92 protein-coding genes and 1 pseudogene (2 of these 93 only partly in view) are annotated in these 115,343 nt (G+C 73.6%); 54 read left to right on the forward strand and 39 right to left on the reverse strand.

Annotation, left to right across the window (positions count from 1 at the left end; genetic code table 11):
- From AB0H28_RS05850 to AB0H28_RS05890, 9 genes are all read left to right on the forward strand, one after another.
- Positions 1-576, forward strand: partial view of an amino acid adenylation domain-containing protein gene (locus tag AB0H28_RS05850; RefSeq protein ID WP_358034809.1) — the end only. The gene continues 2,562 nt to the left of window position 1, outside the view; 576 of the gene's 3,138 nt are visible here — the last part of the coding sequence; the start codon falls outside the window, past its left edge; its stop codon occupies positions 574-576.
- A 194-nt stretch (positions 577-770) separates the two neighbouring features.
- Complete coding sequence (locus tag AB0H28_RS05855) at positions 771-1,952, forward strand: acyl-CoA dehydrogenase family protein (RefSeq protein WP_358034812.1); 1,182 nt, start codon at positions 771-773, stop codon at positions 1,950-1,952.
- Positions 1,953-2,083: 131 nt separating this feature from the next.
- Positions 2,084-2,368 carry a phosphopantetheine-binding protein gene (locus AB0H28_RS05860; RefSeq protein WP_358034814.1) on the forward strand — a complete coding sequence of 95 codons (285 nt, stop codon included), beginning with the start codon at positions 2,084-2,086 and terminating at the stop codon, positions 2,366-2,368.
- A gap of 42 nt (positions 2,369-2,410) precedes the next feature.
- Positions 2,411-3,307: a phytanoyl-CoA dioxygenase family protein gene (locus tag AB0H28_RS05865; protein ID WP_358034817.1), complete on the forward strand. Its 897-nt coding sequence runs from the start codon at positions 2,411-2,413 to the stop codon at positions 3,305-3,307.
- Positions 3,308-3,388: 81 nt separating this feature from the next.
- A complete protein-coding gene (locus AB0H28_RS05870; protein WP_358034819.1) occupies positions 3,389-3,802 on the forward strand; it encodes an SgcJ/EcaC family oxidoreductase in 414 nt (137 codons plus the stop codon).
- 71 nt (positions 3,803-3,873) lie between these two features.
- Positions 3,874-4,965, forward strand: a complete 1,092-nt coding sequence (locus tag AB0H28_RS05875) for a carboxymuconolactone decarboxylase family protein (protein ID WP_358034822.1) — start codon at positions 3,874-3,876, stop codon at positions 4,963-4,965.
- Positions 4,966-5,019: 54 nt separating this feature from the next.
- Positions 5,020-5,595, forward strand: a complete 576-nt coding sequence (locus AB0H28_RS05880) for a hypothetical protein (protein WP_358034825.1) — start codon at positions 5,020-5,022, stop codon at positions 5,593-5,595.
- Entirely contained in the window at positions 5,592-6,197 is a 606-nt protein-coding gene (locus tag AB0H28_RS05885) for a copper resistance CopC family protein (RefSeq protein ID WP_358034828.1), read from the forward strand. The genes AB0H28_RS05880 and AB0H28_RS05885 overlap by 4 nt, the downstream gene beginning before the upstream one ends.
- Before the next feature lie 85 nt (positions 6,198-6,282).
- Positions 6,283-7,260, forward strand: coding sequence for a DUF1702 family protein (locus AB0H28_RS05890; RefSeq protein ID WP_358034831.1), 978 nt, complete (start codon positions 6,283-6,285; stop codon positions 7,258-7,260).
- A 58-nt stretch (positions 7,261-7,318) separates the two neighbouring features.
- On the opposite strand, the gene AB0H28_RS05895 is transcribed toward AB0H28_RS05890, so the two are convergent.
- Positions 7,319-8,119: an AraC family transcriptional regulator gene (locus AB0H28_RS05895; protein WP_358034834.1), complete on the reverse strand. Its 801-nt coding sequence runs from the start codon at positions 8,117-8,119 to the stop codon at positions 7,319-7,321.
- 944 nt (positions 8,120-9,063) lie between these two features.
- Between AB0H28_RS05895 and AB0H28_RS05900 the strand changes: the two genes are divergently transcribed.
- Positions 9,064-10,971 (forward strand): CRTAC1 family protein, encoded by a 1,908-nt coding sequence (locus tag AB0H28_RS05900; protein WP_358035160.1) that lies wholly within the window; start codon positions 9,064-9,066, stop codon positions 10,969-10,971.
- Positions 10,968-11,999, forward strand: a complete 1,032-nt coding sequence (locus tag AB0H28_RS05905; RefSeq protein ID WP_358034838.1) for an enediyne biosynthesis protein — start codon at positions 10,968-10,970, stop codon at positions 11,997-11,999. Before AB0H28_RS05900 ends, AB0H28_RS05905 begins: the two co-directional genes overlap by 4 nt.
- A gap of 328 nt (positions 12,000-12,327) precedes the next feature.
- On the opposite strand, the gene AB0H28_RS05910 is transcribed toward AB0H28_RS05905, so the two are convergent.
- Complete coding sequence (locus tag AB0H28_RS05910) at positions 12,328-14,658, reverse strand: GNAT family N-acetyltransferase (protein WP_358034841.1); 2,331 nt, start codon at positions 14,656-14,658, stop codon at positions 12,328-12,330.
- A gap of 89 nt (positions 14,659-14,747) precedes the next feature.
- Here AB0H28_RS05910 and AB0H28_RS05915 point away from each other — a divergent pair, with 89 nt between their 5' ends.
- Complete coding sequence (locus AB0H28_RS05915; RefSeq protein ID WP_358034844.1) at positions 14,748-16,115, forward strand: MFS transporter; 1,368 nt, start codon at positions 14,748-14,750, stop codon at positions 16,113-16,115.
- Positions 16,116-16,272: 157 nt separating this feature from the next.
- The gene (locus AB0H28_RS05920; protein ID WP_358034847.1) at positions 16,273-16,941 is read left to right on the forward strand and encodes a hypothetical protein; all 669 of its coding nucleotides are present in this window, start codon (positions 16,273-16,275) and stop codon (positions 16,939-16,941) included.
- 149 nt (positions 16,942-17,090) lie between these two features.
- Here AB0H28_RS05920 and AB0H28_RS05925 read toward each other — a convergent pair whose 3' ends face one another.
- On the reverse strand, positions 17,091-19,208 hold the full coding sequence (locus AB0H28_RS05925; RefSeq protein ID WP_358034850.1) for a cellulase family glycosylhydrolase: 2,118 nt from the start codon (positions 19,206-19,208) through the stop codon (positions 17,091-17,093).
- A 449-nt stretch (positions 19,209-19,657) separates the two neighbouring features.
- Between AB0H28_RS05925 and AB0H28_RS05930 the strand changes: the two genes are divergently transcribed.
- On the forward strand, positions 19,658-20,731 hold the full coding sequence (locus AB0H28_RS05930; protein WP_358034852.1) for a LacI family DNA-binding transcriptional regulator: 1,074 nt from the start codon (positions 19,658-19,660) through the stop codon (positions 20,729-20,731).
- Positions 20,732-20,788: 57 nt separating this feature from the next.
- Here AB0H28_RS05930 and AB0H28_RS05935 read toward each other — a convergent pair whose 3' ends face one another.
- Positions 20,789-21,448, reverse strand: coding sequence for a lysophospholipid acyltransferase family protein (locus AB0H28_RS05935; protein ID WP_358035163.1), 660 nt, complete (start codon positions 21,446-21,448; stop codon positions 20,789-20,791).
- Positions 21,448-22,071, reverse strand: coding sequence for a TetR/AcrR family transcriptional regulator (locus AB0H28_RS05940; RefSeq protein ID WP_358034855.1), 624 nt, complete (start codon positions 22,069-22,071; stop codon positions 21,448-21,450). Before AB0H28_RS05940 ends, AB0H28_RS05935 begins: the two co-directional genes overlap by 1 nt.
- A gap of 657 nt (positions 22,072-22,728) precedes the next feature.
- On the opposite strand from AB0H28_RS05940, the gene AB0H28_RS05945 reads away from it, so the two are divergent.
- The 8 genes from AB0H28_RS05945 (at position 22,729) to AB0H28_RS05980 (ending at position 49,462) form a co-directional block, all read left to right on the forward strand.
- Entirely contained in the window at positions 22,729-28,890 is a 6,162-nt protein-coding gene (locus AB0H28_RS05945; protein WP_358034858.1) for an amino acid adenylation domain-containing protein, read from the forward strand.
- Positions 28,887-36,776, forward strand: a complete 7,890-nt coding sequence (locus AB0H28_RS05950; RefSeq protein ID WP_358034861.1) for an amino acid adenylation domain-containing protein — start codon at positions 28,887-28,889, stop codon at positions 36,774-36,776. The genes AB0H28_RS05945 and AB0H28_RS05950 overlap by 4 nt, the downstream gene beginning before the upstream one ends.
- Positions 36,773-43,969 carry an amino acid adenylation domain-containing protein gene (locus tag AB0H28_RS05955; protein ID WP_358034864.1) on the forward strand — a complete coding sequence of 2,399 codons (7,197 nt, stop codon included), beginning with the start codon at positions 36,773-36,775 and terminating at the stop codon, positions 43,967-43,969. Before AB0H28_RS05950 ends, AB0H28_RS05955 begins: the two co-directional genes overlap by 4 nt.
- Complete coding sequence (locus AB0H28_RS05960) at positions 43,966-45,189, forward strand: cytochrome P450 (RefSeq protein ID WP_358034867.1); 1,224 nt, start codon at positions 43,966-43,968, stop codon at positions 45,187-45,189. The genes AB0H28_RS05955 and AB0H28_RS05960 overlap by 4 nt, the downstream gene beginning before the upstream one ends.
- Before the next feature lie 106 nt (positions 45,190-45,295).
- Positions 45,296-45,508: an MbtH family protein gene (locus tag AB0H28_RS05965; RefSeq protein WP_358034870.1), complete on the forward strand. Its 213-nt coding sequence runs from the start codon at positions 45,296-45,298 to the stop codon at positions 45,506-45,508.
- Between the two features lie 100 nt (positions 45,509-45,608).
- Complete coding sequence (locus AB0H28_RS05970) at positions 45,609-46,874, forward strand: lysine 2,3-aminomutase (RefSeq protein ID WP_358034874.1); 1,266 nt, start codon at positions 45,609-45,611, stop codon at positions 46,872-46,874.
- Entirely contained in the window at positions 46,871-48,136 is a 1,266-nt protein-coding gene (locus AB0H28_RS05975) for an MFS transporter (protein WP_358034877.1), read from the forward strand. The genes AB0H28_RS05970 and AB0H28_RS05975 overlap by 4 nt, the downstream gene beginning before the upstream one ends.
- A gap of 102 nt (positions 48,137-48,238) precedes the next feature.
- Positions 48,239-49,462: a multidrug effflux MFS transporter gene (locus AB0H28_RS05980; protein WP_358034880.1), complete on the forward strand. Its 1,224-nt coding sequence runs from the start codon at positions 48,239-48,241 to the stop codon at positions 49,460-49,462.
- Positions 49,463-49,544: 82 nt separating this feature from the next.
- Here AB0H28_RS05980 and AB0H28_RS05985 read toward each other — a convergent pair whose 3' ends face one another.
- The gene (locus AB0H28_RS05985; RefSeq protein ID WP_358035165.1) at positions 49,545-51,599 is read right to left on the reverse strand and encodes a glycogen debranching N-terminal domain-containing protein; all 2,055 of its coding nucleotides are present in this window, start codon (positions 51,597-51,599) and stop codon (positions 49,545-49,547) included.
- Between the two features lie 5 nt (positions 51,600-51,604).
- Entirely contained in the window at positions 51,605-51,973 is a 369-nt protein-coding gene (locus AB0H28_RS05990; protein ID WP_358034883.1) for an SCP2 sterol-binding domain-containing protein, read from the reverse strand.
- Positions 51,974-52,080: 107 nt separating this feature from the next.
- Between AB0H28_RS05990 and AB0H28_RS05995 the strand changes: the two genes are divergently transcribed.
- On the forward strand, positions 52,081-52,251 hold the full coding sequence (locus tag AB0H28_RS05995) for a hypothetical protein (RefSeq protein ID WP_358034886.1): 171 nt from the start codon (positions 52,081-52,083) through the stop codon (positions 52,249-52,251).
- Between the two features lie 120 nt (positions 52,252-52,371).
- Entirely contained in the window at positions 52,372-53,580 is a 1,209-nt protein-coding gene (gene manD / locus AB0H28_RS06000; RefSeq protein WP_358034890.1) for a D-mannonate dehydratase ManD, read from the forward strand.
- Positions 53,581-53,596: 16 nt separating this feature from the next.
- Here manD and AB0H28_RS06005 read toward each other — a convergent pair whose 3' ends face one another.
- From AB0H28_RS06005 to AB0H28_RS06030, 6 genes are read right to left on the reverse strand one after another with little or no spacing between them, the layout of a single operon-like run.
- The gene (locus tag AB0H28_RS06005; protein WP_358034894.1) at positions 53,597-55,759 is read right to left on the reverse strand and encodes an alpha-glucuronidase; all 2,163 of its coding nucleotides are present in this window, start codon (positions 55,757-55,759) and stop codon (positions 53,597-53,599) included.
- Positions 55,756-56,433, reverse strand: a complete 678-nt coding sequence (locus tag AB0H28_RS06010) for a hypothetical protein (protein ID WP_358034897.1) — start codon at positions 56,431-56,433, stop codon at positions 55,756-55,758. Before AB0H28_RS06010 ends, AB0H28_RS06005 begins: the two co-directional genes overlap by 4 nt.
- Positions 56,430-57,968 (reverse strand): xylan 1,4-beta-xylosidase, encoded by a 1,539-nt coding sequence (locus tag AB0H28_RS06015; RefSeq protein ID WP_358034901.1) that lies wholly within the window; start codon positions 57,966-57,968, stop codon positions 56,430-56,432. The genes AB0H28_RS06010 and AB0H28_RS06015 overlap by 4 nt, the downstream gene beginning before the upstream one ends.
- A 5-nt stretch (positions 57,969-57,973) precedes the next feature.
- Positions 57,974-59,617 carry an extracellular solute-binding protein gene (locus AB0H28_RS06020; RefSeq protein ID WP_358034905.1) on the reverse strand — a complete coding sequence of 548 codons (1,644 nt, stop codon included), beginning with the start codon at positions 59,615-59,617 and terminating at the stop codon, positions 57,974-57,976.
- Between the two features lie 38 nt (positions 59,618-59,655).
- A complete protein-coding gene (locus tag AB0H28_RS06025) occupies positions 59,656-60,582 on the reverse strand; it encodes a carbohydrate ABC transporter permease (protein WP_358034908.1) in 927 nt (308 codons plus the stop codon).
- Positions 60,579-61,562 carry an ABC transporter permease subunit gene (locus AB0H28_RS06030; RefSeq protein WP_358034910.1) on the reverse strand — a complete coding sequence of 328 codons (984 nt, stop codon included), beginning with the start codon at positions 61,560-61,562 and terminating at the stop codon, positions 60,579-60,581. Before AB0H28_RS06030 ends, AB0H28_RS06025 begins: the two co-directional genes overlap by 4 nt.
- A gap of 68 nt (positions 61,563-61,630) precedes the next feature.
- Between AB0H28_RS06030 and AB0H28_RS06035 the strand changes: the two genes are divergently transcribed.
- Positions 61,631-62,650, forward strand: coding sequence for an acetylxylan esterase (locus tag AB0H28_RS06035; protein WP_358034917.1), 1,020 nt, complete (start codon positions 61,631-61,633; stop codon positions 62,648-62,650).
- Between the two features lie 70 nt (positions 62,651-62,720).
- Complete coding sequence (locus tag AB0H28_RS06040; RefSeq protein WP_358034920.1) at positions 62,721-63,662, forward strand: acyltransferase domain-containing protein; 942 nt, start codon at positions 62,721-62,723, stop codon at positions 63,660-63,662.
- A gap of 25 nt (positions 63,663-63,687) precedes the next feature.
- On the opposite strand, the gene AB0H28_RS06045 is transcribed toward AB0H28_RS06040, so the two are convergent.
- From AB0H28_RS06045 to AB0H28_RS06075, 7 genes are all read right to left on the reverse strand, one after another.
- On the reverse strand, positions 63,688-64,656 hold the full coding sequence (locus AB0H28_RS06045; protein ID WP_358034923.1) for a carbohydrate kinase: 969 nt from the start codon (positions 64,654-64,656) through the stop codon (positions 63,688-63,690).
- A 3-nt stretch (positions 64,657-64,659) separates the two neighbouring features.
- Positions 64,660-65,670, reverse strand: a complete 1,011-nt coding sequence (locus AB0H28_RS06050) for a glycosyl hydrolase family 32 (RefSeq protein ID WP_358034926.1) — start codon at positions 65,668-65,670, stop codon at positions 64,660-64,662.
- Positions 65,671-65,837: 167 nt separating this feature from the next.
- The gene (locus AB0H28_RS06055; RefSeq protein ID WP_358034929.1) at positions 65,838-66,872 is read right to left on the reverse strand and encodes a LacI family DNA-binding transcriptional regulator; all 1,035 of its coding nucleotides are present in this window, start codon (positions 66,870-66,872) and stop codon (positions 65,838-65,840) included.
- Between the two features lie 70 nt (positions 66,873-66,942).
- On the reverse strand, positions 66,943-68,070 hold the full coding sequence (locus AB0H28_RS06060) for a glycoside hydrolase family 172 protein (protein ID WP_358034931.1): 1,128 nt from the start codon (positions 68,068-68,070) through the stop codon (positions 66,943-66,945).
- 34 nt (positions 68,071-68,104) lie between these two features.
- The gene (locus AB0H28_RS06065) at positions 68,105-68,941 is read right to left on the reverse strand and encodes a carbohydrate ABC transporter permease (RefSeq protein WP_358034933.1); all 837 of its coding nucleotides are present in this window, start codon (positions 68,939-68,941) and stop codon (positions 68,105-68,107) included.
- Positions 68,941-69,900, reverse strand: coding sequence for a sugar ABC transporter permease (locus AB0H28_RS06070; RefSeq protein WP_358034936.1), 960 nt, complete (start codon positions 69,898-69,900; stop codon positions 68,941-68,943). The genes AB0H28_RS06065 and AB0H28_RS06070 overlap by 1 nt, the downstream gene beginning before the upstream one ends.
- Positions 69,897-71,222, reverse strand: a complete 1,326-nt coding sequence (locus AB0H28_RS06075) for a sugar ABC transporter substrate-binding protein (RefSeq protein ID WP_358034939.1) — start codon at positions 71,220-71,222, stop codon at positions 69,897-69,899. Before AB0H28_RS06075 ends, AB0H28_RS06070 begins: the two co-directional genes overlap by 4 nt.
- Before the next feature lie 316 nt (positions 71,223-71,538).
- On the opposite strand from AB0H28_RS06075, the gene AB0H28_RS06080 reads away from it, so the two are divergent.
- Complete coding sequence (locus AB0H28_RS06080) at positions 71,539-72,360, forward strand: endonuclease/exonuclease/phosphatase family protein (RefSeq protein WP_358034942.1); 822 nt, start codon at positions 71,539-71,541, stop codon at positions 72,358-72,360.
- 26 nt (positions 72,361-72,386) lie between these two features.
- On the opposite strand, the gene AB0H28_RS06085 is transcribed toward AB0H28_RS06080, so the two are convergent.
- Positions 72,387-72,737 (reverse strand): MmcQ/YjbR family DNA-binding protein, encoded by a 351-nt coding sequence (locus AB0H28_RS06085; protein WP_358035168.1) that lies wholly within the window; start codon positions 72,735-72,737, stop codon positions 72,387-72,389.
- Between the two features lie 43 nt (positions 72,738-72,780).
- A pseudogene (locus AB0H28_RS06090) lies at positions 72,781-72,981 on the reverse strand (ABC transporter permease); the annotation flags it as partial.
- A gap of 41 nt (positions 72,982-73,022) precedes the next feature.
- Here AB0H28_RS06090 and AB0H28_RS06095 point away from each other — a divergent pair.
- Genes AB0H28_RS06095 through AB0H28_RS06105 form a run of 3 tightly spaced genes read left to right on the forward strand, consistent with a single transcriptional unit; the run spans position 73,023 to position 74,722 of the window.
- Complete coding sequence (locus AB0H28_RS06095; RefSeq protein WP_358034945.1) at positions 73,023-73,166, forward strand: hypothetical protein; 144 nt, start codon at positions 73,023-73,025, stop codon at positions 73,164-73,166.
- 39 nt (positions 73,167-73,205) lie between these two features.
- On the forward strand, positions 73,206-73,466 hold the full coding sequence (locus AB0H28_RS06100; protein ID WP_358034947.1) for an acyl carrier protein: 261 nt from the start codon (positions 73,206-73,208) through the stop codon (positions 73,464-73,466).
- A 14-nt stretch (positions 73,467-73,480) separates the two neighbouring features.
- Entirely contained in the window at positions 73,481-74,722 is a 1,242-nt protein-coding gene (locus AB0H28_RS06105; protein WP_358034950.1) for a beta-ketoacyl-[acyl-carrier-protein] synthase family protein, read from the forward strand.
- 74 nt (positions 74,723-74,796) lie between these two features.
- Here AB0H28_RS06105 and AB0H28_RS06110 read toward each other — a convergent pair whose 3' ends face one another.
- Genes AB0H28_RS06110 through AB0H28_RS06120 form a run of 3 tightly spaced genes read right to left on the reverse strand, consistent with a single transcriptional unit; the run spans position 74,797 to position 77,134 of the window.
- Positions 74,797-76,119, reverse strand: a complete 1,323-nt coding sequence (locus AB0H28_RS06110) for a glycosyltransferase (RefSeq protein ID WP_358034952.1) — start codon at positions 76,117-76,119, stop codon at positions 74,797-74,799.
- A 2-nt stretch (positions 76,120-76,121) separates the two neighbouring features.
- On the reverse strand, positions 76,122-76,403 hold the full coding sequence (locus AB0H28_RS06115; protein ID WP_358034955.1) for a phosphopantetheine-binding protein: 282 nt from the start codon (positions 76,401-76,403) through the stop codon (positions 76,122-76,124).
- Entirely contained in the window at positions 76,397-77,134 is a 738-nt protein-coding gene (locus AB0H28_RS06120) for a 4'-phosphopantetheinyl transferase superfamily protein (protein WP_358034958.1), read from the reverse strand. The genes AB0H28_RS06115 and AB0H28_RS06120 overlap by 7 nt, the downstream gene beginning before the upstream one ends.
- A gap of 66 nt (positions 77,135-77,200) precedes the next feature.
- Here AB0H28_RS06120 and AB0H28_RS06125 point away from each other — a divergent pair, with 66 nt between their 5' ends.
- On the forward strand, positions 77,201-78,610 hold the full coding sequence (locus AB0H28_RS06125) for a condensation domain-containing protein (RefSeq protein ID WP_358034962.1): 1,410 nt from the start codon (positions 77,201-77,203) through the stop codon (positions 78,608-78,610).
- 15 nt (positions 78,611-78,625) lie between these two features.
- Here the strand turns inward: AB0H28_RS06125 and AB0H28_RS06130 are convergent, their stop codons facing one another.
- Both AB0H28_RS06130 and AB0H28_RS06135 read right to left on the reverse strand, forming a co-directional pair.
- On the reverse strand, positions 78,626-79,828 hold the full coding sequence (locus AB0H28_RS06130) for a cytochrome P450 (RefSeq protein WP_358034965.1): 1,203 nt from the start codon (positions 79,826-79,828) through the stop codon (positions 78,626-78,628).
- A gap of 21 nt (positions 79,829-79,849) precedes the next feature.
- On the reverse strand, positions 79,850-81,034 hold the full coding sequence (locus AB0H28_RS06135) for a nucleotide disphospho-sugar-binding domain-containing protein (RefSeq protein WP_358034968.1): 1,185 nt from the start codon (positions 81,032-81,034) through the stop codon (positions 79,850-79,852).
- A 143-nt stretch (positions 81,035-81,177) separates the two neighbouring features.
- On the opposite strand from AB0H28_RS06135, the gene AB0H28_RS06140 reads away from it, so the two are divergent.
- Positions 81,178-82,350, forward strand: coding sequence for a cytochrome P450 (locus AB0H28_RS06140; protein ID WP_358034971.1), 1,173 nt, complete (start codon positions 81,178-81,180; stop codon positions 82,348-82,350).
- Between the two features lie 7 nt (positions 82,351-82,357).
- Here AB0H28_RS06140 and AB0H28_RS06145 read toward each other — a convergent pair whose 3' ends face one another.
- A complete protein-coding gene (locus AB0H28_RS06145) occupies positions 82,358-83,221 on the reverse strand; it encodes a TauD/TfdA family dioxygenase (RefSeq protein WP_358034973.1) in 864 nt (287 codons plus the stop codon).
- A 153-nt stretch (positions 83,222-83,374) separates the two neighbouring features.
- Between AB0H28_RS06145 and AB0H28_RS06150 the strand changes: the two genes are divergently transcribed.
- The 6 genes from AB0H28_RS06150 (at position 83,375) to AB0H28_RS06175 (ending at position 90,639) form a co-directional block, all read left to right on the forward strand.
- Positions 83,375-84,397, forward strand: coding sequence for a methyltransferase (locus tag AB0H28_RS06150; protein ID WP_358034976.1), 1,023 nt, complete (start codon positions 83,375-83,377; stop codon positions 84,395-84,397).
- A 204-nt stretch (positions 84,398-84,601) separates the two neighbouring features.
- Positions 84,602-85,621: a polyprenyl synthetase family protein gene (locus AB0H28_RS06155; RefSeq protein WP_358034978.1), complete on the forward strand. Its 1,020-nt coding sequence runs from the start codon at positions 84,602-84,604 to the stop codon at positions 85,619-85,621.
- Complete coding sequence (locus AB0H28_RS06160) at positions 85,618-86,646, forward strand: UbiA family prenyltransferase (protein WP_358034981.1); 1,029 nt, start codon at positions 85,618-85,620, stop codon at positions 86,644-86,646. The genes AB0H28_RS06155 and AB0H28_RS06160 overlap by 4 nt, the downstream gene beginning before the upstream one ends.
- On the forward strand, positions 86,643-88,343 hold the full coding sequence (locus tag AB0H28_RS06165) for a prenyltransferase/squalene oxidase repeat-containing protein (RefSeq protein ID WP_358034984.1): 1,701 nt from the start codon (positions 86,643-86,645) through the stop codon (positions 88,341-88,343). The genes AB0H28_RS06160 and AB0H28_RS06165 overlap by 4 nt, the downstream gene beginning before the upstream one ends.
- A complete protein-coding gene (locus AB0H28_RS06170) occupies positions 88,340-89,617 on the forward strand; it encodes an NAD(P)/FAD-dependent oxidoreductase (RefSeq protein WP_358034986.1) in 1,278 nt (425 codons plus the stop codon). The genes AB0H28_RS06165 and AB0H28_RS06170 overlap by 4 nt, the downstream gene beginning before the upstream one ends.
- Positions 89,614-90,639 carry an aminotransferase class I/II-fold pyridoxal phosphate-dependent enzyme gene (locus AB0H28_RS06175; RefSeq protein ID WP_358034988.1) on the forward strand — a complete coding sequence of 342 codons (1,026 nt, stop codon included), beginning with the start codon at positions 89,614-89,616 and terminating at the stop codon, positions 90,637-90,639. Before AB0H28_RS06170 ends, AB0H28_RS06175 begins: the two co-directional genes overlap by 4 nt.
- Before the next feature lie 388 nt (positions 90,640-91,027).
- On the opposite strand, the gene AB0H28_RS06180 is transcribed toward AB0H28_RS06175, so the two are convergent.
- From AB0H28_RS06180 to AB0H28_RS06190, 3 genes are all read right to left on the reverse strand, one after another.
- Positions 91,028-91,555, reverse strand: a complete 528-nt coding sequence (locus AB0H28_RS06180; protein WP_358034991.1) for a hypothetical protein — start codon at positions 91,553-91,555, stop codon at positions 91,028-91,030.
- A 291-nt stretch (positions 91,556-91,846) separates the two neighbouring features.
- Positions 91,847-92,563, reverse strand: a complete 717-nt coding sequence (locus tag AB0H28_RS06185; RefSeq protein ID WP_358034993.1) for a 2-hydroxy-acid oxidase — start codon at positions 92,561-92,563, stop codon at positions 91,847-91,849.
- Between the two features lie 175 nt (positions 92,564-92,738).
- Positions 92,739-93,677: a 3-oxoacyl-[acyl-carrier-protein] synthase III C-terminal domain-containing protein gene (locus AB0H28_RS06190; protein ID WP_358034995.1), complete on the reverse strand. Its 939-nt coding sequence runs from the start codon at positions 93,675-93,677 to the stop codon at positions 92,739-92,741.
- Positions 93,678-93,747: 70 nt separating this feature from the next.
- Between AB0H28_RS06190 and AB0H28_RS06195 the strand changes: the two genes are divergently transcribed.
- The 8 genes from AB0H28_RS06195 (at position 93,748) to AB0H28_RS06230 (ending at position 101,333) form a co-directional block, all read left to right on the forward strand.
- The gene (locus tag AB0H28_RS06195) at positions 93,748-94,941 is read left to right on the forward strand and encodes a glycosyltransferase (protein WP_358034997.1); all 1,194 of its coding nucleotides are present in this window, start codon (positions 93,748-93,750) and stop codon (positions 94,939-94,941) included.
- Positions 94,938-95,915: an ATP-binding cassette domain-containing protein gene (locus AB0H28_RS06200; RefSeq protein ID WP_358034999.1), complete on the forward strand. Its 978-nt coding sequence runs from the start codon at positions 94,938-94,940 to the stop codon at positions 95,913-95,915. Before AB0H28_RS06195 ends, AB0H28_RS06200 begins: the two co-directional genes overlap by 4 nt.
- A gap of 1 nt (position 95,916) precedes the next feature.
- Positions 95,917-96,681 carry an ABC transporter permease gene (locus AB0H28_RS06205; RefSeq protein WP_358035001.1) on the forward strand — a complete coding sequence of 255 codons (765 nt, stop codon included), beginning with the start codon at positions 95,917-95,919 and terminating at the stop codon, positions 96,679-96,681.
- An 88-nt stretch (positions 96,682-96,769) separates the two neighbouring features.
- Entirely contained in the window at positions 96,770-98,413 is a 1,644-nt protein-coding gene (locus AB0H28_RS06210) for a class I adenylate-forming enzyme family protein (protein WP_358035004.1), read from the forward strand.
- A gap of 48 nt (positions 98,414-98,461) precedes the next feature.
- The gene (locus tag AB0H28_RS06215) at positions 98,462-98,950 is read left to right on the forward strand and encodes a hypothetical protein (protein WP_358035005.1); all 489 of its coding nucleotides are present in this window, start codon (positions 98,462-98,464) and stop codon (positions 98,948-98,950) included.
- Between the two features lie 157 nt (positions 98,951-99,107).
- Entirely contained in the window at positions 99,108-99,986 is an 879-nt protein-coding gene (locus tag AB0H28_RS06220) for an ABC transporter ATP-binding protein (protein WP_358035008.1), read from the forward strand.
- A complete protein-coding gene (locus AB0H28_RS06225; protein ID WP_358035011.1) occupies positions 99,983-100,999 on the forward strand; it encodes an ABC transporter permease subunit in 1,017 nt (338 codons plus the stop codon). Before AB0H28_RS06220 ends, AB0H28_RS06225 begins: the two co-directional genes overlap by 4 nt.
- Positions 101,000-101,024: 25 nt before the next feature.
- Positions 101,025-101,333: a GNAT family N-acetyltransferase gene (locus tag AB0H28_RS06230; protein WP_358035014.1), complete on the forward strand. Its 309-nt coding sequence runs from the start codon at positions 101,025-101,027 to the stop codon at positions 101,331-101,333.
- A 14-nt stretch (positions 101,334-101,347) separates the two neighbouring features.
- On the opposite strand, the gene AB0H28_RS06235 is transcribed toward AB0H28_RS06230, so the two are convergent.
- Together AB0H28_RS06235 and AB0H28_RS06240 are read right to left on the reverse strand one after the other, a co-directional pair.
- Positions 101,348-101,548, reverse strand: coding sequence for a DUF397 domain-containing protein (locus tag AB0H28_RS06235; RefSeq protein ID WP_358035016.1), 201 nt, complete (start codon positions 101,546-101,548; stop codon positions 101,348-101,350).
- Positions 101,539-102,336, reverse strand: a complete 798-nt coding sequence (locus AB0H28_RS06240; protein ID WP_358035019.1) for a helix-turn-helix transcriptional regulator — start codon at positions 102,334-102,336, stop codon at positions 101,539-101,541. The genes AB0H28_RS06235 and AB0H28_RS06240 overlap by 10 nt, the downstream gene beginning before the upstream one ends.
- Before the next feature lie 166 nt (positions 102,337-102,502).
- On the opposite strand from AB0H28_RS06240, the gene AB0H28_RS06245 reads away from it, so the two are divergent.
- Positions 102,503-102,838 carry a hypothetical protein gene (locus AB0H28_RS06245; protein ID WP_358035022.1) on the forward strand — a complete coding sequence of 112 codons (336 nt, stop codon included), beginning with the start codon at positions 102,503-102,505 and terminating at the stop codon, positions 102,836-102,838.
- A gap of 5 nt (positions 102,839-102,843) precedes the next feature.
- On the opposite strand, the gene AB0H28_RS06250 is transcribed toward AB0H28_RS06245, so the two are convergent.
- Together AB0H28_RS06250 and AB0H28_RS06255 are read right to left on the reverse strand one after the other, a co-directional pair.
- Positions 102,844-103,500, reverse strand: a complete 657-nt coding sequence (locus tag AB0H28_RS06250) for a response regulator transcription factor (RefSeq protein ID WP_358035025.1) — start codon at positions 103,498-103,500, stop codon at positions 102,844-102,846.
- Entirely contained in the window at positions 103,497-104,639 is a 1,143-nt protein-coding gene (locus AB0H28_RS06255) for a histidine kinase (protein WP_358035028.1), read from the reverse strand. Before AB0H28_RS06255 ends, AB0H28_RS06250 begins: the two co-directional genes overlap by 4 nt.
- 79 nt (positions 104,640-104,718) lie before the next feature.
- Between AB0H28_RS06255 and AB0H28_RS06260 the strand changes: the two genes are divergently transcribed.
- Positions 104,719-105,696 carry an aldo/keto reductase gene (locus AB0H28_RS06260; RefSeq protein WP_358035031.1) on the forward strand — a complete coding sequence of 326 codons (978 nt, stop codon included), beginning with the start codon at positions 104,719-104,721 and terminating at the stop codon, positions 105,694-105,696.
- A gap of 114 nt (positions 105,697-105,810) precedes the next feature.
- Here the strand turns inward: AB0H28_RS06260 and AB0H28_RS06265 are convergent, their stop codons facing one another.
- Positions 105,811-107,166, reverse strand: a complete 1,356-nt coding sequence (locus AB0H28_RS06265) for a PHB depolymerase family esterase (protein WP_358035034.1) — start codon at positions 107,164-107,166, stop codon at positions 105,811-105,813.
- Between the two features lie 186 nt (positions 107,167-107,352).
- On the opposite strand from AB0H28_RS06265, the gene AB0H28_RS06270 reads away from it, so the two are divergent.
- A complete protein-coding gene (locus AB0H28_RS06270) occupies positions 107,353-108,330 on the forward strand; it encodes a PaaX family transcriptional regulator C-terminal domain-containing protein (RefSeq protein WP_358035037.1) in 978 nt (325 codons plus the stop codon).
- Positions 108,331-108,338: 8 nt separating this feature from the next.
- Here the strand turns inward: AB0H28_RS06270 and AB0H28_RS06275 are convergent, their stop codons facing one another.
- The 3 genes from AB0H28_RS06275 to AB0H28_RS06285 are packed head-to-tail and all read right to left on the reverse strand — an operon-like array spanning position 108,339 to position 109,562.
- The gene (locus tag AB0H28_RS06275; protein ID WP_358035040.1) at positions 108,339-108,761 is read right to left on the reverse strand and encodes a DUF6069 family protein; all 423 of its coding nucleotides are present in this window, start codon (positions 108,759-108,761) and stop codon (positions 108,339-108,341) included.
- Positions 108,754-109,221 carry an SRPBCC domain-containing protein gene (locus AB0H28_RS06280; protein ID WP_358035043.1) on the reverse strand — a complete coding sequence of 156 codons (468 nt, stop codon included), beginning with the start codon at positions 109,219-109,221 and terminating at the stop codon, positions 108,754-108,756. The genes AB0H28_RS06275 and AB0H28_RS06280 overlap by 8 nt, the downstream gene beginning before the upstream one ends.
- 5 nt (positions 109,222-109,226) lie before the next feature.
- Positions 109,227-109,562: a metalloregulator ArsR/SmtB family transcription factor gene (locus tag AB0H28_RS06285; protein ID WP_358035046.1), complete on the reverse strand. Its 336-nt coding sequence runs from the start codon at positions 109,560-109,562 to the stop codon at positions 109,227-109,229.
- Positions 109,563-109,902: 340 nt separating this feature from the next.
- On the opposite strand from AB0H28_RS06285, the gene AB0H28_RS06290 reads away from it, so the two are divergent.
- The 5 genes from AB0H28_RS06290 to AB0H28_RS06310 form a co-directional block, all read left to right on the forward strand.
- Positions 109,903-110,901, forward strand: a complete 999-nt coding sequence (locus AB0H28_RS06290) for a glycoside hydrolase family 11 protein (protein WP_358035049.1) — start codon at positions 109,903-109,905, stop codon at positions 110,899-110,901.
- 121 nt (positions 110,902-111,022) lie between these two features.
- The gene (locus tag AB0H28_RS06295; RefSeq protein ID WP_358035052.1) at positions 111,023-111,451 is read left to right on the forward strand and encodes a Fur family transcriptional regulator; all 429 of its coding nucleotides are present in this window, start codon (positions 111,023-111,025) and stop codon (positions 111,449-111,451) included.
- A gap of 43 nt (positions 111,452-111,494) precedes the next feature.
- A complete protein-coding gene (gene katG / locus AB0H28_RS06300) occupies positions 111,495-113,771 on the forward strand; it encodes a catalase/peroxidase HPI (protein WP_358035055.1) in 2,277 nt (758 codons plus the stop codon).
- A gap of 224 nt (positions 113,772-113,995) precedes the next feature.
- A complete protein-coding gene (locus AB0H28_RS06305; RefSeq protein ID WP_358035058.1) occupies positions 113,996-114,778 on the forward strand; it encodes a methyltransferase domain-containing protein in 783 nt (260 codons plus the stop codon).
- Between the two features lie 288 nt (positions 114,779-115,066).
- Positions 115,067-115,343, forward strand: the start of a protein-coding gene (locus AB0H28_RS06310; protein WP_358035061.1) for a carbohydrate-binding module family 20 domain-containing protein. 1,901 nt of this gene lie beyond the right edge of the window; 277 of the gene's 2,178 nt are visible here — the first part of the coding sequence; its start codon is at positions 115,067-115,069; the stop codon falls past the right edge of the window.

The following is a 115,343-nucleotide window of genomic DNA, read 5'->3' on the forward strand; positions in this document are numbered from 1 at the left end:
GGGCGCCGCGACCATCAGGTGAAGCTCCAGGGCCACCGGCTGGAGCTCACCGAGATCGAGGCGGCGCTGGCCGCGGACGACACCGTCGCCGAGTGTGCCGTGCTGCCGGTCCGCGACCGGGCGGGCCTGGTCGTGCGCCTGGTCGCGTACGTCCGGCCGGTGGCCGGTGCGGGGCAGCCGGGCCGCTGGCGCGAGCGGCTGCGCGCACGGTTCGGCGGGCTGTTGTTGCCGGTGACCTTCCGCGCCGTGCGGGCGCCGTTGCCCCGGACCGTGGTCGGCAAGGTGGACCGGGCCCGGCTGGACGCCACCGCCGCCGTGGACGCCGTGGAACGGTCGGGCTGGGCGGCGGCGGAGGCGGCCGTCGTCGAGGTCTGGGCGGATCTGATCGGCGCGACCGGGTTGACCCCGACCGACGACTTCTTCGACCGGGGCGGCGACCCGGTGCTCCTGCCCGCGCTGGCGGCGCGGCTGGCGCGCCGACGCGGCGTCGACGTGCACGCCTCGGACTGCTGGGCGGCGCCCACCGTCGCCGGGCAGGTGGCGTTGGTGCTGCGCGCCGGCGCGGACCGGCCGTGATCCGGCGGCACAGGGCACATCGGAAGATGCGGGACGGGGCCGGCGAATGCCAAGGTCAGGGGCGGGTCGGCCGCCGGTCGGCCCGCTTCAGCTGACCGCGCGGCGGAGGTCGTCCGACGCCCCCGCCGTGGGCTCGTGCCCACGGTCTCGGGTCGGCCGTCCGGACGCCCCGCCGCCGGAGTCGAGGAGGATCGATGGACATCACCACCGTGCCGTCGCGTACCGAGTTGGTCGACCGCGCCGCCGAGTTGGCGTCGACGTTGCGCGAGCACGCCGAGGAGGGCGAGCGCCTGCGTCGCCTGCCGGACGCGACGGTCAAGGCGCTCACCGACTCGGGGCTGCTGCGGATGCGGGTGCCGGTCCGGCACGGCGGCTACGAGTCGGACATGCGGACCGTCGCCGAGGTTCTCGCCCGGTTGGCCCGGGGTGACGGGTCGACGGCCTGGACCGCGGCGGTCTGGCTGATCAGCTCCTGGATGGTGGGGCTGTTCCCGGACGGGGTGCGGGAGGAGGTGTTCGCCGACCCGGACGTGCGGATCAGCGGCATCCTGAGCCCCAGCGCGATGGCCGTGCCGGCCGACGGCGGTTACGTGCTCAACGGCAGGTGGACGTTCAACACCGGCGCCCAGCAGAGCTCCTGGAACGTCAACGCCGCGGTCCTCGCCACCCCGGACGGCGGCCATGAGCCGATCATGACGCTGATCCCGATGGGCGACCTGACGGTCGTCGACGACTGGCACACCTCCGGCATGCGCGGCTCCGGCAGCATCACCACCATCGCCGAGAACGTGTTCCTGCCGAAGGAGCGGGTCATGCCGATGGTGCCGGTCATCCACGGGCAGCACCCGCGGCAGCAGGACGCCGCGGCGCCGATGTGGCGCAGCCCGTTCATGCCGATCGCCTGCACCACAGTGGGGTCGGTGGCGGTCGGGCTCGCGCAGGGCGCGCGGGACGCGTTCTTCGACCGGCTGCCCGGCCGCAAGATCACCTACACCGGCTACGACAACCAGAGCGAGGCCCCGCTGACCCACCTCCAGGTCTCCGACGCGGTGGTCCGGATCGACGAGGCCGAGTTCCACGACCACCGCAGCGCCGACCTGATCGACCGCAAGGCCGCCGCCGGTGAGCCCTGGAGCCTGGAGGAGCGGGCCCGGGTGCGGCTGGACCTGGGCGCGGTGTGCCAGCGGGCCAAGGAGGCGGTGGACGTCCTCGCCACCGCCAGCGGCGGCTCGTCCGTCTACACCGGAGTGCCGATCCAGCGCATCGTCCGCGACGTGCACACCCTGAGCCTGCACGCGATCATGCACCCGAACACCAACTTCGAGCTGTACGGCCGCATCCTCTGCGGCCTGGAGCCCAACACCCAGTACATCTGAGCGCCGGCCGGGGCCAGGACCGCAACGGCGGAGATGAGCCGGCCCTGGTCCCGGCGTGACCATGGGTACAGGCGATGTCACGTCGCGTGCGCCGCGCCCTTCCTTTCCGTCCTCGTCCACGGAGGATCCCCATGTCCCAGAAGCAGAACGGCGGACTCACCGCCCAGGAGATGCAACAGCGGATCGCGGCCATCTGGCGGGAGGTCCTCGGCGGTGCCGACGACCGGCCGGAGGCCACCTTCTTCGAGTTGAACGGTCAGTCCATCGCCGCGGTCCGGATCGTCGCGCGGATCGAGGACGAGCTCGGTGTCCAGGTCGACATGGGTGACCTGTTCGAGGATCCCGACCTCGCCACCTTCACCCGTGACGTGCTGGCCAAGGCGGACACCCTGGTGGCCGGCGGTGACCGGAGCTGAGCGTCCGGCGGACGACGTCGGCCGGTTGAGAGGAGGAACAGGATGCCAGAGCTGACCCGGGTGCGGGCCGACGCGGCGTTGGACGACGTGGTCGGCACGCTGGAGGAGGCGGGCGCGATCATCATCGAGGGCTTCGCGGAGCAGCACACCCTGCGCGGTCTCTGGGACGACCTGGGCCCGGTGCTGGCGAGGTCGGGCTACAGCGAGAGCGGCTACGACGGCCACAAGACGCGGCGGCTGTCCAGCCTGTTCCGGCGGAGCAGGCACGTGGTCCCGCTGGTGACCCAGCCGCTCTACCTGGAATCGGCGCGGCGGATCATGCAGAAGCCGGTGCACATGTGGGTGGGGCGGGCCCGGATCGAGGTGACGCCGACCATCCAGATCAGCGCCACCCAGGCCATCCAGATCGACCCGGGTCAGGGCAAGCAGCCGCTGCACCGCGACGACTCGCTGCACCTGCGCCGTCATCCCGGCCCGACCAGCCGGGTGCAGTTGATGCTCGCGATGAGCGAGTTCACCGCGGAGAACGGCGCGACCCTGGTCATCCCCGGCAGCCACCACTGGGACGACGAGCGTCCTCCGCGTTACTCGGAGACGGTGCCGGCGGCGATGCCGGCCGGCTCGGTCCTGCTCTGGCTCGGCGGCGTCTACCACGGTGGCGGCGCCAACACCACCGGGACGCCGCGGACCAGCCTCACCCTCTCGCTCGACCTGGGCAACCTCCGGCAGGAGGAGAACCAGTTCCTGGCCGTGCCGCGCGAGACCGTGCTGGAGCTGCCGGAGGAGGTCCGCCGGCTGCTCGGGTACGACCGCTGCCCGCCGGGTCTCGGCTGGTACGAGATGCAGGACCCGCACCTGCTGCTGGAGCGCAGCGAGTCCGAGCTGGCGGCGGTCCCGCCGAACCTGATCGGGCTCGGCAGCCCGCCGATCGTCAGCTGAACCGCTCACGGCCGCCACGACCGGTGCCGGCCACGACGCCGATCCGGCCCGACCGGGCCGTTGCCAGAAGGGAAGCCCCACATGAGCACCTCGTCACCCGCGGCCACCGCCGACGTCGCCACGGCGGCCCAGGCGGTGCCGCAACGCATCGTCGCCGCCTGGAAGAACAACGACGCCGACGCGTTCGCCGCGACCTTCACCGAGGACGGCAGCATGATCCTGCCGGGCGTCTACCTCGCCGGCCGGGACAAGATCCGCTCCTTCATGGCCGACGCCTTCGCCGGGCCGTACGCCGGCACCCAGGTCTTCGGCGAGCCGATCTCGCTCCGGCCGCTGTCGGAGAACGTGGTCCTGGTCATCACCAGGGGCGGTGTGCTCGCCCCCGGCGACACCGAGGTCGCCGAGGAGCGGTCCATCCGGGCCACCTGGACGCTGACCCGCGACGGCGACGGCTGGGCGCTCGCCGCCTACCAGAACACCCCGGCCAACGCCTGAGCCGCGGGTGGGGCCGGCGAACGCCCGGCCCCACCCGCGTTCCGGTCCGCGCTCGAACAGGGGAGGAAACGATGATCGCAGGCAGGGTCGTCTCGTCCGTGGTCCAACGGCAGGTCCACCACGTCACCCCGGTCGCGCCGGCGGACGCGGTCGGCCTGGTCGCCATGGTGTACGAGCAGGTGGCGGACGAGATGCGCCTGGTGGTGCCGCCGGCGCTGCTGCACTCGCCGGCGCCGGAGACGCTCGCCGCGTACTGGGTGCTCAGCCGGGAGCCGCTGATCGGCGCGCACGGCGACGCGCGGGTGACGAAGGAGGCGGTGGCGGCGGCCGTCTCGGTGGCGAACATCTGCCCCTACTGCGTCGACATGCACAGCGCCGGCATGTACGACCTCACCTCCGCCCAGGACGCCGAGGCGATCGCCGGCGACCGGGTCGAGGAGATCACCGACCCGAAGCTGCGGGCGGTCTCGGCGTGGGCGCGGACCCTGCACCAGCCCGACGACCGCGCGCCGGTGCCCGACGGGACCGGCCCGGCCGAGTACGCCGAGCTGCTCGGGGTCGCGGTCTCCTACCACTACGTCGCCCGGATGGTGAACGTCTTCCTGGCGAGCTTCCTGCTGCCGCCCGGCCTCGGGCCCCGGTCGCGGCAGCGCCTGAAGCGGGGTATCGGCCACGTGCTCGGTCCGACCCTGCGGGAGCCGCGGCGCCCGGGGCGCTCCCTGAACCTGCTCACCCCGGCGCCGTTGCCGGCGGACGCCGGGTGGGCGGCCGGGAGCCGCCGGATCGCCGACGCGGTGGCCCGCGCCTACGCGGCGTTCGAGCGGGCCGGCGCGCACGCGCTCAGCCCCGCGGTCCGGGCCCTGGTGACCGAGCGGTTGAGCCGGTGGCGGGGCGAGGACAGCGGCCTCAGCGCCCGGTGGTGCGAGGAGGCGATCGCGGACCTGCCGGACGCGGACCGGGCGGCGGCGCGGCTGGCCCTGCTCACCGCGCTGGCCTCCTACCGGGTGGACGACGAGGTGGTGGACGAGTTCCGCCGGCATCACCCCGACGACACCATCCTGGTCGAGGCGGCGGCGTGGGCGAGCTTCGCCGCGGCCCGGCAGATCGGCGCGCGGGCCGAACTGGCGCCGACCGGTGCGGACCAGGGCGCGCACCGCTCATGACCATCGTGCCGCGGCGCGGCGCCACGGACGTGCGGGCGACAGGCAGGAGGAGACATGGTGGCTGACGAGGCGGTCGGATCGCGGTCCGGATCGCTGTTCGAACGGTTGAACTCCGACCGGCACCGCCTGGCGGTGAACCTGTTCATGGTGGTCGTGATCGGCCACTGGGCCGAGCACCTGGCGCAGGCGTACCAGATCTGGGTGCTGGGGTGGCCGATCCCGCAGTCCCGCGGGGTGCTCGGACTGGCCTTCCCCTGGTTGATCACCTCGGAGTGGCTGCACTACGGCTACGCGATCGTGATGCTGGTCGGGCTGTTCCTGCTGCGCCGGGGATTCGTCGGGCGTAGCCGGCTCTGGTGGACGGTCGCCCTGGCCATCCAGTTCTGGCACCACATCGAGCACCTGTTGCTGCTGTTGCAGGCGCAGACCGGTCACCACCTGTTCGACCGCCCGGTGCCGACCAGCCTGCTGCAGCTTGTCGTGCCCCGGGTGGAGCTGCACCTGTTCTACAACACTGTCGTGTTCGTGCCGATGGTGGTCGCGATGTACCTGCACCTGCGGCCGAACCGGGCGGAGGCGGCGGGGATGGCGTGCGCCTGCGCCGGCCGTCCGGTGGCCGCGGCGTCATGACGCCACCGCGTCCGCCGGCGCCCCGACGCGCCCCGTGGCGGGGTCGCGTCGGGGCGCTGCTGGTGGTCCTCGTGGCAGGCGGCGTGTTGCTCCTCTCCCTGGTCGGGCCGGACGACGAGGTCCGCGTGGCCGGCCTGGACCCGGCGGACGGCGCACGGCTGACCGTGGTCCCGTCCGCGGTGACCGTGACCTTCACCGGCGACTTCCGACCGTCGGAGTACCACCTGTCGGTGTCCCGGGCCGACGGGGGACCGCCATTGGTCACCGGCGGTCCGCGGGTCGCCGGGCAGACGCTGGCGACGCCGATCGCCGTCACCGAACCGGGCTGGTACCTGATCGGGTACCACGTCTCGCTGCCGGACGGCGGCCAGCTGTCGGGCGTGACCCGTTTCCAGGTCGCGCCCGGGGCGGCGCTCCCGAACGGGCCGGCGCCGACCGCGGCGCCGGCGGCCCGGGCGGCCGGCGGGCACGTGCACGGCAGCAAGGACCCGCTGGGACTGGCCCTCGTCCTGCTCGACCTGGTCCTGCTCGTGGCGTTGAGCGGCCTGCTGCTGCACCGGTCCGCCGCGCGTCGGCGAGCGGTCGCCGACCGCAGCGGATGACCTCCCTGCGCGACGGGCCGGTCCCGTCGCCACCGCCGCCGCGACGCGGCGGCGACCACTGTCCCACCGCCCTGAAGGGGATTCCATGAGCACGTGGCGGAAACTGCGACGACGGGTGCTGACTCCGGCCGTCACCGAGACCACCCTCGAAACCCGGGGGTTCCATGTCAAGAGCCCGCAGGCGCGGGATCGACTGGAGGCGGTGGGACGGTCCTTCCTCACCGGGTACGCGATCGCGGCCGAGGCCCGCCGGCCGGCCGACGCCGAGCCGGTGCTGGACCAGTTGGACGCCACTCGGCGCGGCTTCGCGTACGAGGGTGCGGCCATGGCGCTCGCGGTGATGGACGCGCTGAGCCCGACCGGGGGCGACCGGGTGGCCCGGTTCCTCCGCGGCGAGGCGGACCGGCACGTCTACATGGCCTATGTCGGGGTGGGCTGGGCGATGGCGCGCGTCCCCGCCTTCCGGTGGTCCACCCTCCACGCCCCCGATCCGTTGCTGCGCTGGCTGGTGCTCGACGGCTACGGCTTCCACCAGGCGTACTTCCACACCTCCCGGTACGTCTACGAGCGGTACCGGGAGGCCACCTTCCGCTGGCCGACGGACGACCGGCACGGGTACGCCGTGCGCGCCATCGACCAGGGCATCGGCCGGGCCATGTGGTTCGTCGCCGGGACCGACGCGCAGGTGCTGACCCGGATGCTGAGCCGCTTCCCGCAGGAGAGGTTGCCGGACCTCTACGCCGGCGCCGGGCTGGCCGCCGCGTACGCGGGCGGCGCGGACCGGGCGGAGCTGGAGCGGTTCCGTCGGGACGCCGGACCGTACCGGGCGGAACTGGCCCAGGGTGCCGCCTTCGCGGCCGGCGCGCGGGTGCGGGCCGGGCTGGTGGTGCCGGGCCACCAGACCGCCACCGAGGTGTTGTGCGGGATGACCCCGGCGGAGGCGGCGCGGGTGACCGACGAGGCGCTCGTCGACCTGCCGGTGGACGGCGACGGCGAGGTTCCGGCCTACGAGCTGTGGCGGCGGCGGATCCGGGAGGCGCTGGTCTCGCTCGATCCCCGCTGACCCCGCGACACGTGGACACTCCCGGAAGCGTGGCTTCCGGGAGTGTCCGTTCGTCGGCTCAGGCTGCCCGCTCGTGGTCGGCGCCCAGCGCGGCGAGCTGCCCGGCCCGCACCACGTCCAGCGCGGTGCGCCGGACGTCGAGCAGGGCGAGCAGCACCGGCGGGTCGAGGCTGCGGACCGGGTGCAACCGCAGGTTCGCGCGCACCACCTCGCCGCGTCGGACGGTGACCGGGCCGTACGAGCCGACGCAGAGCTGTCCTTCGCCGTCGAAGACGCCGGTGACGGCCTCCTCCGGGCTGACGGCGACCGACTGCGCCAGCAGGTGCCAGGTGCCTTCCGGGACGTGGTCGAGCCGGAAGTTGCGCGGACCGTCCAGGATGGTGCAGCGCACCGGCCGGCCCTCCGGGATGCGGTTGGGGAACAGGCCCAGGAAGACGGTGCCGGCGGCGTGCCCGTCGCGGTGGGTCACCCGGCCACGCAGGTTGCCGCCGGCGCTGGCCGGCGGTTGCTGGGGGATGTGGGTGACGTGCCCGCCGAGGCGGCGGAACGAGGTCGGGGAGAGCCCGACGCTGCGGGTGAACCGGGTGCTGAAGGTGCCGACGCTTGTGTAGCCGACCCGGAGGCTGATCTCGGCCACGTTCATCGAGCTGTTCACCAGCAGCTTCTTCGCCTCGGCCAGTCGGACGGCGGAGAGGAAGCGCCCGGGGGAGATCCCGGTGACCCGCTGGAAGAGCCGGGAGAAGTGGAACTTGCTGAACAGCGCGGCCTTCGCCATGTCGTCGATCGTCAGCGGTTCGCCGAGGTTCGACCGGATGGTCTTGATGACGCGCTCTACTGCTTCTTCGGCCTGGTCTGTCACGACGCCCCCCGGGACATGCTCGTCAACCGTTCGCGCCGGGTCAGCAGTTGAGAAGTGGGCATTGGCCACGTGGGTGCTCGGGCAAATCGAACCGTCGGCGCTTCACGGCTCGTTGTTTGTCCTGCTGGTCAATGCCTGGGTCGTGGAAGATGCTAGCGGACCCATCTCCGCCCAGCAAACGGTTCCCGGTGAGTTCTTCAAAATTGCTGTCACCCCGCTGGTTAACATCAGTTCACGTCCCCTTCTCCCAATCCCGCGCTGTTCGGTGACTCAAGGCATTGACGGACATCATGATCTACCGAGCGTAAGGCGCCTTGCGTCATTTGCGGCATTGGGGGCTTTCGTGCTGACGGCGCGAGGCCCTGCCGAGGTGGGTGCGGGTGCCGTCGATTCGCTGTCACGGCCTCGGGCCGACGCTCGGCATCCGGCCTCTACCGGCGGAAACTCGGTTTCTGCCGCTGACTCGGCGGGGTGTCGGCGGGTCGGCCGGCCGCCCGGCACGGGTTCGTGCGGGTGGCTCGAACACGCTCCGTGAGCGGCACGTCACTGCGCAATTCTCAAGAAGACATTCGGCGGCGAGTGGCACAGGATGACGGTGGCAGGCGGCGTCCCGGGCTGGGTATCGACGACCTCGCGGCAAGGGCCGTGGAGGGTTCCACAACGGCTCCGACCGCTGCACCGGCAATTCGGGCGTCTGTTCGGAAAGCTTGATCGGAGAATTGTTGAAATTGCTGCCTGTCGAATACTGCCGGTCGCCGAAAAATGGTGCCCGCAGATCCCGGCCGGCACCTGAGGTGCTACCGGACCGTACCGGATCCGACCGGCAAGCTCCCCGACCCGGCCGCCGTGGTCGACCCGGGCGACCTGGCGATCCGTCTATCTGAGGAGGACCGTTGCCATCGCAACCCGTAGGCGTGGTGCGCCGACTGACCCCGGCCCTGGTGGTGCTGGTGCTGGTCAGCGGGCTCTTCCTCGCCGCCCGACTCCCTTCCGCGTCCGCCGCGGACCGCGCCGAGATGGCCTCGCGTTTCCGCTTCACCGAGATGCCGATCGCACTGCCACCCGGTCTGCCGCAGCGTACCGTCCGCGAGGTCAACCCCAAGTACCGGGAGATCCGGTCGTGGATCTCCTCGGTCGGCGCGGCGATCGCGGTCAACGACCTGGACGGTGGCGGCAGGCCCGACGACCTGTGTCTGGTGGACACCCGAAGCGACACCGCCGTGGTCACCCCCGCGCCGAACAGTGCACAGAGCTACCCGCCTTTCGTCCTCGACCCGGCGCCGCTGCCCATGGGGCCGGCGATCGCCCCGATGGGCTGCGTGCCCGGCGACTTCAACGCCGACGGGCGGATGGACCTGCTCGTCTACTACTGGGGACGGACTCCGGTGTTGTTCCTGCACCGGCCGGGCGCCGGCCCGCTCACGCTCGCCACGTTCGCCCCGACCGAGCTGCTGCCCACCAGCCCGGACGCCGCCGGCCGCTACCAGGGCAAGCTGTGGAACACCAACGCCGTTGCGGTGGCCGACTTCGACGGCGACGGCCACCCCGACCTGGGCGTCTTCAACTACTTCCCGGACACCCAGGTGCTCGACCCGCACGGGCTGCCCAACGTGCAGATGAACCACTCCATGTCGCGGGCGCAGAACGCCGGTGGCGCGCACATCATGCGGTGGACCTCGGCAACCGGCGGGGCGAAACCCTCGGTGCACTACGAGGAGCAGCCGGCCATCGCCCCCGAGTTCGCCACCGGCTGGACCCTGGGCGCCGGCTCCGCCGACCTCGACGGTGATCTGCTGCCCGAACTGTACGTGGCGAACGACTTCGGCAACGACCGGTTCTTCCACAACCGCTCCACCCCCGGCCGCATCCGGTTCACCCTGGCGGAGGGCCGCCGCGGCGCCTTCACGCCGAAGTCGCTGGTGCTCGGCCACGACTCGTTCAAGGGGATGGGCATCGACTTCGGCGACCTCGGCGGCACCGGCCGCTTCGACATGTTCGTCAGCAACATCACCGAGTCCTGGGGCCTTGAGGAGAGCAACTTCGTCTGGCGCAACAACGCCTCCGGCCCGCAGGACGCCCGGCGCAAGATGCTCCGCGGCACGGCGCCGTTCGACAACAAGGCCGCCGAGGCGAACCTGGCCTGGGTCGGCTGGGGCTGGGACGCCAAGATGGCCGACTTCGACAACAGCGGCAACCTCGCCGTGGTGCAGACCAGCGGCTTCGTCAAGGGCGACATCAACCGGTTCAACTGGCTCCAGGAACTGGCCATGAGCAACGACCTGATGCTTCAGGAACCCGCCATGTGGCCGAAGGCGGAGCCGGGCGACGACATCGCCGGGGAGAACCACCTCGCGTTCTGGGCCCCGGAGGGCAACGGCCGGTACACCGACCTGAGCAAGGAACTCGGCCTCGCGGTCCGGGTGCCGACCCGCGGCGTGGCGGTGGCCGACACCGACGGCGACGGCGGCCAGGACTTCGCCGTCGCCCGACAGTGGGGGCCGCCCGCCTTCTACCACAACGACAAGCCGGGTCGCGGCAACTTCCTCGGGCTGCGACTGCTCCGCCCGGCCGAGGACGGCACGCCCGGCACCCCCGCGTACGGCGCGCAGGTGAAGATCACCGCCGCCGACGGCGGCACCCGGATCGCCCAGCTCGACGGCGGCGGCGGTCACGCCGGCAAGCGCAGCTTCGAGGTCTTCTTCGGCCTGGGCGCCGCGGGTGACCGGCCGGTCGCGGCGGAGCTGAGCTGGCGCGACCTCGACGGTGCCACGCACAAGCAGACTCTGACACTCGACGCCGGCTGGCACGACGTGCTGCTGACCGGCCAGGCCCAGGAGGTGGCGCCGCGATGACCGACGTGAGGGACCTGAGAACGACCGATCGTGAGCCGGCCGGCGAGCCGGTCGCGCCGAAGCTGTCCGGCCTGGCCCCGCTGCCGGACACCTCGACCGGACGGCCGGCGGTGGAGCGCGTCGGCAGGCGCGACCCGCGCTATCTGGCGCTGCGCAACTTCGCCATCTCGATGAGCATCCTGAACGTGCTCGGCTACACCGTGCTCGGCTTCGAGCAGCCCTGGACCTGGCCCGTCTTCGCGCTCCTGGTCGGCTACACCACCGAGATCGTGGTCGAGCTGGTCTCGGCCTGGGCCGAGCGCCGGCCCACCGCCTTCAGCCAGCACGGCCTCTGGGGCTTCTACACCTTCCTGCTGCCGACGCACATCACCAGCCTCGCGGTCAACATGCTGCTCTACGCCAACGACCGGTTCTGGCCGATCGCCTTCGGCGTGGTCGTCGCGGTCGCGCAGAAGGCCGTGCTCCGGGCGCCCATCAAGGGGCGGATGCGCCACTTCATGAACCCGTCGAACCTCGGCATCACCGTGGTGCTGCTGCTGTTTCCGTGGGTCAACATCGCGCCGCCGTACCACTTCACCGAGTCGGTGCCGGACGTCATCCGGATCGGCCTGCCGGTCGTGATCCTCACCGCCGGGACCGTGCTCAACGGGGTGCTGACGAAGAAGGTCCCGCTGATCCTCGGCTGGCTCGGGTCCTTCGTGATCCAGGCGCTCATCCGGCACTGGGGCTGGGACGTGGCCCTCTGGGCGGCCCTGGTCCCGATGACCGGCGTCGCCTTCATCCTGTTCACCAACTACATGATCACCGACCCGGGCACCACGCCCACGTCGGGCCGGATGCAGTTCATGTTCGGCTCCTCGGTCGGCCTGGTCTACGGGCTGCTGATGCTGTTCAACGTCGTCTACACGTTGTTCTTCGCGGTCTGCATCGTCTGCCTCGTGCGGGGCCTGTTCTGGTGGGGCAAGTGGCTCGGCGAGCGCCGGGCCACCGCGACCGCCGCGCCACCAGCCGTCACCTCCGCCGCCTGACCGCGCCGCGGCCGGGCCCGGACGGATCCCCGTCCGGGCCCGGCCGGCGGAGCGTTCCGTCGCCGCCCCGACCGGCCGCACCACGGCCGGTCGGGGCGGACGTCCTGGACGGGGCGTCGAGTGCGCAACATGGAAGATGCGCCGGCCGTGAATCCGTCGCTAGCTTGGGCCGACATCCGACGGCGCTGAGTGGGGGGGCCGTGGCCACATCGCATGTCGGCTGGGCCCGTCACGGTGCCCGGCGGCCGGCTCGTCGGTGCCCGGGGCGCGTCCGGCACCGGCCCGGTCCCGGCGCGCACGCCGCCGATCAGGACGGTGCCGATCCACGTCAGGCCACCGCCACGACGGGCCCCGCCAGCGGCTCCTGCGCGGCCCGCAGCCGGGCGTCGGTGGCGGCGAGCAGCTCGGTGAGGGTGCGGTCGTGGCGCGGCACGGCGGAATAGAGCGGCTCGAACCGGGCGCCCCGCAGGCGCTTCGCCTGGCGGCCGGTCGGGCCGAGCATGATCCGCCGCAGGCCGTTGGCGTAGGCGTACTCGATCGGCAGGTAGTACGCGGCGTTGAAGTATCCGGCGACGGCCCGGCTGTCGGGCAGCAACAGCCCCGCGCTGTAGAGCAGCAGGTCGCCGTCGCCGATCAGGAGGACCGCGCTGGCGACGGGACGGCCCCCGGCGCTGACCGTCGTCAACAGCAGGCGGTCCCCGAAGTGGTCGAGGAGCCGCTCGTACACCGCCCGTGCCTCCGCCTCGTTCCGGTCGCTCCCGCGCTGGCGGTATCCGGCGACGTTGAGCGACGCGGCGGCCGCGAGGTGGGGGCGGGCCCGCTCGCCGACGTGGACCTCCGCCCGCCCGCCGGCCAGCGCGGCGATCTCGCGGCGCACGTTGCCGCGGCGTCCCTTCGGGAGCGCGGCCAGATAGTCCCGCATGCTGTCGCCCGGCAGGTCCAGGACGGGATAGAGGTCGGTCACGCCGACCGCGAAGTCGTTCGCCGCGAGCGCGTCCAGCAGTGGATCGCCGGCGGGGCAGTGCAGCACGGCCGGCGTCGCGCCCCGCTGGCGGGCATATTCGACGAACGTGGCGACAAGCGTGGACAGCCGATCGGGGTGGGGCGTGGTCGCGGCCACCACGGGCGAGCCGTAACCGGTGGCGGCGCAGACGAGCTGGCGCGGATGGGCCTGCCGGGCCCGCGCGACGAGATCCTCGTCGCCGCCCGCCTCACCGACCAGCCCACCCACGACGTCGACGATGTTCATCCGGGTCGGCGGGCACAGGCTGGCGCGCAGCCAGAGCGCGGGACCGCCGTCGAGGCCGAGGAAGGACACCGGCTCGCTGGTGCCCGCCGCCCACGCCGAACTCTCCCGCGGGTCACGGGCCCGCGCCGGCCACCAGCCGACGGCCGACGCGGGATCGGTGACGTCACGGACGCCCGCGGGCGCCGTGGCGACGGTGACGGCGCGTGCGGCGGCCTCGGCGGCGGCCTCGGCGGCGTCCGCCGTCGGGCCGGTGGCGATGACCCGGCCGGCACGGTCCCACGAGGACACCAGCGGGTCGATCCGGTCACCGGGTGCGCGGGTGATCCGCACGCCGACGACGCCGGGCATCGCCGCGGCCTCGTCCACGCCGTGCACGCCCACGACCACGCCGGGCTCGGCGGTCAGGAACCGGACGCAGGCCGCCCGCGCGGCCCCGGCGGGCCGGGACGGCACCTGGCCGGACAGCACGGTCACGAGGTCGGCGACGATGTTGCCGCCGTAGGCCAGGTCCAGCAGGGGGATGAGTTCGTCGCCGGGCAGCCGGCCGGCGCACTCGACCAGGTGCGGCACGCCACCGACGAGGATCCACTCGCTGTGCAGCGTGCCGCTGCCGAACCCGATGGCCTTCACGAACGTACGCAGGTCGTCGAGGAGCCGGTCGGCGAGCCCGGGCGCGACGGCGGCCGGCAGCACGTGACCCAGCTCGATCGGGTGACGGCCGCCGGCCACCGACTTGGCCGTCAGGTTGGCGAAGACGACCTCGCCCTCGTGGACCAGCGCCTCCACGCTCATCTCGGGCCCGTCCAGGCGGGACTCGACGAGGTAGCGGGGCCGGAACCTGCGGGGGGCCCGCATGGCCGGCTCGTCGGCGCCGATCGTCCGCTGCCAGGCCGCGGCGACGTCGTCGTCGGCGGTGAGCAGCTGCACGCCGACGCTGGCCTGGAGATTGGCCGGTTTGAGCACGTACGACGGGCGACCGAAGGCCCGCACGTCGGCCTCCGAGGTCACCTCCGTCCACGCCGGCTGCGCCAGCCCGGCCTGCTGGGCGGCGTCGCGCAGCAGGATCTTGTCGCGCAGGATCCGGGCCGCGGCGGGGCCGGCGCCGGGCAGGCCGAGCCGATGCGCCAGCTCGGCCGCGGCGACGACGCCGTATTCCTGGCCGGGGAAGACGACCGAGACGTCGTCGGGCAGGTCGAGGCCGGCCATCGCCGCCCGGGCCGCCTCCTCGTCCTGGATCGGGGCCTCGCGGAGCGCGGCGACACAGCCGCGTGCCCGCAGCGCGTCACGCAGCCCACGCGCCGCGATCACGTCCGGGTCGTCGACCACGATCAGGCTGGCCGCGGGCAGCGCCTGGTCGAGGGCGGGCAGCAGGGCCACGCCGCAGCCGACCATGACGGCGGTCCTCTTCATCGCCTGGACTCCTCTATGGTGTGAAACCGTATTAACCTAGCAAAACACTCACATTAGACCATTCTCCATATACCCACAAGGAGCTGTGGATGGGCCGGATCCGCCAGTACCTCCGCGAGTACGTACCGAGCAGTCGCGCCGGAAGGACGCTGGCCGCGGTGGCCGTCGTCGATTCGGTCGGAACCGGCCTCTACCTGGCCGGGTCGATGCTGTACTTCGTCCGCGGCATCGGCCTGTCCGCAACCGGCGTGGGCCAGGGCCTCGCGCTCGCCGGCGTGGTCGGTCTCGCCACCACGGTCCCGCTTGGCCTGATCGGCGACCGCATCGGCGTCAAGCGCATGCTCATGCTGTTGCAGACCTGGCGCGCGCTCATGCTGGTCGCCCTGGCGTTCGCCACCGACCTGACCGGCTTCGTGGTGGCGGCCGTCGGGCTCACCATCGCCGTGCGCTCGGCCACCCCGGCGTCCCAGGCGGTGGTGGCCGCGGTGATGACCGGCCCGGACCGGGTGACGACGATGGCGTTGATGCGGTCGATCCGCAACGTCGGATATTCGCTCGGCGCGTTGCTGACCGTGCCCATCTTCGCGGCCGACACGCTCTGGGCCTACCGCTCGATCCTGCTGACCAACGCCGCCACCTTCCTGGGCGCGGTGGTCCTGCTCGCCACACTGCGGGTGGCCCCCGGCACGGTCGTGCCGGTGAGCGCACGCAAGCAGTACCCGACCGGGCTGTGGGACTGGCGACTGCTGCTCGTGGCCCTGCTCAACGGCGTGTTCTCACTGCACACCGTGATCCTCGCCGTCGGCGTGCCACTGTGGGCGCTCGCCGTGGACGCACCCCTCTGGCTGGTGTCCGTGCTGTTCGTCCTCAACACCGTGCTCGCGGTGCTGCTCCAGGTCGCGACCGCCCGGGGCAGCGACCAGCCCGGCTTCGGCGAACGGGCCCTCATCCGCAGCGCGTACGCGCTGATCCTCTGTTGCGTCCTGTTCGCCGCCGCGCCGCTCGGCGGCGGGTACGTCGTCGTGGTGGCGCTGATCGCCGGCATGGTCGCGCTGACCGGTGGCGAGCTGTGGCACTCGGCCGGCTCCTGGGAGCTGGCCTTCCGCCTGGCGCCGCCGGCCCAGCGCGCCGAGTATCTCGCGGTGTTCAACCTCGGCCCGGCCGTCACCGACATCGCCGGGCCGCTGCTGCTCACCGCGGTGGTGGCCTACCGGTCCCCGGGCTGGTTGGCGCTTGCCGTGCTGCTCGCCGGGATGGGGCTCACGATCAGGGTGATCGTGCGTACCGCGGAGCGCCAGGCCGCCGCCCGGGACGAGACGCCGTCGCCGGACGGCGACGCCCGCGCGTACGCCGAGCCGGCCGGCCAGGCGGGTCAGCCGGTCGGCGGTCGACCGGCCGACCCGGCCGAGCCGGCCGTCTCCGGCCCGGTCGACCACGGTCCCAGCCTCAGCCGCTGAGGCTTCCCCGCCACGGCTGTCCGGTCCGCGGGGCAGCCGTGCGGGGACACCGACGTCGGTCCCGCCGTCCCCCGGCGACGGGCCGGAACCGGCTTGGCGGGGGCCGGACTCCCGTGACACGGTGTGGCAGATGTTTCCCGGACCGACAGGAGCAGTCGTGGACGGACCGCCCAGCCGGATCTCGATCCGGGTCGTGGTGCCCGATCCCGGCCGCTCCGGCGTCGACGTGGAGACGCGGATCCTCGTCGACGACCGGCCGGTCGTCGCGGAGGCCTTCACCGATGGCCCGGCCGCGTCGCCCGAGGACCTGCTCGGCCCGGACGGTCCGCTGCACGCGCACGTCGTTCCGCACGAGGTGCGGTTGGCGGTGGCCGACTGCGCCGAGGGGTGTTGCGGCGCGCTCCACGTGACCGTCGAGCGGCGTGGTGACCGCGTGGTGTGGCGGGACTGGCGCAACCCGGACGATCCCGACGTCGCCCTGCCCACGTTCACGTTCGACGCTGCCGGGTACGACGCCGAGATCATTCGTGCCGGGTCCGACCACACCTGGGAGTGGCACGAGCGGACGGTGGCTCGCCACGTGCGCCGACGTCTGGCCGCCGAGCCGGAGCTGATGACCAGGTGGGACTGCCACCCGATCTGGACGGCGGCTCGGCCGGGCGACCGGGAACGCGTCGACGTGTCGTACCTCCTCTCCGGCGCGAGCGGCGATCCGTTCCTCCAGTTCGTGGCCGTGCTCGGCGTTCCCCCGGGTGACCCGGCGGTGGTCGCCGACGACCTCGTCCGGGCCTGTGCGAGGACGACCCGCGCCGGCAGGACCGGCTGACCGGCGGCAGCGAGCAAGCCGCCCGGCACTTCGATTTCCGGTGGCCTTACCGGACGGGGGACTGAACCGGGTCAGACCGTCCGGTAAGGCGCGTCTGGCGACCGGGGCCGCGGTGCCGCGGCGCGACGACGCCGCGGCACCGCCGTGCGTCAGGCGACGGCGCCGGTGACCGAGGCCCCGGCCTTGGTGATCCGGTACGTGGTCCTCGCGCCGCTCCAGTAGTGGAAGGTGAGGGTGACGGTGCCGTCGTTGACCTCGGCGAAGAACTCCGGCTTCAGGATGATGGTGTTGGCGGTGTAGTCGGGTTGGAAGTTCTCCCAGTACGCCTTGAACGGCGTCCAGTTGGCCGGGCCGGCGGGGCTGCCGTCGGCGTAGGTGGCCTCCATGGTGGCGAGTTGATCGCCGCGGAACTGGGTGGGGACGGCGAAGGACGAGGTCGTCCCGGTGGCGTTCGACTGGGTGGGCGGTGCGGAGCTGATGATGTCGATCCGCCAGGGCGTGCCCTGGGAGAAGCGGGCCTCGATGCTGGAGTTGACGCCGTACGCCCGGTTGCCGACCAGCCGGGTCAGCGCCGCCGGGGTGAGCGTGAGGGTGGTGCCGGCGATCGTGTAGTCGGTGCCGTTGGTCAGCGGGGCGCCGCCCTGCCGGAGGTCGCGGAACGTCAGGCCGTTGAGGTTGAGCGTGAGTGACCTCGCGGTGATCGTGCCGGTACGCGGCACGTACACCTGGTCGGTGGTGGCGGTGCCGGAGCGGGTGCTCCAGCTCGCGCGGAGCATGTCGTACACGCCCTGGTCGCGCCAGCGCAGCTCGGTGCGGTCGAGGAACTGGCCGGCGTCCCACAGCATCGTGGTGAGTTTGCGGGTGCGGGCGTGGTAGCCGACCGCCTCCAGATATTTGAGGAACTCACCTCGCTCGATGATGCCGGGCCGGGTGTGGTCCCAGGCGAGCAGCGCCCACTCGCCGATGACGACCGGGATGCCGCGGGCGACGAACGTGTCGTGGACCCGGTCGAACGTGCCCACCAGGTCCTGCTCGACGTCGGCGTTGTAGCGGGTGCCGCCGGCGATGTTCACGCTGAACGGCCACCAGCCGTAGAAGTGCACGGTCGCGGCGAGGTTGGCGTCGTCGAGTTGGTCGATGCCGTCCGCCAGCGCGTCCAGTCGGGCCTGTTCCCCGCTGGTGTGCAGGGTGGGCAGGACCAGCAGCCGGGTGGCGTTGGTGCCGCCGGTAGCGCGCACGAGGTGGACGAACTCGGCGTTGAGTTCCCGCGTCGCGGTGTCGCCCTGCGCGTCGGTGACGTCGGTGAACTGCGGTTCGTTGATGCTCTCGAAGACCAGCCTCGGGGGGTGGTCGCGAAACGTCGTGGCGATCTGCGACCACAGCGCCCGGTACCGGTTCGTCACGCCGGTCCGGTCGGCGGGATACGTGTTGATCCACTGCCAGGAGTCGTGGTGGAGGTTGATCATCACGTACAGGTCCTCGGCGAGCGCCCAGTCGACGATCTGGCGTACGCGGTTCAGCCACACCGCGTCGAGGGTGTAGTCCGGCGCCGCGCCGTGGTGGTTGCTCCACGTGATCGGTAGCCGGATGCTGCGGTATCCCTGCGACCGGACGAGCCGCAGCAGCGCCTGGGTGGTGAGCGGGTTGCCCCAGGCGGTCTCGTCCGGGATGGCGTCGAGCGTGTTGCCGAGGTTCCAGCCGGGTTGCATCGCGGCCACCGTGGCCATCGGGTCGCCGGTCGGCGCGGGGGTGGTCGGTGGCGTCGACGGGGACGTCGTGGGTGTCGGGGTCGACGGCGGGGTGGACGAGGGGCTTCCGGTCGGCGACGGCGTGCCGCCGGTGTCACCGGTGCAGGCCACCCCGTTGAGGGTGAAGCCGGCCGGCGCGGTGTTGGCGCCCGACCACGACCCGTTGAACCCGAACGACACGGTGGCGTTGGTGCCGATGGCGGCGTTCCAGGCGGCGTTGGTCGCGGTGACCTGGCCGCCCGACGAGGTGGTCGTGGCGTTCCACGCCTGGGTCACCCGCTGCCCGGACGGGAACGTCCACGTCAGCCGCCAGCCGTCGACCGGGTCGCCGAGGTTGGTGACCTCCACCGCCGCGGTGAACCCGCCCGGCCACTGCGACGGCACCGTGTACGCCACCCGGCAGCCGGCGGCGGCCTGGGCGCCCACGGCCACCATCATCGACGCCACCAGCAGCGCCGCCACGCCGCCGGCGAGCAGACCGAGGCGGAGGCGGACTCTTCGTATGCTCTGCAGACTCATCGGGCTCTCTCCTGTGGTCGGAAATCGTTCGGTGCGGGGGCGTCCGGCCGGTGCCGGCCGAGCGAGGGCGCGGAGACCTCGGGCTCGTGACGAGCGGCTGAGCGCGCGCGACGGCGGGTGGGGCCCGTGCGGGCACCCCGACGGTCGCGGCGGGTGGGTTCTCGCGGACGCTGCCCTGTGCCTCCGCGGGCTGCTGCACGGCTCCCGCAGCGATGGAAACTTTCCAATCCGTAGGGAAAGTTTCGAGCGGGACGTTACGCCTGCCGTCGACATGCGTCAATGGACTGCGGCGCTGCCCGACGCTCCGCGGGCGCGGTCGGTCCCGCTGGTGGGGAAGCCGTGCGGGTCGATGCCGGGCCGGAAGGTTTCGCGGCCGGGGCGCGACGATGAACGTCGATGCGGCTATCCTTGCGGCGCGGACCGGCCGGTGCCGGCGGGGAGGGGTCAGGTTGTCACACGCCGAGTCGGACGAGGCGCTCGCCGGGCGGGACGACGCCCCCGGCGCTCCGGGCCGGCCCGTGACGATCTCCTACATCGCCGAGACCGCCGGGGTCTCGATCCCGACCGTGTCGAAGGTCATCAACGGCCGCTCCGGCGTGGCCTCGGAGACGCGGGCCCGCGTCGAGGCGATGATCAGCCGCTTCGGTTACCGCAGGCCGCCCTCGTCCACCCGCAGCAACCTGGTGGAACTCGTCTTCGACAAGTTGGAGCACATGTGGGGCGTCGAGGTCATCCGCGGCGTCGAGCAGGCCGCCCGGGAGCACCGGGTGGGCGTCGTGCTGACCGAGTTCGGTCCGGAGTGCAGCGCCGTCCGCTACTGGATCGACGACACGCTCGCCCGCCGTCCCGACTGCGTCATCTCGGTCGCGCAGTTGTCGGGCGAGCAACGCGACCAGTTGCGCGCCCGCGGCATCCCCTTCGTGGTCTTCGATCCCACCGGCGAGCTGCCCGACGGCATCCCCTTCGTCGGGGCGACCAACTGGGCCGGCGGCCGGTCGGCCACCCGGCACCTGATCGCGTTGGGACACCGCCGGATCGCGATGATCGTCGGACGGGACCGGATCCTGTGCTGCCGCGCCCGGCTCGACGGCTACCGCGCCGCGATGGAGGCGGCCGAACTGCCGGTCGACGCCGACCTGGTGAAACGGGCCGACCTGACCGCCGAGGGCGGCCGGGACGCCGCGCTGCGCCTGCTCGGACGCGCCGACCGCCCGACCGCGATCTTCGCCAGCAACGACCTGCAGGCGGTCGGGGTCTATCACGCCGCGCGGGAACTCGGGCTGCGGATCCCGGTCGAGCTGAGCGTGGTGGGCTTCGACGACCTGCCCATCGCCGCCCTGGTGGACCCGCCGCTGACCACCGTCCACCAGCCGCTGGCCCAGATGGCGGTGGCCGCGACCGAGTTGGCGCTCGCGCTCGGGCGCGGCGAGCGGACGCCGAGCACCGGCATCGAACTGGCGACCACCCTCACGCTGCGCGCCAGCACCGCCGCCCCGGGCCCGCCTCTCGTCAGCGGCGGGTGACCTGCCTCGCCCCGGACGTTCGAGCGGCCGGTCGCGACCGCCGCCCCGCGGCTCGGCTCAGGCGGTCGGCGGCTCGTTGTAGCGGTCGGCGACCTCCTGGTCGGACAGTTTCTGGATGGCGGTCATGATCTCGTCGGTGACCACCCGCCGGGCCTGCCCGCCGCTGCCGGTGGTCGGCCGGGTGAAGCGCAGCGGCGGGCCGAACCGCACGGTGATCCGACCGGGTCGGGGCAGCCGGGCGCCGACGGGTTGGATCCGGTCGGTGCCCAGCACCGCGACCGGGACCACCGGGGCGCCGGAGGCCAGCGCGAGCCAGGCGACGCCGGTGCGCCCGCGGTAGAGCCGCCCGTCGCGGGAGCGGCTGCCCTCCGGGTGGATGCCGAACGCGCCCCCGGCGGCGAGGATGTCCAGCGCCACCCGCAGCGACTCCTGGGCCGACCGGTGGCCGCCCCGCCGCACCGGAACGGCGTCGATCCCGGTCAGGCAGGTGCGGGTCAGCCAGCCCTTGAGGCCCGGCTGCCGGAAGTATTCGTCCTTGGCCAGGAAGGCGACCGGGCGCGGCGCCAACAGCGGGATCACCACGCTGTCGAGGAAGGAGAGATGGTTGGCGGCCAGGATCACCGGGCCGTGCCGCGGGACGTTGTTCCGCCCTTCCACGGTCGGTCGGAAGGCGAGCCGGCCCAGCGGCGCCAGCACCAGTCGGGTGCCCGTCTGCATCAGCACGTGGTCCTCCGACCGTCGGCGGGTGATGGTGTCGCGGCAATCCCGAGATGGGCGGCCAGCGCGGCGCGCAGCAGCGGTTCGACGTCGTCGTCGCGCACCATGGTCTGGAGGCTGCCCCACTGCCAGAGCGCGGCGATGCCGTGCAGGTTGGCCCAGAGCGCGCTGGCGACGACCGGCGCCCCCGGGGTGCCGGCCAGGTCGGGCCGGGCCCGCGCGATCAGGTCGACCAGGACGCCAAAGAGCTGTTCGCTGGCGTCGCGCAGCCCGATGCCGTTGCCGCGCAGCAGGTCGTGCCGGAACATCAGCGCGAACATGCCGTGGTTGGTGCGCGCGAACCGGAGGTAGAGCCGGCCCAGGGCGAGCAGTTGGCGCCGCGGATCCGGGTCGGTGTGCTCGACCGTCTCGGCGACCTCCCGGCCGAGCCGCCGGTAGCCCTCCCGCGCGATGGCGGCCAGCAGGGCGAGGTGGGTCGGGAAGTGGCGACGCGGCGCGCCGTGGGAGACGCCGGCCCGGCGGGCGATCTCGCGCAGCGTCAGGGCGTCGGGGCCCTCGCGGTCGAGCAGCTCGACACCGGCGCGCACCAGTCGGGTGCGGAGGCTGTGGTCCGGTTGCGGCATAGACAGTGTCTACCACCGGTCGGTGGACAGTGTCCATGCCCGCCTGCCGACCGTCGACGGCGACCGTCGAGCGCCACCCAACCGCCGAACGCGGGGAATTTTCGACGGCCGCCGGAGCTCGGCGTACCGCCCGCGGATGCGCCGACACCCGCCCCCCGAACCTCGCCGTTCAACTGCTGCGATGGTGCAAGAGCGGCCGATGAATAGGCGCGTGTCATTGGCGTCGCGCTGCCCCGGACAACCCCTTGATCATCGCCGCTCGGGCGCCTGAGCGTTTGCGGAATGGTCGACGACCGTAGCAGAATGGGTTGGTCCGCAGATGTCGGGGGATTCGCTGCGGCCGACGAACTTAATGATCGTAAAGGTCTTGGGGGACTGGATAATGATCTCTAGGTTGTGGTTCTAGCGGGGTAAACCCGACACCACATCACGTGGCATGGCGTTTGGCCAGGCCCTTTTCTCGATCGACTTGGGTAGGTGGAATGAGTCGCCCATGCGGCCATTCCCGCTTCGCCATGCATTCTGCCCGACCCGAACCGGACGGCACCGGGCTCCGTGCCGCCTGCCTGAATAGTGCGGGGATCTGCCCGGTCGTGCGTGGTCAACGCCTGTCGCCTGCCAGTTTACAGCCGAGGGGAATTCGAATTGCGTCAGATAGTGAAATGCGTCCAAGATGATTACGCGGCGTCATTCTCCCAGCACCGGATGTGGTTCCTCGACCGGCTGGACGCGGGCGGCGGCACCGCGTACGTCACCACTCCGATGTGGCGGGTGCACGGTCCGCTCGACCGGGCCCGTCTGCAGACGGCGCTCGACACGGTGGTCGCCCGGCACGACGCGCTGCGCGCCGTCTTCGGCGAACGCGACGGCGCACCCCGGGTCGCCCCGGCCCCGTCGGTCGACGTTGCCGTCGACTGGCGCGCCGCCGCCTCGACCGAGGACATCGTCGGACAGGCCGCCGCCGAGGCCGACCGGCCGTTCGACCTGGCCACCGGACCACTGCTGCGGGTGGTCGTCTGGCGGCTCACCGACACCGAGCACGTGCTGCTGGCGGCGATGCACCACATCGTCTCCGACGCCTGGTCGGTCGGCCTGCTGGCCGGTGAGCTGGCCGCCGCCTACGCCGGTGAGCCGCTGCCCGACCTGCCCGTGCGGTACGTCGACTTCGCCGAGTGGCAGCGTCGGGAACTCGACGGCAACCGGCTCGGCGACGACCTGGCGTACTGGCGTCGACAGCTCGCCGGCCTGCCCGCGCTCACCCTGCCCACCGACCGGCCGCGCCCGGAACGGCCTGGCCACGTGGCGGCCACGAACACGTTCGTGATCGGCCCGGAGCTGGTGGCCGGGCTGCACCGGCTCGGCCGCGAGCACGGCGCCACCCTCTACATGACGCTGCTGGCCGCCTTCCAGGCCCTGCTCGGGCAATGGAGCGGGCAGCGTGACTTCGGCATCGGCTCCCCGGTGGCCGGCCGCAGCCGGCCCGAGGTGGAGAACCTCATCGGACTGTTCGTCAACACCGTGGTCATGCGCGCCCGGCTGGCCGGGGACCCGACCTTCGTCGAGCTGCTCGGCCGGGTACGCGACGACGCGCTCGACGCCCTCGACCACCAGGAGGTCCCGTACGAGCGGGTGGTCCGCGAGCTTCGACCCGAGCGGCCCGACACGGACTCCCTCATCGACGCCTGGTTCGCCATGCAGAACGTGCCCGGCGAGGGCCCGTCGGGCGGCCCGCTGCGCTTCACCGACTTCGAGACCGACCGGCCCAAGGCGCTGTTCGCGGTGTCCCTGTTCGCCCAGCCGCGCGGCGACGAACTGGCGATGACGGTGGTCTACCGCTCGGACCTGTTCGACGCGGCCACCATCGACCGGTTGGTGCGGCGGTGGCGGGAGTTGCTGACGGCCGTGGTGGCGGACCCGGGCCGGCGGGTCGGCGAGTGGGAGCTGCCGGCCGCGGAGACGGCGGTGCTGCGCCGCTTCGGCGCCGCCGAGATGACCGGCCGGGTGGTGGACCCGGTGGCCGCCTTCACCGACCGCGTGCGCCGTGACGGCGCCGCCACCGCCGCCCTGACCGGCGACGCGCGGATCAGCTACGCCGAGTTGAACGCCCGCGCCAACCGGGTCGCGTGGTGGTTGCGGGAACGCGGCGTGCGCGCCGAGAGCCTGGTCGGGATCCGGCTGCCCCGCGGCGTCGACATGCTCGCCGCCGTCCTGGGGGTGCTCAAGGGCGGCGGGGCGTACCTGCCGTTGGACCCGGCGTGGCCCGCCGAACGGGTCGACTTCGTCCGCGCCGACGCCGGCGTCGACGTGCTGCTCGACGGGTCGCTGCCGGACGGTGGCCGCGACGACGACCCGGACGTGGTGGTGGATCCGGCGCAGTTGGCCTACGTGATCTACACGTCCGGCTCGACCGGCCGGCCCAAGGGCGTCGGGGTGTCGCGGGCGGCGATGGCGGCGCACGTGTCGCGGATGCGGCGGCGCTTCGGGCTCGGCCCGGCCGACCGGGTGCTCCAGTTCGCCGCGCTGGCCTTCGACGCCTCGATCGAGCAGATCTTCCCGGCGCTGTCCTGCGGCGCGGCGCTGGTGCTGCCGGAGCACGGCCTGGTCGCCCCGGCCACGCTGCTGCCGCTGCTGGACCGGCACGACGTCACGTTCGCCAACCTGCCGCCGGCGTACTTCGGCGAACTCGTCGCCGAGCTGACCGAGCGGGGCGGGACCGTGCCGCGCGCGCTGCGGTCCATGGTGCTCGGCGGTGACGCGGTCCGGCCCGCCGACGTCGACCGCTTCGCCGCGTGCTGCCCCGACGTGACGGTGCTCAACGCGTACGGGCCGACCGAGGCCACTGTCACCGCGACACTCGCCGAGATCCCGGGCGGCGGCACCGGCGTGACGCCGATCGGCCGGGCCCTCGCCGACCGCGACCTGTACGTGCTCGACACCCGGCTCCGGGACGTGCCGGTGGGCGCGGTCGGCGAGCTGTACGTGGGCGGCTCGCAGTTGGCCCGCGGCTACCTGGGCCGGCCGGGGCTGACCGCCGAGCGGTTCGTGCCGGACCCGCACGGGCGGGAAGCCGGCGGTCGGTTGTACCGCACCGGGGACCTGGTGCGGTGGCGTCCGGACGGGCAGTTGGAGTGGCGCGGCCGGGCCGACGGTCAGGTCAAGGTGCGCGGGTTCCGGGTCGAGGTGGGCGAGGTCGAGGCCCGACTGCGGGAGCACCCGGGCGTGCGCGACGCGGTCGTGGTCGCCTGGCAGGACCGGCTGGTGGCGTACCTGTCCGGCGACGGTGTCACCGGCGTGGCGGTACGCGACCGGTTGGCCGAGCGGCTGCCGGAGTACCTGGTGCCGGCCGTGGTGGTCGTGCTGGACGAGTTGCCGCGCACGGTGGGTGGCAAGGTCGACCGGGACCGGCTGCCCGACCCGGAGGGACACCGCCCCGAGGTCACCGACGGTTTCGAGGAGCCGCGCACCCCGACCGAGGAGGCGGTCGCCGACGTGTGGCGGCAGGTCCTGCGGGTCGACCGGATCGGCGTGCACGACAACTTCTTCGACCTGGGCGGTCACTCGCTGCTGGCCACGCTCGCGGTGGCCCGGCTGGTGAAGGCCCTCGACCGGCCGGTCGACGTGCGGACGTTCTTCGCCCACCCGACCATCGCCGAGTTCGCCGCCGCCCTGCCGGCGCCGTCCGCCGAACCCGCGCCGGCCATCGCCCGGCTGCGCCGCAGCGGCGACTTCCCGCTGTCCTTCGCCCAGGAACGCATGTGGTTCCTGCACCGGCTGGAACCCGACGCGCCCGACTACATGGCCGCGCTGGCCTGGCGGGTGGACGGGCCGCTCGACCGGGCCCGGCTCGACCGGGCGCTGCGGCAGCTCGTCGACCGGCACGAGGCGCTGCGCACCACGTTCCCGCTGGTCGGCGCGGAACCGGTGCAGCGGGTCGCCGCCACCGGCGAGCCGGCCGTCGACTGGCACGACGTGCGCTCGACCGCCGACCCGTACGCCGAGGCGGTGGCGCAGGCCGGCGCGGAGTTGCACCGCCCGTTCGACCTGGCCGCCGGGCCGCTGTTCCGGGCCCTGGTCTGGCAGCTCGGGCCGGCGGACCACCTGCTCGTGCTGGCCATGCACCACATCGTCTCCGACGGCTGGTCGATGGGCGTGCTGGTGCGCGAGCTGGGCGCCGCCTACGCCGGGGAGCCGCTGCCGGAACTGCCGGTGCAGTACGCCGACTACGCCGGCTGGCAGCGCCGGGAGCTCACCGGCGACCGCCTCGACGCCGAGCTGGCGCACTGGCGTGAGCGGCTGGCCGGCCTGCCCGCGCTGGAACCGCCCACCGACCGGCCCCGGCCGGCCCACCCCTCCTGGGCCGGCGCGACGCGCGAGTTCACGCTGGACCCCGAGCTGGTGGCCGGGTTGGAGCAACTGGGGCGCCGGCACGGCGCCACCCTCTACATGACGCTGCTCGCCGCGTTCCAGGCGGTGCTGTCGCGGTGGACCGGGCAGCACGACTTCGGCGTCGGGGTGCCGGTGGCCGGGCGGACCCGGGCCGAGGTGGAGAACGTCCTCGGGTTCTTCGTGAACACAGTGGTCATGCGCGCCGACACCGGCGGCGACCCGACCTTCACCGAGCTGCTCGCCCGGGTGCGCGACCGGGCGCTGGACGCCTACCAGTACCAGGAGCTGCCGTTCGAGCGGGTGGTGGCGGAGCTGCGCCCCGACCGGGACCCGGGCCGGTCCCCGCTGTTCCAGGTCATGTTCGACCTGGAGGTCCGCTCGATCGCCGCGCCCCGGCTCGGCGCCGCGCGGCTGCGTCCGGCCGAGATCCCGTTCGACGTCACCAAGTTCGACCTGATGTTCACCTTCACCACCGACCCCGGCTCGGCCGGCGGCTTCGTGCAGTACCGCACCGACCTGTTCGACGCGGCCACCATCGACCGGCTGGTGCACCGGTGCCGGGAGTTGCTCGCCGCGGTGGTCGCCGCGCCGGAGACCCGGCTCGGCGCGACCGCGCCGCCGGCCACCGAGACGGCGCTGCTGCGCCGGTTCGGCGGGGCCGAGGAGCCCGGCCGGGTGGTCGACCCGGTGGCCGCGTTCGAGGCGCGGGTGCGCCGCGGCCCCGGCGCGCTCGCCGCCGTCGCCACCGACGGCGTCCTGTCGTACGCGGAGTTGAACGCGCGCGCGAACCGGGTGGCGTGGTGGTTGCGGCAGCATGGTGTGCGTCCGGAGACGCCGGTGGTGGTGCGGCTGCCGCGCGGGGCACGGATGCTCGCCGCGGTGCTCGGCGTGCTCAAGGCCGGCGGGGCGTACGTGCCCGTCGACCCGGCGTGGCCGGCCGAGCGGGTCGACCTCGTCGCCGCCGACCTGGGCGCGTCAGTGGTGCTGGACGGGCCGCTGCCGGACGGTGGCCGCGACGACGACCCGGACGTGGCGGTGGATCCGGCGCAGTTGGCCTACGTGATCTACACGTCCGGCTCGACCGGCCGGCCCAAGGGCGTCGGCGTGTCGCGGGCGGCGATGGCGGCGCACGTGTCGCGGATGCGGCGGCGCTTCGGGCTCGGCCCGGCCGACCGGGTGCTCCAGTTCGCCGCGCTGGCCTTCGACGCCTCGATCGAGCAGATCTTCCCGGCGCTGTCCTGCGGCGCGGCGCTGGTGCTGCCGGAGCACGGTCTCGTCGCACCGGCCCAGCTCGTCGCCGACGTGGAACGCCACCGGGTGACCGTGATGGAAGTGGTCCCCGGCTACCTCACCGAGCTGATCGCCGAGGTCACCGCCGACGGCACCACCGCGCCCACCTGGAGCCCGGCCCGGCTGCGGCTGCTGGTGCTCGGCGGCGACGCGGTCCGCCCCGCCGACCTGGCGTGGTGGCGTCGGCACCACCCCGACGTCGCGGTGGTGAACACCTACGGCCCGACCGAGACCACGATCAGCGCCACCGTCTACGACGTGCCGTCCGAGGTGGACGGCGCGGTGCCGATCGGCCGCGCGGTGGGGGACCGGCCGCTGTACGTGCTCGACGGTCACCTCGCCGAGGTTCCGGTGGGCGCGGTCGGCGAGCTGTTCGTCGGCGGGTCGCAGCTGGCCCGGGGCTACCTGGGCCGGCCGGGACTGACCGCCGAGCGGTTCGTGCCGGACCCGCACGGGCGGGAACCCGGCGGCCGGCTGTACCGGACCGGGGACCTGGTCCGCTGGCGCTCCGACGGGCAGTTGGAGTTCCACGGCCGGGCCGACGGCCAGGTCAAGGTGCGTGGCTTCCGGATCGAGGTGGGCGAGGTCGAGGCCCGGCTGCGGGAGCACCCTGGTGTCCGCGACGCCGTGGTGGTCGCCTGGCGGGACCGGCTGGTGGCCTACCTGGCCGGCGACGGGGTGGCCGTCGACGAGCTGCGCGACCGGCTGGCCGAGCGGCTGCCCGGGTTCATGGTGCCGGCGGTGCTGATCGTCCTGGCCGAGCTGCCGCGCACCGTCGGCGGCAAGGTCGACCGGGACCGGCTGCCCGACCCCGCCGGTCACCGCCCGGCGTCCGGCGTCGACGCGGAACCGCCGCGTACCCCGACCGAGGAGACGATCGCCGACGTCTGGCGGCAGGTCCTCCAGGTCGACCGGATCGGAGTCCACGACAACTTCTTCCACCTGGGCGGGCACTCCCTGCTCGCCACCCGGGTCGCCATCCGGCTGCGCGCGGCCTTCGGCTGCGAGGTGGCCGTCCGCACCCTCTTCGAACAGCCCACCGTGGCCCGGCTCGCCGCCGCCGTCGAGGAGCGGCTGATGGCCGAGATCGCGGCGATGAGCAGCGAGGACGTCGAGCAGGCACTGAAGGAGCAGAACCGATGAGCACCATCCACGGCCTGATCGAGGCACAGGTCCGGCGTACCCCGGACGTCGTCGCGCTGGAGTTCGAGGGCGCGGAGTTGACCTACCGGGAGCTGGACCGGCGGGCGAACCGGCTCGCCCACGCCCTGCGCCGGCGCGGCGCCGGGCCCGAGACGGTGGTCGCCGTCGGCGCCCAGCGGTCGCTGGACCTGCTGGTCACGCTGCTCGGCGTGCTCAAGAGCGGCGCGGCCTACCTGCCGCTGGACCTGGAGCTGCCGACCGACCGGCTGGCCTACATGGCCGGCCAGGGCGGCGCGGTGGCAGTGGTCCGCGGCCCCAGCATGGACGTCGACCTGGGCCTGCCGGGCCTGCCCGAGCTGACCCCGGCCGACACCGACGGCGAACCCGACGAGCCGGTCGACGTCGCGGTGGACGGGCGCAACGCCTGCTACGTCATGTTCACCTCCGGTTCGACCGGGCGGCCCAAGGGCGTCGTGGTCGAGCACCGGGGCGTGGTCAACCGGCTGCGGTGGGGCCAGCACGAGTACGGCATGACCTCCGACGAGCGGGTGCTGCAGAAGACCCCGTACGCCTTCGACGTGTCGGTGCACGAACTGTTCTGGCCGCTCATGGTGGGCGCCCGCCTGGTCGTCGCCCGCCCGGGCGGGCACCGGGACACCCGCTATCTGGTGGAGACCATCCAGCGCCGGCGGATCACCAGCGCGCACTTCATCCCGACCATGCTGGCGCTGTTCGTCGGCGAACCCGGCGTCGCCGACTGCCACAGCCTGCGCCGGATCCTGGCCAGCGGCGAGGCGCTCCCCACCGACCTGCAGAACCGGGTGCTGCGCGCCCTGCCCGACGTGGAGCTGCACAACCTCTACGGCCCGACCGAGGCGTCCATCGAGGTGAGCGCGTGGGCCTGCCGGCCGGAGTGGTCCGGCGCGAGCGTGCCGATCGGCGCGGCGGTCGACAACACCCAGCTGCACATCCTCGACGCCGAGCTGCGCCCGGCCGACGACGACGGCCCGGGTGAGCTGTACCTGGCCGGGGTGCAGCTCGCCCGCGGCTACCTCGGCCAGCCGGGCCTGACCGCCGAGCGCTTCCTGCCCGACCCGTACGGCGAGCCGGGCGGCCGGATGTATCGCAGCGGCGACCTCGCCGGCTGGCACCGCCCCGGCGTGGTCGAGTACCTCGGCCGGGTCGACGAGCAGGTCAAACTCGCCGGCAACCGGGTGGAGCTGGGGGAGATCCAGGCCGTGCTCGACGACCAGCCGGGCGTGCGGGCCTCGGTGGTGGTGGCCACCGGTGACGCCGCCGACAAGCGGCTCGTCGCGTACGTGGTCGGGGACCGCCCGGACCTCGGTGAGCTGCGGGAGCGTCTCGCCGAGCGGCTGCCCGGCTACATGGTGCCGTCGACGTTCGTGCCGCTGGCCGAGCTGCCGCTGACCCCGAGCGGCAAGCTGGACCGCCGGGCGCTGCCCGCGCCCGACCGGCCCGACCTGGCCGTCGCGTACCGGGCGCCGGAGAACCCGGCGCAGGAGCGCGTCGCGAAGGTCTGGACCGACGTGTTCGGGGTCGCCCGGGTCGGCGTCGACGACACCTTCTTCGCCCTCGGCGGGCACTCGCTGCTGGCCGTGCGGCTGATCGCCCAGGTACGCGAGGAGTTCGGCGTCGAGGTCTCCATCCGGGACCTGTTCGAGGGCATGACCGTCGCCGGCCTGGCCGAGGCGGTCGCCGCGACGCCCACCGGTGACGCCGTCCCGGCGCTGGTGGTAGGCGACGACGACGCGCCGGCGGTGGCCTCGTTCGGCCAGGAGCGACTGCTGTTCCTGCAGCGGCTGCACCCGGACAGCCCCGGCTACGTCATCCCGGTCGCCTGGCGGATCGACGGGCACCTCGACGAGGCCACCCTGCGCCGGGCGCTGCGCCGGCTCGCCGCCCGCCACGACGCGCTGCGGACCCGGTTCGCCGGCGACACGCCGGTGGTCGAGCCGGAGCCGGCGGTGGCGCTGGAGCGGGTCGACGCCGACGCCTGGCACGAGGAGCTGGCGGCCGAGCGGATCCGCGAACCGTTCGACCTGGCGGCCGGGCCGCTGTGGCGTGCCACCCTGGTCCGCCTGCCCGAGCGCGACGTGCTGCTGCTGGTGCTGCACCACGTGGTCGCCGACGGGTGGTCGCTCGGCGTGATCGCCCGGGAACTCGGCGAGCTGTACGCCGGGGCGACCCCGCCCGCGCCGCCGGTGCGCTACGTCGACTTCGCCCGCTGGCAGCGCACCGCCCTGGGCCCGGCGCGGCTCGCCGCGGAGCTCGACGGGTGGCGCGACGCCCTCGCCGGCGTACCCGCGTTGGAGCTGCCCACCGACCGGCCCCGGCCGGCGGTGCTCGGCGCGGACGGCGCCACCCACCGCTTCGCGCTGCCCGCCGACGCCCTGCGCCGGCTCGCCGCGTTCGCCCAGGAACGACACACCACCCTGCACACGGTGCTGCTGGCGGCGTTCCAGGCGCTGCTCGGCCGGTGGAGCGGGCAGCACGACTTCGCCGTCGGCACGCCGGTGGCCGGCCGGTCCCGCGCCGAGGTGGCGAACGTCGTCGGCTTCTTCGTCAACACCGTCGCCGTCCGCGCCGACCTGACCGGCGATCCCACCCTGGCCGAGCTTCTCGGGCGGGTCCGCGAGGCCACCCTGCACGCCTACGAACACCAGGACGTGCCGTTCGAGCAGGTGGTCGCGGAGCTGCGGCCGGAACGGGACCTCAGCCGCACCCCGATCCACCAGACCATGTTCGCGCTGCGGGACACCGCGGCCACCGCGCTGCGGCTGCCCGGCCGGGCCGTCACCGAACTCGCGCTGGGCTGGCGGACCGCCAAGTTCGACCTCACCCTCTTCGTCGACGAGGCGCCCGACGGGACCCGCACCGGCCTGTTCGAGTACGCCACCGACCTGTTCGACCCGGCCACCGTCGGTCGCCTGGCCGACGGGTACGCCCGGCTGCTCGACGCCCTCGCCGACGACAACGGCGCGCGGTTCGGCGACTGGCCGGTGCTCGACCCCGCCGAGCGGGACGCCCTGCTGGCGGCGGGCACCGCGGCGACACCGGAACTGCCCGCCCGGGCGCTGCACCACCTCGTCGCCGACCGGGTCGCCGCCGGGCCGGACCGGCCCGCCGTGCTCGACGGCGCGACCGTCTGGACGTACGCCGAGCTGGACCGGCGGGCGAACCGGTTGGCGCACCACCTGATCGACCTCGGGGTGGGCCCGGAGACCGTGGTGGCGGTCAGCCTGCCGCGCGGCGCCGACCTGGTTCGCGCGCAGCTCGCCGTGCTCCGGGCCGGCGGCGCCTACCTGCCGCTGGACGCCGACCAGCCGACCGAACGCAGCCGGCACATGGTCACCACCGCCGACGTCACGCTGCTGGTCACCGCCGCCGGGCACCACGACGGCGCGGGGCTGGACTGCCACGTCGTCGACCTGGTCCGCGACGCCGCCGAGCTGGACCGGCGGCCGGCGACCGACCCGGCGGTCCCGGTCGACCCGGAGCAGCTCGCCTACGTGGTGCACACCTCCGGCTCGACCGGCCGCCCCAAGGGCATCGGCATCACCCACCGGAACCTGGTCCGCACCGTCCACCAGGGCGGCTACCTGGACCTGACGCCGGACGACCGGGTGGCGTTCGCGGCCAACCCGCTCTTCGACGCCGCCGCCTTCGAGGTGTGGGCCACGGTGGTCGCCGGGGCGACCGTGGTCATCACCCCGTCCGACGTGGCGCTGTCCACCGCCGCCCTGGCCGCGCACCTGGCGCGGCACCGGGTCACCACGCTGTTCCTCACCACCGCCCTGTTCCACCAGGTCGCCCGGGAACGCCCGGACGCGCTGCGCGGGCTGCGGCACGTGCTCTTCGGCGGGGAGACGTCCGACCCGGCCACGGTGGACGGGCTGCTCGCCCACGGCGGCCCCGAGCACCTGCTGCACATGTACGGCCCGGCCGAGTCGACCACGTTCAGCACCTGGCACCCGGTGACCGCGCCGGCCGGCGACGCCGGCCGCGTCCCGATCGGCCGGCCCACCCACCACACCACCGGCTACGTGGTCGACCGGCGGCTGCGGCCGGTCGGCCTCGGGGTGGTCGGCGAGCTGCTGCTCGGTGGCGCCGGCCTGGCCCGGGGGTACGTCGGGTCGCCGGCCCTGACCGCCGAGCGGTTCCTGCCCGACCCGTTCGGCACGCCCGGCGGCCGGGTGTACCGCACCGGCGACCTGGTCCGTTGGGCCGGCGACGGGGTGCTGGAGTTCGTCGGCCGCGCCGACGGGCAGGTGAAGGTCCGCGGGTTCCGGGTCGAGCCGGGCGAGGTCGAGACGGCGGCACGCCGCCACCCGGCGGTCCGGGACGCGGTGGTGCTCGCCCGCGGGGACCGCACCGGCGTGCTCAACCTCGTCGCGTACGTGGCCGCCGACCCGGCCGAGCTGGGCGACCTGCGGGCGTGGCTCGGCCGGGAACTGCCGGCGTACCTGGTGCCGGCCGCCGTGGTGGTCCTCGACGAGCTGCCGCTGACCGGGAACGGCAAGGTCGACCGGGCCGCCCTGCCCGAACCGACGTACGCCGCCGGCGCCGGCCGGCGGGCGCCGGCGACGGAACTTCAACGGCAGCTCGCCGAGATCTTCAGCGAGGTCCTCGGCGTCGCCGAACCGGGCATGGACGACGACTTCTTCGCCCTCGGCGGGCACTCCCTGCTGGCCATCAAGGTGGTCGGCGCGGTGGCCGCCCGCACCGGCCGGGAGATCACCTTCCGGGACCTGTTCACCGCCCGCAGCGTGGCCGGGCTGGCCCGCCTGCTCGCCGACCGCGACCCGGCCGGCGCGCCGATCACCCGGGGCGGAGAAACCACCGGACTGCCCGTCTCCTTCGGGCAGGAACGGTTGGTGTTCCTCGACCGGCTGGAGGGCGCCGGGGCGGCGTACACCATCCCGCTGGCGTGGCGGCTGACCGGGCCGGTGCACGCCGACCGGCTGGCCGCGGCGCTGGACGCGCTCGTCGACCGGCACGAGTCGCTGCGCACCCGGTTCACCCTGGCCGACGGCGTGGTCCGGCAGGACGTCACGCCCGGCTGGGCCGGCCTGGACCGCCGCGTCGCGGCCACGGTGGGCGACGCGGAGGCCGACCTGGCCCGGGTGGCCCGCGAACCGTTCGAGCTGACCACCGGGCCGCTGTTCCGGGCCGTGCTGTGGCAGGCCGGCGACACCCACCTGCTGCTGCTCGCCATGCACCACGCCGTCTCCGACGGCTGGTCGGCGGCGGTGCTCATCCGGGAGCTGGAGGCCGGCTACGACGGGACCGACGTGCCCCGCCCGCCGGTGCGCTACGCCGACTTCGCCGCCTGGCAGCGGCGCCGGCTCGCCGGCGACCGGCTGGCCGTGGACCTGGCGCACTGGCGTCGGCGGCTGGCCGACCTGCCCGACCTGGAGCTGCCCACCGACCGGCCCCGGCCGGCGGTGCGCGACGGCGCCGGGGCGAGCGTCGGCTTCACCGTCGACGCGGACCTCGTCGCCGCGCTGGACCGACTCGGCCGCGCGCACGGCGCCACCCTGTTCATGACGCTGCTCGCCGCCTACCAGGTGCTGCTGGGCCGGTGGAGCGGCCAGAGCGACTTCGCCGTCGGCACCCCGGTCGCGGGGAGGGGCCGCCCGGAGGTCCGCGACGTGGTCGGGTTCTTCCTGAACACGCTGGTGCTGCGCGCCGACCTGACCGGCGGGCCCCGATTCGCCGACCTGCTCGCCCGAGTACGCGACGACGCGCTCGCCGCGTACGAGCATCAGGAGCTGCCGTTCGGCCGGCTGGTCGAGGAGCTGAGCCCGGAGCGTGACCTGGGCCGTTCCCCGCTGTTCCAGGCGTTGTTCAGCTACAACGACTGGACGCTGGACACCCTGCGGCTCGGCCCGGCCGACGGCGTCGCGCAGCCGGTGGACCGGGGCGCGGCCAAGCTCGACCTGACCCTGGAGCTGGTGCACGGCCCGGACGGGTTGGCCGGCTCGCTGGACTACACCACCGACATCTTCGACGCCGCCACGATCGCGCGGATGGCGCAGGCGTACCTCCGGCTGCTGCGGGCGGTCGCGGCCGAGCCGGCGGCCCGGATCGCCGACCTGCCGCTGACCGGGGACGAGGCGGCCCCGGCGGTGACCCGACCGGCCGCGCCGTTCCGCTCGCTGCTCGACCGGATCGCCGACCACGTGCGGGCCACCCCGGACGCCACCGCCCTGACCGGTCCCGGCGGCGAGCTGACCTACGCGGAGCTGGACCGGCGGTCCAACCGGCTCGCCCACCACCTGCGTGCGCGGGGGGTCGGCCCGGAGGACCGGGTCGGGCTGCGGCTGCCCCGGGGCGTCGACACCGTGGTCGCCGTGCTCGCCGTCTGGAAGGCCGGCGGGGCGTTCGTCGGGCTCGACCCGGAGCTGCCGCCACACCGCCTGGCGCGACTGGTCGAGGGCGCCGGGGTGCGGCTCGTGCTCGACCCGGACGAGGTCGCCGGACCGGCGTCGGCCGCCCGCCCGGCCACCCCGCCGGACGTCGACATCCACCCCGACCAGCTCGCCTACCTGGTGCACACCTCCGGTTCCACCGGCACGCCGAAGGGGGTGCTGGTCGAGCACCGCGGTATCACCGCCTACCTCGACACCATCGGCGCGCACTACCGGCTCGACGCCGACGACGTCGTGCTGCAACGCGCGTCGCCCAGCTTCGACGCGTTCCTGCGCGACTGCGTCGGCCCGCTCACCGCCGGCGCGACAGTGCTGATGGCCGAGCGGTCCGACCTGTCCACGCTCGCCGCCGACCTGCCCGGCCGGCCCGCGCCGACCGCGCTGTTGAGCATGGTGCCGTCGCTGCTGCACCAGTTGCTCGACGCCGGGGACGTCGGCGCCGCGAACCTGCCCGCGCTGCGGCTGCTCGTGCTCAGCGGCGAGCCGTGCACCCCCGCGTTGCTGGCCCGGGTGCGCCGGGCGCTGCCCGGCCTGCGCCGGGTCGTCAACCAGTACGGCCCCACCGAGGCGACGGTCACCACCACGGTCGCCGACCTCGACCCGAGCCGGCCGTACGAGTCGGTCGGGATCGGCGTGCCGATGCCGGGGACCACGGTGCACCTGCTCGACGCGGCGCTGCGTCCGGTGCCGGTGGGCGTCTTCGGCGAGGTGCACATCGGCGGAAGCGGTGTCAGCCGCGGCTACCACGACCGGCCCGGCCGCACCGCCGCCGCGTACCTGCCGGACCCGGCGGGACCGCCCGGCGCGCGGATGTACCGTACCGGCGACGCGGCCCGCCGGCTGGCCGACGGGACGCTCGAGTTCCGGGGCCGGCTGGACCGGCAGGTGAAGGTGCGCGGGGTCCGGGTGGAACCGGCCGAGGTGGAGGCCGCCCTGGCCGATCACCCCGAGGTCGGCGCCGCGGCGGTGGTGGCCCGCCTGGACGGGCCGAACGGCTGGCGGCTCGCCGGCTACGCCCAGCGGACCCCGGGCGGCCGGGTCGGCGAGGTGGACCTGCGCCGCCACCTGGAGGCCCGCCTGCCGTACGCGATGATCCCGGCCGAGCTGCTGGTCCTCGACGCCCTGCCGCTGCTGGGCAACGGCAAGGTGGACCGGGCGGCGCTGCCCGAGATCCGGGCCGCGCTGCCGGCGGTGACCCGGGTGGCCCCGCGCACCGATGTCGAGCGGGTCGTCGCCGAGATCTGGGCCGACCTGCTGGACCGGCCCGACGTCGGGGTCGAGGACGACTTCTTCGCCCTCGGCGGCCACTCGCTGACCGCCCTGCGGGTCATCTCCCGGCTGCGCGAACGGCTGGCCGTCCCGGTCACCCTGCGCGTCTTCTTCGAGGCCCGCACCATCGCCCGGCTCGCTCGGAAACTGGAGGAAACCCGATGACCGCCCTCACCGCCGCCCAGCAGGAGCTGCTCCGCCGGCGGCTCACCGGAGACGCCGGGCGTGCCGCCCCGGCGGGGATCACCCGCGGCAGCGGCACCCGCGACCTGCCGGTCTCGTTCGGGCAGGAACGGCTGGTCTTCCTCGACCGGCTCGACGACGCCGGCGCGGCGTACACCATCCCGGTGGCGTGGCGGCTCACCGGGCCGCTGGACCGCGACCGGCTCGACGCCGCGTTCGCCGCCCTGGTCGACCGGCACGAGGCGCTGCGGACCCGGTTCACCGTCGTCGACGGGGTGGTCCGGCAGGACATCGTGGCCGGCTGGCCGGGTGTCGACTGGCGGAACGCCGACGACGTCACCGAGGTCGCCGAGGCGGCCCGGCAGGTCGCGGCCGAGCCGTTCGACCTGGAGACCGGGCCGCTGTTCCGGGTCACCGGATGGCGGCTCACCCCGACCGACCACGTGGTCCTGCTGACCCTGCACCACATCGTCGCCGACGGCTGGTCGACCGGTGTGCTGGTGCGGGACCTGGAGGCGTTGCACGCCGGGACGCCGTCGCCCGAGCCGCCGGTGCGGTACGCCGACTACGCGGCCTGGCAGCGCGGCCCGGCCGCGGAGAACGGCCGGGAGCGGGACCTGGCGTACTGGCGGGACCGGCTGGCCGGGCTGCCGCCACTGGAGCTGCCCACCGACGGCGACCGCCCGGCCGGCCGCCGCACCGCCGGCGCGAGCTGCGACGTCACGCTCCCGGCCGAGTTGGTCACCGCGGTGCAGCGGTTCGCCAGGCAACGCGGCGCGACGGTGCACATGGTCCTGCTCGCGGCGTTCGAGGCGATCCTGGGCCGGCTCGCCGGCCAGGTCGACTTCGGCGTCGGCACCCCCGTCGCCGGGCGGAACCGGCCCGAGGTGGAGCAGGTCGTCGGCTTCTTCGTGAACACCCTGGTGCTGCGGGCCGACCTGCGCGGCAACCCGTCCTTCACCCACCTGCTCGACCGGGTCCGCGCCGACGCGCTCGGCGCCTACGATCACCAGGAGACGCCCTTCGAGCGGGTGGTCGACCAGGTCGGCGCCGACCGGAGCCTGGACCGCAACCCGCTGTTCCAGGTCATGTTCAGCCTCGACGACGACCCGGACGACCGGCCGGTGCGGCTCGGCACGGTCACCGGCACGCGGTTCGAGTTGGACCTCGACGCGGTCAAGTTCGACCTGATCCTGCAGACCGCGCGCCGGGCGGACGGACTGGCCGCCGCGTTCTTCCACCGGGCGGACCGGTGGCGACCGGCGACCGTGCGGCGGTGGGCCGCGCAGTACCGGCGGCTGCTGGAGCAGGCCGTCGCCCACCCGGACACGCCGCTGGCCGACCTGGACCTGCTGCCCGAGCGGGAGCGGCGCCAACTCGCCGCCTGGGCCGCCCCGGCGCGCGGCTACCACTCACCGGACCTGCTGCACGAGCGGTTCGCCCGGCAGGTCGCCGCCGACCCGACCGCCCCCGCCGTGGTGGCGGGGACCCGGCGGGTCGACTACGGCACGCTCAACGCGCGGGCGAACCAGCTCGCCCACCGGCTGCGCGCGGCCGGGGTCGGGCCGGAGACACCGGTGGCGCTCTGCGTGCGCCGCGACCTCGACCTGGCCGTCGGCATCCTCGGCATCCTCAAGGCCGGCGGGACGTACGTGCCGCTGGACCCGGAACACCCGCGCGACCGGCTGGAGTACGTGGTCGGCGACGCCGGGGTCCGGCTGGCCGTGGTGTCGCCCGAGTTCGCCGACCGGGTGCCGGTGGCGCCGGCCGGGCTGCTGCGCCTGGACGACCCGGCGATCACCGCCGCGTCCACGGAGGACCCGGCGCCGGTCACCGACGCCGACCACCTCGCCTACGTCATCTACACCTCCGGCTCCACCGGCCGGCCGAAGGGGGTGGGCGTGGCGCACCGGCAGGTGGTACGGCTGCTCGACTCCTGCGCCGACGACCTGGACCTGCCGCCCGGCGGGGTGTGGAGCCTGTTCCACTCGTACGCGTTCGACTTCTCGGTCTGGGAGCTGTGGGGGGCGCTGACCCGCGGCGGCACCGTCGTGCTCGTCGACCGGGCCACCGCCCGCGACCCGCAGCGCTTCGCCGCGCTGCTGGCCGCCGAACGGGTGACCATGCTCAGCCAGACCCCGGGCGCGTTCCGCAACCTGCGGGCCGCCCTCGGTGACCGGCCATTGGCCGACCTCGGCGTGCGGCACGTGGTGCTCGGCGGCGAGAAGCTCGACGTACCCGAACTGGAGGGCTGGCTCGACGGGCCGGGCGCGGGCGTTCGGGTGGTCAACATGTACGGCATCACCGAGACCACCGTGCACGTCACGCACCGCCTGGTCACCGCCGCCGACCTGGCCGGCGACGCCACCTCCCCGATCGGCCGGCCGCTGGGCGACCTGACCGTGCACGTGCTCGACCGGCACCTGCGGCCCGTTCCGGTCGGCGCGACCGGCGAGATGTACGTCGGCGGCGCCGGCCTGGCCCGCGGCTACCTGGGCCGGCCGGGGCTGACCGCGGAGCGGTTCGTGCCGGACCCGTTCTCCGCCGTCCCCGGCGCCCGGCTCTACCGCACCGGTGACCGGGCCCGCTACCGGGCCGACGGCGACCTGGAGTACCGGGGTCGCGCCGACGACCAGGTGAAGGTGCGCGGCCACCGGATCGAGCTGGGCGAGGTGGAGGCCGCCCTGCTGCGCCATCAGGCGGTCGGCCAGGCCGCCGTGGTGGCCCGCGGCGACCGCAGCGGCGAGCACCGGCTGCACGCCTACCTGGTCGTCGACGGCGAGTTGACCGGCGAGCCGGTGCGGCGTTGGCTGCGCGACCGGCTGCCCGAGGCGATGGTGCCGGCGACGTTCACCGTGCTGCCGGCGCTGCCGCTGACCGCCAACGGCAAGGTCGACCGGCGCGCGCTGCCGGCCGTCGACGGGGCGGCGCTGGACGACGCGCGCGACCATGTCCCGCCGGCCACCCCGACCGAGCGGCTGCTGGCCGAGGTGTGGTGCGAGGCGCTGGACACCGACCGGGTCGGTGTCACCGACCGCTTCTTCGACCTGGGCGGCGACTCGATCCTCGCGCTGCGCGTGGTCGGGCTCGCCGAGCGGCGCGGCGTGACCGTGGCGCTGCGCGACGTCTTCGCCCACCAGGCGCTCGGCGAGCTGGCCCGGGCCGTCGACACCGCCGCGGACGGCCGCGCCGGCGAACCCGCCGGGGCGGCGCCGGTCGAGCGGTTCGCCATGGTCGCCCCGGCCGACCGGGACCGGCTGCCCGCCGGCCTCGCGGACGCCTACCCGCTGACCCGGATGCAGCAGGGCATGCTCTACGAGCTACTGGCCGACGCCGGCAAGGGCGCCTACCACAACGTGACCAGTTTCCGGGTGCAGGAGCCGGCCGGGTTCGACGCCGCCGCCATGCGGGCCGCGGCCGAGGCCGTGGTGGACCGCTACGAGATCCTCCGTACCGGATTCGACTGGAGCTCCTACGAGGAGCCGCTGCAACTGGTGCGCGAGCGGGGCACCCTGCCGGTCGGCGTGGACGACCTGCGCGACCTGCCCGAGCAGGCCCAGGCCCGGCGCGTCCGGGAGCACCTGCGGGCCGAGTCGGTGCGGTGGTTCGAACTGACCGAGCCGCCGCTGATCCGGTTGCACGTGCACGTGCTCAACGACGTCGAGTACCGGCTCACCATCACCGACTGCCACGCCGTGCTGGACGGCTGGAGCCTGACCTCGCTCATCGCGGAGCTGGTCGACCGGCACCGCCGGTCGGTCACCGGCGCGGGCCCGGTGCCGCCCACCGGTCCGGTGCCCCGCTTCGCGGAGTACGTCGCCCTGGAGCGGGCCGCGGTGGCCGACCCGGCCGCCCGGGCGTTCTGGGACACCATGGTGGAGCGGTTCCCGCCGGTGCGGGTGCCGCGCTCGGTCAGTGCGGCACCGGCCGACAAGTCCACGTGCGAGGCGCTGCGCGGCTACCGGCACCTGCGGCCGGGCATCGACGCGCTGGCCGCCCGGGCCGGCGTGCCGCGCAAGACGGTCCTGTTCACCGCCTACCACCACCTGATGGGGCAGCTCGCCGACGGTGACGCGTACGCCACCGGGTTCGCCACCAACGGGCGTCCGGAGCGGGCCGGCGCGGAGAGCATGCGCGGGCTGTTCCTCAACGTGGTGCCGTTCGGGGTGGCGTCGGCGGCGACGAGCTGGGTGGGGCTGCTGCGCGACGTGTTCGCCGCCGAACAGGACGTCCTGACGCACCGGCGCTTCCCGCTGGCGGAGCTGCAACGGGGCCGGTGGGCGGGCGAGGTGCTGGTCGACACCGCGTTCAACTACGTGCACTTCCACGCCCTGGACAGCGAGCACAAGCAGGAGATCGAGGAGATCGCCCGGACCAACTTCGGGCTCATGGTCACCACCGGTCCGGAGGGCGTCTCGTTCGAGGCCGACGCCGGCCGGATGTCCCCCGGTGAGGTGGAGCGGCTGGCCGACGCGTACTGCGAGCTGCTGGCGCGGATGGTCGCCGAGCCGGACGCGGCGCCCGGCGTGCCCTCGTCGGTCGACGACACCCGGGCCGGCGTCGCCGCGTCCGACCCGCGCAGCCTGGTCGACGTCCTGGCCGCCCAGGTCGCCGCCCGGCCGGGGCAGGTCGCGCTGGCCACGCCGGACGGCCCGGTCAGCTACGCCGACCTGGACGCGCGGGCCGACCGGGTGGCGCACCGCCTGCGCCGGCACGGCGCCGGCCCGGACCGCGTCGTCGGGCTCTGCGCCGAGCGGTCCGCCGATCTGATCGTCGGCATGCTCGGCATCCTCAAGGCGGGCGCGGCGTACCTGCCGATGGACCCGCGGGACCCGCGCCGCCGGCTCGACCTGCTCGCCGCGGACGCCGGCGTCGAGCTGGTGCTGGTGCAGCCGGCCTGGCGGCACCAGGTGCCGGCGCGGATCGGCACCGTGCTCACCCTCGCCGAGGAGACGTTCGCGGCCGAGCCGGCGCAGGCGCCGGCGACCCCGGACGCCGACGACCTGGCCTGCGTGCTCTACACCTCGGGCTCCACCGGGCGACCCAAGGGCATCGCGGTGACCCACCGGTCGATCGTCGACTCGCTGCTGCGGCAGGACTTCGTCCACCTCGGCGCGGACGAGACCGTGCTGCACCTGAGCAGCGTCAACTGGGACGCGGCGATCTTCGAGATCTTCGGTCCGCTGCTGCACGGCGGCACCTGCGCGATCTACCCGGCCGAGCCGGTCACCCCGGCCGGCGTCGTCGCGGCGATCCGCCGCCACGGCGTGACCACCGCCTTCCTCACCACGACGTTGTTCAACCTGGCGGTCGAGCAGGTGCCGGCGGAGTTGGGCGGGCTGCGGCAGCTCGTCTTCGGCGGCGAGGCGGCGTCCGCGCCGCACTGCCGGGACCTGGCCGCCCGCTGGCCGCACCTGCGGCTGGTCAACGGGTACGGCCCGGTCGAGGCGCTCTTCGTGGTCACCGCGCATCAGGTCGGCGACCTGCCGGCGGACGCGGTGAGCGTGCCGATCGGCCGGCCGCTGGCCCGGACCACTGTGCTCGTGCTCGACGACGCGCTGCGCCCGGCGCCGGTCGGCGTGGCCGGCGAGATCTACCTCGGCGGTGACTGCCTGGCCCGGGGCTATTTCGGCCGGCCGGGGCTGACCGCGGAGCGGTTCGTGCCCGATCCGGCCGGTGGCGGCCGGCGGCTCTACCGCACCGGTGACCGGGGGCGGTGGCGCTCCGACGGCAGCCTGGAGTTCGGCGGCCGGATCGACGGGCAGGTCAAGATCAGGGGTCGGCGCATCGAACTCGGCGAGATCGAGGCGGTGCTCGCCACCCGTCCCGACGTGGCGATGGCCGCGGTGGCCGCGCACGCCGACCGTCCCGGTGACGCCCGACTCGTCGCCTACCTGGTGCCGGTGGCCGGGCCGGGCCGGCCCGACGTCGCCGAGCTGCGCCGCTGGCTGCGGGACCGGCTGCCGGCCTACCTGGTGCCGACCGCGTTCGTCACGCTGGACGCGCTGCCGTTGACCGGGAACGGCAAGCTCGACCGGGCGGCGCTGCCGGCTCCGACTGCCGACAGCGGGCCGGAGCGGCCGTACCTGGAGCCGCGCACCGAGGTCGAGGCGACCCTGGCGAAGCTGTGGGCGGAGACGCTCCGGCTGGACCGGGTGGGCGTGCACGACGACTTCTTCGACCTCGGCGGGCACTCGCTGGCCATCGTGCGGCTCGCCGCCCGCGCCTGCGACCTGGGCCTGCCGCTCGGGGTGGCCGACCTGGTGGAGCACCCGACCGTGGCGGCGCTGGCCGCCGCGATCGCCGGGCGGGAACCCACCGGCGCCGGCACGGCGGTACGCCACGACGCCGGTGTGGTGGTGAACCTCCGCGACGGCGACGCCGACCGGCGCCCACTGTGGTGCGTGCACCCCAGCGGCGGCAGCGTCGCCTGGTACCTGCCGCTGGCCCAGGCCCTGCCCGCCGGCCGGCCGGTGCGCGGTCTGCAGGCCCGGGGCATCGACGGCGGTGTCGACGCCGACACGATGACCGGGCTGGCCGAGGACTACCTGCGCGAGCTGCGGGCGGCCCAGCCGCACGGCCCGTACGCCCTGCTGGGCTGGTCGATGGGGGCGAACATCGCCCAGGAGATGGCGATCCGACTGACCGCAGCCGGTGAGCGGGTGGACGTCCTGCTGCTGCTCGAACCGGCGGTGCCCGACGAGGCCGGGGTGTTCACGGTCACCGAGGCGCTGGACCTGCTGGACCGGGCGGTGGCGATGCGCGCGGCGATCCGCGAGCTGACCCCGGGCACCCCGGCCCGGCTCAGCCAGGAACGCGAGCTGGTCGCCACGCTGGTGGCGGCCGGCGTCGACGAGGCCGAGGCGGAGTTGGGCGCGGACTGGCCGGTGACGATGTGGACGGCGTTGCTGCGGGCCGCCGCCGGCTACCGTCCGCAGCCCTACCGGGGCCCGGCGCACCTGCTGGTCACCGCCGAGGCGGCCGGCGCCGGCCCGGGCCGCCCCTCGGTGGTCGCCGGGGCGGACGGGCCCGCCTACGAGCGGCGTTGCCGGGAGATGTTCCCGGGCGCGCTCACCGTGCACCACCTGCCCGGCACCCACCGGAGCATGGTCACCGAACCGGGCGTGGCGGCCGTCGCCGACCTCGCCGCCGAGCTGCTGGAGCGTACCCCGTGAGCACCGCGATCCTGACCGACCGTTACCTGCTGGACGACGACCTGGTCGCCGACCCGTACCCGTACCTGGCCCAGCTGCGGGCCGCCGAGCCGGTGCACTGGAGCCCCGTGCACCGGGCGTGGCTGGTCACCGGCTACGAGCCGGCGGTGGCCTGCTACACCGAGCCGGCGATCTCCGCCGACCGGATCGGTCCGATGCTGGCCCAGACCCCGCCGGACCTGCTCGGCCCGCAGGCGGCCCGCGCCTTCTCGATCATGGCGGGGTGGATGGTCTTCGTCGACCCGCCCGAGCACCGGCGGCTGCGCAGCGTCTTCCGGGGCGCCTTCGGGGCGAGTCAGGTGCGGCGCAACCGCCCGATGGTGCAGGAGGCGGTGGCCCGGTTGGCCGCCCGGGCCGGGGCCGGCGGCGACGTCATCGACCTGGTGACCGAGTTCGCCCGGCCGCTGCCGGCGACCGTCGCGGCGGCCTGGATGGGCGTGCCGGTCGAGGACACCGCGATGTTCCAGCGGCTGGCGATCCAGGTCGGCGACCTGGCGCTGGGCTCGGTGCAGTCGCCCGAGGAGAACGAGCGTTCGCAGCAGGCGCTGCTGGATCTCTTCGACTACCTGCGCGCACTGGTCCGGGCCCGCCGGGCCGCGCCCCGCGAGGACCTGGTCAGCGCCGCGCTCGCGAGCGGCCTGGTGGGGGAGTCGGTGAGCGAGGACGAGTTCGTCGCCATGCTCACCCATGTGGCGTTCGCCGGCGGCGAGACCACCAGCAACCTCATCGCCGTGGGCACCTGGAACCTGTTGCGCCACCCCGATCAGCTCGCCCGGCTGCGGGCCGAACCGGAGCTGGCGCCGGTGGCCGTGGAGGAGCTGCTGCGCTTCGACGGGCCGTCCAAGATGTCCATCCGGCAGGTCAAGGACGACTTCGAGCTGGCCGGCCGCCGGTTGCGGTCGGGGCAGCGGCTCTACGTGGTCACCGCCGGGGCGAACCGGGACCCGGCGCGCTTCGACCGGCCGGACGAGCTGGACCTGCGCCGGAGCCCGAACCCGCACCTGGGTTTCGGGCAGGGCGGCCACTTCTGCCTGGGCGCCCCGCTGGCCCGGCTGGTGGCCGGCGCGGCGCTGACCGACCTGCTGGCCGCCGCGCCGGGGCTGGCGCTCGCCACGGCCGAGGTGCGCTGGCAACCCTCGCTGCTCAACCGCAGCCTGCGGGCGCTGCCGGTGCGTCTCTGACCCCGCGCGGGCGGCCACGCCGGTGCGCCCGCGCCGCACGCCTCCCGGTCGTCCGACCGGGACCCGTCCGAACACCGAACGAGAACCGAACGAGAAGGAGAAGGCGATGTCCGTCGACGACGATGACCGCACCTACCGGGTCGTGGTGAACCACGAGGAGCAGTACTCGATCTGGTTCGCCGACCGCGAGCTGCCGGCCGGCTGGACCGCCACCGGGTTCGAGGGCGCCCGCGCGGACTGCCTCGCCCACATCGACGAGGTGTGGACCGACATGCGTCCGCGGAGCCTGCGCGAGCGGATGGCCGCCGCGCAGGGTTGACCCGTACCGGGGCCGGGGTGTCCACCACGGACCACCCCGGCCCGGGCCGTCCACCGACGGTCCGCCCCTGTCCGATCCCGCTGACAACGAGGCGACGGTGATGAAGGTCTATTCCCATGAGCGTCTGGCGCGGCTCGCCGGCGAGCGTGGCATGCCCGAGGAGTACCTGCACGACCTGCGGGTCGTCTCCTCGGTCCTGCCGTTCAAGGTCAACCAGTACGTCGTGGACGAGCTCATCGACTGGTCCGACGTCCCGGACGACCCCATCTTCCGGCTCACCTTCCCGCACCGGGACATGCTGCCGCTGGACATCTACGACCACCTGTCCGGGCTGCGGCTGGCCGCGGCCGAGCCGGGCGTGATCCGCAAGGCGGCCCGGGACGCCCACGCCCGGCTCAACCCGAACCCGGGCGCCCAACTCGAGGCGAACGTGCCGGTGCACCGGGGACGCCGGCTGCTCGGCCTGCAACACAAGTACGCCGAGACCGTGCTGGTCTTCCCGTCACAGGGGCAGACCTGCCACTCGTACTGCGGCTACTGCTTCCGCTGGGCCCAGTTCGTCGGCAACGCCGAGATCCGGCAGGCGTCCTCCGACGTCTCGGACATGCTGGCCTACCTCGCCGGCAGCCCGGGTGTCACCGACGTCCTGTTCACCGGCGGCGATCCGATGATCATGAGTACCGCGGTGCTGGAGAGGTGGGTGTCGCCCCTGCTGGACCCGGCGTTCGACCGGATCCGCACCATCCGGTTCGGCACCAAGGCACTGTCGTACTGGCCGGCCCGGTTCACCACCGACCCGGACGCCGACGACCTGCTGCGGCTCTTCGAGCGGATCGTGGCCGGTGGCCGGCACGTCGCCGTGATGGCCCACTTCTCCCATCCCCGCGAGCTGGCCACCGCCCAGGTCCGCCGGGCCATCGCCCGGATCCGGGGCACCGGCGCGGTGATCCGGGCCCAGGCGCCGCTGATCGCGCACGTCAACGACCGGGCCGGGGACTGGGCCACGATGTGGCAGCGGCTGGTGGAGTTGGGCGTGGTGCCGTACTACATGTTCGTGGAGCGCGACACCGGCGCCCGCAGCTACTTCAGTGTGCCGCTCACCCGGGCCTGGCAGGTCTACACCGACGCGGTGCGGTCGGTCTCCGGTCTCGCCCGCACCGCGCGCGGCCCGGTCATGTCGGCCGCCCCCGGCAAGGTGCTCGTCGACGGCGTGGTGCGGCTCGGCGGGACCGACCTGTTCAGCCTGCGGATGCTGCAGGCCCGCGACGCCGCGCAGGTGGGCCGGCAGTTCTTCGCCCACCACGACCCGACGGCCGAGTGGTTCGACGACCTGCGCCCCGCCCTCGGCTCCTGGTGGCCGGCATGAGCGCCACCACCGACCCCACCCGGACCGCCTCCGAGCGCCGGGTCAGCCTCTGGCGCAACCGCGACTTCAACCTGCTCTGGGTCAGCCAGTGCCTCTCCGACCTCGGCGCCACCATGTCCAACCTGGCGATGCCGCTGCTCGTGCTCTTCCTCACCGGGTCGGCCGCCCAGGCCGGCCTGGTCGGCAGCGCGGGGCTCGTCACCACGCTGGCCTGCCGGTTGCCGGCCGGCGTGGTGGCCGACCGCTTCTCCCGCCGTACGCTGCTGGTGGCCTGTGACGTTCTGCGGTTGGTGGCCTATCTGGGGCTGTCCGGCGCGGTGCTCGCCGGGGTGGCGAACCTGCCGATGATCCTGGTGGTCACCGTGGTCGGCGCCGCCGCCAACGCGGTCTTCGGCACCGCGGAGCACGCCGCGGTGCGCAACCTCGTCCCGGCCGAGCAACTCGCCACCGCCGTCGCGCGAAACGAGGCCCGCTCCTACGGCACCCAGCTCGCCGGGCCGCCGCTCGGCGGTCTGCTCTACGGGCTCGGCCGGTCCCTGCCGTTCGTCGGCAACGCGCTCACCTACCTGCTCTCCCTGCTGGCGGTGCTGCTCATCCGCCGGCCGATGGAGCAGCCCCGCACCGAGCCGGATCGGCAGTCCGGCGGCGCCGCGGCGGCCGAGGGCGTCCGGTTCGTGCTCGCCAACCCGTTCCTGCGGGCGCTGCTGGTGATCGCGGCGCCGCTGAACATGGCCTTCACCGGGATGATCTTCGCGATCATCGTCTCCCTGCAACGGGCCGGCACCCCCTCGGTCCTGGTCGGTCTGGCCAGCACGATCTTCGGCCTCGGCGGTTTCCTCGGCGCGCTCGCCGCCCCGGCGGTGCAGCGCTGGTTGAAGCTGCCGACCCTGGTGATCGTGCTGTGCTGGGCCACCACCGGGCTGATGGGGACCAGCGCCCTGGTGTCGTCCAGCCTGCTGGCCGCGGTGCCGTTGGCGGCTGCGGTGTTCCTCGCCCCGACCGCGAACGCGGTTCTTTTCGGCTATCAGGCGGCGATCACCCCGGACCGGCTCCAGGGCCGGGTGGTGAGCGTCATCTTCCTGGCCGCCACCTCGGCCGCCGCGCTCGCCCCCGGCCTGGCCGGGTTGCTGCTGGCCCGGTTCCCGGCCGCCGTGACGATGCTGGTCTTCGCCGGCCTGGTCGCGGTCTCGGCGGTCACCGCGACGCTGAGCAGCGGCATCAGGTCGATGAACACCGGGAGCCGACCGGACGGCGGGGTGTGAGTCGGGTTACCTCTCGGGCATCCGGGAATCAGGCCGGCGGGCGGCGGCCTGAACCCCGGTGTGACTGTTACGCCGAAATCCACCTCGACACCGGGTGACCTGATGAGCCGTGGGCAGCGAGCGCGGCTCGTCCTGGTCCTCGGTTCGCTGATCGCGGTGGGGCCCCTGACCATCGACATGTACCTGCCCGCGCTGCCCGCGATCGTCGCGGACTTCGCGACCACCTCGGCGGCGGTCCAGTTGACCCTCACCGGCACGCTCGCCGGGCTCGCCCTCGGCCAGCTGCTGATCGGGCCGCTCTCGGACGCCGTCGGGCGGCGACGCCCGCTGATCGCCGGGCTCGCCCTGCACGTCGCGGCGTCGTCGCTCTGCGTCGTCGCGCCGAACGTCGCCGTGCTCGGCGCGCTGCGGGTGGTGCAGGGCCTCGGCGTCGCCGCCACCGCGGTGGTCGCGATGGCGGTGGTCTGCGACCTGTTCAGCGGCGCGGCGTTCGCCACCCTGCTCTCCCGGCTGCTGCTGGTGATGGGCGCGGCGCCGATCCTCGCCCCGACCCTCGGCGGGGGCGTGCTGCGCTGGACGGACTGGCGCGGGGTGTTCGTCGCCCTGGCCGCCTTCGGCGTGCTGCTCGTCGTGGTCGCCTCGATCGGCCTGCCGGAGACGCTCGGGCCCGAGCGCCGCCGGCGTGGCGGGGTGGTCGCCACCGTCTCGCTGTACGGGTCGTTGTTGCGCGACCGCGTGTTCGTGGGCCTGGTGCTGGTCGCCGGCCTGGCCATGGCGGCGTTGTTCGCGTACGTGGCGGGTTCGTCGTTCGTCCTCCAGCAGCGCTACGGGCTCGACGAGCAGCAGTTCGCGTTGGCGTTCGGGGCCGGCGCGGTGGGCCTCATCGGCGCGACCCAGTACAACGTGCGGCTGCTGCGCCGCTACCCGCCGCAGCGGATCCTCGTCGCCTCGCTGGTCGTGGGGACGCTGGCCGGGCTGGCCCTGCTGGCGTTCGCCGCGACCGACGTCGGTGGCCTGCCCGCCCTGCTGGTGTCGTTGTGGGTGGTGCTGGCGGCGGCCGGCCTGGCGATGCCGAACGCCCCGGCGCTGGCGCTGTCCCGCCACGGTGAGGCGGCCGGCACCGCGTCCGCGCTGCTGGGCGCCGTGCAGTTCGGCGTGGGCGCGGTGGCCGCGCCGCTGGTCGGCGTGCTCGGCACCGGGGCGGTGGCGATGGCCCTGGTGGTGGCCGGTGGCATGGTGGCGGCGCTGGCCGTGCTGCTGGTCGTCGTGCGCCCGGCCCGCCTCGCCGGCCTGGAGCCGGCGCCGGCGGTCGTGGTCGCGCACTGACGGGTCGCCGGAGCCGGGTTCCGGTCCGGGCGGCGGAGCGGGAGAGAGGGCTCTCCGCGTCTTTCTGCTGCGAGCACAGTAGTCAATAGGTGTCGGGCGGGTGGTCCGGCCGGTGCCGGGCGAAGGCGTCCAGCCGGCCCCAGCGGCCGGGCACGTCCAGCAGGGCGACGTGGTCGAACGTCGCCGGCAGCGCCGGGATCGCGGCGAGATGGTCCTCGTGCGGATCGAGGCCGAGCAGGGTGCGCAGCAGCAACAGCGGGGCTCCGCTGGACCAGGCCTGCGGGCTGCCGGCGGTCGGGTAACGGACCGGGTAGCGGGTGGTGCGGCGGTCGAAGCCGCCAAACGCCTCCGGCAGGCGTCCCTCGAAGAAGGCGGCGGCTTCGATGATGCCCTCGGCGATGCGGCAGGCCGCGTCGGTCAGACCGTAGCGCCGCAAGCCCCAGGCGATGAAGGAGTTGTCGAAGGGCCACACGGTTCCGGTGTGGTAGCCCAACGGGTTGTACCGGCTCTGCCCCTCGGCCAGCGTGCGGACGCCCCAGCCGGAGAACAGGGCCGGGCTCATCAGATGCTCGGCCACCCGCGCGGCCCGCTCCGGCGGCACGATCCCGCTCCACAACAGGTGCCCGATGTTGGAGGTCAGGCTGTCCACCGGGGTGCCGTCGGAGTCGAGGGCCACCGCGTACCAGCCGCGCTCCTCCAGCCAGAAGTCGCGGTTGAAGCGCTCGTACAGCTCCGCCGCCTCCCGTTCGAGCCGGTCGGCGAGGTCCGCGTCCCGCCAGATCTCGCGCGCCAGCCGGGCCGCGCGGACCTTCGCGTCGTACGCGTACCCCTGGCTCTCGCACGTCGACCTGGGGAAGCCCGGCAACCGGCCGTCGGCGTAGGAGATGCTGTCCCAGGAGTCCTTCCAGCACTGGTTCTCCAGCCCTGTGTCCACGTTGCGTCGCTGATACGAGAGGTAACCGGCGCCGGTCAGGTCGGCGTGCCGCGCCATCCAGGTCAGGGCCGCGCGGGCCTCCGGTTCGAGTTCCCGGACCAGGGCGGTGTCGCCGCTCCACCGTTCGTACTCGTCGAGCAGCACCACGAACAGCGGGGTGGCGTCGACGGTCCCGTAGTACGGCGAGTGGGGTTGCTCCTCGAACGCCGCGGACTCGCCGTAGCGCAGCTCGTGCAGGATCCGCCCGGGGTCCTCCTCCAGCACGTCGTCGGTCCGGGCGCCCTGCAGCGAGGCGAGGATGCGCAACGTCGGCGGGGTCAGCGCCGGCGTGAACGGGAGGGTCTGGAAGCAGGTGAGCAGGCTGTCGCGGCCGAACAGCGTCATGAACCAGGGCAGGCCGGCGGCGGGCACGGTGGCGCCGCCGAGCGAGAGCGGCGCGAAGCGCAGCGCCGCCAGGTCGACCAGGCTGCGTCGGTACGCCTGCCGCAGGGTGGCGCTGTCGGTGTCCAGGGTCGGCGCCGTGGCCACCCAGGCCCGCAGGCTCTCGGGCAGGATGGCCGGGTCCGACCGCAGGGCGCGGGGCCCGGCCCGCAGGTCGACGCCGTCGGGTCGCCACGATCGCATCTCCGCCCGCAGCTCGACCGACCAGTCGGTGCCGGGCTCCAGCCGGACGGCGAACCGGATCTCGTCGGCGGTGAACGTCGCCGGCTTGTCGGCGGTGATGGCGATCTCGCGGTGGAAGGTGTCGCGGCGGTAGCCCAGCCGCAACTCGTCCCGCGCGACCTCGGTGTAGAGGTCGCCGGTCTTGTCGGCGACGTCGAACTTGATCTCGAAGATGTCGGCGAAGTCGGCCGCCACCTCCAGCCGGACCGCCACCTCGCGCGGTCGCTCGCCGTAGTTGAAGATGGTGATCGACTCGGTCAGGTCGGCGTCGATGCGCCGTCGCCGGATGGCGGACACGTCCGCCTGCACGTAGTCCATCCGACCGCCGGGGACCAGGAAGAACGCCGCCGCGAAGTAGTCGCTGTCGTCCACCGACAGGGCGGTCATCCGCTCGTCGTTCAGGGTGAGCACCCAGCGCGACAGGTAGCGGGTGTCGACGGTGAACAGGCCGACCGGCGCGGCCGTCGAGGACTCGATGTCGCCGGAGCTGTCCGACACGATGAACGTGTTGCCGTCGATGCACGCCACCGTGCCCGGCACGTCCTTCACCGGGCACCGCCATCGGGCCGGCGCGCGCGGGCGCCCGCCTGCGCCCGCGCCGGGAAAAGCCGACCGAGCTGCAGGGCCAGGGCGAGCTCCCCGTCGACCAGGATCTCGCCCCGGTTGATCGCGGCCAGCCCGTTCATCCCGCCCGTCACCATCGCCTCGGCGGTCCGCTCCGAGCAGGTGATGACCGCCGAGGCGGGGCCGCCGTCGCGGCTGACGCGCAGGTGACCCCGGTCGATGTCGATCCGCCACTGCCGCAGGCCGCCGTCGCCGCGGATGTCGATCCGGACGCTGCCGCTGACCTTGCCGAGCCGGGCGTTGTACCCCATCGCCGACAACTTGTCGAAGAAGGCGTCGGTCGACGTCATCTGGCCTCCTCGCACGCGGCTGCCGGAGCGCTCGGCGGGTACCCCCTGGGCCGGCACGCTAACCTGCTCGTCGGGCGACGCCGGTGATCCCGTCGGATAATGGGTCGATGACGAACCCCGATCTCGACCCCGAGGTGTACCCACCGCTCGACCCGCACGAGGACGTGCCGGACGACCCCGGCGAACTCCTCCCGGAGACGCCGGACGAGCTGCCGGAGGCGCCGGTCGAGCCGATGCCCGACGACGGGGACCCCGGGGGCGTGCCCGAACCGGCCTGATGCGTGCCCGGGCCCGTCGGCAACCGTGTGCTCATGTTCGCGATAACATCGAATGATCGCGATGCCCGGGGGTGACCGACCGCCGCGGCGGGGTGGCCGCCGACGGCCGGAGGAGGTCGCATGAGAATCGTCGACGCCCGGGTGATCGTGACCTGTCCCGGCCGCAACTTCGTGACCCTGAAGATCGTCACCGACGAGGGTGTCACCGGCGTCGGCGACGCCACGCTCAACGGCCGGGAACTCGCCGTCGCGTCCTACCTGCGCGACCACGTGGTGCCGCTGCTGCTCGGGCGCGACCCGGCCCGGATCGAGGACACCTGGCAATACCTCTACCAGGGCGCCTACTGGCGGCGGGGGCCGGTCACGATGAGCGCGATCGCCGCCGTGGACACCGCGCTGTGGGACATCAAGGGCAAGGTCGCCGGGCTGCCGGTCTACCAACTGCTCGGCGGTCGGTCCCGTGACGGCGTGACCGTCTACGGCCACGCCAACGGCGAGACCGTCGACGAGGTGCTGACCGAGGTCGCCCGCTTCGTCGACCTCGGCTACCGGGCGGTGCGCGTGCAGTGCGGCGTGCCCGGCCTGCCCCGCACCTACGGCGTCAGCGCCGACAAGATGTTCTACGAGCCCGCCGACGCCGCGCTGCCGACCGGGACGACCTGGTCCACCGAGGCCTACCTGGCCCACGTGCCGACCGTGTTCGCCCGGGTCCGCGACGAGTTCGGCCCCACCTTGCGATTGCTGCACGACGTGCACCACCGGCTCACCCCGATCGAGGCGGCCCGCCTCGGCAAGAGCCTGGAACCGTACGCGCTGACGTGGATGGAGGATCCGGTCCCGGCGGACCTGCCGGAGGGCTTCCGGCTCATCCGCCAGCACACCACCACCCCGGTCGCCGTGGGTGAGGTCTTCAACAGCATCTTCGACGCCGCCCAGCTCATCCGGGAACAGCTCATCGACTACGTCCGGACCACAGTGGTCCACGCCGGCGGGCTCACCCACCTGCGGCGCATCTTCGACCTCGCCGCGCTGCACCACGTCCGCAGCGGCTCGCACGGCGCCACCGACCTGTCCCCGGTCTGCCTGGCCGCCGCGCTGCACCTGGACCTCGCCATCCCGAACTTCGGCCTGCAGGAATACATGCGGCACACCGCGCTGACCGACGAGGTCTTCCCGCACGGCTACCACTTCGCCGACGGCTACCTGCACCCCGCCGAGACACCCGGGCTCGGGGTGGACATCGACGAGGAGGTCGCGGCCCGCCACCCGTACGCGCCGGCCTACCTGCCGGTGAACCGGCTGACCGACGGCACCGTGCACCCCTGGTGAGCGGGGCCCGCGCGGGTCAGTGGATGCGGCGGCCGTGCGCGTCCGGCACGCCGGACTTGCGGAAGAAATAGGTGTTGACCTGGTCCCGCCACTCGACGGCGCTGCGGAACTGCTCGTCGAGGCGCTCGGCCACCCGCTCGTGCACGGCCGGGTCGACCGCGCCGGTGAGCAGCGCCCACCGCTCCCGCATCGCCGCCACCTCCTCGACGCCGGCGAAGTGCGTGTCGTAGATGTGCTGGATCACCGTGCGGCCACTGTGCAGCACGTGCCCGTAGGGCACGTGGTGGAAGAAGAGCAGCAACTCGTCCGGGCACCGCCGCAGCGACTCGTACACCTGCGACCACGGCGCCGGATACTGCCCGGTGAAGCCGGTCCCGCTCGCCCGGGTCCGGTCCACCCCGACCCCGTCCCGGTCGGCGAAATGGTAGGTGCCCCACGGGGTGTACTCGTACCCGTCCACGTCCGGCCCGTAGTGGTGCCCGGGGCGCACCATGAAGCCGACACCCAGCGGCGCGGTGTAGCGCTCGTAGGTGCGCCACGAGTCGTCCATGATCGCGTGCAGGGTCCGCCGGACCAACTCCGGATCGCCTGTGGTGACGGGCAGCCAGGTCAGGCCGATCCACTCGTCGAGGATCGCGCCGGGCTCCAGCCGCGGGTCCCAGGCGAGGCGGCCGAAGGCGTACAGGTTCGCCTGGGCCAGCGGGTGCCCGGTCCAGTACGGGTCGTCGCCCACGTTGGACACGGCGACCAGGCCGCCGCCGCTCTCCCCGCCGATCACGTCGGCGATCGTCTGGCCGGCCGCGCCCCACGGCGCGAACCGGAGCACCTCACTCCACCACGGGCCGAGGTGGCAGACGTGTCGTTGCTGACCGGTGTATTCCTGCGTCACCTGCACCTCCATCGCCAGCCGGGTGCTCGGCATGGCGGCCAGCACCGGCGACACCGGCTCCCGCGGCTGGAAGTCCACCGGCCCGTACTTCACCTGCAGGATCACGTTGTCGGCGAAGCGCCCGTCGAGCGGCGCGAAGTGGTCGTGGGCGGCGCGGGCCCGGTCGGTGGACCGGTCCCGCCAGTCCTGCCGGTGGTCGTAGACGAACGCCCGCCAGCGCACCACGCCCCCGTGTGGGGCGAGCGCCCGGGCGAGCAGGTTCGCGCCGTCGGCGTGGTCGCGCCCGTACGCGAACGGGCCGGGCCGGCCCTCCGAGTCCGCCTTCACCAGATAGCCGCCGAAGTCGGGGATCCGCTGGTAGACGCGCCGGGTGGCCTCGGCCCACCAGGCGTCCACCCGGCCGTCCGCCGGGTCCGCCGTGGGCAGGCCGCCGAGCACCATCGGGGCGGCGAAGGTCACCGAGAGATGCACCCGGATGCCGTACGGGCGGAGCACGTCGGCGACCTCGGCCACCTCGTCGAGCCGGTCGGTCAGCAGCCGCGCCTCGGTGTCGTGCACGTTGACGTTGTTCACCGTGATCGCGTTGACGCCGCAGGCGGCGAGCAGGCGGGCGTAGTCCCGCAGCCGGGCCGGCTCGCGCCGCGCGGCGCCGTCCCGCCAGAAGAGCGAACCGCCGGCGTACCCGCGCTCGACCTGGCCGGACACCGGATGCACGGCCACGTTGTCCCAGTGGTCGAGCACCCGCCGGGCCAGCGCCGGCCGGTGCCGCTGCGCCGGCAGGTCGCCGTCGAAGGCCGTAGCGCCCAGCCGGACCACGTGGAACAACCCGTACAACAGGCCGGCCGGCGCGTCGGCCAGCACCACCGTCACGCCGTCCACCCGGGCCAGCAGGAACCCCTCCGCACCGAGCGACCCGTCGCCCGCGCCGTTCACGACCGGCGTCGCGTCGAGGCGGACCTTCTCCGCCGCCGCGTTCGGGATCGGACCGGCGGTGCGCGACGCGAGCACCAGGTCGGCGTCGACGTCCCAGGTCGGGCAGTGCCACACCCGCCCGCCGTGACCGGCGCAGGCCCGCGTCACCTCCGCCACGACGGTGTCGACGAGCGCGCCGTCACCGTGCACCAGCACGTCCCGGCTGCCGAGGGCCCGGAACGCCGCCGACGGCAGCCAGGCCGCGTGCCAGGCCGTCGCGGGCGCGCCGGAGGCCGCGCGGCCGGTGACCGGAACGCCCATCGGGTGCTGGCTGGGCATGCGCTCACGGCCCTCGCTTCGCTCGGTGCGTTCGCTCATGCGGTGAACTCCGCTCGGATGCTGTCGATCATCGGGTCGCCGATCCGCAGCAGCGCCAGCACCAGGAGCGAGGCCAGCAGGGCGAGCACCGCCTCGGAGAAGACCGCGGTGACCCCGGCGGTGGCGGCCAGCAGCACCGCGTTGCCGGCCGTGACGCCGGGCCGGCGTACCAGGAAGTACACGGCCAGCCGCAGCGCGTCGCGGGTGCGGAAGGTGAACAGCGAGACGATCACCAGGGCGTTGACCCCGGCGAGGAGCACCCCGGCCCCGACCACGAGCAGCGGGACCGCCCACCAGCCGGGGACGCCCGCGGCGGTCAGGTGGGCCAGGTTCACCGCGATGACGGTGAGCCACAGCAGCGTCGGCGCCCAGACGCGCAGCACACCCGTCAGGTTGGTCCGGTAGGCCCGGCGGAACGCGGCGGCGGGTCGTAGCTCGGTCAGGTCGGGGCGCTGGTGGCGCAGGGTGTGCAGCGCGGCCGACACCGCCGGCCCGAGCGGCAGCAGCGCGACCGCGACCAGCGGAAGGTTGCTGCTGTCGCGGTCGAGCAGCACGAGCGCCGCCAGGCCCGGCAGGACGCTGAGCAGGAGCAGCAGCTCGACCACGAGCAGGGTGTGCACCGCCGCGGCGGCCCGCGACAACGGTCCGTCGCCGAACTCGCGCCGGCCGCTCACTGTCGCGACCCGGCCGGGTCCGGCGGCGCCGGGTCGAGCAGCCGATCGTCCCACCACGGCGGGGTCTCGTCCACCACCGGGGTCAGCTCGACGACGGTCACCTCGTGCCGGCCGAGCGTGAGGTCGACGTCGGCCCGCCCGGCCGAGACCGGCAGGGCCCGGTGCGTACGGGCCGGTTCGGCCGCCTCCCGCAACGCGTCGAGCTGGCGGGGGCGGGGCGACTGCGGGCTGCCCAGCTCCCGCCAGGCCGCCCAGGCGTTGCCGGCGTCCTCGCTCACCGACCGGCGGAGCAGGAACGCCGAAAAGGTGCCCGGCCGGCCGATCGGGACGGACAGCGCCACGGTGTGCCGGTCGGGCGCCGGGTTCCGTCCGGTGACGTCCACCGGGGCCCAGGCCAGCACCGCGACCCGGCCGTCGGGGTGGCGGGTGACGAGGTGGTCGGGTCCGCGGGCGAGCACCTCGTCGCCGAGCCGGGCCATGAACGCGTACAGGTGGTAGGTGGGTTTCTTGACCTGCCGGTGGGTGAGCAGGCCGAAGCCGCCGTGCAGCAGCGACGTGGGCACCCCCTGCTCCTCGAAGACGTCGCTGAACGTCCAGTAGGAGAACGAGTCGACCAGGTCCCCGCCGGCGGCCAGCACCGGCGCGAGGTAGGCGGCGTGGAAGGCGGTGTCGTGGATCGGGTTGTCCGGCCGGTAGGAGGAGTTGAACTCGGTGATGTGCACCGGGCGGTCAGCCAGCGCGGTGCCGGCCAGGTGCCGGCGGGGCGCGGCGAACTGGTCCAGCAGCTCGGTGGCCGGGGCCAGGGTCTGCCGGGTGCCGAACGGCACGTGCCGGGCCGGGCCGGAGGTGTAGGCGTGCCGGCTGACGAAGTCGACAGGCACGCCCCGGTCGGTGACGAACTCGGCGAACGGCGCCAGCCACTCGTCCGCGCCGGGCGAGATGGCCGGCCCGCCGACCTGGAGCGACCCGTCCACGTCCTTCACCGCGTGCGCCGACACCTCGTACAGGCGGTGGTAGGCGGCCTGGTCGGCGTGCGGCCAGAACTCGGTCAGGTTGGGTTCGTTCCACACCTCGATCGGCCAGCCGCGCACCTCGTCGAGGCCGTACCGGTCGACCAGGTGGGCCACCGTGGCCCGGACCAGGTCGCCCCACTCGGTGAGCGAGGCGGGCGGGGTGACGTTGCCCCGCCACCAGAACACCGTCTGGTCGCCGGAGGCGAGCGTCGAGGGCATGAAACCCAGCTCCACGAACGGCCGGACGCCCACCTCGAGGTAGGCGTCGACGACCTGGTCGACGTACGTGAAGGCGTGCCGGACCCGACGTTCGCCCCGGTGCCGGTAGGGGCGGTGCACGCCGACGCCGTCGCTGAGCAGCCCGTGCCCGCGGATGTGCCGGAAGCCGATGTCCCGCTGCACCAGCGCCAGCGAGTCCTGGTAGTCGCGCCGCAGGGCCAGGTCGAACCGGCCGGTGCCGACGCAGGTGCGCCAGGCGTCGGTCAGCCGGCCGACGGGTCGCTCGGGTACGGTGCCGCGCATCGCGGTCAGCCGTGGTCCTTGCGGTACCGCTCGTGCGCCTTGTTGACCACGTCGGTGTAGGCCTGCGCGTTCTTGGCCTTCAGCTCCGAGACGTAGGCGTCCCACTCGCGCAGCGGTCGCTGGCCGAGGGCGAACTTCAGCGTGTTCTGGGTGACGTGGTCCTTCAGCGCGGTCGCCCACAGCGTGGTCTGCTCGCGCTCGGAGTCGCTCAGCGGCGCGGGTGGCGGGGTGACCCACGGCGCGGGCTTGCGGGCGTTCATCTCCTTCTGGAACTCCAGTTCCTCGGGGGAGAAGAACGACTGCACCAGGTCGAGCCGCCCGCCGTAGGCGAAGACGCCGTTGTAGAAGCCGAAGTCCTTCTGGAGGTGCTTGGTGCCCTTCGGGTTGAGCCCGATGACGTTCACGTCGGGGGCGAGGGTGCGCTTGCCCGCGGCGTCCTTGGTGTACGTGGTCCCCTCGACGCCCCACTTGGCGAACTCCTGGCCGGTGTCGGAATACCAGAGCCAGTCGATGAACTGCATCATGGCGACGAAGTTCTTGCCCTCGCGGGCCTTGCTGGAGATCATCACGCCGTTCTCCAGCCGGCTCGCCGGGTTCACCGGGCCGGCCGGTCCGATCGGGAAGAGGATCTTCCCGAACCGGGCGTTCGGGTTGATCTTCGCGATGTCCGGGCGGTAGTCGTTCACCAGGGTCTGCGCGTTCGTGCTGATCACGAACGACTTGCCGCTGGCGAGCTTCTGCCGGGCCTGGTCGTCGGTCTGGGTGAACGTCTCCGGGTCGAGCAGCCCTTCGGCGACGAGCTTGTGCAGATACTCCACCACCTGCCGGTAGCCGTCGGAGGCGCCGGTGAAGACGTACTTCCCGGCGCCGGAGTCCCAACTCGTCGGCTGGTAGTTCCAGCCGGCGCCGGGCAGGCCGTGCGCGAGGGCCAGCATGTTCAGCAGGTTGCCGGCCGGGTTGGGCTTGCCGAAGCGGTCGGAGAAGGGATAGAGGTCCGGGTGGGCCGCCTTCATCGCCTTGAGCATGTCGTACACCCCGTCCCAGGTGGTCGGGGACGGGATCTTCAGTTGGTCCAGCACGTCGGTGCGGACCGCGAGCGTGTAGTCCTGCCAGGGCTTCTCGTGCAGGCCGGGCAGCAGGTAGAACTTGCCGTCCTCCTGCCGGAGCGTGTCCATCTCCGGCTGGAGGCTCCACTTCTCCAGCTTCTCCTTGAAGTGCGGCATCAGGTCGAGGTAGTCGCTGACCGGCAGGATCGCGCCGGAGGAGACGTACGAACTCTCCTGCGGGTGGTAGGTCTTCGGAATGATCAGCGGGGCGTCGCCGGAGCCGACCAGCACGCTGCGCTTCTGCTCGTAGTCGCTGAGCGGCACGGCCACCGGGTCCAGCTTGACATTGGTGCGCCCGGCCAGCTCGGTCCAGAACAACCACTCCGGCTTCAGCGGATAGTTCGGGTGGTTGTTGTAGAGGATCGAGAACGTGACCGGCTCGGTGGCCTTGAACTGGTCGCCGACGCCGTACTTCTCCATCGCGCCCGCGCGGTTGCGGTCGAGATCCTTCTTGTCGGGCGTGTCGTCGCCGCAGCCGGCCAGGGAGAGGACGGCGGCCGCGCCGGTGGCGAACAGCACCTGGCGCCGGGACAGCTGGACCATGGTGTTCCCTTCGGTGGTGGGTGGGGTCGCGTGCGCGGCTATCCCTTCACGGCGCCGAGCATGATTCCGGAGACGAAGTAGCGCTGGATGAAGGGATAGACCGCGAGGATCGGCAGGACCGTCAGCACGATGGTCACCGACTGGATCGTGGCGGCGGACTGCACGACGTCGTTGGCGCTGCCGAGGCCGCCGCCGGTCTGCGTGGCGTCGGTCGCGCCCGCGAGGAGGTTGCGCAGGTAGACGGTCACCGGGAGCAGGTCCTGGCGATCCATGTAGAGGAAGGCGGCGAACCAGGAGTTCCAGAACGAGACGGCGTAGAAGAGCACCAACGTGGCGACCATCGCCTTCGACAGCGGCAGCACGATCCGCAGCAGGGTGCCGTACGTGTCCAGCCCGTCGACCGCGGCGGCCTCCTCCAGTTCGACCGGCAGGCTCTCGAAGAACGCCTTGATGACCAGCAGGTTGAACACGTTGATGGCGTTGGGCAGGGCGATCGCCCATACCGTGTTCTTCAGCCCCAGACCGGTGACCAGGACGTAGTTGGGGATCAGGCCGCCGGTGAAGAACATGGTGAACACGGCGATGCCGACCAGCGCGGTCCGGCCCCGCAGGTGCCGCTTCGACAACACGTACGCGTAGCAGGTGGTCAGCACGACGGAGATGAGCGTGGCGACCACTGTGTAGACGACGGTGTTGCGGTAGCTGACCCAGAACGTCGGATCCGACGTCACCACCCGGTAGGCGGTGAGGTTGAACCCGCGGGGGACGAGGTTGACCTCGCCCGCGACGATGTACGCGTTGTCGCTGAGCGAGCGCGCCACGATGGTGAGGAACGGGTACAACGTCACCACCACGACGGCGGTCAGGACGACGGCGTTGACCGCCTGGAAGACGCGGTAGCCCCGGCTGGGCCGGGGGCCGCGCGGCCGGATCGCCCGTCCCCGTGCACGGGCGTCCGCGCTCACCACAGGCTCGTCCCCACCGTGCGCCGGGAGATCGCGTTCGCCGAGAGCACCAGGGTCAGCCCGATCACGGCCTCGAACAGGCCGATCGCGGCGGCGTAGCTGAGGTTCCCGGAGACGATGCCCACCCGGTAGAGGTAGGTCGAGATCACGTCCGCGGTGGGATAGGTGAGCGGGTTGTAGAGCAGCAGGATCTTCTCGAAACCGACCGCCATGAAGGTGCCGATATTGAGGATCAGCAGCGTCATCATGGTCGGCCGGATCCCGGGCAGCGTCACGTGCCAGGTCTGCCGCCACCGGTTGGCGCCGTCGATCCGGGCCGCCTCGTAGAGGTCACCGTCGATAGTGGTGAGCGCGGCGAGGTAGAGGATGGTGCCCCAGCCGACGGTCTGCCAGACCTCCGAGGAGACGTAGATCGTCCGGAACCAGCCGGCCTGCTGCAGGAACGGGATTTCCTCGGCGCCGACGGCGCCGAGGAGCTGGTTCACCGTGCCGTCCGCCGACAGCAACTGCATGACCATGGCGGCGACGATCACGATGGACAGGAAGTGCGGCAGGTAGGACACCGACTGGACGAAGCGTTTGAGGACACGGCTGCGAACCTCGTTGAGCAGCAACGCGAGCACGATCGGCAGCGGGAAGCAGAACAGCAGCGTGAGCGCGCCCAGCACGAGCGTGTTGGTGAACACGTTCCAGAACGTGGGGTCGGTGAAGAACAGCCGGAAGTATCGGAGCCCGGTCCAGTACTCGCCGAAGATGCTGCCGCCCGGCTGGAAGCGCCGGAACGCGATCACGTTGCCGAGCATCGGCAGGTAACGGAACGTCAGGAAGAACAGCAGGGGCAGGACGGCCAGCGAGTAGAGCTGCCAGTCCCGGCGCAGGGCCCGCCGCCAGGGGCGGCGTGCGCGCGTACCGGCCGGCTTCGTCCCGGTCGACGTGCCGGGCCCCGCATCCGACGGCGGCCGGACGGTTTCGGACAACACCGCACCCTCCTGTCCGGAGCGCGCGACCGAAAACTTCCGGTAATGCCCCGTAAGCTTTGCGGAAATTTATGTGTATCGTTCTCGTCGTGTCAAGGGCATCGACCGACATCTCCGTCGAACAGCTCCGTCGGTATGCGCCGACGGTCGACGAACCGGCCGACTTCGACCGGTTCTGGCACGCCACCCTCGCCGCCGCCACGGTTGCACCGGTGCTTGTCGACGTCCGGCCGGAGCCCACCGACCTGCGGCTGGTCGAGGTGTCCGAGGTGACGTACGCCGGCTTCGACGGCGAGCCGGTGCGGGCCTGGTGCACCCGTCCCGCGGGCGTGTCCACGCCCCTGCCGGCGGTGGTGGAGTACGCCGGCTACGGCCGCGGCCGGGGCCTGCCGGGGGAGCGGCTGACCTGGCCGGTGGCCGGATACGCGCACCTGCTGGTGGACAACCGGGGCCAGTCCGGGCTGTTCGGCTGCGGCGACACCCCGGACCCGCACGACGCGCCGGGCGGTCCGAGCCCCGCCACCCGTGGCATCCTGGCCCCGGGCACCTACCACTACCGCCGGCTGATCACCGACGCGGTGCGCGCCGTGGACGCCGTCCGCGCGCTGCCCGGGGTCGACGCCAACCGGGTCGTCGCGACGGGCAACAGCCAGGGCGGTGGACTCGCGCTCGCGGTGGCCGGCCTCGTCGACGGCCTGGCCGCGCTGCTGGTCACCGCGCCGTTCCTGTGCGACGTCCAGCGCGGCATCGAACTCACCGAGGCGTCCCCGTACGGCGAGATCGCCCGCTACCTGGCGGTGCACCGCGAGGCGGAGGAGGCGGTCCGGCGCACCCTGTCCTACGTCGACGGGGTCACCTTCGCCCGCCGGGCCACCGCCCCGGCGCACTTCGGGATCGGCCTGCGCGACGACGTCTGCCCGCCGAGCACCGGCTTCGCGGCCTACAACCAGTACGGCGCCGCCGCCGGCCGGCCCGCCGCCCCGGAGCGGGAGATGCACACCTATCCCTTCAACGGCCACGAGGGCGGCGAGGCCGTGCACGTGCGGCGGCAACTGCGCTGGCTCACCACCAAGCTCGGGCCTCGCGGCTGACCGCGAATCCCGGCGCACGCCCGGTCGGCGGCCTGTCGCACCGGCCGGCGGTGTCGGTAGGGTCGGGCGCGTGGATCCGGCCGACACCGCCGCGCGCCTCGGGGTGCCCGCCGAGGAGGTCGACCGCGTGCGCCGGCTCGCCGGTGACCGGCCGTCGGCCCCGCTGCCCGGCCGGGCCGGCGCACCCGCGCTCCTCGACCGGCTCGCGGTCCGGCCGGCCGACGCCGCCGAGATCATGGCGGGCTGGCCCGACCCGGACTCCGCGCTGTGGACCCCGGAGCTGCGCTGGCTGCTCGACCGCTCGATCGCGCTGGTCCGCGCCGACCTCGGCGGCCACGACTGGCTGCCGCCCGGCCCGGCGCTGCCCCGCGGGCGCGGCCCCGCCTGGCGGCACCTCTACGTCTACGCTTACCTGGCCCTGGTCGACGTGGTGCGGGAATACCACAGCGACCACGGCATCGGTGACGCCGTGTCCTGGACGACGCTCGCCGACCTGGGCCGCAACCTCGCGGTCGACCGGCGGATGGCCGGTTCGGGCTGGCCGGTCATGCAGAGCTGGCTGACGCTGCACGCCCGCGGCGGCATCTACGAGCTGGGTCGGTTGCAGCACCAGCGCGGCGAGACCATCGGCCTGCACGTCCCCGAGTCGGGGCCGCTGACCCCGGCGGCGGTCGACGCCTCGCTCGACGCGGCCCGGGTGTTCTTCCCGCGCCACTTCCCCGACGAGCACCACACCGAGTTCTCCTGCGGCTCCTGGCTGCTCGACCCGCAACTGCGGGAACACCTGCCCGAGGATGCCAACATCGTCCGGTTCCAACGCCGGTTCACGCTGGAGCCCCACGCGGAGCCGGAAGGGATCGACGCCGACGTCGAGGTGCGGCGCTTCGTGTTCCGCGACCTGAGCACACCGCTGGACCGGTTGCCCCGCGACACCGCGCTCCGGCGCGCCGTCGTCGACCACCTGGCGGCCGGCCGCCACTGGCACTGGCGCGTCGGCCGCTTCCCCGTCTAGGTCCGGTGCCGGCGGTGGTGCACGATCAGCGCCGCCGCGCGGACGATGGCCGGCGAGGCGGTGCCGGAGCGCCCACCTCGGCGCGGCGCGGCGGATCGGCGCCCGGCCGGGCGCAGGTTAGCGCCGCGACCCGGGTGGCGTGCCCGAGCGCGGCGCGCAGCCGCTCGGTGTCCAGCGCCCCCACCGTGCCCGGACCGGCGGCGCCCGTCTCGACCAGCGCGTCGAGCAGGCCGGCGGTGAACGCGTCGCCGGCCCCGACGGTGTCCACCACGGCCACCGGCTCGGCCGGGCAGGTCACTTCGAGACCGCCGCCGTTTCGGGCGTACGCGCCGGCGGCGCCCCGGGTCACCACGACCAGATCCACCCCGTGGCGGCCCAGCGCCGCGGCGGCCTCGTCGACAGGTAGGCCGGGGAAGAGCCAGCCCAGGTCCTCGTCGCTGGCCTTCACCAGGTGGGCGTGGCGGGCCAGGGCGAGCAGGCGGTCTCGGGCGGCGTCCGGATCGGTGAGCATCGCCGGCCGCACGTTCGGGTCGAGGCTGACCAGCACCCGCCCCCGCGCGTGGGTGCGGGCCAGCAGGTCGGCGACGGTGTCCGCGCCCGGTGGCAGCAGGGCCGCCAGTGAGCCGGTGTGCAGCACCTCGGTGCCGGCCGGCAGTGTCGCCAGTTCCTCCCGGCGCCAGTGCCAGTCGGCGGTGCCGTCGAGGTAGAAGTCGTAACCAGCGGCCCCGTCGGCGTCCAGCGAGACGATGGCCAGCGTCGCCGGTCGGTCGTCGGCGACGGAGTGGCTCAGGTCGACGCCGTTGGCGTCGGCGTGGGCGCGCAGCCGGCGGCCCAACGCGGTACGGGAGAAACGGGCCAGCATGGCAGTGGGCCGGCCGAGCCGGGCCAGCCCGACCGCGACGTTCAGTGGGCTGCCGCCGGGATGGGCGGCGAACAGATCGCCCCCGCCGGACGGGGCGAGGTCCACCACGGCCTCGCCGAGCACGGTGAGCACGGCTCAGGCTCCGGTGGCGGGAGCGACGGCGCGGCGTCCGTGCACCGAGTAGGGAGTGCCCGGTTCGGCATCACCGAGCCGGACGGTGCCGTCCGGGTCGACCCACAGCGGGATCGGGTCGCTCAGCTCGCCGACGAATCGTCCCCGCTCGTCGTGGTTGAGGAAGGCCAGCAACTGCCAGCGTCCGTCGCGGTCGCGGACCAGGCGCCCGCTGTAGAGGCTGTCGTCGGTCAGGCGCTGCGCCTTCGTGGCGTCGAACGGGCCCAGCAGCGACTCGCCGGGCACCGCCCAGACGCCGCTGGGTCGGGCGTCGCGGCTCCGTTCGGCGAGTTGGTCATGCAGGCAGGAGAAGATCAGCAGCGGCCGGCCGTCGACCACCTCCACCTGGGGTACCTCCAGGTGGCCGAAGCCGCTGCCCGCCGCGGTCACCGGCGGCTGGGCGGTCCAGTGCACCAGATCGTGCGAGCGGGCGTGCGCGATGACACCCCGGTCGTCGACCGGGCCGGCGTTGGCGCGCGCGGTGATCAGCATGTGCCAACCGTCGCCGTCCGGGTCGGCGAACACCCACGGGTCGCGCCACGCCTCATCCGGCCAGGTGGAGTCGCCGAGCCGCTCGTACCAGCGCCCGGCGGCGGTGAGCACCGGCGACGCCGGGTGCCGCTCCCAGGTGACCAGGTCGTCGGAGCTGGCCAGCCCGATCCGCTGCACCAGCGCGTCTTCGGCGCTGCCGGCGCCGGTGTAGAACATGTGCCAGCGTCCGTTCGGGTCGCGCAGCACCGAGCCGGTCCAGGTGGCGACGTCGTCGAACGCCGGCCGGTCCGCCGGTACCAGCGCGTCGGCGAGCTGGGTCCAGTCGCGTAGGTCGGGGGAGACCGCGTGGCCGACGCTGGCCCGGAAGTGTCGCCGGTCCGGGTCGCCCAACGCTCGGGAGGCGCGCAGGAAGAAGAGGTGATGGGTGTCGCCGTCACGAGCGAACCAGAAGTCCCAGATCCAGGCGTCGGGAAGTCGGAGCACGGGAGGGTCCTTTGCCGTCGGCCGCCGGTGCGGCGGCGGGTGCGTCGCGCCGCGGGGCGGCGCCGGGGATGTGGCGACGCCCCCGGGATGCGGGGCCGCCGTGCGTCGGGCCGCCACGCGAGGCGCGGCGGGTGGTCGGGGCCGCCGTCCGGCGGCTCGGGGGACGGTCAGTGCGGGACGGCGGCGACCGATTCGCGGCGGACCAGCGGGCAGGGCATGACGACCGGCCCGGCGGCCCGCCGACGGGTGCCCTTGGGCTGGTCGAGCAGCTCCACCATGGTGGTCACCGCCCAGGAGCCCATCTCGTAGTGCGGCAGCGCGACGGTGGTGAGGCCCGGGTGCAGCCCTTCGGCGATCAGCTCCTGGTTGTCGAAGCCGACCACCGACAGGTCGCTGGGGACGCGCAGCCCCAGCTCGCCGGCCGCCCGGTAGGCCCCCATCGCCATCCGGTCGTTGAAGCAGAACAGAGCGGTAGGCCGGTCCGGGCGGTCGAGGAGCGCCCGGGCGGCCCGGTGGCCGCCGTGCGTGTCGGAGATCTCGGCGAGCACCAGTTCCGGCCGGAACGGCACCCCCGCCTCCCGAAGCGCGTCCCGGTAGCCCTCGAGGCGGCCGTGCGTGGCGGGGATGTCGTCGACGTTGGTGACGAAGCCGATCCGACGGTGCCCGTGCGCGAGCAACTCCCGGACGGCCGCCTCGCCGCCGCCGCGCTCGTCCGGCACCACCGACGGGTACGTCCCGTCGGCGTCCGCGGCGTCGAGCAGCACCACCGGCATCGGCCGTAACTCGTCGGGCACCCGCACGACCTGGTGGTACATGGTCGCGTAGAGCACGCCGTCGACCCGGTGCCGGGCCAGCGCCTGGATCTCCCGCCGCTCCACCTGCGGGTCGCGCCCGGTGGTGAGCAGCATGAGCAGCCAGCCGCGCGCCGAGGCGGTCTCCTGCGCCCCGAGGATCATCCGTCCCGCGTATGGGGTGGTGGCGATCTCGTCACCGAGCAGCCCGAGCGTCTGCGAGCGCTGGAGCCGCAGGCCCCGGGCCAGACCGTTCGCCGCGTAACCGAGCCGGCGGGCGGCCGTCTCGACGCGTTCGCGGGTCTCCGAGCTGACCCGGGTGCCGGACTTGTTGTTCAGCACGTGGGACACGGTGGTCACCGACACGCCTGCCGCCGCGGCGACGTCCCGGATGCTCGCCTTCTGTCCCATCAGCTCACCATCGCAGTGCTCGTGAGGTTGAACGTCCGGTGTGGACGGCCGCTCAACGGTATCGGACCGCTCACTCGTCCCACAGGCCGTGTTCGGGCCAGCGGCGGGGCAGCCGCTCGTCGACCGGCGGCAGCTCCGGCAGCGGCTTGTGCGGGTGGTGCTGATACCAGTAGGCCACCGAGGAGAAGTCGTTGCCCTGGTCGTTGGCGTGGCCGTGCTCGATGGTCACCTTGATCGACTTCGAGAAGCGCACCGGGTCCTCGATGTGGAACCGGTACATGCTCCACAGCCCGAAGTGCTCCTGCGGGCTGCTGGCCAGGCTGATGCCGTGGTAAGGCCCGGCGTACGCACCGCTGGGGAAACCCCAGGCCGCGTTGAAGTAGTCCTCGGTGCCGGTGCCGTGCATCGACGGCGGCCACTGCTCCCCATCGATGAAGATCATGTCGTCGCCCTCGCCCGGCCAGGTGTACGGCTGGTTGGAGGCGTTGTGGTTGTCGATGCTGAGCACGCAGCCGACGTAGTGGCCGGCGCCGCCCTCGGCGTCCAGGATGACGTAGTTGTCCTCGCCGGTGAGGTTGACCCCGGGCAGGTCCCAGGGGGCCGGCACCTCGCCCGGGGCGAGCCCGTTCGGCACCGGCACGCAGGGCTTCTCCTGCCGGTAGTGGGCGTGGAAGTAGGCCACGTCGTCCGGCTTCGCCTCGTCGGTCAGGTCGTAGTCGACGTAGTAGAACAGGTTCTCGATCGCCTGGTCCGACTCGTTGCGGATGACGATTTTCGCGGAGCTGCCGAACGGCATCGGGAAGTAGGAGTTCATCGCGGCGGCGAACGGGCCCTTGGGGCCGCGGCGTGGGCCGAACACCATGCTCAGCGGCAACGAGACGTAGTGGGTGCAGGTGGCGTGACCGACCCCGAAGAAGTCGCCGAGCGGGCTGCGGACGCTCGGGTTCTCCTCGCCGTCCCAGTACATCTCGATGACCAGCTTGCGCAGGTACTTCTCGGAGTAGCAGCGGGTGGTCAGCCAGATGTGGCCGATGACGCCGGTGCCGGTGATGTCGGCCAGCACGTGCGTCCCGCCAGGCGGGACGACCGCGAAGTCCCGGTTGCCGCCGGTGCGGTCCCAGCTCGACTCGCGCCGGGAGCGGCCGGCCTTGACCCGGGTGAGTCCCGCGAGCGGGCTGGTGGGTCGCCAGAACGACATGGTGTTCCTTTCGGGTTGTGCGGGGCAGTGGCGGTCAGCCCTTGACGGCGCCGAGGCTGAGCCCGGCGACGATCCGACGCTGCAGCAGCAGCGTCAGCACGACCGCGGGTACGGAGTAGAGCGTGGCCAGCGCCGTCATCGGACCCCAGTCGAGGCCGAACTGGCTCTGGAAGTTGGCGATGGCGATCGGGGTGGTCTGGGCGCGTACCGAGGTGAGCAGCAGCGCGAAGAGGAACTCGTTCCAGGAGGCGAGGAACGCGAAGATCGCGGTGACCGCCACGCCGCCGGAGACGACCGGCAGGATGACCCGCAGCAGCGCGCCGAACCGGCCGCAGCCGTCGACCAGCGCGGCCTCCTCGATCTCCCGGGGCACCCCCTCGAAGAAGCTGGCGAGCAGCCAGATCGACAGCGGCAGCGCCACCGTGGTCTGGGCCAGGGCGAGGCCGGTGGGCGTGTCGGTGAGCCCCAGCGCGCCGAGGATGGTGACCAGCGGGATGCCGATCGCCACCGCCGGCGCCATCCGGACCAGCAGCGAGCCGGCCATCAGCATTCGGCCGGCGCGGCTGCGGTAGCGGGTGATGCCCCAGGCCGCCGGGATCGCCAGGGCCATCGACAGCACGGTGGCGACGATCGCCGTGCTGACGCTGTTGACGAACGAGGCGGTGACTCCGGGTCGGTCCAGTGCGGTGAGGTAGTTGTCGAGGCTGAACCGCCGCGGCAGCACGGTCGGCGGCACCGCGACCGCGTCCGTGGCCGGCTTGAACGAGGTCAGCACCAGGTAGACGAAGGGGAAGGCGTAGGCCGCGACGACCGCGACGGCGACGGCCCAGAGCAGTCCGGTACGGAGGCGGGCGAGCCGCGCGTGGGTCATCAGGACTCCCGTCCGGGCCGCCAGATGGTCAGCACCGCGACCATCGCGACCAGCATCATGACGATCATGAACACGGTGCTGGTGGCGGCGGCCGTGCCCGGGTCGTTGTAGCTGACCATGGTCTTGTAGATGGTCAGGCTCAACGTCTCGGAGGCGGACTGCGGGCCACCGTCGGTCTGGATCAGGATCACGTCGAAGGCCCGGGCGGCGTCGACGCCCCGGATGATCAGCGCCACCGCGATCACCGGCCGCAGCAGCGGCAGCGTCACGCTGACCAGCAGTCGCAGTCCACGGGCGCCGTCGAGCCGGGCGGCCTCGTACAGGTCCGGGGGAATGGCCTGCAGGCCGGCGTAGAGCACCAGTGTCATGAACGAGGTGGTGAGCCAGACGTCGGGCAGCGCGACCGAGAAGAGCACCAGGTCCGGGTCGCTGAGCCAGGAGACGTCGCCCGGGTTGTCCAGCACTCCGATCCGGGCGAGCAACTCGTTGACGATGCCGACGTTGTCGATCATCAGGAACCGCCAGAGCAGGCCGGCGACCACCGGCGCGATCATCAGCGGGTAGAGGAAGACGGTCTGCAGGATCCGCGAACGCGGCCCGAGCCGGTGGAACAGCAGCGCCACCGCGAGGCCGAGCGCCAGCTCGGCGGTGACCACGATGAGCGTGTACGCGAGCGTCCGGCCGGCCGCCGCCCGGATGCCCGGGTCGGTCAACGCGGTCAGGTAGTTGTCCAGCCCGGCGAAGCGCCGCCCGTCACCGAGCCCCGACCCGGTGTACAGGCTGTCCACGGCGAGTTTGACCAGCGGCCACCCGACCAGCGCGAGCAGCACCACCGCGGCCGGCGCGGCCAGCAGGGCCGCGTACCGGGCGTCGGAGAGCCCTCGGCGGACACGCCGCGGACTCTGCGTCGGCGCGTCCGGTACGGTCCGCGGCGGTGCCGCCTGCGCTGTCGGGCTCACTTGACGATGCCCTCGATCTGGGTACGAGCAGCCCTGAGCAGCGCGGCGTAGTCCGCGTCGGGCGTGAGCGCCTTCTGGATGGTGGGCACCAGGACGCCGTCCACTATCCGCTGCCAGTGCGGGCTGGCCGGGCGCGGTCGGGTGGCGCTCGCGTTCAGCGTGGCCAGCAGCGGGCCGAACGACTCGTAGCCGGGCTTCGTGGCGTACTGTTGGTAGGCGGACTTGCGGGCGGCCAGGCCCAGCGTGGTCTCCACGCTCAGCGCGTTGTTGTCGTAGGCGGCCTTGATGAACTGCTTGGCCAGGTCGGCCTTGGCGCCGCCCTTCGGCGCGGACAGATACCACGGGCCGTGGATGCCCGCGACGCCGGCGGTGCCGCCGACCATCGGCGCGGCGCCGACCTTGCCGGCGACCTTCGCGTCGGCCGGAATCTGCCGGTACGCGTGTGCCCAGAACCGGGTCATCGCGGTCTGACCCTGATTGAACAGGTTCTGCGCCGCGTTCCAGTCGGTCTGCGCGGCTCCGGCGGGGGCGACCTTGTGCTTGTTGTTGAGGTCGGCGTAGAACGTCAGCGCGGCGAGGTGCTGGGCGTTGTCGACGATGACGCCGCCGTCGTCGTCGAGCACCACGCCCGGCGAGCCCGCCTGCAGGACGTGGGCGAGCCACTCGGTCTCCACCGCGCCCTTGACGTCGGTGCCGTACAGCTTCTGCTCGGGCCGGGTGAAGAAGACGGCGGTGTCGGTGAACTGCTGCCAGGTGGTGGGCGGGGCGAGCGGGTAGCCGTACTTCCGCTCGAATGCGGCCTTCTCCTTGGGGTCGTCGAAGAGGTCCTTGCGGTAGAACAGGATCTCGCTGTTGGTCCACACCGGCATGCCGATGAAGTGCCCGTCCGCCTGGGCCTCCTGAACCAGCGCGGGGAACAGGTCGGCCTTGACCGCGTCGGTGAAGAGCTCGTCGAGCGGGGCGAGCTTGCCGGCGAGCAGCGGGATCCAGACCGCGTCGACGGCGCACACGTCGAATGACGGGCGGTTGCCGGACAGCTCACTGCTGAGCCTGTTGAACAGCCCTTCGTAGGGCAGTTCGACAAGTGTCACGGTCACGCCGGTGGCCTGCTTGAACCTGTCCACGATTGGTTGCAGCTCGGTCTTGCCGCCGCCCTCGCAGGCGAGGGTGAGGGTCTTGTCGTCGCCCGAGCCGCCGCCGGTGCCTCCGGCGCCACAGCCGGCGGTGCCGAGCAGGGCGGCGGCTCCGGCGCCTGCGGTCAGGCCGAGAAATCCGCGACGGCGCCAGCCGCCGGCCGTGGTGTGGAGGTCGGGAAGGGCCATGTCTGCTCCGTTCAGGGGTCGCCGGGCGCGTGGGGGCGCGCGTTGGGCGCGTGGTGGTGGACGCTGGTGGTTTGTCGGGCGGTGCGCCAAAACCTTTTGGCAAAAGCTTTTGGCAGAGCCTAGGAGTGCATCGCGTGACGGTCAAGTGCCAGCTCGGTGACTGAGGTGACCATCGATGGCCGGCAGCGCGCCTCGTCCCGGAGCGGGTCGGCGATAGGATCACGGCCACCCCGTCGACGACCGTCACCCCGCCGGAGCCCCACTGTCCGCGCCGCCGACCACCCGCCTCGCCCGGCGTGCCCGCCGGGCGCTGGCCGTGGTGTTCCTGCTCGCGCTGGCCGGGCTGCCCGCCGGCTCGTCGCCGGCCGGTGGGACCGGGTCCGGCACGCTGCGGGTGCTCCAGATGAACCTCTGCAACAGCGGCCGGGCCGGCTGCTGGACCGGTCGCGCCGTGCCGCGGGCCGCCGAGGTGATCGCCGCCGAACTGCCCGACCTGGTCACGCTCAACGAGATCTGCCGCGACGACGTGACCATGTTGCGGCGGGCGCTCGCCGCCGACCACCCCGGCGCCCGGGTCGTCTCCGCCTTCCAGGCCGCCGGGGACCGCCCCAGCGGCGCCGCGACCCGGTGCGACAACGGCCAGCCGTACGGCATCGGGTTGCTGGCCCGCCTCGACGGCCGCGGCGACCGGCCCGAGGTGCACCGGGGCACCTATCCGGTGCAGGATCTCGCGGACCCGGAGGAGCGGGTCTGGCTCTGCCTGCACGCCGCCGCCGTGCTGCACGCCTGCACCACCCACCTGGCGAACACCGACGGCGCCGTGGCGCTGGCCCAGTGCGGCCATCTGGTCGGCACGGTGGTGCCGGCGATCCGGCGCGACGACGGGTACGCGCCCACCGTGCTCGGCGGCGACCTCAACCTGCGGGCCGGCGGCGTACCCGACGTGCGCTCGTGCGTGCCGCCGGACTACCGGCGGATCGACGACGGCGCGCGGCAGCAGGTCATCGCGACGGACGACCTCACGATCTGCTGCCACCGGGCGGTCGACATGGGCGGCTCGACCGACCACCCCGCGCTGCTGGCCACCCTGGCGGTGCGCGGCGGGCCGCCCGCCGGCCCGGCGACATTCGCGCGGTGAGCACCGCCGGCCCGACCATGCCGGTGCTACGGCAGGCGGGCGACGAGCGTGGGCGGCGCGACCGCCCGATAGGCGTCCTGGAGCACCTCGGCCAGCTCTGCCTCGTCGAGGCCGGCGTCGAGGCGTACGCCGACCCAGCCGCGACCGCCCACATAGGGCGGGCGGAAGTAGGCGCGCGGGTTCGCCGCGGCCAGTTCGACCGCGGAGCCGGCCGGCGCGGCGCACCACAGGTGCGGGAACTTGTCCTGGTGATGGCCGTCGGGCCAGACGGTGGCGAACGACTTCTTGCCCCGCACGAACCAGGTCGGGGTGCCGTGACTGAGCCGTTCGCTGACCTCGGGCAGCGCCAGGCACACCCGTCGGATCGTCTCCACCATGTCGGTCACCGGTCCACCGTAGGGCATCCGGCGGGCCCGGTGAGCGCAGCTTCGGGTCGAGGGCCTCGCGGACCGCCTCGCCGAGCATGACGAAGCTCAGCACGGCGGTGACGAGGAACGCGGCGGGGAAGAACAGCAGGTACGGCGAGACCCGGAGGTAGTTCTGCGCCTCGCTGATCATGATGCCCCAGGGGACCACCGGGTTCTTCAGACCGATGCCCAGGAACGACAGCGTGGCCTCGGCGCCGCGCTGGCCCGGCGGAAGGCCGACTGGTCCTGCCCCGCGTGCTGGCCCGCTTCCCGGCGGTGGTGCTCGCCGCCGAGCCCGGCGAGCGGCGCCAGCTCATGCTGCGCGGCTACGACCACCAACCGGTCCGGCTGGCCGCCCCGCGCCGGCCGGCCGGGACCTTGCCAAACCAATCCGATTGAGTAAGGTCGATTTCACGCTGTGGAAAGGACACACCGGCCATGACCGATGAGATCCGCGCGTTCCTGCTCGCCGCCCTGACCGAGATGAAGTACGACGTCGAGGACGTCGACGACGACACCGTCTTCGGCCCGGCCGGTCTCGACGTGGACTCCCTCGGCCTGGCCGAACTGGCCGTCCGGGTGGAGGACCGGTTCGGGGTGGCGTTCGACGACGACGAGGCGGAGATGCTCGCCATGATGACGCTCGGCGAGTTCTGCCACGCGGTGGCCCAGCGCATCCAACCGGCGTCGGCGCTCTGACCGGCGCGCCGGCCGTGCCCGCGAGTGTGACGGTCACCGGCATCGGGCTGGTCAGCCCGGTCGGCGCGACCGCCGCCGAGGTGTTCGACGCGGTGTGCGACGGTCGCTCCGGGCTGTCCCGGCCACCGGAGGGCCACCCGGTCCACGGCGTGGTCGACGTCGCCGCGATCGCCCCGGCGATCGACCCGGCCACCGTGCTGCCCGGCCCGGAGTCCCGGGTGGTGGACCGCTCGATCGTGATGGCGCTGCGCGCCGCCGCCGACGCGCTGGCCGACGCCGGCCTGCGGGTCGGCCGCGACGTCGACCCCTACCGGGTGGCCGTCGTCGTCTCCGGCGTCGGCGGTCTGTCCACGCTGGCCGACCAGGTTCTCCAGCGGGCCGGGCGGGGCCGGTTCGGGGTCAGCCCGTACCTGCTGCCCGGGACGCTGCCGAACATGGGCGCGGCGCGCATCGCCATCGCGTTCGGCATCCGCGGCTACACCTCGTCGATCGGCACGGCGTGCGCGGCCGGCGCCCAGTCCGTCGGCGAAGGGCTGCGCATCCTGCGCGCCGGTGAGGCGGACGTCGTCGTCGCCGGCTGCGCCGAGGCGCCGCTGTTCCCGACGTTCGCCGACGCGTTCGGCAACGCCCGCGCGCTCGCCCGGGGCTGGGCCGACCCGACGGCCGCGAGCCGGCCGTTCGACCGCCGGCGCAACGGCCTGGTCCTCGGCGAGGGCGCCGGGGTCCTGGTGCTGGAACGCGCCGCGCACGCCGCCGCGCGCGGCGCCCGCCGCCACGCCGACGTGCTCGGCTGGGGCGCGACGAACGACGCGTACCATCCGACCACCCCCCGCCCCGACGGCGCCGGCGCGGCGCACTGCATGCGGATGGCCGTCCGCGACGCCGGCCTGGACCTCGGCGACATCGGTTACGTCAACGCGCACGGCACCAGCACCAAGGCCGGCGACGCGGCCGAGCTGGCCGCGCTGCGTGCCGTCTACGGCGCACACCCGCCGCCGCTGAGCTCGACCAAGGGCGTGACCGGGCACATGCTCGGTGTCTCCGGCGTGATCGAGGCGGCCATCGGCGTCGAGGCGCTGCGGCGCGGCCTGCTGCCGCCGACGCACAACCTCGACGACCCGGACCCGGCCGGCGACGTCGACCACATCCGCAAGACCCCCCGCCCGTCGCCGGTGCAGGCCGTGCTGTCCAACTCCTTCGGCTTCGGCGGCCACAACGTGAGCCTCGTCCTCTCCCACCCCCACCCCGCGCCCTGATTCCCGGAAAGAGCGCCCAACCCGTGCGGCGCGGGCCCTCTTTCCGTGCATCAGGCCCGAGGGGTGGGTGGGGGTCAGCGCACGGTGATGAGGGTCGCGGACTCGTGCCGGGCGACCGTGACGGCGAAGTGCGGGTCGAGCATGTCGACCAGGTAGTCCAGGTCCGCGACGAGCGGCACCGGCAGCAGGTCCTGCTGGTCGAGGTCGGTGCGGCTGGCGACCAGCTCGATCCGGTCGGCCTTGAGCAGCCCCCGGGTCAGGAACGCCGGCAGGTCGTCGGGGAGCAGGCACCGCCACAGGTCGACGTTGACGATCAGGTCCAGCGCGCCGGTGCGGAACTGTTGCAGGACGGTGCCGAGCAGGTGCGAGTTCGTGTCGTGCGGCGGCGCCGCGTGGTCGAAGGTGTGCGAGCCGGCGCCCAGCTCCAACGCGGACACCCCGTTGCCGACGACCAGGGCCCGGCTGGTGGCCAACTCGTCGCGCAACGCGGCGGGCAGCACGGCCGGGTGCCCCAACCCGCCCCGCCGGTAGGCGTCGATCGCGTCGCCGTAGAGGCGGATGCGACCCAGGTGCCGGCCGAACGTGTTTATCGCGTACAGCACCTCGACGTCGTAGCGCAGGTGCTTGCGCAGCAGGTATTTCATGTTGTCCATCGAGGCGAGCCCGTTGGTGGTGCGGCGGAAGTGCGGCAGGTGGTAGGAGAGCGCGTCGACGTCGAGCCGGAACAGCTCCGGTGGCGCCCCGTGCAGGTGGAAGACCCGGTAGAAGAAGTCGAGGTCCTCGAAGCCCCACTTGACCATGGCCTCGTCGAAGCCGCCGACCCGTCGGAACGACTCGTGGTCGACCGAGGCGTTGTGGGTCAGCCCCAGCACCCACGGCGCGTGCGGGAAGTCCCGCATCCGCTGCGGGTGGGCGGTGTCCTCCAGGCGCGGGTCGCCGCGCTCGGCGTCGAGCATCGCCGGCCCGATCGGCTCGCCCCGACGCAGCGCGTCCGCGCCGGCCCAGTCCAGGTCGTACCGCTGCCCGAGCAGCACGCCGGGGCGGCCGGCGCGGCCGGCATGGAAGTCGCGGTGCCGCTCCAGCAGCCGGGGATGCGCCACCGTGTCGGCGTCCAGGAACATCAGCGTGTCGGCTCGGGCCCGGGCCGCCGCGGCGTTGCGGTTGGCGCTGCGCCCACGGTTGTGCTCGCTACGGACGTGGCTGACGGTCAGCCGGTCGCCGTACCTGTCCGCGACCGGTCCCAGCGCGACGGCGGAGCCGTCGTCGCCGACGATCACCTCGAAGTCGTCACGCGGCAGCGTCTGGCGGGTGAGCGAGTGCAGCGTCGCGTCGAGGGCGGCGCCGTTGTCGTGCGCCGGCACCACCACGCTCAGGCTCGGCCGGCCCCCGGTCGGCATGCTCAGCGGGGGGTGGAGTTGGCGGCGAGGTAGTCCGCCAGGTCGCCGAGGGTGGTCATCCGGTCCTCGTCCAGATCCTCCACGTCGATCTGGATCTCCAGCTCGTCCTCCAGCTCCAGCAGCACCTCCAGCGCGAGCGACGAGCTGAGGCCCAGCTCGTCCATCAACTGGGTTCGCTCGGTGACCGGCGTGGCCGGCCGGAGCATGCGCTCCAGCAACGCCGTCAGGCTCCGGACGATCGCCTCGCGCGGCGGCGACGCGGTCGACGTGTCGTGCTCTAGCACCGGTGGCCCCGCGAATCGATCGTGTGCGCCAGCATGGAGCCATCAGAGCAAAGGACATCGGCGAGTGTCAACGGGTAGAACTCGATCGCGTACGGGGCGTCACCGGCGAGCGCCACCGCCATGCGGTAGCCGGACGGCGTCGCCACGTCCGCGAGGCGGTGCGGGCCGGCCGGCTCGACGCACGCCACCACGTCGTCCGCGTGCACCGGCACGGCCAGGTTGGGCCAGAGCCGACCCCCGGCGGACTTCACCGCCGCCTCCTTGCGGACCCAGAGGCGCAGGCACCGGTCCGCCCGCTGCCCGGCGTCGAGCCCGGCGGCGACGTGTCGCGCCTCCTGCGGGTGGAAGAAGCGTTCCGCCAGGGACACCGGGTCCCGCCCCGGCGGGAGGTGCTGGATGTCCACCCCGACCGGGCGGCCCCGGCTCAGCGCCACCGCGACGAGGTCACCGGAGTAGGACAGGCTCGTGTGCAGTCCGGCGTGCGGGCCGGTCAGCGCCGGCCGGCCGTGCCGGCCCGGGCGCCAGGCGAGCGCCGACGGCGGCACGCCCACGGCCCGGCCGGCGAGGACGCGCAGCGCGCCGTGCGCGACGGTGAACCGGTCCCGCAGCCCCGCGGTGCCGAGCGCGGCGGCGCGGGACCGCTCCGCCGGGTCGAGCACCGCCCGGCAACGGGCCAGCTCCGCTGGCGACGCCCCGGCCGCAAGCACCCGCACGCACACGGTGTCTTGCATGCCCGGCAGCGTAGCGGGCCCGGCCGGGCGTTGACACACGCCGATGCGCGTTGCTCTGATAGGCCGGTGTTGGCGCAGACGGCCCAAGCGGGCGTCCCCGTTCCGTTCGCCGGGCCGGGGGCCGGCACCGCGCCCCTGACCTGGGGGCAGAAGGCGATCCTGCAGGACATGCGGGAAACCGGGTGGACGCACAACGTCAGCGGCGCGCACCCGATGCCGGCCGGCGTCACCGTCGAGCAGGTGGCCGCGGAACTGGCCGGCCTGATGGGCCGGCACCCGGCCCTGCGGATGCGGCTCGGCCGCGACGAGCGGGGCGTGCCCCGCCAGGTCGTCTCGGCCGCCGGCGAGACGGTCCTGGACGTGGTGGACGTCCCCGACGACGCCGACCCGGCCGACGTGGCGGCGTTCGCCTACCGGTTGGGCCACACCCGCCTGTTGACCCACTACGACCACTACCGCGACTGGTCCGTGCGGATGGCGGTGGTCCGGCACCGGGGCGCGCTGGTGCACCGGGTGCTCACGTTCGACCACCTCGTGGTGGACGGCACCGCCACGTCGCTGATCCTGGCGGACCTCGGTCTGGCCACGCCGGCGGTCCGCCGGACCCGCGACCCGCGCACCGTGCAGATCCTGGACCTCGGGCGGCGGGAGGCGACACCGCCGCTGCGCAAGGTCAGCGACCGGGCGGTACGCCACTGGAAGACGCACCTGCGTGCCATCCCGCCGCTGACGTTCGGCCAGCCCACCGCCGGGGCCGGTCGGCAGGGCCACCGGTACTGGCACGGCCGGTTCAGCTCGCCCGCCGCGTACCTGGCGGTGCGGGCCGTCGCCCGGCGGACCCGCACCGACACCTCGCGGGTGCTGCTCGCGGTGATCGCGGTCGCGGTCGGCCGGGCCACCGGGGTCAGCCCGCTCACCGCGAAGCTCATCGTGGGCAACCGGTTCCGCCCCGGCTTCGCCGAGGCGATCGCCCCGCTGAGCCAGAACGGCGTGCTGACGATCGACACGGCCGACTCCACGGTGGACGAGGTGGTGGCGCGCGCCCGCCGGGCCTCGGTGGCCGCCGGCATGTACGCCTACTACGACCCGGACCGGTTGCGCGAGTGCGAGGCGCGGTGGGACGCCGAGCGGGGCTATCCGGCGCGGGTCACCTGCCGGATCAACGACCGGCGGGTCACCACCCGGGCGGCGGCGGAGGAGGGCGTCCGGGACGAGGAGGTGACGCCGGCGGCGATCCGGCGGAAGGCGGCCAAGACGTTCCTGGTCTGGGACGGGCCGCTGGACCACCTCCACGAGCAGGCGTTCATCACCGTCGAGGACCACCCGGGCACCGTGTTCCTCCAGGTCATCTTCGACTTCGCGTGCTTCACCGAGGCGCAGGCGGAGCGCCTGCTGCGCGGGGTGGAGGAGGTGGCCGTGGAGGCGGCCCTCGACGCCGCCGCGCCGACCCGGGTCACGCCCGGTTCGGCGAGCTGACCGGCCGGGTGCCGCTCACCTGTCGCCCCAGGTCACCGGCAGCGACTCCAGGCTGCGCACCACCAGGCCCGGCCGGAATCGCAGCTCCGCCTCGTCGACCGCGAGCCGCAGGCCGGGCAGCCGGCGCAGCAGGGCGCCGAGCGCCTCCTGCAACTCCATCCGGGCCAGCGCCGCGCCGAGGCAGTGGTGCGGTCCGGCGCCGAACGCCAGGTGCGGGTTGTGCGTCCGGTCCAGGTCGAGCGTGTCCGCGTCGGGGAACACCGTGGCGTCCCGGTTGGCCGAGGCGATGGCCGGCAGCACCGCGGCGCCGGCCGGCAGGCGTACGCCGCCGAGCTGCACCTCCTCGGTGGTGACCCGGGGCAGCAGCACCCCGTTGTCGCCGAGCTGGATGAAGCGGGACAGCTCCTCCACCGCCCGGGCGACCGCGGCCGGGTCGTCGCCGCGCAGCCCGGCCAGTTGTTCCGGGTGGCGGGCCAGCACGAGCAGGAACAGGTTGAGCTGGTTGGTGGTGGTCTCGTGCCCGCCGACGAAGATGCCGGCGGTGACCGAGACCAGTTCCCGTTCGGTGAGGTCGTCGTGTTCGTCCCAGGCGGCGATCAGCGCGCTCATCAGGTCGTCGCCGGGGTGCCGCCGCCGCTGGCCGATCATCTCCCGGAACGCGTCCAGGGCGGCCTGCGGGGCCGCCGGGTCGGCGTCCCAGTCGCCGACCAGCGCGTCGGACCACTGCCGGACCCGCTCCTGGTCGTGTTCGCCGATGCCGAACAGCTTGCTGATCACGACGAGCGGCAGCGGCGCGGAGAGGTGGCTGATCAGGTCGGCCGGCGGCCCCGCGGCCTCCATCCGGTCGATCATCCCGGCCACGAGCGCCGCCACCGTCGGCCGCAGCTCCTCCACCCGGCGGACGGTGAACGCGTGCGACACCGCCCGCCGCATCACCGTGTGCCGGGGCGGGTCCATGCCGATCAGCGAGTCCTCCGCGAGTGAGCCGAGTTCGCGGGTCGGCCGGTCGGGTCCGGCCGCCGCCGCCCGGCTGAACCGGTGGTCGGTGAAGACCCGGCGCACGTCGGCGTGCCGGGTGGCGAGATAGGCCGACGCCCCGTCCGGCAGCTCGACGCGGGCCACCGGGCAGGTCTCGCGCAGCCGGGTGTAGTCCGGCGACGGATGGTAGATGGTGGGAGCCGGCGCGAGCGGGTAGGTAACGGCGTTCGGCTGCGTCATCTGCGACTCCTCTGCGGGTGGTCAGGTCGGTCGGGGTGCGCCGGTGAGGGCGGTCAGCGCGGGCACCAGGTCGGCGGGGCTGGGCAGCGCGCGGATCCGGTCGCGCATCAGCGCGGCGGCGGCCCGGGCGGGCCCGTCGCCGATCAGTTCACCCACGGTGTCGCGGAGCACGGCGCCGCCGGCCTCCTCCGGCGTGAGCCAGGTGCCGGCGCCGGTGGCGGCCAGCCGCTCGGCGTTGAAGTGCTGGTCGCTGACCTGCGGCAGGACCAGCTGCGGCACGCCCTGGGCGAGCGCGGTCATGGTGGTGCCGGCGCCGCCCTGCTGCACGATCGCGGCGCAGGTCGGCAGCACCAGGCGCAGCGCCAGCGGCGCGTCGGCCAGCCGGACGTTGGCCGGCATCGCGTCCAGCCCGCGTCGCTGGCGGGGCTCGACCACCACGACGACCTCCACGTCCAGCTCGGCGACGGACCGGACGACCCCGGCCAGGTCCAGCCGGTCGGTCAGCCCGACGCCGGCCATCATGGTGCCGGCCGTGACGCAGACCCGGGGCCGGTCCGCCGGGCGGTGCAGCCAGGGCGGCAGCACGGCCGTTCCGTTGTACGGCACGAAGCGCACCGGCCGGCCGGGACGGGCCGTCGGCACCTGCATCGGCGGCGGCGCCGGGTCGATGGTCAGGTCGCCCTGCGGTGTCACGTCGGTGGCGGCGAGCCCGAACCGGGCGGCGAGCGGCCCGATCACGGACTCCGGGTCCAGGCGTAGCGTCACCGAGGAGTCCGGACCCCACAGGTGCAGCACGCCGGGCACCCGCAACGCGGCGGCGGCCACCGGCGCGGCCAGGTTGAACGGTTCCCAGATGATCAGGTCCGGCTGCCAGGCCCGGCCGAAGTCGACCAGGTCGTCGAGGAGCGCGTCGGCGAGCCGGACCACGCCGCCGTCGGCGGTGATCGCCGGCTCGACGAGTCCGGCCGGCGCGGGGTCGGGTTCGTCCAGGGCGCCGACCGCGCCGATCCGCCCGGCGAACGCCTCGGCGAAGTCGATGTCCTCGCCGAGCGGCACGGCGGCGAGCCCGGCCGCGGTGATCGGGGCGACCATCGACGGATGGCTGGCCACCCGCACCTCGTGACCGGCCGCCTGGAGCGCCCAGCCGAGCGGAACCAGGCCGTAGAAATGCGACCGCCAGCCCCACGTCGACATCAGAATGCGCAAGGCCGCAGTCAAATCCCACCAATCCGCGCACGAAACGGCAGTCCTGGACCACAGATGTTAGGCGATCGGAGTCCGTACGCGGAAGGTCGCGGACACCGTCCACAGATATTGACGGCGGGCTACCCGTGGTGGAGTCTTACCCGGTGCCGGCCAATTCCGGGCTGCGAGCCTATCCGTTCGAACCGTTCACCGGCGACCTGCCCGCCGAACTGCTCGACATGGTCGTCACCGAACCGGTCAGCCGGGTGCGGTTGCCTGACGGGCGTCCGGCCTGGCTGGTGCTCAACTACGAGCACTGCTGCACCGTCCTGGCCGACCCCCGGTTCTCCCGGCTTCCCCCGGGCGCGACCGCGACGCCGGGCGGCGGCGGTCCGCGCGAGTTGAACATGGACGGTGCGGCGCACGCGGCCGTGCGGCGGGTGGCCAGCCGCGCGTTCACCGCGCGCCGCATCGAGACGTTCCGCCCCCGGGTGCGGCGGCTGGTGGACGACCTCGTCGACGCCATGACGGCCGGCCCCCGCCCGGCCGACCTGGTGGCCGGGCTGGTGGCGCCGCTGCCGGTGTTCGTGGTCTGCGACGTGCTCGGCGTCCCGGCCGGCGACCGCCCCCGCTTCTACGACTGGATCTCCGGCCTCAACTCGGTCACCGCGTACGGCTCCGCCGGTGCCGCGGACGCGCAGGCGCAGCTGCGGACCTATCTGGCCGGGCAGTTGGCGCGCAAGCGGGCGGAGCCCGGCGACGACCTGCTCTCGGCGTGGGTCGTCGGTCAGGACGCGCACGAACTCGTCGACGCCGAGCTGGTCGAGCTGGCCATGGGGGTGCTGCTCGGCGGGCTGGAGATCAACTCCACGAGCGCGGGCCTGCGCGCGTTGTTCCAGCACCCGCAGCAGTTGGCGAAGCTGCGGGCGACGCCGGGGAAGCTCGGCCCGGCCACCGAGGAGATCCTGCGCTACACGTCGGTGAGTGCCATGTTCCGGGTCCAGGTGGTGCGGGAGGACCTGACGCTGGGTGGTGTGGCGATGCGGGCCGGTGACTGCGTGATGGCGATCCCGTGGGCCGGCAACCGCGATCCCCGGCACTTTCCCGAGCCCAACGTCTTCGACATCGACCGGGTGCCGACGGTGCCGCACCTGACGTTCGGCTTCGGTCCGCACTTCTGCCTCGGCACCGCGCTGGGCCGGATGCAGGTGGAACTCTCCCTCGGGGCGTTGCTGACCCGGATGCCGGGCCTCGCGCCGGCCGTGCCGATCGAGGAGATCCCGTGGCGGCACGACCGGATGAACGGCGGCATCGCGTCGTTCCCGGTCACCTGGTGACCGCCGGTCAGTAGCTCTCCACCGCGTTGACCCGGTCCGGCCAGTAGCGCTCGCCCGGCGCCGGGACGTAGTGCTCCCAGCGGGGCGGGTTCCCGGTCGGGTGGTCGCCGAGCACGGTGATGCGCTGCCCGCGCCGCACCCCGTCGTAGTCGTTTATCGCGTAGTGCTGGGTGACCCGGTTGTCCCACACCGCGACGTCGCCCACCCGCCAGCGGTAGCGGCAGGTGAACTGGGGGCTCTCCGAGAACCGGAACAGGTGTTCCAGCAGCGCGTCGCTCTCGGTGCGGGTCAGTTGCGGGATGTGCGAGGTGAACAGCCGGTTGACGTAGAGCGAGCGGCGGCCGGTCTCCGGGTGCACGCGCACCACCGGGTGTTCGGCGCGGCTGGTGAACTCGGTGCCGATCCGGATCACGTGGATGGCGGTCAGCCCGTCGAGCAGGTCGCGCATCGGCGCGGAGAGCGCCTCGTAGACCCGGCACTGGTTGGTCCACATGGTGTCGCCGCCGACCTCCGGCAACTCGGTCAGGTGCAGGATGGACGCGATCGGCGGGCTCTGGTGGAACGTCATGTCGGTGTGCCAGACGTCGACCTTTCCGCCGTCGGTCGAGTCGATGACCACGATCTCCGGATGCTCCGGCAGGCGGGGCAGATAGGGGTGCAGCTCGACCTCGCCGAACCGGCGGCCGAACGCCACGTGCGCCTCGGGCGTCAGCCCGGTCTGGCCGGCGACGAACACCACCTGGCGGGTGAGCAGCAGCTCGTGGATCAGCGCGAAGCCGGCGTCGGTGAGCGTGTTGAGGTCGATGCCGTGGACCTGGGCGCCCAGGGCGCCCGCGACGAGCCGGACGTCGGCGGCGGTGGAAGTGGTCATCGATGGTCCTCCCGGTCTGCGCGCGGCGCCCCGTCGGCGCATTCTTCCACGATCGTGAATGTCCTTACCAGCGTCCTCGTTGACGCGGCCGCCGACGGCTTGGGATCATTCGCTGCGCCGGCGGGCGGCCGTCCCGCGGGGGAGGGGGCACCGGTGGCGATCGATGCGGTGACGGGGGCCGACGCGGCGGCGCGGCTCGACCGGCTCACCGACCTGGCGACCCCGTTCGCGGTGCGCACCGCCGTGACGCTGCGGGTGCCGGACCGCATCGCGGCCGGTGTCACCGGCCTGGGCGAGCTGGCGGCGGCGTGCGCCGTCGACCCCGCCGCGCTGGGCCGGCTGCTGCGCTACCTGGCCCACCGGGGCGTGTTCGTCGAGCCCTCGCCGGACGTGTTCGCCCTGACCGACGTCGGCGAGCTGCTCTGCGACCGCGACGGCGGCGGGCACGGCGCCGACCTCGACCTCGGCGGTCTCGGCGCGCGGATGGACCTGGCCTGGGCCGGGCTGCCGCACGCGATCCGCACCGGTGAGCCCGGTTACGGCTCGGTGCACGGGCGCGACTTCTGGGCCGATCTGGACGCCCACCCGGAGCACCGCGCCTACTTCGACGCGCTGATGCTCAGCCAGCAGCGGTTCACCGCGCCGGAGGTGGCCGCGCTCTATCCCTGGTCGGAGGTGGCGCACGTGGTCGACGTGGGCGGCGGCGCCGGCGGGCTGCTGGCCGAGTTGCTGGCCGCGCACCCCCACCTGCGCGGCACCCTCGTCGACCGCGGCGAACCGGTGGCGACCGCCGCCCGGACGTTCGCCGAGCGCGACCTTGCCGCCCGGGCCGGGACCGTGGTCGGCGACTTCTTCGCCCCGCTGCCGACCGGCGGCGACGTGTACGTGGTGTCCCGCGCGTTGACCGACTGGAGCGACACCCACGCGACGGCGATCCTGCGGCGCTGCGCCGAGGCGGCCGGTGGCTCGGGGCGGGTGCTCGTCGTCGAGGTGTTGCCGACGGTGCCGCACGTGCCGCACCTGTCCGCGTACGACCTGCGGATGCTGGTGCTGGTCGGCGGTCGCGAGCGGAGCGTGGCGGAGCACACCGCGCTGGCCGCCGCGGCGGGGCTGGCGCCCCGGCGGACCTTCCACGGCGCCGACGGGCTCACGCTGATGGAGTTCGCCGCCGCCTGACCGGGCCGGTGCGTCCCTTACCCACCGGTGCGCCTGCCCATTGCCGCATTTGGCTGCGCATCGTCCAATTTGCCGAAGAACTTCGTCATCGCATTGGTCGCCACCCATGAGTTGCTGCATTTATCAATGGTTGTTCGCGGGAGTTCCGGCCGGTAACGTCTCGCCTGCCGACTAGCCGAGCCTTCGCGAAAGGGTCGACGCGTCATGACGGTTGCTGGCTTCACGCGATATCCGCCCTTCATCGACGACCTCGCCCGAAGCGAATCGGGACGGCTGCTGCGCGCCGAACTGGGCCGCCGCTGGCCGGAGACCACCGACCCGCTCGCCGCGATCGCCCGGTACGCGCTGCTTCCGGCCGGCAAGCTGCTCCGCCCGATGATGACGCTGCACGCGGCGGAGGCGGTGGGCGGGTCTCCCCGCGACGTCCTCGCCGCCGCGCTCGGGACCGAATACCTGCACGTCGCGACGCTCGTGCACGACGACATCATCGACGCCGACACGCTGCGCCGCGGCCGGCCGGCGGTTCCGGTGGCGTTCGGCATCCCGGGCGCCATCGTCGCCGGTGACCACCTCATCTTCACCGCGTTCCGGGCCATCGTGGACGGCGGCGCCGCGGTGCCACCGGGCCACGTGGTGGCCGCGGTCACCGCGCTCGCCGAGGCGGGGCAGGACCTGTGCCGGGGCCAGTCGATCGAGGCGGGGCTCGTCGGCGACCTGGACGCGGGCGCCCGGTGGTACCCGGAGATGATCCGGCTCAAGACCGGCTCGCTGTTCCGCGCGGTGTGCCACATCGGCGCCCTGCTCGGCGGCGCGGAACCGGCCGTGGCGTCCGCGCTCGCCAGCTACGGCGAGCACGTCGGCGTCGCCTTCCAGATCCGCGACGACCTGCTGTCCTACGTCGCCACCCCGGAGCAGACCGGGAAGCCGGCGACCAGCGACCTCAACAACGGCCGGCCGACGCTGCCGCTGCTGCTGGCCTACGACGCGGCCACCGACACCGACCGGGTCGAGCTGATGGCGGTGCTGCACCGCCGCGGCGCGGGCCCCGGCGACGTCGAGTGGGTGACCGCCCTGATCCGCGACGTCGACGCGGTCGGCGGAGCCCACCGGCGGATGGTCGAGCACGCCGAGCGGGCCCGGGCTGAGCTGGCCGTGCTCGCCCCGTCCGCGAGCGCGGACGTGCTGGCCGGCATCGCACGCTGGATGACGAGCGAGATGGCGTGAGTGCCGCGCGGGCACTGCGGGCGCATCTGGAGACCTGGCGGCCCTACACCCTGTGGTACGTGGGGCTGGTCGGTCTCGGTGGCGCCGCGGTGGCCGCCGGACCGCACCATCCGTGGCGGCTCCTGTCGGCCTGGGCCGCGCCCACCGCCGGCTGGCTCGGCGGCCACTACCTCGGTGACTGGTTCGACCGTGAGCTGGACGCCGGCAGCAAACCGCACCGGCCGATCCCGTCCGACCGGTTACGGGCGCGCACGGCGGTGGCGTGCGGCTGCGCCTGCTATGCGGTGCTCGCGGTCCTGGCGGTGGCGGGCGGCTGGGGCACCACGGCGGCGGCGCTGCTGGCCGGCTTCGGCATCGTCGCCTACAGCCGCTGGCTCAAGGCCCGCGGGATCGCCGGCAACCTGGTCCGTGGCGCGCTGGGCGCGGTCGCGCTGCTCTACGGCGCGCTCGCCGTCGGGATTCCCCCGGGCCCGTCGTCGGCGTGGGCGCTTCTGCTGGCGCTGACCGTCGCGTTCTGGGCGCACGACGCGATGTCCAACCTGGTCGGCGCGCTGCGCGACATCGACGGTGACCGCGCGGGCGGATACGAGACGCTGCCGGTGCGCCGCGGCGTACCCTTCGCGGTCCGGACCGTGGTGGCGTTGTACGCCGTCACGGTCGGCGCCGCCCTCACCGCCGGGCTGCTGGCCGAACCCGGCGCCCGCGCCGCCTACCTGGCGACGTTGCTCGTCGTCGCGGTCGCGGGCGTCGCCGCCCTCGCGCCGCTCGTGACGCGCCGCGCCGGTCTGCCGGTCGCGGTGGCGTTGCGCGCCCATTCCGTCCTGGTCGTCGAGCGGGTGGTGCTGGCCTCGGCCGTGGTCGGGCTCGGCCTCGGCCTTGCCGGGCAGCTCCTGCTCGCGCTGCCGATGGTCGCGCTGACCTGGTGGGCGCAGCGCGAGATGCGCGCCCGCCACGAACTCGGCCCGGCCACCGCCGGCCTGGCCCTGGCCACCCACCGTCGAGTGTCCTGGGAGGACGCGCCATGACCGCTGTGACCGGCGAGGCCGTCGGGAGGGCGATCACCGCCGGCGCCGAGGCGCTGCTGCGCCGCCGGCGCGCCGACGGGGTCTTCGGCGACGACCCGCCGGCCTCGGTGCTGGGCACCGCGGGCGCGGTGGCGGCGTTGCACGCCGCCGACCCGGTGGGCAGCGCGGATCTGGTCGACGCCGGCGTCGGGTGGCTGCTGCGGCAGCAGCACGACGACGGCGGCTGGGGCGGCGTGGCGGGCGCGCCGAGCGAGGTCGTGCCCACCGCCGTCGCGATCGCGGCGCTCGCGCTGAGCGCGCCCGTGCGCGGCGCGGAGGCGGTGGCGGCCGGGCGGGTCCGGCTGGCCGCCGTCGGCGGCGTCGACACGATCACCGACCGGGCCATCTCGCTGCTGTGCCGCCAACTCCTGACCATGGCCGGGCTGACCGCCGAGGCCGGCCGGCTGCGCCGGCTGCCGCTGGAGATCGTGCTGGTCGACCGGGTCCGCCGCCGGCGCCTGTCCTTCCGCACCGCGCCGTTCATCGGCCTCGCCCTGATGCAGGCGGACCTGCTGCCCGCCGGCCGCCTGCGCCGCGCCACGCTGGGCCGGGCCCGGCCGGTGGCGGTGCGGCTGCTGCGCTCCATCTACGACCACGAGGGACGCACCGGCGCACTGAGCGAGGACCCGTGGCCCGCCGCCCTGGTGCTGCTCGGCCTGGCCCGCAGCGGCCAGGCGCCGGACATCGCCGAGGCGGTGGTCGGTTGGTTGCGGCGGGCGGTCCGCCCCGACGGGTCCTGGGACGCGGTGACGAACCTCGACCTGACCCGCTCCGCCTACGCGATGACCGGCCTGAACGCGGCCGGCTACGCGGCCGACCCGCGGCTGCGCGCCACCCGCGACTTCTTCCACGCCACCCAGCAGCCGGCTGCGTTCGAGGTGCTGGGCGTGCCGCCGGGCGGCTGGAGCTACTCCAACGTGGGCGGCTGGCCGGTGACGCTGGAGTCGGCCGAGATCCTGTCGGCGCTCGCCGGCTGTCCCGACGCGGACACGGACGAGGTGCTGCGCAGCGGCCTGAACTGGCTGATCGGCCGGCAGGACAGCCGCGGCTCGTGGAGCCTGTGGGTGCGCGACACCCAGCTCGCCAACGACGGCCCGTGCCCGGCCATCACCGGCCAGGCGATCCTCGCCCTGCACGACGCCGGCCACCCCGACGACCATCCGGCGCTCGCGCGGGCGGCGGCCTGGCTGCTGACCCGGGCCGCGCCCGACGGCACGTTCGAGAACCTCTGGTACCGCGACCACACCTCCGGCACGGCCGTGGTGGTGACGGCGCTGTCGCGCGTCGGCCACGCCCGGCACGAGGTGGTCCGCCGGGCGGCCCGGTGGCTGCGTGACACCCAGCTCGCGGACGGCTCGTGGGGGCCGGGTGACGGCACCGCCGGCTCGGTCGAGGAGACCGCCTGGGCCGTCCAGGGCCTGCTGGCCACCGGCGATCCGCAGGACGGCCAGGCCGCCGACCGGGGCGTGGCCTGGCTGGTGGCCGCCGCCGGGCCGGACGGCGGGTGGCCGGCGGCCCGGGTGTGCAACTACATCCGCCACCACATGCGCTACCCCAACGCGGTGATCACCCAGGCGCTCGCGCTGCGCGCGCTCGGCGAGCACCGCCGGGCCGCCGCCGGCCGGCCGGACGGCGCGCCCGGGGCGGTGGCCCGATGAACGCCGACGTGGTGGTGGTGGGCGCCGGGGCCGGCGGACTGGCCAGCGCCCGCGCGCTCGGGGCGCTGGGGCTGCGGGTGCTCGTGCTCGACCGGCAACGCGCTCCCGCGTCGATCGCCAAGGGCGAGATCCTGCAACCCGAGACGGTCCGCATCCTCGACACCTGGGGCGCGCTGCCCGCGCTGCGGGCCACCGGCGCGCGTCCGGTCGGGCGGCTTGCCATCCGCGACCGGTACGGCGAGCCGCTGCTCTGCCTGGACTACGCCGGCCTGCCCGGCGCGTACCGGGAGATCCTCTGCGCCGACTACGGCGACCTGCGCGGCGTGCTCGCCGACGGGCTGCCCGCCACCGTCGACCTCCGGTGGGGCCGGCGGGTGACCGGTCTGCTGCGCGACGACGGCGGCCGGGTCACCGGCGTCCGGGTCACCGGCGAGCGGGGCGACGAGGAGGTCCGGGCCGCGCTGGTGGTGGCCGCCGACGGCATGTCCTCCCCGCTGCGCCGGGCGGCCGGGGTGGCGGTCGAGCGCCGGGAGTACCCGCACGGTCTGGTCGCGTTCGACGTGGCCGGCGCCGAGGTGGCCGACGAGGTGACGGCCTACCGCACCGGCCGGGGCCTGTGCCTGGTCTATCCGTTGCCGGGCGGCCGGTGCCGCCTCTACGTACAGGTGACGCCGGACGAGTTCCGGGGCCGGACCGACCTGGGCGGTTGGTGTGACCGGCTGCTCGCCGACGTGCCGGCGGTCCGGCCGCTCGGGTCGGCGGTCCGGGCCAGCCTGCACCGCCGCCAACTCCTCGCCGTCTACCGGCTGCGCACCGCCCGGCTATCCCTGCCGGGCCTCGCGTTGGTCGGCGAGGCGGCCCACGCGGTGCACCCGATGGCGGCGCAGGGCGTCAACAGCTCCCTCGGTGACGCCGAGGCGCTCGCCGCCACGCTGGCGGCCGAGGGCGGCACACCGGAGCCCGGCGCGGTGGACCGGGCGCTGCGGGCTTTCGAGGTCGCGCGCCGGCCCCGTCTCGACCACGTCGCCACCGTCAGCCACAACGCCTCCCGCATGATCACCAGCGTTTCCGGGCTGCCCAGGGCGCTCGGCGGGCGGATGATGCGCCGCACCGCCGCCAACCCTCGGCTGCTCGGGCTCACCGCCGGCAACCTCTCCGGCACCGACGTCCGGCCGTTGTCGCTCGTCGACCGGCTGCACCAGCTCGGGCTGCTCGCCGACCGGCACGCCCGCACCCCGTCCACGCCGGCCCCGTCGAGAAGCGAGCGACCATGACCCCTGCCACCGCCGTCGGCAGCCACCCGCCGGCCGACCTGTCGATGAACGAGACGCCGTACCCGCCGCTGCCCGGCATCCGGCGGATCGTCGCCGACGGGGCCGCTGCCCTCCAGCGGTATCCGGACCGCACCGCGTCGACGCTGGTGTCCGCGCTGTCGGCGCGACTCGGGGTGGGACCGGAGGCGATTGTGGTCGGCCCCGGCTCGGCCGGGCTGTGCCAGCACCTGGTGCAGTCGCTGGGCCCCCGCCCGGAGGTCGTGCACGCGGCGCTGTCGTTCGAGGGCTACCCGCTGATCGTCGGCAACGCGGGCGCCCGCGCGGTGCCGGTGCCGATGGACGGGTACGACCACGACCTGCCCGTGATGGCCGACGCGGTCACCGAGCGGACCCGGTGCGTGCTGCTGTGCAGCCCGAACAACCCGACCGGGGCGGCGCTGCGCCGCGACCGGGTCGAGGCGTTCCTGGACCGGATCCCGGCCGACGTGCCGGTCATCGTGGACGAGGCGTACCGGGAGTTCGTCACCGACCCGCAGGCGGCGGACGGAATGGAGCTGTACCGGGCGTACGACAACGTCTGCGTGCTGCGCACCTTCTCCAAGGCGTACGGCCTGGCGGCGCTGCGGATCGGCTACGCCGTCGTGCCGCCGCGGCTGACCCGGGCGGCGGCGCTGACCGGCGCGGTGTTCTTCCCGAACGCGCTGGCGCAGGCGGCGGCCGTGGCGAGCCTGGCGCCGGACGTGACGGCGGAGCTGACCCGGCGGTGCACGGATCTGGTGGCGTCGCGGACCCGGCTGATCGGGGCGCTGCGTGCGCTGGGGGTCACCGTGGCGCCCAGCGAGGCGAACTTCGTCTGGCTGCCGCTGGGCCAGCGGGCGGCGTCGTTCGCGGAGCGGGCCCGGGCGGCCGGGATCCTGGTGATGGCGCTGCCCGGCGCGGGGGTGCGGATCACGGTCGGCTCGGACGAGGCGAACGACCGGCTCCTCGGGTTCGTCCGGTCGGCGCTCGCCGAAGGGCTCTGAACTCTTTCCCGGGATGGCGTCGCATCCGGGCCGGGTCGTTCGTGGAACGGCCGAGAGGCGGAGGCTTCCGCACGACGCGCCGGGAGGCAGCGGCGTGGACCCGCGCTGGCCGCGCAGTCCGCCCTCACGCGCCTCGCTCGATGTGCCGGCGGTGGGTTGCGGAGGACGTGGTGCTCATGGCTCAGTTCACAGGCGCCGAGCCGACCCGTCGTGTGTACGACGTTGCGTAGCTGCACCCCGGCTGCCTCCCGCTGGCGGATCTGAGCACGCTCGGCCTCGTCGAGATGGATGCCGCTGTTGGGCAAGCGCCGCTCCGGTCAACCGCCGAGTCGTTGCCGGGCGAGGAACTTGGGCACGACCATGCGCCATGCCTCCGTCACCAGCTCGGTCATGTGCCCGCGGTCGAGCCCGGCGACGTGGCAGCACACCCAGTTGAAGCGCTGGTCGGCGGCGCTGGGGAGGAAGAGGCGCCGACCCGGAACTTCACGCGGTCCCGGATCAGGTGCTCGCTGCTGCGCGGCAGCGTCCGCGCCAGCGCGCGGACGTCGGCTACGGTCACCATGGTCCGACCGTACGCAGCAAGCCCGACGCCGCGTCGCACCGGCCGGGGCCAGCCGTGCCGGTACGTCGCGGGCCGAGCGAGCAGCGCCGCGATCAGATCGAGCCGGCGTCCGATGGCCTGAGTCGCGACGGGCTGAACCAGCCCAGCCGCCGTGATGCGGTACGCGCCGATCCGCCGCGGCACCGGAACGCTGGACCACTCGACGTCCGCCGGGCTGGTGGTCGGCAGGGTGGCGACCACCTTCTCGAACGCGCCGCGGCTCACCGCCCATCGGGCCTGCAACGGGACGCCCTCGACGACGAGTGCGAGCGCCAGCGCGACGACCACCGGCGCCGGTAGGAACCGCCGCGACACCGGCCAGACCGAACACGACGTTCAGCACCAGCCACGGTATGCGCAGGCTCGCGGGCTTGACCGGCGGGCCACCGTCGCGCCCCGTGGCTACCAAGGGAAAGTCCTGTCCGGCACCGGCCGATCATGGTGGGCCACGAGTCGCCGAGCAATCCCCCGGCCGTCCAGCCGTGCTGACCGTCGAGGACGGCGTGTCGCGGTTGGGGAAGGAACTCCTTCGGAGCGATATACCGCTCGGTCATAATCATGACTCCGAGGTATATCCATCTTTTCGCTGTACTGTCCGAGACGAGATCACCCAGAGTGATCCCGTCGTTCGGTGGGCGATCTCGTGACTGTGACCAGGCACAGATAGCGCAGGTCGGGGTCGTAGTCGGCGACCAGCACCTCCTCGGGCCGGTCCGGGTCGGTGCCGATCCGGTCCAGCAGCGTCCACCACACGCCGGTGGCCGGCTGCCCCGGCGGCACCACCGTCACCGTGCCCCCGCCGGCCTGCGGCCGATGGGCCGCACGGCCCACGCCGGCACCCACATCGACCCCGGGAATCGCGGCCAGGCCCGCGCCCAGCACCACCGCCACGTCCGGGCCACCCGCACCGAGCGCGTTCAGCTCGGCAGCCGCCCGGCCGGCGACGTCGTCCGGCCCGACGTCCGCGTGCTGCCGCACCGCGGTCAGCCGCGCGCCGTCGGCCGGGCCGCCGCCGAGCAGCAGCGCCACCGCCCGGTGCCGCTGCGGCACGGCAACCCCCGGGTCGTACGGCAGGACGGACTGCTCGACGACGATCAGCAGGGCCCGGTGGTACGCCGCCGCGCTGACGACGCGCAACCCGGTGAAGGCCGCCGCCGAACCCTGGTCGCAGAGCGCGAACGACGTCGGCGTGCCCGGGCAGACGTGGCTGAGGTAGGTGGCGGTGGCCCGGCCGGGCAGCGCGTCGTGCACCGCGAACGCCAGCACCAGCAGGTCCACCGGATCGTCGTCGGGCACGAGCGCCCGGATCAGCTCGGCGGCCATCTCGCCGTACGTCTGGCCCCGCGCCGCCGGGTCGACCCGCAGGCCGGCCGGGCGGGTCAGGTCGGTCAGGTATTCGACGGCCCGGCTCCGCAGGTCGGGATCGGCGAGCAGCGCGGCCGGGCCGGTGAACTCCCGGCGCGCGGCCCGGATCAGGTGCAGCAGGATGCCTCCCCGGTCAGTGCTCGAACACCATGGCGGCGAACGTCGCTCCGTCGCCCGCGCCCACCGCCGCGACGAGGTAGCGGTCGCCCGGACGCAGCAGGTCGCGCTCGCGGGCGGTGCGGTAGTTGACGAACGCGTCGGCGCAGAACACGTGCCCGGTGGCGGTCACGTTGTCCAGCAGCACCTTTTCCAGCGGCAGCCCGAGCAGCTTGCACAGCCGCTTCCAGGTCATCAGGTTGACGTTGTGCGGCAGCACCAACCGCAGCTCCGCCAGCGTGGTCCCGGCCTCGGTGAGGGCCCGGTGGATGACCTCGGCCAGCGCCGGGCGGTACTCGCGCTGGAACCGGGCCGGGGAACCGCCGCCGGCCACGTCGAACTCGCCGCGCTGCGCGCACACGGAGGAGAGCATCCGGTCCCGGCCGCCGTGCGCGCTGACCAGGCAGGCCGACGCGCCCTCGCTGAACACGGAGGTCTCCGGGATGAACTGGGCGTCGCGGGTGAACGCCTTCTCCCCGGTGAGCACCAGGGCGAGCGGTTCGCCGTCCGGCCCGGGCGGCTCGGCGGCCAACAGCCGGCCGGCCACGTCGATCGCGGTGAGCGCGCTGGCGCAGGACTGCTGGGTCAGCGTGAACGCGGTCGCGTGCGCCAGCCCCAGCTCCCGGCACACGTCGTGCAGCGGGTTGGCGGGATAGGGCGCCACCACCGGGAACGCGCGGCCGTACAGCACGAACCGCACCCGGTTCTCCGCGCCGCGCAGCGCGGTGAGGCCCGCGGCGGCGTGCAGCAGCAGGTCGGGCAGGGACCGGGAGGGGGCGCGGCGCACCTCGGCCAGGCCGTGGAACCGGCGGAACAGCCGGATCTGCATCTCGGTCAGGCGCAGCGGCGCGGCCAGCGCCTCGATCGGCACCCGGTGGCTCGGCAGGAACACCGAGACGGCCTCGATAGCCGTCATCCGCACACCGTCACGGATGGATCACACCAACGACACCGGTGGATGTCAACGCGCATGGCATCATATCGACGTGGCTCGGTTCCTCTTCGTGGTGCTGCCGGTGGTGTCGCACCTGTCCGCGCCGCTGGCCATCGGGCAGGCGCTGGAGGCGGCCGGGCACGAGGTGGCCTGGTGCGGGCCCCGCAGCGACCTGCGCCCGCTGATCGGGCCGGACGCCACGCTCTACCCGACCGGCAAGCGCCACTACCGGCCCGACGCCGCGTCCGGGATGGACTCGGTGCGCAGCCTCTGGGCCGGGCACGTGCTGCCGGCCAACCGGTTCATCCGCGACGCCGCCGACCGGGCCGTCGCGGAGCACCGGCCCGACGTGGTGGTCGCCGACCAGTACGCGCTGGCCGGCGCGCTGGCCGCGCACCGCCACGGCGTGCCGTGGGCGACGCTCTGCGTGGGCGTGCTGGAGTTGACGCCGCCGACCGACGAGATGCCCGAGTTCGACGACTACGTGCGCGCCCAGCTCGCCCGAGTGTGGGCGATGACGGACCTGCCCGTCGACCCGGCGCTCGACCTGCGCTTCTCGCCGTACCTCGTGATCGGCCTGACCACGGCGGCGCTGACCGGCCCGGCGGCGCTGCCGGCGCGGTGCGTGCTGACCGGCCCGGCCCTGGGTCGGCGGCCGAACGCGCCCGCGTTCGCCTGGGACGCCTGGGATTCGGCCCGCCGGCACGTGCTGGTCACCGTCGGCACGATGGCCGAGCACCTGGCCCGCGACTTCTACCACCGGATCACGGTCGCCACGACGCCGCTGGCCGACCGGGTCCAGGTGATCCTCACCGCGCCGCCGGGCCTGGTGCCCGACCCGCCGCCGCACGTCCTGGTCGCCCCCCGGGTGCCGGTGCTGGAACTGATGCCCCGGCTGGACGCGGTCGTCTCGCACGGCGGGCTGGGCACGATCTCCGAGGCGCTGGCCCACGGCGTGCCGGTGGTGGTCGCGCCGATCCGGCACGACCACCCGACCGTGGCGCGGCAGGTGAGCCGCGCCGGGGCCGGCCGCACGGTCTCCTTCCGATCCGCCACCCCGGCGGAGCTGACCTCGGCGCTGACCGCGGTCCTCGACGACCCGGCCTACCGCGACGGCGCGCGCCGGGTGGCCGGGTCGTTCGCCGCGGCCGGCGGCGCGCGGGCCGCCGCCGACCACCTCGCCGCGCTGGCCGGCGCGCCGTCGCCGTCGCCGTCGCTGTCGCCGTCACCCGAGGAGGCTCGATGATCGAGGCCACCGGCCTGCGCAAGTCGTTCCGGGTGGGCCGTGGTCGCGGCGCCGGCACGGTCGAGGCGGTACGCGGCGTCGACTTCGCGGTGCGGCGCGGCGAGATCGTCGGCTTTCTCGGACCCAACGGCGCGGGCAAGTCCACCACCCTGCGGATGCTCGCCACCCTGCTGCGCCCCAGCGGTGGCGAGGCGACGATCGCGGGCGTCGACCTGCGACGCTCACCCGCCGAGGTGCGCCGGCGGATCGGGTTCGTGGCGCAGGCCAGCGGCACCTACGACGACTCGACGGCCCGCCGGGACCTGGTGCTCCAGGCCCGTCTGCACGGCCTGGCGAAGAGCGTGGCGCAGGAGCTGGCGGTGGCGGCGATCCGCGCTTTCCAGCTCGACGACTTCGCCGACCGGAAGATCAGGACATACTCCGGCGGTCAGCGCCGGCGGCTCGACGTCGCGCTCGGCGTGATCCACTCGCCGCGGGTCATGTTCCTGGACGAGCCCACCGCCGGGCTCGACCCGCCCAGCCGGGCCCGGATGTGGCAGGAGGTCCGGCGGCTGCGCGACGAGGGCATGACGATCTTCCTCACCACGCACTACCTGGACGAGGCCGACAGTCTCTGCGACCGGGTCTCGATCATCGACGCCGGCCTCATCGTCGCCGAGGGCACCCCGTCGGACCTCAAGCGCGAGATCTCCGGCGACGTGGTCTCGGTCGACCTGGCCGCGCCCGCGCTCGCCGACCCGGCCGGCGGTGACCTGCCGGCGGCGACGAAGCTGCTGGCCGAGGCGCCCTACGTGCGCGCGGCAGAGCCGGTCGACGGGGTCCTGCGGCTCTACGTCGACAGCGCCGCCACCGCCGTCCCGCAGATCATGCGGGCGCTCTACGACCGGGGCATCGAGCCCGCCGCGATCGAGACCCGCCGGCCGAGCCTCGACGACGTGTTCCTGGCCAAGACCGGCCGATCGCTGGAGGAGTGACGTGAAACTCGTCCGGGACAGTTGGCTGATCTTCCAGCAGGAGGCCGGCCTGATGGTGCGCAACCCGGTGATGGTCGCGTTCAGCCTGGCCCAACCGATCACCTATCTCATTCTCTTCGCCCCGTTCCTCAAGGTGGTGATGGTCGACCGGGGCGCCTCCACGTACGCGGACGCCTACCGCATCTACGTGCCCGGCCTGTTCGTGGCGATGGGCCTGTTCGGTGGCCTGTTCGCCGGCTACGGGCTGCTCGGCGCGCTGCGCGCGGGCATCATCGACAGGTGCCGGGTGACCCCGGTCAGCCGCACCGCGCTGCTGCTCGGCCGGGCCCTGATGCACGTGTGCCTTAACGTGGTGCAGGCGGTCGTGGTCACGCTCGTGGCGTTGCCCTTCGGCCTGCGCGTGCACCTGGCCAACCTGCTCGTCTCGTATGCGCTGCTGGGCGTGATGGTGCTGCTGAGCACGTCCATCTCGTACGACATCGCGCTGCTGGTGCGCAACGAGAACAGCCTCGGGGTGCTGGTGAACACCGTGGGTCAGCCGATCTCGCTGCTCGCCGGCGTGCTGATCCCGCTGGTGCTCGCGCCGATGTGGATCCAGCGGGTCGCGCTGTGGAACCCGTTCGCCTGGGCCACCGACGGCATGCGAGCGCTGTTCGCCGGTGAGATCTTCCAGACCGTGGTCTGGCAGGGCGCGCTCATCATGATCGGGTTGGCCGCCGCGAGTCTTCTCTGGTCGTCGCACCTGTTCAACCGCGAGGTCTCCTGACCGTCAGTACATCGACCATTGTCACGCCGTGGCCGGCGCTCTAGCCTGATCGTGTCCTGGCGCGCGTGTCACGTGAGGAGGCGGGGCGTTGGGTGCCGACAACTTCCGGGCGACCCTGGCGGCGGATCAGGAACTGGGCGCCGGCAACGTGCTGCCCAGGCTCGCCGCGCACGGCGCCGACATGGATCTGCCCCGGGTGACGTTCGACGTCGACGTCGACGACATTCCCGCCTGGACCCCGCTGTCGCTGGCCACGCTGACCACCCGGGTCGCCGCCCGCGCGGCCTGGTTCGCCGCGCGCGGCGTCGGCCGGCGCGACCCGGTCGCGGTCTACGTCACCTCCGCGCCGGACGTGTTCCTCAACTTCCTGGCCCTCACCTGGCTCGGCGCGATCCCGGCGCTGATGAACGGCAACATGCCGATCGAGTTGGCCGCCGAGTTCGTCCGGCGGCTGCGCGGCGTCGGCGTGGTGCTCGACGCCGACCACGCCGCGCTGCGCGCGCACGACCTCGGCACGCCGGTCCTCGGCGACGCCGCGCAGACCGGCGCCGGTGACCCCGCGCAGGCGCCGCCGCACCACCGGCACCACCCCGAGGACCCGGTGGTCATCACCCACTCGTCGGGCACCACCCGGGTGCCGGCGGCGATCGTGCACTCGCACCACGGCCTCTTCGCCGCGATCCGCGCGGTCCGGCTGACCGAGTCCCGGCCGTCCGGGGAGGTGCGGGAGTTGTCCGCGTTGCCGGCCGCGCACGCCGCCGGCGTCATCACGCTCAACCAGGCGCTCTGCAACGGCTACCAACTGCTCTGCCTGTCGGCGCAGGGCGGCCCGTTCGCGCGCAGCGCCGAGACGATCCTCGACGCCATCGAGCGGTGGCGCCCGACCGGGGTGTTCGGCTTCGCCGTCACCTGGTCGGAACTGGCCCGCGTCGACCTGAGCACGCGCGACCTCAGCTCGGTGCGCAACTGGTTCAACACCGGCGACTGCGCCCACGAGTCGCACGTACGCCGGCTGGTGGCCGTCGGCAGCCATCCCACCTGGACCCCGGACGGCCCGGTGGACGTCCCGGGATCGAAGTTCGTCGACATGCTCGGCTCCACCGAGATGGGGCACGGCGCGTTCCGGATCACCCATCGTCTCGGCAGCGACCGCTACGACAGGTGCGTCGGCAAGCCGTATCCGTTCGCCCGGGTCGCCCTGCTCGACGTGACCACCGGCGCGGAGGTCCCGGACGGTCAGGTGGGCCACGTCGGGCTGAAGTCGCCGACGCTGGCGATCGGCTACTGGAACGACTCGGTCACCACCTGGCGCACCCGGCTCGACGGCTGGTACCTGACCGGCGACCTGATGTACCGCGACCCGGCGGGCGACTACCACCACGTCGACCGGGCCAGCGACGCGGTCGACCTGGGCGACGGCACCTGGCTCTACACCGCGCTGTCCGAGGAGCGCATCCTCAAACACTGCCCGGACGTGCGGGACTGCACCGTCGTCGCGGCCGCCGGGGAGGACGGCGCGACCGTCACCGAGGTGCTGCTCCTGCTGGCCGACGACGCCGACGACACGCTGGACCGCACCGACGGGGTCCGGACGGCGCTGGGTCCGGCGGTGGCCGCGACGCTGCGCCGGGTGGTGACCGTTCCGGACGACGGCGTGGTGATGGGCCCGACCGGCAAGGTCCGCAAGTTCCTGATGCGCCAGCGGCTGCTGGCCGGAGCCGGAGCGCCCTGACCGGCTCCCGGGCCGGCGGCGTGCACGACCATGCCAGAATCGTGAGCCGTGTCCTACCTTCCCTCGCCGTCGTACCCGTCGCCGACGCCCGGCGGGGTCACGCCGCTCGTCGCGTACCCGCATCCGATCGCGCCGCCGCCGGGCTGCGCGGTGCTCGTCGTCTCGGTGAACCGCGGGCCGTACGTGGTGCCCGTGCCGACCACCAGCCGCTTCAAGATCGACCGGCGGCCGGTGCCGATCCCCGGCGAGGGCACCTGGCACATCGCGGTCCCGGCCGGCCCGCACGACGTCCGGTACACCGACTTCGTGGGCATGCCGATCGTCACCACGTCGGTGATGGCCCAGCCGGGCGCCGCGCACCAGCTGGCGTTCCGCTTCGGCGGCTGGCGCAACCGGGTGCACGACGGTCGCGGCGCCGACGTGACCCGGTTCGGCCTGTGGTCGAACTACAGCATCGCGCTTGTCGCGCTGGCGGTCATCGTGCCGCTCTGCTGCGGGTTCGTGTCGCTGGTGACCACGGCCGCCACCTCCCCCTGACGGCGCCGGAGCGGCCGGTGCCGCGAACCGGCCACGACCCTCGGCGGCGCGGCGACGGGCAGCGGCGGAAGAACCGGCCGAACGGATGGTGCCCGGCGCGCGGCGACCCGTCGTCGGGCCGATGCCGGCGCGGGCTCCGATCCGCAGGATCGGGTCCATGCCAGAAACGACTCTCGCGCTTGCGGCCCGGGGCCTGACCAAACGGTACGGCCGCCGGACCGCCCTGTCCGACTGCGACCTCGACCTGCCCCGGGGGCGGGTGGTCGGCCTGGTCGGCCCGAACGGCGCCGGCAAGTCCACCCTGCTGACTCTCGCCTGCGGGCTGAGCAGGCCGACCGCCGGCACGCTACGGGTGCTCGGCGCCCCGCCCGCGGCGGACGCCGCGCACCTGGCCCGGGTCGGGTTCGTCGCCCAGGACACCCCGGTTTACGCCACCTTCTCGGTCGCCGACCACCTGCGGATGGGCGCGCGGCTGAACCCGGCCTGGGACCAGGCGCTGGCGCAGCGGCGGATCGCCCGGGTGGGGCTGGACCCGGGGCAGCGGGCGGGCCGGCTCTCCGGCGGCCAGCGGGCCCAGTTGGCGTTGACCGTCGCCGTGGCCAAGCGCCCCGAACTGCTGATCCTCGACGAGCCGGCGGCGGCGCTGGACCCGCTGGCCCGCGACGGCTTCCTGCGCGACCTGACGGAGGTGGTCGCCGAGTTGGGGGCCACCGCGATCCTCTCCTCGCACCTGCTCGGCGACGTGGCGCGTGCCTGCGACCACCTCGTCGTGCTGGGCGCGTCCCGGGTGCAGGTCGCCGGGGACGTGGCCGACCTGTTGGCCCGGCACCACCGGCTGGTGACACCGCGTGGCGGGCCGGATCGGCTACCGCCCGGGGTCGAGGTGGTCCGGACGCGGCACACCGAGGGGCACACGCACGCCGTGGTGCGCGTCGACGGCCCGCTGCCGCCTGCGCCGTGGCGCGTGGAGCCGGTCGGGCTGGAGGAGCTGGTGCTGAGCTACCTGACCCGGGCGGCCGGGGAGGGCGACCGATGATCTGGACCACCTGGCGGCAGTTCCGGGTGCCGGCCCTGGTCGGGGTGGTGGCGCTGGCGCTGGTCGCCGCCTACGTCGTGCACCTCGGCCTGGACGTCCGGGACGCCTACGACGGCTACCGCGCCCAGTGCGCGGGCGCGCCCGACTGCCCCCGGCTGCGCCAGCTCGCGGTGGACTACGAGAACACCTCGCTGTATCTGGCGGCGCTGCTCGGGCCGGTGCCCGGCCTGCTCGGCATGTTCTGGGGCGCGCCGCTGGTGGCCCGGGAACTGGAGGCCGGCACCCAGCGCCTGGTCTGGAACCAGAGCGTGACCCGACGCCGCTGGCTCGCCGTCAAGCTGGCCGTGGTCGGCCTGGCCGCCATGGCCGTGACCGGGGTCGCCGCCGCGCTGGTGACCTGGGCGATGCGCCCGGTCGACCGGGTCGCGGACAACCGATTCAGCACGGTCCTGTTCGGCGCCCGCGATGTCGCTCCGGTGGCGTACGCGGCGTTCGCGGTCGTGCTCGGGGTGCTGGTCGGCCTGCTGGTGCGCCGTACCGTGCCGGCCATGGCGGTGACCGCGCTGGTCTTCGTGGTCGTCCAGTTCCTGGTGCCCAACCTCCTCCGGCCGCACCTGCTGCCGCCGGAGCACGTCACGCTGGCGATGACCGCGTCGGCGCTCAACCAGGCGCGCGCCCTGGGCAGCATCACCGGCGCGCCCGTGGTGCGGGGACTGGCCGTCCCGGACGCCTGGGTCACCGACGTCAGCGAGCTGCGCACCCGCACCGGCGAGTCGCTCGACCCGACGGTCTTCGACAGGTGCGTCACGGACCCGCCGCGTACCGGCGCGGCGGAGGGCCCGTTCGGCGACACCGCTACCTGCCTGGCCGGCCAGGACCTGCACGTCGACGTCAGCTACCAGCCGGTCGGCCGGTACTGGTCGTTCCAGTGGCTGGAGTCGGGGTGCTACCTGTCGCTCGCCGGGCTGCTGGCCGCGGTGGCGTTCCACCGGATCCGGCGTCGTTCGGGGTGACGTGACGCCGGCGGGGTTTGCTTGGATGATCGGCCGGGTCCTGCTCCGGCGGGCCGTCGAGCACCGTCGTCCGGCGGTGGGCAAGGCCGACCTGGGTTACCTGTTCCTGCCGGGCGCGTGGGGTTTCGGGTACGCGACCGAGGCGTGCGTGGCGGTGCTCGACTGGTTCGACCGCGTCCTGCCGGGCGAGCCGGCGGTGCTCGTCACCCAGTCCGCCAACGCCTCCTCGATGCGCCTCGCGGCGAAGCTGGGGTTCACCGAGGTGGAGCGGTTCGAGGCGTGGGGCGCGGAGCAGTGGCTCGGCGAGCGGGCCCCGGCGGGGTCGTCCGCCTGACCCGGTCGCGGTGGTCAGCCGGTGGGGCCGAGCCGCTTGGCCAGGTCCACGAAGGACCGCCAGGCCGCGGCGTCGACGTGCAGGGTGCCGCCGTCGCGGTCCTTGGTGTCGCGGACCAGCACGACGCCCGGCAGGTTGTCGGCGACCTCCACGCAGGCACCGCCGTTGCCGCCGGACCGGGTCGACTTCCGCCACGCGGGGGTGGTCAGTTCCATGACTTCGCCACTTCCTTGATCAGCTTGAGGGACTGCCGGCGGGGGAGCGCCTCGTTGCGCACGATCTCCCACGTCCGGGCGAGCCTAGCAACGTCGGCCGGTGCGTCGACGATCTGCGCATTGAGCTGGTTGTCAGCGTAGGCGACCCGGCTGCCGTCGGGCAGTTCGGCGATGATGAACTGCCCGGCCAGGCCGAGGTACATGCCGGCGTCGACCGGCACCACGTGCACCTGGACGTGTTCCAGCATGGCCAGCTCCACCAGGCGGTCGAACTGCTCGGCCATCAGGCCGGGCGCGTCGAGCACCGGCCGGCGGAGCACCGACTCGTCGACGACGGCGATGAGCTGCGGCGGGCGCTGCCGGTGCAGAACCGCCTGGCGGTCCATCCGACCCGCCACGATGCGGTCGGACTCCTCCGGGGTGAACCGGCCGCCGGCCAGCGTCGCGCGGGCGTAGCGCTCGGTCTGGAGCAGGCCGGGCAGGTAGGCCAGCTCGAACCAGCGCAGCGTCACCGCCTCCCGCTCCACCTCGATCCACTCCCGCAACCACACCGGGTCCGCGTCGAGGGACGCCAGCGCGCAGACCATCCGCTCGAACCGCCCGCCGGTCGCGAACCGCTCGTCGACCGCCTTCGTGTACTCCCGGGTCGGCGCGCGCCCGCCGGTCTCCACCGAGCTGACGTGCGACCCCGAGTAGCCGATCCGCCGGCCGAACTCCTCCTGGCTCAACTCCACCGACGCCCGGAACAGGCGCAGCTCGCCGAGCACGTAGGTCGTCGCGCTTCCCATCGTCTCCCCAACCTTCGCCCAACAGCCGTCGCGGACCCGCCCACGGTTGCCCAACCGCCCGCCTGAGCTGCGCGGAACCGCCGAGCATCTGTCGACAGTAGTGGAGTCCTCACCAGACTGTCACCACCGTGGAAACCGGTCCACGCCACCCGACGGAGGAGGTTCCGTGATCACGACGAGACTGCCGATGCCCGGCCCCGGCCCGGAGCCCGACCGCCCGCGCGGCCACCCGACGGCCGTGCCGCACACGCCCGTACGACCGTCGTGGGCGTGCCGGGCCGACGGCGCGCCGTGGCCCTGCCCGCACGCCCGGCTCGCGCTCAAGGCCGAGTACGACCGCAACCTGGCCGCGATGACCATCTACCTGGCCGGCCTGCTCTACGAGGCGATGCGCGACTTCTACCACCTGAACCCGCACGACGGCCCGAGCCCGCAGCAGATGTACCAGCGCTTCCTCGGCTGGAGCCCGTTCCGCCGCCCGATCGTCGAGCCGGTCGAGTGAGCCGGTCAGGCGTCCTCGACCACCCGGTTCTCCCACGCCCAGGCGGCGACCTCGACCCGGTTGCGGGCGCCCAGCTTGGTCTGGATCCCGGAGAGGTGACTCTTCACCGTGCTCAGCGAGATGAACAGCTCGGCCGCGATCTCCCGGTTGGTGCGCCCCCGCGCGATTGCCCGGACCACCTCCACCTCGCGCGCCGAGAGCCGGGGGAGGTGCCGCGCCGACGACGGCCGGGTCGCGGCGGTGACGTGCTTGAGCAGCCGCAATGTCACCGACGGCGAGACCAGCGCGTCGCCGTGGTGCGCGGCGCGGATCGCTTCGACGAGCAGCGCCGGCCCGGCGTCCTTGAGCAGGAAGCCGACCGCGCCGTTGCGCAGCGCGCCGTAGACGTACTCGTCCAGGTCGAACGTGGTCACCACGACGACCCGCAGCGGGCTCGGCGTGCCCGGTCCGGCCAGGGACCGGGTCACCTCGATGCCGTCGATGCGGGGCATCCGGATGTCGACCAGGCAGACGTCGGGGCGCAGCCGGCGGGCCTCGGCGACCGCCTCGACGCCGTCGGACGCCTCGCCCACCACCGTGATGTCGGGCTGGTCCTCCAGGATGAGTCGCAGCCCGCCCCGGACCATGGCCTGGTCGTCGGCGATCAGCACCCGGATGCTCATCGCGGCGTCCGACCCGGCAGCGGGAGGGTGGCCCGCACCGACCAGCCCGGCCCGTCGCGGGGGCCGACCCGCAGCGCGCCCCCGAGCGCGCGGACGCGCTCGCGCATCCCGACCAGTCCGTAGCCGGCCCGGTGGGCGGCGCCGGCCGGGGCCGGCGGCGCGTCGTCCGCCACCTCGACGCGGACCGCGTCCGGGTCCTCGTCGACGGTGACGGTGACCGACCCGGCGTGCGCGGCGTGACGGGACACGTTGGTCAGCGCCTCCTGCACGATCCGGTGGACCGTGGCGGTCACCTCCGGCGGCCACCCCGGCTCGCCGTCGGGCAGCCGCAGGCGCACCGGCGGGCCGTGCCGGCCGAAGCGGGCGATCAGGTCGGTGAGCCGCTCCGGGCCGGGCGAGGCGGGTGCCGCGTCGTCGGTGTCGCGCAGCAACCCGACCACCTGGCGCATGGCGGCCAGCGCGTCGGCGCCGGCCAGCTCGATTCCGGCCAGCATCTGCGGCAGCTTCGCCGGTTGCCTCGCGCCGACCAACTGTGCGGCCTGGGCCTGCACCACGATGCCGGCGACGTGGTGCGTGACCGCGTCGTGCAGCTCCCGGGCCAGCTCCAGCCGCTCGGCGCGGCGTACCTCCTCAATGGCGGCGCGGGCGCGGGCGTCGGCCCGGCGCAGCGCGAGGCCGACCGCGACGGCGGCCAGCCAGCACAGCGTGTCGAGCACCGTGACCGCGGTGCGGCCGTGCTGGTTGTCCAGCGACGTGAGCATGCTGGCGGCGATCACCAGCAGGCCCGCGCCGGCGACGACGGTGGCCGGGCGCGCGGGCCGGGTCCGGACCGCGGAGCCGACCAGCACGGCCAGCGCCAGCCCGGTGATCGGTCCGGGTTCCTGCGGCAGGTCCGCGACGAAGGAGACTCCGACGGCCACCGCCGCCACGCCGAGCCCGGCCACCGCCGCCCGGACCGGGTCGCGGCGGCGCAGCAGGGCGAGGCCGCAGACGATCACCCCGAACAGCCCGTCGGGTACGGCGTGACCGGGGCCCCAACTGTTCGCGATCATGACGGCGGTGACCGCCAGGCCGAGGGCGAACGCCACGGCGAGGCCGACGTCGATCAGGAGGCTGGCCGGTCGGCGCGTCTCGGTCATGCCACCAGGCTAGGAAAGTCCGGGGCCTGACGAACCGGCCGAAAGTATGGTCGCTCGCGGTCTGTGCTATCCACGTGTCATGGCCGACGACCAGCACGTTTCCCCGACGAGCGCCGACATCCGCGACCACCGCCTGATCTACGGCTGCATGGGGCTGGGCGGCGGGTGGGACGCCGAGCCGTACGGCGCGCCGGAGATCGCGGCGGCCGAGGCGGCGGTGCAGGCCGCCCTGGAGATCGGCGTCACCGCGTTCGACCACGCGGACATCTACCGCAGCGGCAAGTCGGAGGCGGTGTTCGGCGAGGTCCTCGCCCGCGCGCCCGAGCTGCGCGCCCAGGTGGTGCTCCAGACGAAGTGCGGCATCCGCCTAGCCGGCGACGACGGGCCGGCCCGGTACGACCTGCGCGGGGAGCACATCGTGCGCAGCGTCGAGCGCAGCCTGACCCGGCTGCGCACCGACGTGCTCGACGTGCTGCTGCTGCACCGGCCGGACCCGCTGGCCGACCCGGACGAGGTGGCCGAGGCGCTGACCACGCTGCACCGGCAGGGCCTGGTGCGGCAGTTCGGCGTGTCGAACATGGCGGCGGCGCAGATCGCCCACCTGCAGGCGTCGCTCGACCTGCCGTTGGTCGCCAACCAGTTGGAGATCAGCCTGGCCCGCCGCGACTGGGTCGAGGCGGGTGTGCTGGTCAACACCGCGGAGTCGACCGGGACCGGGTTCCCGCTCGGCACGCTTGAGCACTGCCGGGCGCACCGGATCAGCCTCCAGTCCTGGGGGCCGCTGGCGCGTGGGCGCTTCACCGGCGCGGGGCAGACCCCGGGCGACCGGGAGACGGCCGAGCGGGTCGCCGCGCTGGCCGAGGCCAAGGGCACCACGCCGGAGGCGATCGTGCTGTGGTGGATCCAGCGGCACCCGGCGCGGGTGGCGCCGGTGATCGGCACCGCCAACCCGGGCCGCATCCGATCCTGCCGGGACGCGGTCCGCCGGGAGCCGGACCTGACCCGCCAGGAGTGGTACGACCTCTGGGTCACCGCCCGCCGCACCCCCCTCCCATGACCCCACCCCCGGATTCCGCCCCCTGATTCACGGAAAGAGTGGTCATCCTGGCCCGGATGACCACTCTTTCCGTGAATCAGGCGCGCGGTGCGGGGCGCGGGGGTGGGTGGGGGGTTAGGCGAGGGTGCAGGGGGTGCCGTTGAGGGTGAAGGAGGTGGGCTTGGCGGTGTTGCCGGTGTGGGTGGCCTGGAATCCGATGCTTGTCGAGCCGTTGGCCGGAATCGTGGCGTTGTAGGCGAGGTTGCGGGCCGTCACCTGGCCGGAGCTGGGTGAGTAGGAGGCGTTCCAGCCTGAGGTGATGGTCTGGCCGCCGGGCAGCGTGAACGCCAGCGACCAGCCGTTCACCGTGGCGGACCCGGTGTTGGTGATGGTGATGTTCTGCGTCAGCCCGGTGTTCCAGGCGTTGAGGTCGACGCTGACCCGGCAGGCTCCGGTGCCCGGCGGGGGAGTGGTCGGTGCGGGCGTGGGCGACGTGGTCGGGCTCGGCGACGTGGTCGGCGACGTGGTGGGGCTGGGCGACGTCGTCGGGCTCGGCGTGCTGGTCAGGCCGAAGAACGCGATCGCCGCCGCCGCCATGCCGCCGGCCGGCAGGGTGTGCCCGGCGCCCTGGATGCTGTACGCCTCGAGCTGGACGGTGCCGGTGCCGTCGGCCCAGCGGCGCCGGTTCCAGTTGGCCTGCGGCGTGTCCGTGGAGGTGGGCGTCTGGCTGAGCCCGAACACGTTGGTCCACTGCTCGATGGTCTCCTGGAGCAGCGAGTACGGCACGAGCGTGTCGGCCGTGCCGTGCCAGAGCTGCACCCGGGGGCGGGGGCCGGGGTAGCCGGGGTACGCCTGGCGGACCGCGTCACCCCACTGCTGCGGCGTCCGGTTCATGTTGCCGCCGGTGCACTGGCTGCTGCCGGGCGGGTAGTCGGCGGCGTTCGCGAAGCAGTTGAACGGCACGCCCATGAACGCCGCGCCGGCGGAGAACACGTCGGGGTAGAGCGCCAGCATGTGGTTGGTCATCATGCCGCCGGACGAGCTGCCGGTGGCGTAGACCCGGGCAGGGTCGGCGGCGTACTGCTGTTGCACGTAACGGATCATCGAGATGATCGAGACCGGGTCGCTGCCGCCGCCGCGGCGTTTGGCGGTGTCGGACCACGTGTCGAAGCAGTTGCCGAAGCCGGCCTGCTGGGTCGCGCTCGGGTAGATCACGATGAACCCGTACCGGTCGGCCAGGGAGGCGAACTCGCTGCCGGAGTAGAAGCCGGGGCCGGATCCGCCGCAGCCGTGCATGGCCACCACGGTTGCCGGCCGGGCCGGCCGGTTGTCCGGGACGTAGACGTGCATGCGCATCCGCCCCGGGTTGTCGCCGAAGCTGGTCACCTCGGTCAGCGACGCCGCGTAGGCGGGTTGCGTCGCGGGGACCACCAGGCCGGCCGCCGCCAGCGTGCCGGCCACGGCGAGCAGGATCTTGCCTCTGATTCTCACGGAGACTCCTTCGATCACCTGTGCAGGTTGACGTGCGGGGTGGTGCGCCCTGCCCGGCTCCGTGTCGGGTAGCAGATAGTGTTCCCGCCGGTCTCGGAAGTGTCAATCGATGCATCACGATGGGTGCCGGGAACGATCTCCGTCTACAGTCGAGACGCCGTCCCCCGAGCCGAGTCCGGAGTGCCCGTGGCCAGCGCGTTCGACATCGAGGAGATCTATCCCGACGACGGGGAGACCTCGATACGTCTGCCCCGACGCCAGGCCGGCCCCGCGCCGCAGGGCATGACGGTGACGCTCCTGACGGACTACACCCTGCGTACCCGGGCCGCGCTGCCGTCCGCCGCCATCGTGGCGCTGCTCGCCGAGGCCGGGGTGACCAGCGCCGGCGCCCGGACCGCGATCAGCCGGCTGGCCCGCCGGGGCGTGCTGGAGCGCAGCCGGCAGGGCCGCAACAGCTCCTACCGGCTCAGTCGCGGCGCCGCCGCCGACCTCTCCGCCGGGGGGAACTGGATCCTCACCTCCACCACCGCGCCGCCGGCATGGGACGGGTGCTGGACCCTCGTCGCGTTCTCGCTGCCGCAGGAGCTGGCCGCGCAGCGACGTGCCCTGCGCGGCCAGCTCCGCTGGCTCGGCTTCGCGCCGCTCTACGACGGGTTGTGGGTCTCGCCCCACGAGCTGACCCCGCCGGGCCGGTCGCTGGTGTCCGGCCTCGCCCCCGGGGCCGTCACGGTCATCCGGGGCCGGCACGCCGCGCTGGACGTGGTCGGGCAGCGCGCGCCGGTCGAGGCGTGGGACATCGCCGGCATCGGCCGGCAGTACGAGGAGTTCCTGCGCCGGTGGACTCCGCTGGCGTCCCGGACGGACACCGTCGACGGGCCGGCCGCGGTGCGGGCGCGCACCGAGGTGATGGACACCTACCGGCGGTTCCCCACGCTCGACCCCCGGTTGCCGCTGGACCTGCTTCCGGCCGGCTGGCCCCGGCAGGGGGCGCACGAGGTGTTCACGGCCGTCTACGACGGGCTCGCCGAGACCGCCGAGCGTCACGTCCGGGCGGTCGTCGCGCGGCACGCGGGCGCCGCGCCACCGCCCGACGTTCGGGCGCACACCACCGCCGACATGCTCGCCGGCGTGCGTCCGGACGGGCGCGGCACGCCGCACGGGTGATGCCTCGCTCAGGCCGCCACCGCGTCCGGGGCCACCCGGGAACGCCGGCCGAGGGCGGCCACCGCGACCAGGATGATCGGCACGAGCGTCAGGTGGCACAGGGCCAGCGTGGTCTTGCTGGTGGCGTCCAGGTCGGTGGGGAGTGTCATCGTGGCGATGGTGAGCACCGCCAGCGCCGGGCCGACGATCGACGCGACCCGGACGACCCAGCCGAACCGGGGCGCCAGCAGCGCGACGGCGGTGAGCCCGACCAGCAGCGGCAGGGCGCTGAAGGCCGCGACCGTCACGGCGTTCACCTCGGCCGTCCCGCCCGCCGTGGTGAGGCGGAACGTGCCGCCGGCAGCCCGGCCGATCGCGTAGACGATCAGATTGACGACCACCGCGCCCACGGTGGCCAGCGCGATGATGGTGGCGCGGGACCGGTCAGCCATGTGACGGCTCCCGTCCGTGCTCCCGGACCAGATAGGTCTCGATGCGGTCCATCGCCCCGGTCCATGCCTCGCCGGCGAAGAAGTCGCGCAGCTCCGGCGTAGGGAAACCGCTCTGCACCACGGTCATCAGGGTGCCGCCGTCCTGCTCCTCGAAGGTGATCTCGATGCGGGTGGTCATCGTGGCGCCGTCGGGGCCGCTGCCGGTCGACTCGGTGACGAGCCGGTGCGGCCGGTCGATCTCCAGGAACGTCTGCGTCTCGCGGAACAGCATGTCGGGCGAGGGCCCCCAGACCGCAGTCTGCTGGCCGCCGACGCGCAGGTCCACGTCGATCTCGACGATGCCGGGCTCGGTGTCCAGGATGCTGAACCAGATCTTCTGTTTGTCGGCGTCGGTGTAGGCGTCGAAGACCTCCTCCGGCAGCGCCGGGAGGTGTCGGGTCACTTTCATGTCGATGGTCATGCGTGTCACTCCTTCGGGTCGGTGCGGAGCGTCAGGTAGGCGTCGAGGCCGTCCAGGCGACGGGCCCACAGCCGCTGGTAGAAGCCGATCCAGGCCATCGCGTCGTCCAGTGGGGCGTCGGCGAGGCGGCACTGCCGGGACCGGCCGACCTTGCGCGTCACCACCAGCCCGGCGTCCTCAAGCGACCGGACGTGCTTCTTCATGCCGGTGAGGCTCATCCCGGTGGGCGCGGCGAGTTCGCTGATGGTGGCCGGGCCCGCGCCGAGCCGGATGAGGATGTCGCGCCGCGTGGGATCGGCCAGGCTGGCGAACACCCGGTTGAGCGTCTCTTGCTGAACCACATGGTTCACTTTAGGACAACCATCTCGCCGGGTTCAACAACGACACGCCGAGTGTCGACGACCTGTTCATTGATCCGGAAAGGCTCCGAAAGTTTCGGTGGTCCGGATCCTCGACAGCGCGGCGCGCGGCGGATCGATCCGTGGAATGCCGCGCGTCGAAGCGCTTCTCCCTGTGGGCCACCAGCGTCTATGTCGAAGTCGAGGCTTCCCGCTGGCCCTCATGGTTTCCATGATGTTTCCGGAACTTGTTGACACGATGAACGGCGCCTTCGATACTGGCCATCGACCCGTCTCAATGAGATTCGGCCGTGTGCCAGCCACCACAGGGAGGAACACGCCCATGAACGACGCCCCCGTCCGCTCGGGCAGCCGCAGGCGCGGACGCCTCAGGACGCTCCTCGGCGGCGCCTGCGCCGTGGCGCTCGCCGCCGCCGGCACGACCGCCGTCCTGTCGAGTCCCGCCTACGCCGACCAGACCGTCACGTCGAACTCGACCGGCAACCACAACGGCTACTTCTATTCCTTCTGGAAGGACAGTGGCAACGTCTCCATGACCATGGGGAACGGCGGTCAGTACAGCACCCAGTGGAGCAACAACAACAACTTCGTGGCCGGCAAGGGGTGGAACCCCGGTGGGCGTCGGACGGTCAGCTACTCCGGCAGCTTCAACCCGTCCGGCAACGCCTACCTCACCCTCTACGGATGGACCCGCAACCCGCTGGTCGAGTACTACATCGTCGACAGCTGGGGCAGTTGGCGCCCGCCGGGCAGCGGCTACATGGGCAGCGTGAGCTCCGACGGCGGCACCTACGACATCTACCGGACCCAGCGCGTCAACGCGCCCTCGATCGAGGGCACCCGCACGTTCTACCAGTACTGGAGCGTGCGGCAGTCGAAGCGGGTCGGTGGCACGATCACCGCCGGCAACCACTTCGACGCGTGGGCCCGCGTCGGCATGAACCTGGGCAACCACGACTACCAGATCCTGGCCACCGAGGGCTACCAGAGCAGCGGGAACTCCAACATCACGATCGGTGGCTCCGGTGGCACCAACCCCACCCCGCCGCCGAACAACGGCGGCTGCACGGTGAGCGTCAGCCGGGCCGAGGAGTGGGGTGACCGCTTCAACGTGACGTTCTCGGTCAGCGGCAGCAGCAACTGGGTGGTCAACATCCAGACCCAGGGCGGCCAGAGCCTGCAGAACAGTTGGAACGCGTCGATCAGCGGCACCAGCGGCACGCTCACCGCGCGTCCCAACGGCAACGGCAACAACTTCGGCATCACGCTCTACAAGAACGGCAACAGCAACACGCCGACGGCGAGTTGCTCGGCCGGCTGAGTCGAGCCCTCTGGCGGGTGGAGGCGTCGCGGTGGGCGGCGCCTCCACCTTTCGCGTGTGCGGGCCGAAACACCCGGGCGGAAACTTGATTCATTCCAGAAGACTGGACTAGTGTCGTGGCATGACGTCCGACTTCGAGACCCAGCTGCGAGCGGTCTCGTTGCGCGTGACCCGGCCCCGCCTGGCGGTGCTCGCCGCTTTGCGGGACCATCCGCACGTCGACACCGACACCGTGATCGCGCTGGTCCGGGCGGACCAGCCGACCGTCTCGCACCAGGCGGTCTACGACGTGCTCCGGGCGCTCACCGACGCCGGCCTGGTGCGCCGCATCCAGCCGGCCGGCGCGGTCGCCTGCTACGAGTCACGGGTGGGGGACAACCACCACCACATCGTCTGCCGCTCGTGCGGCGCGATCGCCGACGTGGAGTGCGCCGTCGGTCACGCCCCCTGCCTCACCGCCTCGGACGACCACGGCTACGTGGTCGACGAGGCGGAGGTCGTCTACTGGGGCACCTGCCCCGACTGCGCGACCGACCGCACCGCCCACTGATCCGCCAGTTCGGCCAGTGATCCGCCAGTTCGGAAGGAAACAGATGAGCGACACCCAGGACAACGGGCCCGTCAGCGCCCAGGGCGTGGACGCCAAGGAGGCGGCCGGCTGCCCGGTCGCGCACGACTCCGTGACCGCGCACGGCAGCGAGAGCGAGAACCCGGCGATCGACTCGCCGACGCCGAAGACCGGCGGTCGTCTGCGCACCAACCGCGACTGGTGGCCCAACCAGCTCGACCTGTCGGTGCTGCACGCCCACTCGTCCAAGGGCAACCCGCTGGGCGCCGACTTCAGCTACGCCCGGGAGTTCGCCAAGCTCGACGTCGAGGCGCTCAAGCGGGACATCACCCAGGTGCTCACCACTTCCCAAGAGTGGTGGCCGGCCGACTTCGGCCACTACGGCGGCCTGATGATCCGGATGAGCTGGCACGCCGCCGGCACCTACCGGATCGAGGACGGCCGTGGCGGCGCCGGCGACGGCGGCCAGCGCTTCGCCCCGCTGAACAGCTGGCCGGACAACGCCAACCTGGACAAGGCCCGCCGGCTGCTCTGGCCGGTCAAGCAGAAGTACGGCCAGAAGATCTCCTGGGCCGACCTGCTGGTGCTCGCCGGCAACGTGGCCCTGGAGTCGATGGGCTTCAAGACCTTCGGCTTCGGCTTCGGCCGGGAGGACGTCTGGGAGCCCGAGGAGATCTTCTGGGGCCCGGAGGACACCTGGCTCGGTGACGAGCGCTACGCCTCCGAGAAGGAGATGACGCCCGGGGTCGGCGCGACCGAGATGGGCCTCATCTACGTCAACCCGGAGGGCCCCCGAGGCAACGCGGACCCGGCCGCGGCGGCGCACTTCATCCGCGAGACCTTCCGCCGGATGGCGATGAACGACGAGGAGACCGTCGCCCTCATCGCCGGCGGCCACACGTTCGGCAAGACCCACGGCGCCGGCGTCGCCGACGACCACGTCGGCCCGGAGCCCGAGGGCGCCCCGCTGGAGGCGCAGGGCCTCGGCTGGCTGAGCACCCACGGCAGCGGCAAGGGCGGTGACACGATCACCAGCGGGCTGGAGGTGACCTGGACCGACCGGCCGATCGAGTGGAGCAACCGCTTCTTCGAGATCCTCTTCGGCTACGAGTGGGAACTGACCACCAGCCCGGGTGGAGCCAAGCAGTGGGTCGCCAAGGACGCCGAGGCGATCATCCCGGACGCCCACGACCCGTCGAAGAAGCACCGGCCGACGATGCTGACGACCGACCTGTCGCTGCGCGTCGACCCGGCGTACGAGAAGATCTCCCGCCGCTTCCTGGAGCACCCGGACGAGTTCGCGCTGGCGTTCGCCAAGGCCTGGTACAAGCTGCTGCACCGCGACATGGGCCCGGTCAGCCGCTTCCTCGGCCCGTGGGTCCCCGAGGCCCAGCTGTGGCAGGACCCGGTGCCGGCCGCCGACCACGAGCTGGTCGGTGACGCCGAGATCGCCGCGCTCAAGACGAAGATCCTCGACTCCGGCCTCACCGTCGCCCAGCTCGTCTCCACCGCCTGGGCCTCGGCCGCCAGCTACCGCTCCACCGACAAGCGCGGTGGCGCGAACGGCGCCCGGATCCGGCTGGAGCCGCAGCGCGACTGGGAGGTCAACCAGCCCGAGCAGCTCGCCGCGGTGCTGGCCACCCTGGAGGGCATCCAGCAGGAGTTCAACTCCGCCGGTGGCGCCCGCATCTCGCTCGCCGACCTGATCGTGCTGGCCGGCTCGGCCGCGGTCGAGAAGGCGGCGCGGGACGCCGGCGTCGAGGTGACCGTGCCGTTCCGGCCGGGTCGCACCGACGCCAGCCAGGAGCAGACCGACGTCGAGTCGTTCCGGGTGATGGAGCCGCGCGCCGACGGGTTCCGCAACTACCTGCGGCCGGGCGAGAAGACCGAGCCGGAGGTGCTGCTCGTCGACCGCGCGTACATGCTCGGCCTGACCGCGCCGGAGATGACCGTCCTCGTCGGCGGCCTGCGCGCCCTCGGCAACAATGTCGGCGGCACGTCGCACGGCGTGCTCACCGACCGGCCCGGCGTGCTGACCAACGACTTCTTCGCCAACCTGCTCTCCCCGGGCACCCGGTGGAAGGCGTCGGAGTCCGAGGAGCACGTCTACGAGATCCGCGACCTGGCCTCCGACCAGGTGCGCTGGACCGCCACCGCGGTCGACCTGATCTTCGGCTCGAACTCGCAGCTGCGGGCGCTCGCCGAGGTCTACGCCAGCGACGACGCGCGGGAGAAGTTCGTGACCGACTTCGTCGCCGCCTGGACCAAGGTGATGGAGCTGGACCGGTTCGACAGGTCCTGATCCACCTGTTCCAGCCGACGAGCCCCGGTCGATCCGTCACGGACCGACCGGGGCTCGCGTGGCTGCCACCGCTCCCACCGCTCCCTGGTGATCTCGTACCGCACCTCTCTGTGCTCGGCGCCCTCGATCATCTCCGCGTCCGGGGGAGGGGCGCTCGGTCTCCAGCTAGGTGTCCACGAGTCGATCATGCGGGAAGCGCGTCGGGCAGCAATAGGCTTTAGCTCGTGCACGGGTTCACCGACGTCGACCGCCAGCCGACCCCGCACGCCTGGGTCGGGGTGCTCGACCGTCTCGGCGAGGAACCGTTCTACCGGTCGTACCAGCGGCGGGTCCGTGAGCTGCTCCACCCGGTGCCCGGCGGTCGCTACCTCGACGTCGGCGCCGGCACCGGGGCCGGCGCGGCCGCCCTGACGGACGAACACGACGTCAGCGTCGTGACCGTCGACCACGCGCTGACCATGGCCGCCGCCATGCGGGCGCGCGGCCTGACCCGGTGCGCCGTCGCCGACGCCCACCACCTGCCGTTTCCCGATGACTCCTTCGACGGGGCATGGGCCGACCGCACGCTGCAACACCTCGCCGATCCCCACGGCGCAATCGGGGAACTCGTCCGGGTCGTCCGGCCGGGTGGCCGTGTCGTCCTCGCCGACCCGGACTACGACACCCAGGTGCTCGACATCGCCGACCAGCAGCTGGCGCGGCGGGTGCTGAGGTTCCGGGCCGATGTCCTCCTGCGCAACGGCACCCTGGCTCATCAGCATGCCGGCCTGCTGGCCGGACACGGTCTGGTCGACGTCGCCGTGGAGCCCCGAGCGCTGCTGGTGCGGAACCCGACCGCCGTCGACAACGTGCTCGGCCTTCGCAGTTGGGCCGCTACCGCCGCGCGACGCGGAGCACTCGACCCGGCCGACGCCCGTGCGTTCGAAGACCAGTTCGACCGGGCCGTCGAAGCGCGCCGGTTCACCTACGCCGTGACGTTCTTCCTGACCCACGCCACCGTCACCTGACCGAATTGCGCCCACCGGGCCTCCCGGCAGCTCGTCCGGCGTGCCAGGCGCGGGCGTGGCACAGACTCACGGAAAGAGTGGCCATCCGCCGCCGGACAGCCACTCTTTCCGTGAATCTGCGCGCAAGGGGGAGGGGGTGGGAGGGAGGGGCGGGTGTTGCCTGCAAGTTTCTAAAAGTTTGCCGCAAGGTATTGCAAAGGCTTTCATGGATGTCGCATCGTGGTCGCACCTGGACGGCCGTCCTTCCCCCTGCGAGCCCTTTCGAGCACCGGAAGAGGTCCCCCTGTCATGGAATCCGTCAGGCCACACCCCCGTGGCCGCGCCGGTCGCCTGTTGCTCGCCGCCGCGCTCGTCGCGGCCGGCGGGACGGCCGTCGTCGCCACCACCGCCACCGCCACCCCCGCCCGCGCCGCCGTCGTGCTCAACGACAGCGAGGTGACCGCCAACCTCTGGGAATGGAACTGGCAGTCGGTCGCCGCCGCCTGCACCGACCACCTCGGACCGGCCGGCTACGGCGCGGTGCAGGTGGCCCCGCCGCAGGAGTCGGTGAGCCTGCCGAACAGTC

The organism is Micromonospora sp. NPDC050980, from assembly GCF_040653835.1.
Lineage (GTDB): Bacteria > Actinomycetota > Actinomycetes > Mycobacteriales > Micromonosporaceae > Micromonospora.

Coding starts and splice junctions, on each gene's coding strand:
- AB0H28_RS05855 (WP_358034812.1), top strand. CDS start 771: ATGGACATCACCACCGTGCCGTCGCGTACCGAGTTGGTCGACCGCGCC.
- AB0H28_RS05860 (WP_358034814.1), top strand. CDS start 2,084: ATGTCCCAGAAGCAGAACGGCGGACTCACCGCCCAGGAGATGCAACAG.
- AB0H28_RS05865 (WP_358034817.1), top strand. CDS start 2,411: ATGCCAGAGCTGACCCGGGTGCGGGCCGACGCGGCGTTGGACGACGTG.
- AB0H28_RS05870 (WP_358034819.1), top strand. CDS start 3,389: ATGAGCACCTCGTCACCCGCGGCCACCGCCGACGTCGCCACGGCGGCC.
- AB0H28_RS05875 (WP_358034822.1), top strand. CDS start 3,874: ATGATCGCAGGCAGGGTCGTCTCGTCCGTGGTCCAACGGCAGGTCCAC.
- AB0H28_RS05880 (WP_358034825.1), top strand. CDS start 5,020: ATGGTGGCTGACGAGGCGGTCGGATCGCGGTCCGGATCGCTGTTCGAA.
- AB0H28_RS05885 (WP_358034828.1), top strand. CDS start 5,592: ATGACGCCACCGCGTCCGCCGGCGCCCCGACGCGCCCCGTGGCGGGGT.
- AB0H28_RS05890 (WP_358034831.1), top strand. CDS start 6,283: ATGAGCACGTGGCGGAAACTGCGACGACGGGTGCTGACTCCGGCCGTC.
- AB0H28_RS05905 (WP_358034838.1), top strand. CDS start 10,968: ATGACCGACGTGAGGGACCTGAGAACGACCGATCGTGAGCCGGCCGGC.
- AB0H28_RS05910 (WP_358034841.1), bottom strand. CDS start 14,658: ATGAAGAGGACCGCCGTCATGGTCGGCTGCGGCGTGGCCCTGCTGCCC.
- AB0H28_RS05915 (WP_358034844.1), top strand. CDS start 14,748: ATGGGCCGGATCCGCCAGTACCTCCGCGAGTACGTACCGAGCAGTCGC.
- AB0H28_RS05925 (WP_358034850.1), bottom strand. CDS start 19,208: ATGAGTCTGCAGAGCATACGAAGAGTCCGCCTCCGCCTCGGTCTGCTC.
- AB0H28_RS05935 (WP_358035163.1), bottom strand. CDS start 21,448: ATGCAGACGGGCACCCGACTGGTGCTGGCGCCGCTGGGCCGGCTCGCC.
- AB0H28_RS05940 (WP_358034855.1), bottom strand. CDS start 22,071: ATGCCGCAACCGGACCACAGCCTCCGCACCCGACTGGTGCGCGCCGGT.
- AB0H28_RS05950 (WP_358034861.1), top strand. CDS start 28,887: ATGAGCACCATCCACGGCCTGATCGAGGCACAGGTCCGGCGTACCCCG.
- AB0H28_RS05955 (WP_358034864.1), top strand. CDS start 36,773: ATGACCGCCCTCACCGCCGCCCAGCAGGAGCTGCTCCGCCGGCGGCTC.
- AB0H28_RS05965 (WP_358034870.1), top strand. CDS start 45,296: ATGTCCGTCGACGACGATGACCGCACCTACCGGGTCGTGGTGAACCAC.
- AB0H28_RS05970 (WP_358034874.1), top strand. CDS start 45,609: ATGAAGGTCTATTCCCATGAGCGTCTGGCGCGGCTCGCCGGCGAGCGT.
- AB0H28_RS05975 (WP_358034877.1), top strand. CDS start 46,871: ATGAGCGCCACCACCGACCCCACCCGGACCGCCTCCGAGCGCCGGGTC.
- AB0H28_RS05980 (WP_358034880.1), top strand. CDS start 48,239: ATGAGCCGTGGGCAGCGAGCGCGGCTCGTCCTGGTCCTCGGTTCGCTG.
- AB0H28_RS05990 (WP_358034883.1), bottom strand. CDS start 51,973: ATGACGTCGACCGACGCCTTCTTCGACAAGTTGTCGGCGATGGGGTAC.
- AB0H28_RS05995 (WP_358034886.1), top strand. CDS start 52,081: ATGACGAACCCCGATCTCGACCCCGAGGTGTACCCACCGCTCGACCCG.
- manD (WP_358034890.1), top strand. CDS start 52,372: ATGAGAATCGTCGACGCCCGGGTGATCGTGACCTGTCCCGGCCGCAAC.
- AB0H28_RS06005 (WP_358034894.1), bottom strand. CDS start 55,759: ATGAGCGAACGCACCGAGCGAAGCGAGGGCCGTGAGCGCATGCCCAGC.
- AB0H28_RS06015 (WP_358034901.1), bottom strand. CDS start 57,968: ATGCGCGGCACCGTACCCGAGCGACCCGTCGGCCGGCTGACCGACGCC.
- AB0H28_RS06020 (WP_358034905.1), bottom strand. CDS start 59,617: ATGGTCCAGCTGTCCCGGCGCCAGGTGCTGTTCGCCACCGGCGCGGCC.
- AB0H28_RS06035 (WP_358034917.1), top strand. CDS start 61,631: ATGTGTATCGTTCTCGTCGTGTCAAGGGCATCGACCGACATCTCCGTC.
- AB0H28_RS06055 (WP_358034929.1), bottom strand. CDS start 66,872: ATGGGACAGAAGGCGAGCATCCGGGACGTCGCCGCGGCGGCAGGCGTG.
- AB0H28_RS06060 (WP_358034931.1), bottom strand. CDS start 68,070: ATGTCGTTCTGGCGACCCACCAGCCCGCTCGCGGGACTCACCCGGGTC.
- AB0H28_RS06065 (WP_358034933.1), bottom strand. CDS start 68,941: ATGACCCACGCGCGGCTCGCCCGCCTCCGTACCGGACTGCTCTGGGCC.
- AB0H28_RS06075 (WP_358034939.1), bottom strand. CDS start 71,222: ATGGCCCTTCCCGACCTCCACACCACGGCCGGCGGCTGGCGCCGTCGC.
- AB0H28_RS06085 (WP_358035168.1), bottom strand. CDS start 72,737: ATGGTGGAGACGATCCGACGGGTGTGCCTGGCGCTGCCCGAGGTCAGC.
- AB0H28_RS06100 (WP_358034947.1), top strand. CDS start 73,206: ATGACCGATGAGATCCGCGCGTTCCTGCTCGCCGCCCTGACCGAGATG.
- AB0H28_RS06110 (WP_358034952.1), bottom strand. CDS start 76,119: ATGCCGACCGGGGGCCGGCCGAGCCTGAGCGTGGTGGTGCCGGCGCAC.
- AB0H28_RS06120 (WP_358034958.1), bottom strand. CDS start 77,134: ATGCAAGACACCGTGTGCGTGCGGGTGCTTGCGGCCGGGGCGTCGCCA.
- AB0H28_RS06130 (WP_358034965.1), bottom strand. CDS start 79,828: ATGACGCAGCCGAACGCCGTTACCTACCCGCTCGCGCCGGCTCCCACC.
- AB0H28_RS06145 (WP_358034973.1), bottom strand. CDS start 83,221: ATGACCACTTCCACCGCCGCCGACGTCCGGCTCGTCGCGGGCGCCCTG.
- AB0H28_RS06155 (WP_358034978.1), top strand. CDS start 84,602: ATGACGGTTGCTGGCTTCACGCGATATCCGCCCTTCATCGACGACCTC.
- AB0H28_RS06165 (WP_358034984.1), top strand. CDS start 86,643: ATGACCGCTGTGACCGGCGAGGCCGTCGGGAGGGCGATCACCGCCGGC.
- AB0H28_RS06170 (WP_358034986.1), top strand. CDS start 88,340: ATGAACGCCGACGTGGTGGTGGTGGGCGCCGGGGCCGGCGGACTGGCC.
- AB0H28_RS06175 (WP_358034988.1), top strand. CDS start 89,614: ATGACCCCTGCCACCGCCGTCGGCAGCCACCCGCCGGCCGACCTGTCG.
- AB0H28_RS06185 (WP_358034993.1), bottom strand. CDS start 92,563: ATGGCCGCCGAGCTGATCCGGGCGCTCGTGCCCGACGACGATCCGGTG.
- AB0H28_RS06190 (WP_358034995.1), bottom strand. CDS start 93,677: ATGACGGCTATCGAGGCCGTCTCGGTGTTCCTGCCGAGCCACCGGGTG.
- AB0H28_RS06200 (WP_358034999.1), top strand. CDS start 94,938: ATGATCGAGGCCACCGGCCTGCGCAAGTCGTTCCGGGTGGGCCGTGGT.
- AB0H28_RS06220 (WP_358035008.1), top strand. CDS start 99,108: ATGCCAGAAACGACTCTCGCGCTTGCGGCCCGGGGCCTGACCAAACGG.
- AB0H28_RS06225 (WP_358035011.1), top strand. CDS start 99,983: ATGATCTGGACCACCTGGCGGCAGTTCCGGGTGCCGGCCCTGGTCGGG.
- AB0H28_RS06230 (WP_358035014.1), top strand. CDS start 101,025: ATGATCGGCCGGGTCCTGCTCCGGCGGGCCGTCGAGCACCGTCGTCCG.
- AB0H28_RS06235 (WP_358035016.1), bottom strand. CDS start 101,548: ATGGAACTGACCACCCCCGCGTGGCGGAAGTCGACCCGGTCCGGCGGC.
- AB0H28_RS06240 (WP_358035019.1), bottom strand. CDS start 102,336: ATGGGAAGCGCGACGACCTACGTGCTCGGCGAGCTGCGCCTGTTCCGG.
- AB0H28_RS06250 (WP_358035025.1), bottom strand. CDS start 103,500: ATGAGCATCCGGGTGCTGATCGCCGACGACCAGGCCATGGTCCGGGGC.
- AB0H28_RS06255 (WP_358035028.1), bottom strand. CDS start 104,639: ATGACCGAGACGCGCCGACCGGCCAGCCTCCTGATCGACGTCGGCCTC.
- AB0H28_RS06260 (WP_358035031.1), top strand. CDS start 104,719: ATGGCCGACGACCAGCACGTTTCCCCGACGAGCGCCGACATCCGCGAC.
- AB0H28_RS06275 (WP_358035040.1), bottom strand. CDS start 108,761: ATGGCTGACCGGTCCCGCGCCACCATCATCGCGCTGGCCACCGTGGGC.
- AB0H28_RS06280 (WP_358035043.1), bottom strand. CDS start 109,221: ATGACCATCGACATGAAAGTGACCCGACACCTCCCGGCGCTGCCGGAG.
- AB0H28_RS06290 (WP_358035049.1), top strand. CDS start 109,903: ATGAACGACGCCCCCGTCCGCTCGGGCAGCCGCAGGCGCGGACGCCTC.
- AB0H28_RS06295 (WP_358035052.1), top strand. CDS start 111,023: ATGACGTCCGACTTCGAGACCCAGCTGCGAGCGGTCTCGTTGCGCGTG.
- katG (WP_358035055.1), top strand. CDS start 111,495: ATGAGCGACACCCAGGACAACGGGCCCGTCAGCGCCCAGGGCGTGGAC.